This is a genomic window from Pleurocapsa sp. FMAR1 (assembly GCF_963665995.1).
Taxonomy (GTDB): Bacteria; Cyanobacteriota; Cyanobacteriia; order Cyanobacteriales; family Xenococcaceae; genus Waterburya.
On the sequence record NZ_OY762512.1, the window covers coordinates 2,996,982 to 3,112,324 of the forward strand.

Here is a 115,343-nt window from a genome sequence, read left to right on the forward strand (position 1 = left end):
AACTCTCGGTAGTTTACTTAGAGGCAATGCTTTAGCACCTTAGGGGATTACTGATTACTAATAATTTATTTACAACAGCATCAGATTATTTATTCTAGTGCTGTTGTTTATTTCTATCTTCTTAGTAAATTATTAAAATAGGATGTAAACTTGTTTTTTCTTCTTGGAGTTTTATTTTCGTTAATTAATTTGATTCTCTTCATTTTTTCTATTTCTTTACGAATTCTTTTAAGCGAATCAACATAGCTTGTTCTAAAAAGGACTAGAAAGACTAAAATACATATCACCATGCAAAATAATGTAGCAATTTCAGCTTTGAATTTTAAATCATGAAAACTAATCCAATATGATAAAAATAAGTATACAGTAACAGGAATAAAAGCAACCAAATTGAACCGATAACGCACAATTCTCTGCCTTTTTGTTTCTGAGTCAACCTGTAATTGATCTATATCATAATCAAAATGTATAAATTTTCTTAATCTATAAATGTCGAAACGGGTTTGTTTTGGATTTCGAGAATAATTTATTAATTCAATTAGTTCAAGACATGATTGTTTATCAGCTTTAATTCCAACTTCTTGTTGTAGGTGGAGTAAATCTATTTCATCTTTTGTTATATTCTTAATCTTTTCGCTAGTTAAAGGATTATTGTGTCTCTTTTCGAGTTTTAGACATTTTCTTTGTTTTGGAGACAACTTATCAAACAAATCATAACTACTACTGATAAAATCAGATATTATTTGTAAGCGAAACAAAAAAGTAAGGACACAAACAAAGGCAATGTAAAATCCTGGTCTTGCTGTAATAAATTTCGGTTGTCTTAATATCTCTAAAAGTTGTGTTTCTGACATCTAATTATTATTTTTTCAGCTAAAGGCTTTATATTAGTGATACGTTAGTACCTATCCATTAAAATATTAAACAATTTTAAAATTTTGTATTAAATTAATCTTAAGAAAACGAGTATTGAATAATCGCATTAATTTTGGTGCTACCTAGTTTTTAGCGAAGGGAACTATTTACCAGTATTGTTTGGGTAGAGATTTCGGTATATTAATATGAGCCGTGGATTATCGCTCAACTTATATTATTGAATAACCTGAATGACTGATTCTATCCAAGAACAACTGAAAGAATTAAATACCGTAGCCGTAAAGGCGATCGCCTCAAGCAACAGCTTAGAAGAGCTTGAACAGCTAAGAATCAAGTATCTAGGCAAAAAAGGTCAACTATCTCAAATTCTCAGGGGAATGGGCAAGTTATCCGCCGAAGAACGCCCTGCGGTTGGTTCGCAAGCTAACGTAGTTAAACAAGAAGTTCAAACTGGTATAGAACAACGTAAGCAAGCCTTGCAACAGGCAAAGATAGAAGCGCAAATCAAAGCCGAAACCATAGATGTGACTATGCCAGGAGTGAATCGTCCTTTGGGTCGAGTACATCCTCTTAATGGTGTAGTAGATCGTATCTTAGATATCTTTGTTGGTTTAGGCTATACCGTTGCCACTGGTCCTCAGATAGAAACCGACTACTACAATTTTGAGGCTCTTAATACTCCCCCAGATCATCCCGCTAGAGATATGCAGGATACCTTTTATTTACCAGGAGGAAATTTATTACGTACTCAGACTTCTTCGGTACAAATTCGCTATATGGAAAATCATGAACCCCCCATCAGAATTATTGCTCCTGGTCGAGTTTATCGTCGGGACACGGTAGATGCTACCCATTCAGCCGTATTTCATCAGGTAGAAATATTAGCAATTGATAAGGGTATAAAATTTACCGATCTCAAAGGCACTATTAAAGAATTCTTACAGCGGATGTTTGGCGATGAACTCCCCGTACAGTTTCGGACTAGCTACTTTCCCTTTACCGAACCTTCAGCCGAAGTGGATGTGCAGTGGAAAGGCAAATGGTTGGAAGTGATGGGGTGCGGGATGGTCGATCCCAACGTTCTTGAAGCCGTTGGCTACGATCCCGAAGTATATACAGGTTTTGCAGCAGGTTTCGGGGTAGAAAGATTTGCCATGGTATTACACCAAATTGATGATATTCGCCGTTTATACAATAGTGATCTACGCTTTTTAAATCAGTTTTAGTTATCAAAGCTATTAAACAACGTGACGCTAGCATTATAACCAGTAAAAGATAATGCTAGAACGATTGTTGTTATATTGACTACAAAAGTGTTTTATTATGCTTTGCTGTCTTTTCCTGGTCAGAAGAGCTTATGTCAAATTGTAATTGGTAATTATTGAATTAGAATGCTTAATTTTTACAGAAACCAGACATATAATAACCTATAGAATATTTAAACCAATTACAATACTTTTAACATTACAACGCTTTAAATGGAAAGTTCATCTAGCGCGCTTTTGACTTCAGAAGTCGAATTGCTGATCTTATTGCTGATCGCCTGTTTAGGAGCCGTTACTTTTGAAAAATTTAATATCCCCTATACAGTTGGCTTAGTCTTAATTGGTTTGGGGTTAGGACTTCTTACTCCTCTGCTTTTTGCTGTCGATCCTTTGAGTTCTGTTACTCTATCTCCGAATGTAATTCTGTATGTTTTTGTTCCACCACTAATTTTTGAATCGTCAATCAATCTTGATAATCAGCTTCTTTTCGAGACACTAACTCCTTCATTGATCTTGGCTGGACTGGGACTGTTGGTTTCGGCAGGCGTTGTCGGGGGCTTAATGGTTTGGCTGACACCTTTATCTCTTAGTGGCGCTTTCGTGTTTGGATCTTTGATTTCTGCCACGGATCCAGTTGCCGTAATTGCTCTATTCAAAGAACTAGGCGTTCCTAAACGCCTAACAATGGTGGTAGAAGGGGAAAGTATGCTCAATGATGCTACTGCGATCGTCCTCTTCGATGTAGTCATGGCAATAATTGCTAGTGGTACGGTTGGTGTAGCAACTCTTGGAGATGCTTCAGTTAACGTTTTTGTGGTGTTGTTTGGCGGTGTTCTGGTCGGCGTAGTTGTTGCTGTAATTATTTTTGGTTACTCCATTAACCTAGCCAAAAATAATGCGCTAATTCAAACTACCGTAAGTATTATTATTGCCTACGCAGCTTTCATGGTTTCCCAACGCTATCTGCAATGGTCTGGAGTGATTGCAGTAATGACAGCGGGATTGGTGGTTGGTTGGTATCTCAACCATAAAGTCAATTTAGAGGTGAGAACATACCTGCGGGAATTTTGGGACTATGGAGCTTTTATTGCCAATAGCCTAATCTTCTTACTAGTGGGGCTAACAACTAGCAGCTTTATTCTCCGACTTGGTACTGAAACTCCGAGATTTTGGATTGCTATTGTCTGGGCGATCGTCGCCACGCTCATAGCCCGTGCAGTGGCAGTTTTTGGTTTAATACCATTTTCCAACTGGTTACAAAAATCCGAGCCATTTGGCTGGCGTTATCAGATGGTAACTTTTTGGGGTGGACTCAGGGGAGCGGTTGCTTTAGCCTTAGCACTGAGCCTCGATCGCTCGTTTCCCAATCGAGATTTAATTATCGCCATGACGCTAGGGGTCGCACTATTTACTATTTTGATTGCCGGGACGACCACAGGAAAACTAATTAGCTGGCTCAAAATAGATGAACCGCCAGTTTTAGAGCGGTTGGGAAAAGCCCAAGCGACTATTCTAGCCAAACGCGAAGCTCTAAAATTACTGCACAAGCTAGGTTTGATGGGGCTGTTTGATAAAGAGGTTATTGTAGAAATAGAAGAAGATTATTATCGGGTTCTCAATACAGCAGAAGCTGCCGTAACTAAGATTTGGGATGAACTGAAGCTCGATCCAGGATTGGCGCGTCAGATTTTATGGTTACAAATACTGAGAATTGAACATCAGGCTCATGTTGATTTATACGATCGCGGGCTTTTGTTAGAAAGTGCTACGCGCAAGCTAGAACTTCTGGTTGAGGCTAAACGAGATAGCGTTTTAAATCGTCAAATCCCGCCTCCAGTGCCAGCTTTATGGTCGCTAGAAACTCCTTTAGAAAAGCTGATTTTTAAACAACTACGGCATTTTTTCCCTCACCACAAGTTTTTTGGGCAACGCCGCGGACAATTAGCAGCGATTCGTTACGAATACGATGCTGTAACCGCCTATGTGAGCCAAAAAATTGTCAAACAGGTAAAACAACTGGTTGCCGCCAATGCAGTTGAATCAGCAGTAGCTCAAGACTGTATTATATTTTATCAGCAAGCAAGTAAAGGAGCTTTAAGGCGAGTAGAGGCAATGGGAACTAGTCGGCACGAATTAGCGATCGCCCTTCAGAAGCAGGTAGCGACTCATGCTGCTCGTACTAGTGAAGGAGAAGTAATTGAGCAGCTTATAGCCGAAGGTGTAATTCCCGAAAATGCCCTAGATCGAATTCAAGATTTAATTGCCAAAGAAAATATTTAGGGAATAAGTTATATCAAGTCAAATAAAGTTGGCGACAAATAAGATTCAGGTAGGGGCGAAGGTTGGTTCGCCTTTACGAGGATTATTGTTCACAACACTAAAGTTCATATCCCTTCATCCAGAACACTGATATCAACAAAAACAACACAGTTAAAACAATCGTAACGCTCATTGCTATCCAAGCTTCATTAGGAAATTGACCTACTAAAATTGCTGTGGCATGACGCTGCAAAGCCCAGACAGTGTAAGGCTTAATCTGTTGTAACTGAGGATTAAAATTTAAAACCACCCCGCCAAAAAAAACGAAAAGTGCGATCGCGCTCACGGCTCTAATTTGATTAAAAATAACCCCAAGCATCAGGGTCAATGCCAAAGTAAACAGCATCACTAAATAAACCATCAAAACACCTATAAGGTAATTAAATAGAGAGATCTGCGCAGGTAATCCAACTACAAGTGCTGCAATATACATAAAGATGCCAGGCACTCCCAAAGCAATTACACCAATGAAAACTGCATAAGCTGCAAATTTCCCGAGGATAAATCCAGCAGTTGACAAGGGCTTAGAATAGATCCACAGCAGAGTTTGGGTTAGCTTTTCCTCGATAATTGCGCCTTGAGTCAAAATGATTGTGCCGATAGGTATAAAAGTACTGCCCAGCCAGAGAAACAAAGTTAAAAATGAAATTCCGCGATCGCCTGCATCACCTGGTGTCATCCAAATCGCGGGTAATGCTGTAAGTGACATCCAAATAATGAGTTGAGAAATCCATCGCCGAGGGTTAAACCAGTAAGCAAGTTCTTTCTGATAGATAGGACGAAAACCGCATAACCAACTCCTAGAAACACGCTGTAATTGCGATTCGTCAACAAGATTCTTACTGCTCATGTCAAGATTTTTGAATTAAATTTATAAACACATCTTCAAGCTCGTAGGATGAGCGTTCAAATTGGGTCACAACAACTAGAGGATCTGCCAAGACAATCCGTAGTAGTTCACTTTCAGCAGCGTTTGGATTGTTAACCTGAATTTGAAACTTAGTTGTCTGAGCATTTTTTATATCTGGCATACCCGTCTCAACCGCAATTTTGTCGATCCAGGGTATTTTCCTTAAACGATCTAGAACCGTTATACCGTCACCGCATACTGTAACGCGAAACAAATTGCGATCGCCTGACACCAGTTGATTAATATCTCCTTGAGCTAGCAATCTGCCCTGTTCGAGAATCACAACCATGTCGCTGACTCGTTGCACATCATCGAGAATATGAGTGGAGTAAAAAACTGTACTCTGTTGCCCAAAACTTTTAATAATTTGCAATACATCTCGTCGTCCTATTGGATCGAGTGCAGAGGCTGGTTCGTCAAGAATTAGCAAGTCGGGATTATTAATTGCTGCTGTGGCAATACCAAGACGCTGACGTTCACCACCCGAAAATTCCCGCACTGGACGATCTGCTTTTCCGCTTAAGCCAACTAGTTCGATAAGTTCTTGGATGCGAGCTTTAATTGCACTCTTCGATCCTTTAAAGAAAAACGAGGCGACAAACTGTAAAGTCTCGCGAGCAGTTAAATGTCCATAGAAGCGAAGTTCCTGTGGCAAAAAACCAACTCGCTCCCGAATCGCAATACTATCTCGTATAATGCTTTTGCCAAAAATTGTCCCTACTCCCTCGGAAGGCTTCACAAGTCCGAGCAAAAGTTTGATCGTAGTACTTTTTCCTGCCCCGTTTGAACCGAGAAAACCGCAGATAGAGCCTCGTGGCACAGCCAGATTCAATTTATTTACAACGTGCTTTTGACTATAAGTCTTAGTTAGATTTTTAGTAGAGATAATGAGATCGGACTCAATCGTCATAGCGCAACAGGCAGTGATTGTTTTCTACTGCATTGTAACCGCTCGATTTTATCTTATAATTCTTATGAAAAAGCGATCGCCTAAAAACTAAAGATTTTCTAAAAATTACTTTGCTTCTTTCGTTGGTGCTTGTTTCTTTTCCGTTTTAGCTGGCTGACTACCTTCCTGCTGTTTAATGATTTGCAAAATACCCGCATATTCTTTTTGCTCTGGATAATATTTAGCCAGTTTTTCTAAAGTAGGGATAGCTTTTTTAGGATCTGTTTGCATATATATTTGAGCTAATCCTTGAAGGGCGGTAACATTTTTAGGTTCTCGTTCTAATACCTTTTTATATCCTTCAATCTGCATTTGCATTTGTTTTTCTGCCAAGGCAGGATCTTCGGTATTTTGTGGATTTGAAGCGGTAGAATTATTCTGACTAAAAACACTTGCTAAAGTGAGCGCGAGTGTTGAACCAGCAAAACCTAAACCCAGGACTAAAGTAACCACACGCATAAAAGTCTTATTCTTGTCCCCTTTCCTTTTGCTCATATTTTTACCTTGAGATAGACATTAATTTGGATATTGATTAAATACTGATCTTCTGTCCCTTTTTAATTCTCTATCTTCGATCCTTAAAACTTATCTCCAGGTATGAAACGCCAGTACACCTCCTGCAAATCCTAACAAACAGAAGATAGCTAAAATCAACGTACAATGCCAACGATTGAATCCTGCTAATTGCAGATCTAGCCTAAATAACAAGGCTGCTGCTGCAAATACTAAAAATCTGGCAAAGTAATCTACTCGCTGCACAATTAGAGCAAACGCGAATGCTCCCAGCAGAATTGACATAAAAGCTCTAGTATCAGATTGTAACCAGCCATCGAGACTACTGGCAATCAAGGATATAGGGGAAACAAAAAGAACCACCAAAAATAAAATATTGGCGATCGCTGCACCATAGATAAGGACAAGGTGAATGTCTTCAGTGATCATGCTAAGTATAGCTCCTCGCTCAAGCATTTTGTCGATCCATGAGCTATACATCCATCCTTCAACACCGTAGGTTAAAAGTAATATTATTAGAGAAAGCTTAGGGATTTTTTTTGACCAAGCCATTAAAAATAATTAAAGGTAATTGACAGTCGATCATTAGTAGATAACACATTATAATGCAACCACAAAATTACCAATTACCAATTACCTATTTAGTATTAGTTAACACTAGATAAAAGTTAGGAAAACTAAGCCATGCTTTGAATAATATAGTCAAAGTAAGGGCTGGCTTCTTGAGCGTCTTCTTTACCTAAAAGATCGAGGGATGCCTTTTTTAGACAGCGAATAGCATCAATCATTCCAGGTACAGGGACTTCAAGGGAGTTGTACATTTCTCTAACTCCAATTAAACCAGACTTTTCAATCGGATCTTTGTCTCCTGCCATCACACCATAGGTAACTAAGCGTAGATACCAACCGAAATCTCTAAGACACTGGTTGTATTGTTTTTGTCCAAAGGCATTACCACCTTGAGAACGATATTCAGGATGTAACTTAAAAAGCTCTTTTCCTGCCTGATCGACAATTTTCTTTTCGCTATTGGCTAAAGCTTCAGCGATACGGACACGCTTTTCACCTGTAGTTAAAAAGTTTTTGATGCCTTCTAGCTCACCGCTACTGGGGTAGCGTAGTTCGTCATCTGCTTTTAGGATGACTTGACTAACTATGCTCATAATATCTGAATAGATTTAATTAACTTTAATATCTTTAGTATCTCAATAAAGAGAAATCATTGTCAGGAGGAAATGCTGGGATTTTCCTAGCTTATTTCAACTCCCGTGTTGGCAATAATATCTTGCCATTCCTTGGTAGACAAAGGTTGATTTACTATATTAATCTTAAAAGTTGCCTTTGCTGCCTCGGTCAAGTTATGTATTATTTTAACAGTAGAACAGTTGTTTTGATGTCTGGTTGACCGATCTTCTAAAGGTGGGACAACCTCCAATAAATTTTCTAATAAAGGACTGCTAAAGACCTGTTTGTATAGCTTTGGGTCTGTATTGAGAATCATTGAGCCGTGCTGCAAAACGGTCTTACCACGACGCAATTGCGCGCTACCAATTACCTTGTTCCCTGCGGGAGTAACCAAATCTGAACCTGTCGCTGTAGCAAAACAATTTTGTTGCTGAATGTATTCTTTAGTCGCCGTACCGTAATCTAAGTTTACACCAAGCGATCGCCAGCCAGCAATTAAAAACTCACAAATTTGTTTATATACTTCTAAGCGTTTACCTGGAGGAATAGAAGTTACTACCATATAGGTTAAGTCTCCCTGGTGGAGAACTGCCCTACCACCTGTGGGACGACGGACAATATCCAAAGATTTTCCTTGCCAAGTCAAATCATTCCATTCAGTAGGATAATCTTTTTGGTGATAACCCAAAGAAATAGCAGCAGGTTGCCAAGTGTAAAATCTAAGTGTAGGGGGATGCTTACTGGCGCGATGTTGTTCTAACAAATAGCGATCAATCGCCATTTGCATTTCTCCAGATGCGACCAAAGGAGGTATAAAACGCCAAGTATTCACATTAAATTGACAATTGATAGTGGACAATGGCTATAGCTTAATTAATAGGTTGGGTTAGCATCTAAATCTTCTAGCAAAATATGCTAACTAAAAAAGCATAACCCAACAATGTTCATACAGTTTCTCAGTAACGAAATTTATGAACCACCAAATTCTTCTTTGAGGATTTCATCATTGTCATCGGCAATATTAGCAACAAGGGTAACTAAACGCGAAATTTCTCCAGGATACATATCTGCAACTGTACGCTGGGCAGAAGCCATAACTTTATTATCATGAATACTAAAGCAAGTTTCAAAAGTACCTGTCCAGTTCATTTCTAAAAGACGGCGCATCAATCCAGGCTCATCTTTAGCAGGTAAATTTAGCAAACTAGACCAAACTGTTAGCAGATCTTCATCGCTTTCTCCTGTAAGCTGAACAAAAACCTCTACACTACCGTAATTAAATTTCCACAGACTTTTTTCGGTGGTGTGATTTACCATTGCTGTGTTGTCTTGATCGAGGCTTGAAATCACAGTTTCGATGACTTCTTTATGACTAGATTTTTCTTCCATCAAATCATCCACAGCCTTGGCAGTGTCTACTTCTAAATTGGAAATTTGCTCAACCATGATCGCTTTCCTAATATTTGAATTAATGCCGACATCGTGAATTTAGCATCAAGTGTTGATATATTGCTAATTTTGGATCTCTTTATGGCAATGAAATGTAGTAATACCTCCCATTGTACTCATATTTACATCAAGCGTATAATAGGATTCTGATTCTATAGATAGATGTTTACTTAGTACCTTAGCAATAATGCTAGATTAAGAAGTATAAATGCTTAGTTGCGCTAACTTTAAGAAACTGAAACTTTTTTCACAGCTAGAGGTTAGGCAATTACTGCAACTGAATAGATAACCGTGGCATAATACAAATTTAAATTGCAATAAGAGGTCTCATATGAGCGATATACAAGAACAAATACAAAGAGAAAGAGAATCTGCTAGGGCAGTTTGTAGCACCGAAGGAGATACTTCAGGAGAATGTGCTGCTGCCTGGGATACGGTAGAAGAGCTATCAGCAGAAGCATCCCACAGAAAGCAAAAAGTTCCCCAAAAAAGCTCTCTAGAGCAGTATTGTGATGATAACCCTGATGCTTTAGAATGCCGAGTTTATGAAGACTAGTAATATAGTTTACTTTGGGTAAACATTATAGTCCAAGGTTAAATAATTATTAATTAAATTGGGTGAGAATATGATCTATTCTCATCCTTATTTTTGGCTGTATATCTGAATTACAAAAAGCAAGATTGTTCCTCTGTAAGGTAACGTTGACTTTGAGCGATTGTTGATGCACTCTTAGAAATAATCTGGAGTTGTTTTAAGCTCAGGCGCAAATAAATAGTAGTAGACACAATTTCGGCAGAACAATAATGGATATTTGGTTTAGACCTTTAGTATGGATGGACTATCGCTTAGGAGTATTGCTGGCGGTAATTGTTCCTTTTGTACTGTTAATTTGGGCTTTGTTCCAGAAACAAGAAGCCATGCAAAGATTACTTATTATTTATTGGCGAGTTGCTAGCTTGTTAATAATTACAGTTTATCTATTAATTCCTGATTGGAAAATTGGCTTTATCAGTGGTTTTGCTGCCCGTGTTTTAATCCCTATTTCTTTGTGGTTTTGGGTAGATTTAAATGAAGAAATTCGCGACATACCCCAAAGTCTCCTCAAGCTAGTCTTCACTTCCTGGCGTTGGGCAATGACTGCCTACTGTATTTTAGGTGCGATCGCCAAAGCGTTTTTTCTCCCCTGTGGTATATCTGATACTAGAATGAAAACTGCTTTCTGCCAAGTTTGGCTGGAAGCACCCCAAGCCTATCGCGACTTTTTTCATACTAAGTCTGGGAATGAAGGCTTTCTTGGCTTTTTGGGTGCAGTTGGTTTAGTAATTTATATTATTTACCTGGCATATTTTGTGCTGATTCGTTTAGGTAAACAGGGAAGATCTGCGCTGGAACAATAATAATTAAAAAAGTCGTACTCAAAAGCCTAGAGCTTGAGAATTAGAGCTATATTATGTCTGAATCTATTGGTCTGCGCCTAGAAAAATATACCCTGAAGCAAAAACAAGAAGTGTTGCTGGTCAACTTAGAAACAGCTTCTAGTGAATCAGATCTAGTGATGATCTTTGCTGGTTTTTCTAGTTCTTTGATGAGAGAGACTGCTTTCGATGCTGATGTTCCAGTAATTGCTGCCGATTCTAAAATTATTTCTATAGATCGCCTTGTTGCGCCTTACAACCCAGATAACCCTCAATACATTGCAACTGGATTAACTTGGGAGGCAATGCAGAATATTTTACAGAAAATTAATCTTTAAAGACTCCAGCGTCTTTTTGAAAAGTAATATAATATACTTCTGACTGAAAAATTTTTACTGTATTGTTGAGTTTTATAGGCTAAATCTTTATGAATAGCTCACTAAGCATCTATACCCAAAGTAAATAATTTAACCCAAAATTAAAATTTATCTCTTACTTTATAGAATAAAGCCGATCGAAGGCAGAAATTATACCTAATAGTACTATTTTTGCTAACTTATAAATTTTTTTCATAGAACAAAGCTACTATTATTTGCTATTTAGGAGTACATTTGGTGTGAGTAATTTTGCAAAAACTATATTGGATACGAATCAGTTACCCCAAACACCTTTATTTGGTACAGATGGAATTCGTGGCAAGGCGGGAGATATTTTAACCGCGCCCTTTACTCTTCAGTTGGGTTATTGGGCCGGAAAAGTGCTTGAAGAAGCTGCCAAAAACAAAGGCTCGATAATTATTGGACAAGACTCTCGTAATTCTAGCGGTATGCTATCGAGTGCGATCGCAGCAGGATTAACTTCTGCGGGATTAGAAGTTTGGCATTTGGGCTTGTGTCCTACTCCCTGTGTTGCTACTTTGACCAGCAAAAGCGAAGCGATAGGAGGGATTATGATTTCTGCTAGCCATAACCCGCCTCAAGACAATGGGATTAAGTTTTTTGGCAAAGAAGGAACTAAATTGGCTGATAGTTTGACCCAAAAAATAGAGGCTCACCTCAGAAAAAATCATTTGCAAGACGAGGCAAACACAACCTGGGGGAAAACTTACTATCGCCCAGAATTGGTTGAGCAATATGCTCAGGTACTTAAAACATCGTTACCTAAAAATATAGATTTTCAAGGAATGCGAATTGTCTTAGATTTAGCTTGGGGGGCATCTGTGAAAGTTGCTCCCGCTATATTCCAGGAATTAGGGGCAGAGGTGATTAGTCTTCATTCCTTAGCCGATGGCGATCGCATTAACGTCAACTGTGGTTCAACTCACCTAGACACGGTTAAGCAAGCTGTTGAAGAGCATCAGGCTGATTTAGGATTTGCCTTTGATGGAGATGCCGATCGAGTTATGGCGATTGATAGTCAAGGCAGAGTAATCGATGGGGACTATATCCTCTATTTGTGGGGCGATCTACTCAAGCAACAACAGCAGCTACCAGATGATTTAATTGTGGCTACTGTAATGGCAAATCTTGGCTTTGAGCGCGCTTGGCAAGCTAAAGGGGGCAAAATGCAGCGGACGGCGGTAGGCGATCGCTATGTTCAAGCAGCTATGTGGCTTACAGGAGCAATGCTAGGGGGAGAACAGTCAGGACATATTCTTTGTCATCATCATGGTGTTTCTGGTGATGGGATTCAAACCGCATTACATTTAACTTCTTTGGTACGCCAAGCAGATACGTCTTTAGCCAATTTAGTAGATAACAGCTTCCAAACCTATCCCCAAATTCTGCGTAATGTAATAGTTGAAGATCGCGAACGTAGGAGTAAATGGCAAGAATGCGAACCTGTGCAACAGGCGATCGCTAAAGCAGAAGCAGCTATGGGAAAACAAGGACGCATCTTAGTTCGTGCTTCGGGAACAGAGCCTTTGATTCGCGTGATGGTAGAAGCTGTCGATCACAAGTTAACTAGTTATTGGACAGATGAACTAGTAAAAGTTGTAGAACAAAATTTAGCAGCGACTTAACTAATAAAATAAGACAGCTTGCCTATGGCGCGATCGCAAAACCTACAAATTATCTGAAATATAAAAAAAAATGATACAAATTAAGTGACGGGGTGACGAGAAGCGTATTCACAAGTAGCAAGTAACAAGTAAAGATATGCAGCTAGTTAAACTGTCCCAATAGCTAGTTAATTTTGCCTCTACTTCCGAAAACTTTTTACTGTCTTGGTGCGCGTTCCCTTGCGCCCTTCGGCGACGCGGGGTCGCACCGCTTTTTACTTGTTACTTCCCCAAGTCCCCAAGTCCCTCAACCGTAGCAAATATTTAAGTATTTTATCTTACATTTTAGCCATAACAGCCTTGAGTGATTACGTATTTTATATATTTTTTTCCTGAAGCAATATTTGATAATATTGCTTCAATTGCACTTAAGACTAGGTTCAGGAACATCAGTTGATTTAGTTTCTTCCAAGCTATCAATTACTTCTAGCATTTCTCTCTCAAAGCTTACCTGCGCTCGATTGGTTTTTGCACCGAAGAAAAAGCTATTGTCTTGTTCTAATGCCCATACTTGAGAATGGGAAAAGTAACTCATAACTACACCAATCATTAGTAAAGCAAAGCCTGTGTAAACAACAGGGACACCAGGATCGGCTTTAATCTGTAAACCAGTGCTGCCGATGATATTAATCAGCTTAATATTAATACCGTCAATATCTACACTTTGACCAATACGAATCGCGCTAGTTAAGTCTCCCTGTTGGTTATAAATTAAAGCTGTTCCCTGCATATCCTTGATTAGCATAGAAACGCCAGAACTCATGTCTGGTTTGGTAGGAATCCAGGTTCCCCAAATATTTCCTGCGCCCAGAGTATCTAATTTAGCTACTGGTAGCTGAAAAATAGGACTGTTGTTTAACTGAACTTGAGCAGCAGCAATACTCCAGTTAGTTTGATAAAGGGTAACGCCGTGATAACGCAGAGGTTTATTGACGTGGATAGTTTCCCGCTTCAATTCCTCACCGCGATCGCTCACCACTGACAAATCAGAGTAGAATTGATCTATGTCTCCGTTTTGGGTATAGTCAATCCAAAATCGATTCACCTTAACTGACCAATCATCGGGAATATGAGAAGCAGATAAAGGACCTAATTCGATAAAATTCTGAATCTTAAAAGTATTGCCACTGGCGACCATTTCCTGAGCAAAAAAGCCCGTAAAAATGCCCCATAACCCACCCAGTAAAACAATCAGCATACCCGCGTGGACGATAATAGGACCAATACGACCAATAATGCCTTTGCGGGCATAAAGAGCATTATCTTGTTGCCAGACTCGAAAGTTTTGCTGTTCTAATAAAGGCGTTAAAGAATTGACTGAACCTTGATTTAATTCGGCACTGAGAGCTAATTTCTCAAACTGCTTTGGCTTTTGATAATATTTCCATTTACGGGCAGCTTTTAAGGCGGGTAGCTGACGGGTAAAGGTACAGGCAGTCAAACTTGCACCAAAAAGAATTAATAAAGAGAGATACCACCAGGTACTATAAACATGATTTAAACCCCAGGCTAAAATAACTTTCCAGGTCAAAAAGCCATATAAAGCAGGAGACTCTGGATAGTTCTGTTGATAAAAAGAGAGAGTTTCAGCCTGTTCAATTACTGTACCTGAAATACTGACTACGGCGATCGCCAGTAACAAAACAATCGCCAATTTCAAGTTGGCAATAGTACCAACCAAACGACGAAATATTGAGCCTGGCTTGAGAAAAAAATTCATTATTTATATATTATGGATTAAAAATTAGAGGCGATTTGTCGATTAAGGAAGACTTTGATTATGAAATATATTGATATCTAAGATTGTAATCATTTTACTGGTGCGATCTCTGCTGTGCCAACTTAGCCGAGCCAAATTTGGTGATATAATAACTGATATCAAATTAAGCATCAAGCATTATATCAAATGCGTACAACTATAACTATTCCAGATGATTTAGCCCAACAGATAGACAAAATAATCAATCAATTAGATATTCCCAGTCGCAATCAATTCATAATTGAAGCACTGGAGGCAAAACTAAAAGAATTAGAAGACCGCAAAATCGACGATGAATTTGCCCTAATGGCTGAAGATCTAGAATATCGCCAAGAAGCATTAGATCTAGAGCAAGAATTTATCCGTGCAGATTTTGAGGTTACATCTTGAAGCGGGGCGATATTTATCTAGCTAATCTAAACCCTACCATCGACTCAGAGCAAGCTGGAACTAGACCAGTTTTGATCGTCAGTCGCGATGCAATTAACAAAAGCAGTCCTGTTGTAATTATTGTCCCGCTAACAAAGTACGCTAACTCAAAGAGGATTTATCCATCTCACCATCTTATTAAAGCTGCTAACAACGGATTAACTACCGATAGTATTGCTAAATGCGAGCAAATAAGAGCGATCGCCAAATCAAGGCTACAGACCAAAAAAGGATCGCTTCTCACGCAAGACATGGAGGCTATAGATAATCTCTAAAGCATATAGTTGGCGATCGCCAGTAACAAAACAATCGCCAATTTCAAGTTAGCAACAGTACCAACCAAACGACGAAATATTGAGCTTGGCTTGAGAAGGAAATTCATTATTTATATATTTATGGATTAAAAATTTGGAGGCAACCCATTTCCTGAAGATGACTTTTATTATCAAATATGATGTAGCGTTTAATCTAATTAACTAATGTCGCTTTTCTTAATTTTATAAGAATAATGCTTAAGACGAGTAACATTGCTAATCTTTAAAGCAGTTTTTTAGGAGGTTTTTCCACGGAATGATATGTAGAAAAAATCTTGATGTTACAATTATTTTGCATGGTATCCAGAAAAAGTCTGGGTATCACTGACAAATATGCCGAAAGTTTCTTAATATCATACTCCACAGGGTAGATATGCAGAGAGTTTCCGTATAATAAATAATCAAGCGATGGTTTCATTTATTGACACCAAAAAGGATAAAATTTAGACCATGATTTCATTATTTTTAAAGTGTTTACTTGGTGCAGCAGCCGTTTTGTTAATTGCTGTGCTTTCAAAGAGTAAAAGCTTCTTCATTTCTGGTTTAGTCCCATTGTTTCCAACGTTTGCTTTGATTGCTCATTATATTGTTGGTACAGAGCGAACAATGAAAGATTTGAGAACAACAGCACTATTTGGTCTTTATTCTCTTATCCCGTATGCAGCGTATTTGGTAGCGGTTTACTATTTCAGCTACAAATTCGACTTGGTTTGGACGTTATCAATGGCGACGGTCGTGTGGCTGTTTTTTGCATTCATTTTATTGGTTGGATGGACAAAGTTTCATCCAACATTGGGGAGTAATGTCTAAAGTTGAATAAATTGAAGCAGAAATTCTCCAACTCTCTCCTCAAGAGTTAAGTCAGCTTGCAAGTTGGGTATTAGATTTAGATGAGCAACGCTGGGATGATCGGATTAAGCAGGAACATAATTCTCATTTTTAAAGCTTATAGCTAATAGCTGGCAAACGAGACAGTAAAGAAAAAATGCCAAATCCTAGCAATAAAGCACCACTGACGGGATTAATCCAGCTTGACCAACGGCGCAACTCTAAAATCTTTTTAATTGAGGCTGTAAAAGTCCCAGCGATAACCAAAGGCGTGACGTAACCAACGGCGTAAACAATTAACAAAACCCCACCTAAAACTAAATCTTGAGTTGTTGCCACCCAAGTTAGCAAAGTTGCCAATACAGGAGTACTGCAAGGGGAAGCTATCAAGCCAAAGGTTAAACCTAACAAATAAGAACGTACTCCACGGGGTAAATCTTTACTAATCCAGTCTGTTGCTCCTAAAGACGGAAAGCGTAATGGTAATATTTCTAATAAGTTTAGTCCCATGGCGATCGCAACTAAGCTAACGACAATCGGTAAGCCAACCCCAATCTGTCCATAAACCTTACCAATAGAAGTGGCGATAATACCTAATATGGCTAAGGTGGTGGCTAAACCCAACGCAAACCAGCTAGACTGGGCTGCTGCCTGGAGTCTCCCTTCAGACTCATAACCGCCAATGTAGCCCACGGTAATGGGCAACATCGACAGCATACAGGGAGTCAGACTGGTAACAAGACCTGCTAAAAATATTACCCCTACACTAACTACGCTGAGGTGAGTCAACTGAGTTGAAACCAGGCGATCGGCAAATCTCTCTAATAAAAATAACTGCGTTTGTAAAAATTCCAGCATTTAAAAAATATTATCTATGACTTTAGCTATAGGCTTGTCCTTTCAGCAATTCTATCAAAATAGATAATTTTCTAGGTATTGAAACAAAAAAGACAATAACATTAGCGAAAGTGTTATGACAATGAAAGAACTAAATCGAGGAATCGCAAGTCAATATGTTCAATAAAGACACATTTTTCTTAGTTTTATTAGTGTTTATCCCTGTTTCGATTGCTGCACATTTTTTAGAATGGGGAGAATCCGTCGTATTTATCACGGCAGGTTTAGGCATTGTGCCTTTAGCTTCCTATATGGGTACTGCTACCGAAGAAATTGCTGTAGTCACAGGGCCGAGTATTGGTGGACTGCTCAATGCTACCTTTGGTAACGCCACAGAATTAATTTTGGCTTTTATTGCCCTCAAGGCTGGCTTAATTGGTGTAGTTAAAGCTACTATTACAGGCTCAATTGTCAGTAATTTACTGCTGGTAATGGGATTTTCCATGTTGCTGGGGGGTTTAAAATTTAAAGTGCAAAAATTTGAGCCTACCGTAGCCCGTCTTAATGCTTCGACGATGAACTTAGCTGTGATCGCGCTACTGCTACCTACAGCGGTTCAGTATACATCTACAGGTATTGAAGAACAAACCTTACAGAATCTGTCCGTAGCCGTTGCTGGGATTTTAATTTTAGTCTATGGGCTAACTTTACTTTTTTCGATGAAAACTCACGCCTATCTTTGCGATGTAGGAGATGCAGCTCTAGATGAAGGGGGAGAAGGTGAACCTGAAGTCAATTTACCTTTTTGGATCTTTATTTTGCTGGCTGTCACTTTAGCCGTGGCAGTAGAATCAGAACTGCTGGTAGATTCTTTGGAAGTGGCAACTGCTCAACTAGGTTTAAGTGCTTTGTTTACTGGGGTTATCCTGCTGCCAATTATTGGTAATGCAGCAGAACACGCTACGGCAGTGAGTGTGGCAATGAAAGACAAGATGGATCTTTCAGTATCCGTGGCAATGGGTTCAAGTATGCAGATTGCTTTATTTGTTGCCCCAGTATTAGTAATTACTGGCTGGATTATTGGTCAACCAATGGATCTTAACTTTAATCCTTTTGAACTTGTGGCAGTTAGCGTTGCCGTCTTGATTGCCAACTCTATAAGTTCTGATGGCGAATCTAATTGGCTAGAGGGTAGTTTGTTAGTAGCGACTTATGCCGTAGTTGCGATCGCCTTTTTCTTCCATCCCGTAGTCGAAGGCATGATCTAGATAATACTTTATTTTCACCAAATTAAAGGCAACTCATCACAACAAAGTCCCCCAAAATTGACGAGCGACCCTGCGTCGGCGTAAGACGCAAAGGAACGCGCGAGTTGGGGGACTTTAGGACAATTACCAGAATCAAAGTCTATTTTTGTAGTTTAGTTCGGCAAATGTAATTCTAACTTCAGTTCCATTATCACTGGTCATTTGTATTTTTCCTTCTAGTTGTTCTACCAAGGTAGAAACAAGTTCCAAGCCCAATGATTCGCTATGATAAAAGTCTTTATGCTCAGGAAACCCGATGCCGTCATCTTTAATTATCAAAGTAAATCGAGCGTCATTTTGTGTAAAGTCTAGGGTAATATTGCCTTCATTACGTCCTATAAAGGCGTGTTCGACTGCATTAGAAATTAATTCATTGACAATCAATCCGCAAGCATTAGCAGTTTCTATATTTAAATCAACCTGCTGAATATTAGCACTAACCTTAATAGTGTTAGTTAAATAAGAATCAATTAAATAATTAGTTAGTGTAGTCAAATATTGTTGAAAATTAATCTGACATAAACTAGTACTAGAGTGGAGTTGTTCGTGAATCAAAGCCATTGAGGTGATACGGTTTTGGCTATCACTCAGCATTTTAAGTGCTTGAGGATCATCAATATATTCCGCCTGAGACTCCAAAAGACTAGAAACAATAAAAAGATTATTCTTAACTCGGTGGTGAATTTCCTTCAGCAGCAACTCTTTTTCCTTGAGAGATTGTTTGAGTTTCCTTTCTGCTGTTTTACGATTTTCTATCTCAGCGATAAGGGATTGATTAACATTAGCAAGCTGTTCATTTGTATTTAGTAAAGAAATTTCTACTTCATATCTTTCGTTAATTTGATGTTGTAACAAATCATTTTGCTTTTCTAAGGTTTGACGTAAATTAAGTAGCTCTAGCTGATATTCGACCCTAGCTATTAATTCGGCTTTTTGAAAAGGTTTAGTAATATAGTCACTTGCGCCCAATTTAAAAGCTTTAACCTTTCTTTCGGTTTCTGCTAAAGCAGTCATAAAAATAATTGGAATATCACAAGTAGTAGGATCTTCTTTGAGCAGGCGACAAGTTTCAAACCCATCGAGGTTAGGCATCATCCCATCTAATAAAATTAGTTCTGGGGGATTCAATTTAACTTGATTAATAGCATCAATGCCATTTAATGCCGTAGAAATTTTTAAATTAGCTTTGGCAAAAATTCTACAGACTAGATCTAAATTACAAGTATTATCATCAACAACTAAAATATGCGCTGAATCTTGGGTTATGGACATGACTTCGATTATTTAAACTCTAATAACTAGTGAAGGGGGGCGTAAATAAACTAACCGTTAAATAAGCTGTCAAAGCCTATGAATCAATACTCCCTGCGGGGACTACCCCTTGGTTACTCATTACTCATTGCTTACGCGCAGCGATACTAGACTCTTTGTAAGGGAAGACTAGTGTTGTTCATTATTAATTTTTGAAATTCTTTAGCTGCTAAGGGACGACTATACAAAAAGCCTTGAATTTCATCACATTGACACTGCCGAAGATAGTTTAATTCGGCTTTTGTTTCTACACCTTCGGCTACTACTTTTAAACCCAATTGATGTGCCATCTCAATAGTATTTTTAGTGATTACAGCATTGACTTTATTGCTATCAATATTGCGAATAAAACAAGAATCAATCTTTAAAATATTAAAGGGAAACTGCTGTAAATAGCCTAAAGATGAATATCCAGTGCCAAAATCGTCTAATGCTATTTGGATTCCTAATTTCTTGAGCAAATTTAATCTTTGAATGTTCGTTTTGATATTTTCCACTAAAATCGTTTCCGTCAACTCTAGCTCTAAGTAGTGAGGATTTAAAGATGTTTTAAACAAAATTTGAGTTATTTGATGAAATAAATCTGATTGTCTAAATTGAAATCCTGATAGATTGACGGCAATTCTGAGATAATCAAATCCCGCATTGTGCCATTCATTCATTTGTTTACAAGCGCAGTGCATAATCCACTCACTGATTGGTCTAATCAAACCGTTTTCTTCAGCTAGAGGGATAAATTTGTCTGCTGTAATTCTCCCCATAGCAGGATGATTCCAGCGTATTAAGGCTTCTGCTCCTACGATTGAATCATTTTTTGGATTAATCTTAGGCTGATAGTATAACTCTAGTTCTTCCCGTTCTAAAGCACGATATAAATCAGCTTCCATGGTTAAACTTTCCGAGGCTCCAGAATTTTTAATGTTAAAAGCAAAAGTAAATAACTGACAGCGATTTCCCCCCTGGCTTGTAGCATAATCTCTAGCTTTTTGACTCTGCTCTAATAACTCTTCAATATCTGTACTATCGAGGGGAGAAAAAGCAATGCCAATATTAGTGGGCAGAAATATTTCTTGGTTATCAACATTAAAAGCTTGTCGTAGTTGATTAATAATTTCTTGCCCGTAGTTTTGTGCCGTTTGTTTTTGATCCAAAGCTACCATCATTACATAGTTATCTGCCTCTAGATACACTATCGCTCCGTTATTTTCAAAACTGTCGAGACAATTGCGCAGACGTTGCGCTATTTCTTTAACTAAAGTATCTTGTTGTTCTTTGGTTAAAAAACTGCTTACTTTTTGTAGTCTATCAAGGCTGATGTTAAATAGAGCTAATAATTTTGATGGTGGCTGTTGTGTGTCGCGATTTTCTGCTATTGGTAAAACATCATTGCTATCGCTTTGATTTATTAGCTCCACAGACGATCCTAGTGTAGATGATAAGTAATCAAATAAATCTCTTAAAAACAGCTTGTTAGGCAAATTAGTCAGACTATCTTTGTAAATATCATCGTAATGTGATGAATAATCATTTACAGTAGATTGCAAAGCTTTTTGAATTGTAGATTGCTCTTGATATTTACTCAGAGCCATTTTAACCGTAGCCTGCAATTCTCTATCTCTAAAAGGCTTAATTAAATAACCATAGCAGCCTGTCTTGGAAGCTCTTTCTAAAGTTTCATCACTGGCATAGGCTGTTAGAAATATCAAAGGAATATCAGCTATTTCTTTGATTGTTTCTGCTGTTTCGATACCATCAATTTCTCCTTTAATGGCAATGTCCATTAAGATTAAATTTGGGCGATCGCTTATAATATAATCAATAGCTGCTTGTCCAGAAGAAACAATTTTAGTGACTTGATAACCTAAAGCTTCTAGTTTTTTAGCTGTATTTTTAGCAATTATTAATTCGTCTTCTACTATTAAGATATTAGTTTCGTTCATGAAATTTTAGATATAAATATTTTGTTTATAATCAAGCGAAATATTAGATTTAGAAAATGATACTGTCTCCAACTAAATCCAAAATAGCAATTAAAAACAATATTGTAAATGTACAATTTTTTGGTAGTATAATTACTGATCGGGCGCAACAAGTAGTAAACCTTTAGCAGAAATAAATGACTAACCCTTTGATGGTCTTTCATTTCTTGGAAAGATAGTCAACAATGATTGATACAAGCAAGAAATCTAATGTAATTTATATTACTTAACATATCAATTAAAAGACGATTCTTATCTATACTTGTAACGTTTTGAATCTCTAATAGTGAAAGTATAAATCAAATAAACGTAAGTTTGATGAATACCTCAAGTGAGAAAGGGCGCATATTCCACTCTCGTCGTGGCTTTTGTTAACACTCATGATTATTCTCGTCGAACTCAAATAAATAAAAATCAGCGCTTGTGAACACGGGCTTTCTTGATAACAAACCGAAGTAGGTACAAAAAAACAGCGATATTAACCATAAACACCGCCAACTTTAGTAAGGTAATTCCTTTGGCTAGTTCGTAAATTTCCAGGGGAATACTCAAACCTATTAGTATTAAAACCAAAAATTCAGCCCAAACTTTTTGATACCAAAGTCCAATAATTTCTACTGCCGTAACTAAAGCATAAACTCCCGCTAAGATTGCACTATCTCGAATCGTGTTTGGCTGTTGAGCAAAGAATTTATTGATAACTGCTTCGACAAATTCTTCAATTAAAGATAATTTACTCTCAAGAATATAACTTTCTGAAAATGCAATTAGGCGAGAATGATTGTTCAAAGCCAACAGTAATACAACAACAGTAAGAATTAGCAGCAAGAAAAGGACAGCTTTATAGGCAACAATAATTTTTAAGCCGATAGGACGCTTGCGCTTCATAGGAAGTGGAAAAACAAAACAATCATTTGTAAGACCATAAAACACTAGTAGTAATCTATCGTGATGACATCAACCAATCGACTGATTCAAATCGAGTATCCAAGATAATTGCTATCTTAATGGCTGGCTAAATCTTCTAAAGAATCTGACTTGTCATGTACGGCTAGCTTATCAACCAGAGTAGCACTAGCTTCGTTCAGACCTACTACTTCAACTTCTGCACCATTACGGCGGAAATTAATTACTACTTTATCAAGTACTGCGATCGCCGATTGATCCCATAGATGAGCGTGAGTTAGATCTATTTTGACGAAATCGACATTTTCTTTGAAGTCAAACGCATTTAAAAATTCGTTGACTGAGACAAAAAATATTTGACCTGCAATATTATAGGTGCGTTTTTCGCCTTGAGAATCAATTAGGCTGTCTACAAATACCAGTTGAGCAATTTTGCGGGAAAACAGCAGCGCGTTTAATGCCACTCCGCTTAAGACTCCAATAGCCAAATTATGGGAAAAGACTGTCATGACTACAGTTGTGATCATAACTGCGGTTTCACTGCGGGGAATTTTGCGAATTTGCCGAAGAGAAGACCAGTTAAATGTTCCAATAGACACCATGATCATAATTGCCACTAATACCGCCATGGGAATCTTTTCTACCTGTGTCCCTAAAAACAGCATCAATAGCAAGAGAAAAACCCCTGCACTTAAGGTAGAAAGACGAGTTCTACCTCCTGACTTGATATTAATTACCGACTGTCCAATCATGGCACAGCCAGCCATTCCCCCAAAGAAACCACTGACAAAGTTAGCAATTCCCTGACCAAATGCCTCTTTGTTTTTATTGCTAGAGGTATCAGTCAGATCGTCTACCACATTTGCGGTCAGGAAAGACTCTAGTAAACCAACCAAAGATATAGCAACTGCATAAGGAAAAATAATCTGTAGCGTCTCAAATGTAAAAGGCACTTGAGGAATGCCAAAGCTAGGTAAAGTAGAAGGGAGTTCACCGCGATCGCCAACTGTAGGAACACCAGTATTAGTAAATACCGCAAAGACTGTGACCACAATGATCGCTACCAAAGGAGAAGGAATGACCGTAGTTAGTCGGGGTAACAGATAAATAATTGCCAAAGCAGCAGCAACCATAGCGTATATCATAATCCAGTTTGGCTCGGCAAAACTCAACTCTGGCAACTGTGCCATAAAAATCAAAATTGCCAGGGCGTTGACAAAGCCAATCATCACGGCGCGAGAAACAAACTTTAGCTGTTTGGCAAGTTTTATTGCTGCCCAAAATAGCTGGAGAATACCTGCCAAAATTGAAGCTGCAAGTAAATATTGCAGTCCATCCCCGCCACTTTTAGTTACGGAGGACACTAAGGGATACATTAATAAAGCGGTGGCAGCGGTGGCAGCGGAAATCATTCCAGGGCGACCGCCAAAAATAGCTGTAATAATGGCAATAATAAATGAGGCATAAAGTCCTACCTTGGGATCGACTCCTGCAATAATAGAAAAGGAAATAGCTTCAGGAATTAAAGCCAAAGCGACCAATACTCCTGCCAATAAGTCTTTTTGATAATTTCCCGTCCACTCTTTTAGTTTGAATAGCTGCAATTATTTTTCTCCTAGTCTGGCGCGCAATTTATAGTAGTTCAATCAGTAAAAGCATTAGACTATAAACCTGCTTTGGAGACGGTCTTAGTAAACACGATAATACTTAAAATAGAATTAGAGTTATACGGTAATAGTTTACATTTGTTTATTCGATACTGCACTTTTTTCTAGATTAGTATCGATTCAGCAACGTTTTTATGACTTACCTAGATTGATACTCAACTAATTGCCAATAGCGATCGTCTCCAGGAAATTTAGCTACTATTGCCGTATTGCCCGATTGAATATCGACATGACCAGCAAAATAGTTACCGTATCCATTGAGAGGAGTCCATTGTTTTGTCTGGGCATTAACAACCTGAACGTCGATCGCCTGGGGAACTACTAAATTAAAATAGGTTGACCAATTAGGTTTTAATTCCGCCGTTAAAGGTTCAACTAAACTAGCCTGATATTGATTGAAGTGATCGTATATCTTAGGTAAGCCAGCAGCGGAGTTAAGAGCGTTAATTTGATAGTTGATTATTTCGCTATATTTTTCAGGATCATCTTTTTTCTTAGCATATATGGTCAGTTCATAAGTACCTAGCATCGGCGGTGCAACGCTAATAATCAGGTTACTAGCTTGGCGATTGACTAAAACTGCGCTTTGGGGTGATTCTTGAGTTCCTTGTTTAAGGTTCGCTACCGCAATTATATCGGCGGGGGCTTTTAGGTTAATATCTATACGACCTGAAGCAGAAATTTGATAGTTGCGATGGGTGACTAAATTTAAACCTAAGCTATAAAAACGAGAAGCAATATCGGGTAGGTTATCAAATTCTGTTCTAGTGTATGTTTGAGCTAGCAGTTGCCACCCTTGATCTTGAGGAAAATGATTATTGATTAGTTCATCTGGTGCAGTGGCAAAATAATAGGGTTTGTAATCAGCCTCAAACTGATTATCTCTGACTGAACCTGCACCCCAAGTTGCATCTAATAAATACCAGCCAGCTTCCAGCTTGACAGCATTCCAAGCATGATTTACGTCTTGAAATTTTTCATCCTTGGGAGTTGCACCTTTGCCGTAGCCGACAACAATAACTGACTTTAAATTCATGGCTTCGGCTAAAGCTTGATAGAGATTACTGTATCCTGAACAAATTGTAGTGCGATCTCGCAAAACTTTTTCGGCATCAACATCAGGGTAGTTATCGTTATCTACCGCCTCCCTAAATGCAGCAATATCGTAAGTAACGTGCTGTGTTATCCAAGCATAGATAATTCTTGCTTTCTCCGTATCTGTGGTGGCATTTTTGGCTAAAAGAGTAGCTAATTCGGGAATTGATGAACCTGAGTAATTTAGCTCTCTAGCAAAGCGATCGATTTCTGAAAAGTTTTGTTGAGCAATTTTCTTAGTTGAACCTAGCTGAATTGCTTGATATTCGCTACTAGGAAAATTATCTGACTGGAGGCTGATTAACTGCCGCTTGTTGATAGATTTAAAAGCAGTTTGAACGTTACCTAAAGTGATAAAAAGAAATACTCCCAAGACTGCTGCCACTAGCCATTTACCTTTTTCTTTTTTCTTTTTTTTGGAGAAATATTGTTTAGCAGCCATGAATTTAGTTTCAACAAAGGGAGAAAAGCCTTCATTTCTCCAAAATAAGTTGAACTATAGTCATCTCTGTGTGATCTAAATTACTAGCTATATGTGTTTACAGATCTTTAAAAGACACAGCCAATTACAATATAGGTAAATTTTCAAATACTTTTTTCTAATTTTTTGTTAGTTTAATTTAGATTTTATTAAGCCTAGAAAATGATTATCGTTGAGCAAATAGTTTTATCTTTACTTCATTACAATCGATAACTGAAAAATATCTCACTTGATCTTTTTTGAACAGTTTTCGATTATCTTCCTCAAAACTTTTTTACTTGTTTTTGAACCTCCGTTTAATAAAAATTAGCCGAAGACAGTTAAAAGATAATTTAACGCCAAAATTGTTGACGATAGCTATAGGTTTGACAGTCAACAAAATTAAATCGAAATGCCAAAATATTCCCTTCGTATATGTGTAACAAATTTATTTACAAAAGTTGTTATCCCTAAGTCAACCAAGTACTCAGCCAAATAGCAATGGTGCTTAAACTTACTCCCACTACCACGGCTAAGGGCAAAATAATTCCTGTATCAGTTATCTTAACTATGGGAATAGAAATAGCCATCATGCCTGTTGCTAGACTCCAAATAATAGCTGTACTCCCAATTTTTACGCCTTGCCCTTCCATCATTTTTTTTCCTCAACTTTCTAGTCTTTTATTTATTAAGTCACAAATTGAGCAAATAATGTATGCTATGTGGCTAAAATTATATATTATTACTTTTCGTAGCGTTCATAGGCAGCTACAATTTTCTGAACCAAAGGATGGCGCACAACATCGGCTTGAGTTAGTTCGCAAAAAGCGACTTCCTTAACATTACGCAAAATTCGACGAGAGACAATTAAGCCAGAGTCCTGATTACAAGGTAAATCTGATTGGGTGATATCTCCTGTTACCACCATCTTTGAACCAAAGCCCAAACGAGTTAACACCATTTTTAGCTGTGCAGGGGTTGTGTTTTGCGCCTCGTCAACAATGACAAATGCGTTTGACAGGGTACGTCCCCGCATATACGCTAATGGAGCAACCTCTATTTTTCCTCTTTCCATTAAATCGGGAATCTTTTCTGCATCGATAAATTCATAGAGAGCGTCATATAAAGGACGTAAAAAAGGGTTGACTTTCTCCTGTAAATCTCCTGGCAAAAATCCTAGTTTTTCCCCTGCCTCTACAGCTGGACGAGTAAGGATAATTCTTTGACATTCATCGCTAAGTAAAGCCTTTACTGCCAATACCGCAGCCAAAAAAGTTTTACCTGTTCCTGCTGGTCCAATTCCAAAAGTTATATCATGTTTTTGGATCGCTTTAATATATTGTTTTTGTTTAAAAGTCTTGGCTCTAATTACCTCACCCTTTTTGGTTCGAGCGAGAACATTTTTTTGCAGTTCGCTGTATTCTTCAGTTCTACCAGTATCGAGCGCCTGAAATGCAGTCATGATATCAGGCTCATGTAGTGGCTTGCCCAACGACCATAAAGGCTCTAAAATTCTGATCGCTTTGGCACATCTGGCTACAGCTTTCTCTTGACCCTGAAGCAGTAAATCTTGTCCTCGCAAAATTAGAGTAATTCCTGTATAACTGGATAAAAAGTTAAGATTTTGCTCATTGCTTCCTGCAAGGGCGATCGCGCTTTCGCTGTTAGGTAATTGAATAGTTTGAGACGTTGCTGGCATTTACAGAGTATTAGACTTTAATTTTTATCTTACAAGTTCTGATCCCAGAAAAGCACCATCTCACTTTTGAGATAATGCCAAAACTAGAAAATTACGCCTAAAGGTTGGATATCGCTTTAATTTGCTAATTAGATTTAATGTCAAAATTTAGTGACAATATTTCTAGAGAGTCAATTAGACCAAGCAATTATAGTAATATAATTTAGTTCCAGGTCTAGCAAATCCAAGTTATACATACTCAGATTGCTGTTGATGACTAATCGTTATCTTTTAAACAGATAAACATGACAGCAGAAGTAATTAAATTTGATCGCCAAAGAGCCACTCAATACAATCTTCAAACTATCCGAATATTTTAGATCTTACTTACACAAAAATTATTATGGCTGAACCAATTCGCATTTTGATGTGCGCTCCCGATCACTACGACGTAGACTACGTAATTAATCCCTGGATGGAAGGCAATATCCATAAATCCTCACAAGAGCAAGCCACAGAACAGTGGTCTAAACTAAATTTTGTCCTCAATGATTTGGCGGAAGTGGATTTAGTTCAGGGACAGCCAGGAGTGCCTGACATGGTGTTTACCGCGAATGCAGGTTTAGTGCTAGGAGATAATGTAGTTCTTAGTCGCTTCTTTCATCCCGAACGTCAAGGAGAAGAACCCTATTTTAAGAAATGGTTTGAGGACAACGGCTTTAATGTTTTTGAGTTACCTAAAGACTTGCCTTTTGAAGGGGCAGGAGATGCCCTGTTAGACCGCGAGGGGCGTTGGTTATGGGCTGGCTATGGTTTTCGTTCAGAACTAGATTCTCATCCATATATCGCTAAATGGTTAGACATTGAGGTGTTGTCTCTGCGTCTAATTGACGATCGCTTTTATCATTTAGATACTTGTTTTTGCCCTCTCTCAGGAGGCTATTTACTTTACTACCCTGGGGCATTTGATTCCTATTCCAATCACATCATCGAAGATCGTGTGCCAGTCGAAAAGCGGATTGCGATCGCCGAAGCCGATGCGATTAATTTTGCCTGCAATACCGTCAACGTCGGACAGTCAGTCGTCATGAACAAGGCTAGCGATAGTCTTAAACAAAGTTTGAGCGATGCAGGTTTTACCGTCATTGAAACACCGCTAACAGAGTTCCTTAAGGCTGGTGGTGCAGCAAAATGTCTAACTTTAAGAATTAATGAGCCTGTATTACCAAATATTCATGGTAGTAGTCCTGTAGAAAGCCGTGTGTTGCACATGGAAGGACATCTTTTAGATGCAGGAATTATGAACCGTTCGCTCGATCTTGTAGTCGATAACGGCGGTAGTTTTAAAGTACTCAATTTCAATTTAGGTGTAGAAAGACAAAGCACCTCTAATGCAGATGTCCGCATCTCTGCCCCTGACCATAAGATTATGGAAAAAATCATGAGTCAGCTAATTGAAGTTGGGGCAGTTGTCCCCGATCATGATGGCAAGAATGCAGTCACCGAAGCCTGTGACATGACAGGAGTTGCTCCTGATGACTTTTATGTTTCTAACATCTATCCCACCGAAGTTAGAGTTGACGAGCAATGGATCAGGGTGCAAAAGCAACGCATGGACGGGGCAATTGTCATAAGCGATGCGACCCACAGCTTGCGAAGCAAGCAAAGTCCTGCGAAGCAGGACGATGGCACGAATAGTGCCGTTCGCCGACAGGCGCAAGGGAATGCGCATCAAGACAGCGATGATTCTGGAAATGTAACTGCTGAGTGTAAGATACTGCGAGATTTAGACAAAGGCGATCGCGTGGTTGTGGGCGTAGATGGTATTCGTACCATCCGTAAAAAGTCTAATCGAGAACTAAAAGCCAAAGAAGAATTTAGCTTTATGGGTGCAGGGGTATCTAGTGAACGAAGAGTAGAACTTGTAGTCGAACAAATTGCCTGGGAACTACGTCAAATTCGCGATCGCGGTGGCAAAGTGGTAGTAACCGCAGGTCCTGTAGTTATTCATACAGGGGGAGCAAAACATCTTTCTAGCCTAGTACGAGATGGTTACGTTCAAGGCTTGCTAGGGGGAAATGCGATCGCCGTTCATGACATCGAACAGTCGCTGATGGGAACTTCTTTGGGGGTAGATATGCAAAAAGGTACTCCCGTCCACGGCGGACATCGCCACCATCTCAAGGTAATTAACTCAGTACGCCGTTACGGTAGCATCGCCAAAGCAGTAGAAGAAGGTGTGATTACCAAAGGCATTATGTATGAATGCGTTAAACATAATATACCCTTTGCCCTAGCTGGTTCAATTCGCGATGATGGTCCTTTACCTGATACCCAAATGGATTTAATTAAGGCACAAGAAGAATATGCCAAGCTTTTAGAAGGTACAGATATGATTCTCATGCTGTCTACTATGCTGCACTCTATCGGCGTGGGCAATATGACTCCTGCGGGAGTGAAAATGGTCTGTGTAGATATTAATCCTGCTGTAGTCACCAAATTAAGCGATCGCGGTTCAGTAGAGTCAGTTGGTGTAGTAACAGATGTCGGCTTGTTCCTCAGTCTATTGGTAAATCAACTAGACAAGTTAACTAGTCCCTATCAAACTGTTTAACTGATGTTACGCACTTGTTAATTTGTTGAGATGGAGCAAGCAGGGAACGGGGGAAGTTAAATGTGTAATTAATGAGGACGCGATTTCTGAGGAAACCTCAGAAATTAAGTAAGAAGCGATCGCTTGTAAAAAAGGCGATCGCTTTCTTTAAAATTGACCCTTAAATTAAACGCCGACTTGAGATTTTACTTTTTTCTCTTGCAACGCAGCATAAAGACGGTTTAACGCTTTAACATAAGCCTTGGCAGAAGCAACAATAATATCAGTATTTGCAGCACGACCAGAGTATATTCTGTCATTATGACGCAGGCGAATTGTCACCTCACCGATCGCGTCTATTCCTGCTGTGACTGACTGTACAGAAAATTCAATTAGCTCATTAGGAATATTGGTTACTCGATTAATCGCTTTATAAATTGCATCAACTGGTCCTGTACCAATGGCTGCGTCAGTTAGTTCTTCGCCATTAGGAGTGCGCAGAGTAACCGTAGCTGTAGGTTGAGCGCGATCGCCACACGATATTTGCACCAACTCTAAACGGAACAATTCGGGAGGCTGTCTAATTTCATCGCTGACAATTGCCTCAATATCCCAGTCCGTAATTTCTTTTTTCTTGTCGGCAACTTCTTTAAAGCGGATAAAGGCTTTATTTAGGTCAGTTTCAGATAGTTCAAAGCCTAATTCTGTTAAGCGGGTGCGAAAAGCATTACGACCAGAATGTTTACCTAAAATAATCTGCTGGTTATCAGTCAAGCCAATCGACTCAGCGTCCATGATTTCGTAGGTTAACTTATTTTTCAGCACTCCATCTTGGTGAATACCCGACTCATGGGCAAAAGCATTCGCGCCCACAATGGCTTTATTTGGCTGAACAATTACGCCTGTACGATTAGATACCAAGCGAGAAGTTTTATAAATCTGCTGAGTATCAATATTTGTTAGTGGTTCAGTTGATTCCTCTGGTCTACCTAAAAAAGGATTAAAGTATTGACGGCGGACGTGAAGTGCCATTACCAATTCTTCTAAAGCAGCGTTGCCAGCCCGCTCACCAATGCCATTGATAGTACATTCTAACTGTCTTGCACCATTTTTAACCGCTTCTAAAAAGTTAGCTACAGCTAAACCTAAATCATTATGACCATGAACTGAAACTACTGCCTGATCGATATTTGGGACGTTGTTACAGATGCCTTTAATCAATGCGCCAAACTCAGTGGGGGTAGTATATCCCACGGTATCAGGAATATTAACAGTAGTTGCCCCTGCTGCGATCGCAGCTTCTAATACCTGATACAAATATTCTGAATCAGTTCGCACCGCGTCCATAGGTGAAAACTCCACGTCATCCTTAAAGGACTTGGCGTAAGCTACCATTTCTTGAGCTATATCCAAGACTTCAGCGCGAGATTTCTTTAACTGGTACTCCAAATGAATATCAGAAGTAGAAATAAAAGTATGAATCCTGGCATTAGCAGCGGGTTCTAAAGCTTCGGCGGCAGCCTTGATATCAGCTTTAATTGCTCTGGCTAAACTACAGATAATAGGGCCATTTTCTGTTCCCACCTGTGCCGCAATTTTTTGTACCGCTTCAAAGTCTCCAGGGCTGGCAAAAGCGAATCCTGCTTCAATTATATCAACCCCAAGTCGTGAGAGAGAATGGGCAATTTCCAGCTTTTCTTCAACGTTTAGGGTGGCGCCAGGAGATTGTTCTCCGTCTCTTAAAGTGGTGTCGAAAATAATAATGCGGTCTTTTGAATTTTCCATAACCCAAACTCTATTTTTTAGCTCTTTGCTGATTTCTAGGTGTTGATTTCAGAATCAAATATATTTAATGTTTGTTTTCCTGGCGTTGCTGATTTCATAGTGAAAAATTGAGAATCATACCCCGATTCAGCAACGCTGTTTTTTTAGATCCCGATTGAGCAACATCACTTAAAAAGTATAAGCTATTTTCATATCCAAATTCAGCGACGCTGCCCCATTTATAGCTTGTTACCTACCACTGATAGCAGGTACTGGTCGAGGTTGAGGAGTTGTCTTTTCTAATAGCAAGTTTCTAATTAACCTAGCTGCCATTTTTTGAGTTAATTTTCCTGCTACTTTTTGCCCTATTTCCTGAGTTTCTGGTTTAGAAATGATTTTGGCAACGATAGAAACTAAATGAGTAGGGTCAAAACCTGGAGTCTGTTGCAGGATACCCACAATATTTTTCAGGTGAGTCGTGGTATAAGAATCTTCTCGAAAATCTACAGGAGTTTCTTGAATCGTTAAACCTACCTGTTGGCGGAAAGCAGTAGAAATATTGAATATAGTTCTGCGTCCCAAACCGTCGATAACATTAACTAATTCTTCGGCAATGCGATCGCGAATAAATATACCGCGATCGCTGTAAAGATATTCTAGAGCCTGATCTACTACGCTGTCAAAATCATAGTCTCTAGAATCTGTAGCGTTTTTGAGTAAGTTTTCTAAACGATGCCAGCGGAAACCTTCTTCTTTAAACAGCAGGTCTTTTAAAGATGCCCGTAATTCAGGTGCGGGATCGGTCAATAAGCGTTTAGCAATATAAGGGTAGGCTTTACTAAGAACTTTAAACTCTGGATCGATGCCGATCGCAATCCCTTCTAAAGTTACCATTGAACGAATGATCAAAGCATAGTAAGCAGGGACGGTAAAGGGAAATTCATACATCATTGCTGACATTTGATCGGTGATGCTTTTAAAGTTTAATTCTGCCACCGTTGCCCCCAAAGCATTTCCAAATACGTTAGCTAATGCAGGAACGATAGGCTGTAAATTTACATCAGGTGTCAAAAAGTCAAGCTTGACGTAATCTCTGGCTAAAGCCTCAAAATCGCGGTTAACTAGGTGAACTACCGCTTCGATTAAACCGTACCTTTGATAAGACTTGATACGGCTCATCATGCCAAAATCTAAATAAGCCAGTCTACCGCTACCATCTGCCATGGCCAACAGGTTACCAGGGTGAGGGTCGGCATGGAAAAAACCATGCTCTAGAAGCTGTCTTAGGGAACACTCTACTCCTATTTCAACTAGGTGGGTTGCATCAATTCCTTCAGCCTGAACAGCATCTACATCAGTCAACTTAATGCCGTCAATCCATTCCATGGTTAAAACGCGCTTACCCGTATAGTCCCAATAGATTTTAGGTACATAAATTTCCTCTATGTAGCCATAGAGCTTTTTAAACTTGTCAGCGTTACGCCCTTCTTGATTGTAGTTAGTCTCCTCAAAAATACGTTCTGCCAATTCATCGATAATTGAGCGTAGATTAGAACGTACCTGCTTCACGTTGTCCTGCACCCACCCTGCTAGGATACGCATGATATAAACATCGAGGGTGATACGACGGTTGAGGTCGGGGCGCTGGACTTTTATCGCTACCTCTTCTCCTGTTTTCAGTCTGCCTTTATATACCTGCCCTAAAGAAGCTGCGGCAATAGGTTCAGCAGAAATCTCTGCATAGATTTCTGCTGGTGGTTTACCCAATTCTTCTTCAATAAAGCGAAACGCTACTTCATTAGAAAAAGAGGGAATTTTATCTTGCAGGGTTGTCAATTCTTCCAAATAAGCAGGAGGAACAACGTCAGGTCTAGTAGACAACGCCTGACCAATTTTGATATAGGCAGGACCTAACTTAGTTAGGATTTTGATTAATTGACGCGCTCTTTTTTTTTGCTTGGGAATAGAGTTACCCCTAAAATTGTCCCACCATACCCCAAGAGCAAAACGACTAAAGGGAAACACAATACTAATTAGTCGAGCAAGCACCGTAAAAGGACGATTGCGGTATCTGGCATTATTGGTGGCTGGGTTGTAACGCCAGTCTGCATTTGGTTCATCATAAGCCAGCTCGGTATCTTCGTATTGGTCGCTTGCGAAGCTAGAGGTCGGCACCGCCTGAGAATTAACGGTAATAGTATCTTGTGTGGGTAACAATGTCGGCTGAGGCATAATTTGTAAGACTGACGTTAACAACTCTTTCTTTGTAAATAATTGTAACAAGAGATTGAAGTAAACAACTCTCTCTTAAGATTAAAGTCTCAAAAGCTGTCAAGGAAAATAGGGTATTACCGAATCTTCTAATCTTTAGTTATGGAGTTGACGCGCTTAAAATCACAGTAGCCAATTTAATTGATTTAAGCATCTCAGCAGCAGAAGCAAATCGTCGTTGAGGCAGCTTTTGCAAGGCCTTAGATATAGTAGAACGCAATAGAAAAGGTATTGTCTGAGGAATACTTACTGTTTGACTTAAATGGGAATTTCTTAAATCTTGATAGATGCCTGAAAAGGGTCTTTCTCCGACGAGGAGTTCATACAGCATTACCCCAACAGCATAGAGATCTGAAGCATGGGAATAACGACCATAAAATTGTTCTGGAGCCATGTAAGCAGGTGAACCTGTATCGCCATTACCCGAAGGCTGGGAATTTGTCTCTGAAGCCAGACGAGCGATACCAAAATCAGCAATTCGAGCAGTCCAACCGTTTTCTTGAGGTTCTAATAAAATATTCTCTGGTTTGAGATCCCGATGAACAATATTGCGATCGCTAGCATACTCTAAACCTGATAAAATACCTGTAATTAGCTTGAGACTTTGAAGTAGCTCTATTTTCTCCTCAGACTCGATTAGCTCTCTCAAAGTCCCTCCTTGGCAGTAATCCATTACCAAATATCTTCTAGTGGGGCTATACTCTAATCCTCGACAGCTAACAATATTAGGATGCTGTAAAGTTACCAAAAATCCCAATTCACGCAAAAACATTTTGGTAGGAAATTGTTTTCGGTCAAGTTCTTTAAGAGCTACTAGTTCTTTAGTTTGAAGATGTGCTGCACAGAAAACCTGACCGTATTGACCTTGACCAAGGGAGTGAAGAATCTGATATTGGGATTGGTATTCAGCATCTAAAGACATAAGACTTCTTGCACAAATCATTGTTAACTACCTTGCCGATAAGCATGGTAAGCGTTATCTTGTAGTTCCTCAAAGCTAAAAGCTGATAGCTGATAGCTTTGAGCTAAAAACCAATAATTATCAAGGTTGCAAATTTACATCAGACGTATGTTAAGAAAACAAGCCACTAGCTAATACTTGGTCAGAATCTTGCCCATTAGAAGTAGAGTCTAATTGATGAATCTCTTGAGTCATATTTTTAGTCTTTTGATAGTTGTCTAAATCTCCTTGCTCAAAATACAGTTTTGCTGCCTGGCGTAAGTCTTCTACTGCTGCTTTTTTACTACCCATGTCTGTATATAAGATGCCTCGATTTAGGTAGGCTTGTGCATATTCTGCATCAATTTTGATAGCTTGGGTATATTCTTCAATGGCTTTTTGCTTTTCGCCCATCTGTTCGTAGCCATAAGCATTTTGGCAGTACAATTGAGCAGAGTTAAGAGATCTAGCTTGACTTGAAATATTAATCTGATTCAAGTTTTTGACTTTGGCTGCAAGCTCGTCATATTGGGACTGTAACTTTTGCATGTTGTCCCTTGAGCTTGCATCTATTTGCGTCAGTTGTTGAGACATATTTTGATAATCAGCATCATATAGAGTTTTTTGATTACTAGCTGAGTGCTGTACTTCCATCATTTGCTCAATAAGATTATGATTATGTTGAGTAAGTTGCGCGATCGCCGTATTATTCTCTATAGTCACTAAATTCAATAGCCGTTTACGATTAATCAAATTAAGCGCAACACAAGCAGATAAAGGAACTGAAGCTAAAAATATGTTTTGTTTTAAACATATCGCAGCAACTGTACCTCCAATAGAACCGACTACAGATACTGCTTCAGCAATATTTAACCAGTGATTATCTTGAATATTTGTTTTAGTTGGTAATTGTTTTTCCATGAGCTTTAAAAATAAGTTTAAGTAAAATAAATACTTTAATTTAGTTTTTGGTTTTTGATAACCAAGGTTACGACAATAATTGATTGTTGTTATGACAAAAAAATATTCTAGAGACCAAACTTTTTAGCTTATAATGCTTTGATTAAGCTGTAATACTGGCAAAATTAAAGCTAATTCTTCAGTGGTCAGAAATTCTTGCAAAACTTCTGGCATCACATTGTAGGTTGCTTGAGATATATTTTGAGTCTTATTTGCATTCACAATTGTCCGATGCCAAAGCAAAAGACTGTCCCGCAGCCAATCTAAATCATTAACTAGCATTGCTGCTACAGAACAACGCAATATAATCATTACATCTCTACGCCAAATAGAACTTAAGTTTTTAGAACCTCTAGTAAATAAGTTAGGATTCTGCATATCCATCTTCTTTTTAGTTCGGTCTAAAATTTTTTCTTCCCCGTCGCGGATTTTTTCATAGGAACTGACGCGTAAGTCAACGGACTGAAGATAATTTTTGATAAATTCCAGTTCTTGGTCTGTAGCATAGCGACCATCAGCTTCTACACTTAATTTGGTTAATTGATTTAACATGGCTTGAATTTTTTGCTTATAACTTTTAATTGATTTAAGGATTTGAACTTTATGTACTAGTAAGATATTGGTCTACTTTGACCTGAGTATCTTGAAGTTGAGAAATCATTGTACGAGTAATTAATTTGCCTTCTTCGACCAAAATCTTACCGTTAAGCGGATGCAAAATATTCCGTTCTGCTCGACGACCAATTAAGCTTTCAACATCCTCAATTTCACTGACATACATCCCAGAAGGAAGTTCAACCACAATTCCCTCGCCTATGACTCGCGCTTGGCAAGCAAGACGTGAATTCATCCCACAGGTAGTGATGGTTCCTAGGGTGCGCTGTTCCTGACGATTAAGAGGAGAAAGACTTTCCATTCCCTCTTTGATATAAATATGACAGGTAGCACATCTACCCTTACCACCGCACTGCGGCAGGATATTTATCTCATTATTCAAGAGTCCAGATAATAGATTATCGTTTGTCTTAATAGATGTTTCTTGATTGATTGGGTCAAGCTTAACCGTTTTAGCCAAGGTAAATGCTCCTTATATTTTTAACTGCATATATAAATTGAAGAAGCCGAACATTAAACGCTAGCAGCATTTTCTTTACTAGTTAAACGCTGCATAATCGTGTCATGGTCTAGGTTTTCTTCTAACCAACTTTCTACTGGTTTAAGTCTTTCTAATAAACCCACAACAAAGTGATTAGACTCTGCTCCCAGAGATTCGCAAGAAGTTTGTATGCAGTGAAGATTTCGCCCAGTTAGTTGACTAAAAAAAGCACTATAAATACCTGCTTCTAAAAAACATTGAGGTTGATTTTCTAAAGTTGCTGTTTCTGCAAAAGCGGAATGCTGTACTTTAACAATTAAAAATCCCTGTTGGTAATAGTCCATATTTAAATCCATGATGCCCCAACCGTGGGTCTTCCAACATTGCTTCAAAGATTGCAACAACTCCACCATCTCCATTTGAGCAATGGGTTTGCCATAGTAATTACTTAATTCTTCTTCTAAGCGTCGGTAAAAATTTTTGCCCCACCAACGACCGCAGTTAAACAGTACTATTCCCGCAGCAGAGCCTACTTCTTCTTTTAAGCTGACATGAATTGCCTGAAGCAAAACCTCTGGCAAAGCTATTAGACGAGAGCCTTGACGATTTTTAATCAAACCAAATTCAAAATCTCCCTGGACATAAGCATTTGGCGCAAAATAATTTCCTAATAAGGATTTGTCTTTGACTAACTCAGCAATTTCAATCATTTTTATCCTCCTACAGTATTCAGAATTTTTTCACCTAAAAGTGTCGTCTGTGCTTGTGACAAAAAAGGCTTGATTAAAGCAAACTGTTCTAGGGAGAGTAACTTTTTCAACTGAGAGAACAATAAGTCATAAATGGTATTTTCTAAAGACTGCATTTGATGAGCCTGCACCATCTCAGTAAGCCATTCAAGAACACTGCGCTGAAAATACTCTGGGTTGTTGAGTAACATTGCCATAGCGCAATAACGCATTATGGACAGCCAGTGTTTCAAAGCTTTTTCCAAAAGCTGGGGGTCTTCTGCTGCATGAACTTTTGAAAGTTCTGCGGCTATGGGTTGAAAAATATCTATTTCATGGTTGCGTAAGTATTCATAGACTTCTAATCGTTTAGCTAATGATGCTGCGCAGATTTGGAATGCTTGTATTTCTAATTGCTTTAAATAGTGATCTTCTGCTAGGTACAAAAGATTTTCAATATCAGATTGCATAGTTATTGATTTAAAATAAGTTAGTGAAATTATCTAATCTCAGTTCATCACTAGGTGGCGAATCTGATTCTGGAATGGGTTCTAATTTTAATTTAGGTAAAGGTGCAATTTCAGAATTCGGCTTCCCAAGGGAAAAGTTGAAAAAAGCTGGCTACGGTTAAAGTCAAAGAAAAAACAGGGCGACTAATTTCTGACATTAGTTCACCTTTCCAGTTGCTGTGACTAAAGAAGTCTTCTATTTTCTGGCATAGCCAGGGTACTTCCTGAAAAATATCGTTAGTATCTACCGTATCTACTAAAGCTTTACCTGACCAATTACTCAGATTACAAAACTCTTGGACAGAAAAATGCTGCCATGAACTGCTCATTTAAGATATTCCCCGTTTTGCAACTGCGTTTGAATATCTTTAGCGGTAGCACCTTCATTTTGCCAAAAGGTAGCTGCATTGATAGTTTCTTTCTTGCCTAAAAGAAACTTACAGTAGGTTTCACCCATGGCATAGCACTGAATTTCGATGCAGTCTAATTCTTTTTTGATTAAACTACTAAAGAAACCCGCAAACAAACCTGCATAGATATGACAAACTGGTTTACCCACATCTCCTAAAGTACGAGCTACAGCAGAATCGAAGATATTAATAAACAAAAATCCATTTTTTTGGTCGCTAAGATCTATATCCCAGTTACCCCAGCCTTGGGCAGTAAATGGCCACCACCAAGCCTCTAATACATAAGGAAGAATATGTTGATTAATTCCTTTTTCGTAACCAAATTCTTCTTTAAACCATTGACTAAAAAACTTGGCATCTCTTTTGCCCCACTCCGCACCAATATTGTACATTACAACTGAGGAAGCACTACCTATTTCTTGTTCTAAGCCTTCGATAAGACCAATAATAAAATCTTCGGTTACTAAAATATCGCGGGATTGATTCCAGTCAATAATTTTGCCCGTATCACCTTGAAAACAGAAAAAATTATCTAACTTGTAGTGCTGGCGTTTTTTGGGAAATTTGCTTTTAAGAAAATGTTCATTAATCAGCTTTTTATCAGGCTTTGTTGTTGTTGAAACCATTTTTATATACTCTACTAATTTAATTAGGCAGTCTATAGTTTTTTTAAATTAAATTATTTAGTCTTAAATCTAAAACAAAAAACTAGATTTTGCCTCTGTATTTATAAGTATATGAAGTGTTCTAATTACGCAGATTTTAAACTGCACCTGCATTTCTACGGAAATAAATATCTAGGATAATTTTGCTAGGGTAAAAAAATATTTGATTGTGGCAGAACATTATTTAGTAAAATAATTCATCTATTCTTAAAACCAAAATAGTTATTCTGGACATCTTTAGTAGTATTTGTTTCTATCAATTTAGTTGCACAAAGATTGGCTTTACTAAAATTTACACCAGTTAAGTTTTCTCTATTTTATTTTCTAAGGGAGAGCAAATTGAGTTTTTTTAAACAGCATCTTTAGATACTATTCTGAGCAAAAATTGATATTTTATCGATAAAAATTAAAGCCTAGTATGGGTATTAATACTATAATAATTGATTAATAAAACTTAAATTCGTTTTGAAAAATCCTTGATTATTTGAGAGCAAGATTTAACAAAAGAATCCATCCAAGTTTGAAACCAGTGTAGTTGCTGAGAGCTTATTGAATCAGCTAAATCTCCTTGAAAAGATACTTGACTAGATTTATCGATCGCAAACTGATTGAGCCAATCAAAATCTGGGCGAGAAGAATTAAAATACTTGGCAGTCATTGTACCTCCCAAATATTTATTACTACATTGACAAAGATGAGCGAACTGAGCAATTAATTTCTCAACATTGCACTCGCCAATCATTCCTCGGCTCACGGGGTCAAAATCAGCAGGGAAACTGGTATCGTTATTATAAGAAGCTCCTGCAAGATTGGCAGTGCTTAGATCTACGGCGATTAAATTAGCTCCCGATAAATTAGCATTGCTAAAATTAGCTTCTATGGCAACTGCTGAAGTAAAACGAGCATTGATTAAACAAGCTCCACTCAAATCTGCTCGATTAAGAATTGATTCACTTAAGTCTGCTTCGGTAAGATTGGCATTTACCAGATTTATACGGCTAAGATGAGCTTTACTTAAATCGGCGTCGATTAAAGATGATTTACTCAAATCTGCATCACTCAAATCCGCATTTTTTAGGTTGGCGCGATTAAGATTAGCTTCTTTAAAATCAACTTGACTCAAAAATTGTTCCTTAAAATCTGCTTGTTCAAGTTGTGCTTGATGAAATTGCCTTATCCCCGAAGAATATTGCTCTATAAGCTCAATAGCTGTGTTTTTATCCACCAAAATCTGAATATTATTTAAAGTTACAATAAATATGGTATAGCATAGTTTTTTCTGGGAATTATTTAAGATAAAGCTTATTTTCCAACTGATTGAGATAACGATCTCAACTATCAATCACCCAACTCATTAATGTCCCTATGTCCAAAGGCTTGGTAATTATTTATACATATATTTAATACTCAATATTCTTCAGGTTAGTGCGAGCAATATCTAGAAGAGGCAAAATTGTCTATCCTGGATATTGCTATGTCCGCTAAAGGTCAGACATCCCTGAAAAACTATGCCAAAGTGAAAGACTGGCTATTTAAACCAAATGTTTATCTTTGCTATACAAATTAAATAATTTCGAGTTACCGTGACCGATAATATAGATACAGTTCTCTTTTGGGAGTCAGAAGGCGACGATCAACCTAATAAGTGTCGTATACGCATTTATTGGGTCACCTGGGAAAAAGCCATAGTTGTTGCCACAGATATTACTAATCGTCCTGGTAAGAAAATCGCTAATGTCACTCAAGAAATAATTAATTTTGTCAGCAATCTTTACGATTTATTTCCTAATAAGATGATGTTAGTTGAGCATTATTTACCAGGAACTTTGCCCGAAGATACTTATCTTCAAGTATTTGTCATCAATAACGAAGCTATGAGATATGAGATTGACAAGAGTAAATTAACGCAGTTGCTAGGAAAAGCTATATAAACAGCAGTTAACTAACCATTAACGCTAGCAGGAGAGAGAATGAGCAGAAATAGATTGAGAGCAGGAAGTGCGATCGCTCTGCCTATAAATGGAGCTTATACCATCTTGGAATCAACAGGTATAAAATCAATCTTCACCTGTCAATACTAATTCTCTAAGCATAACTAAGGCGATCGCCAAAAACCTTGCCTCAGAAGGTGCCTTAGTGATAATTAACGGGCGTTCTCCAGAATCTGTAGATAGCGCGAATCTCTAAACTTGCCTAGTAGGGCAAAAGTTATGTGCTTAGCCGCCGTTGGTTTTGCGTTGAAGAGATAGAAAAAGAATTTTTTGCTAGAGATCGTCCCACCTCTATTATTCAGAGTTTTATTGAGACCGAGGAAGTAGCAAACCTAGTTACTTACGTTGCCAATCCTCTCGTTTCTGCTACTAATGGCGCAGCGTTGCGGGTAGAAGGAAGTGTATTAAAATCAGCTTTTTAAATAATATCAAACCCTTTTGATCACTCGGCACGGATTACCTGCTGCGACCACATTACTCGGCATATCTTTAGTTACAACACTACCCGCACCGACAGTTACATTCGAGCCAATTGTTACTCCAGGACACACAATTACCCCTCCGCCAAGCCAAACATTATCGCCAATTACAACTGGTGCTGCTAATTCCTTCCCTGATAATCTCAATTCAGGATTTGTAGGATGATATGCCGTATAAATTTGAACCTTTGGTGCGAGTAAAACATCATTGCCTAAATGTACCGTATTGCAGTCGAGAATTGTGCAGTCGTAATTAATGTATAAATTATCTCCAGCAAAAATATGACAACCATAATCGCCATAAAAAGGAAGCTCTATAGTGAAATTTGAACCAATATTGCCAAATAAACTAAAAACAATATCTTTACGGCGATCTACTTCATCAGGCGATGAAAAGTTGAAGTCATAGAGCAATTGACGAGCGTGGAAGCGCATTGCAGTTAGTTCTTCATCTGCTGCCAAATACAACTCGTTATTCAGCATTTTTTCTCGCTCGGTTTTTTTCATAAAATGTTACTCATATTACTGTTTAAGAAAATAAAGGAAAGCTAAATGAATATTTCTGTTCGCCCAGCAGTAGTAGAGTTTTTGCCTCGACCACAAAAAAATTAATTGAAATGACTATAACTAATAACTGCTAGTAATAGAAACAATGTTTAATGCTAGCTGGCAGGGTAATGTGGAGGTAAAAAGCCTTACAAAAGGTCAGGTCAAAAGAAAGTTTGGTAAGCTAATAATCGGTAAAACAACTGAGTATACTGCAAGATGGTTGTATAGATTATTGAAAAAATACTGCATAACAGATGAACAGTGAAAGTTCTGATTCTACCCTCAATAATAATTTAGAAAAAATAACGGAACTAAAAACTAAAACAGAAATAGATGGACAATCTTTATCTTTGGTAACACCAGAATCAGCAGAACCATCGGTAACGCCAAGACCTCAAATTCCCAAGAAGAATGGTCGCAAGATTAGCTTTTCCCAATCCCAGTTAATTATCATTGCTCTTTTGCTCATGGGATTAGGCTTGTGGTTCGGGCTTCCCTGGTTAGGTATAACTAGTTCTATTGCTGCTTTGCTGCTTTCTTTGGGCGTAGTTTTTAATTCTGTTAGAAGTTGGATCAAAAAGTTTTTAACAATTCAAGAAAGAAGAAGCATTTTGGCTTTTACTGGCTTTGTTTTGGCGATCGCAGGGTTATGCAATTATTTAGGTATTTATAGAAATATTGGCAGATGGCTGACTCAGTTCAAATATGATGAATTTGGCTCTTGGGCTGACTGGATCGGCGCCTTGGGGCAAATTTTAATTGCTATTCTGGCGGTATATGTAGCTTGGGCGCAATATGTAATTTCTAAAGATCTAACTATTCAACAAAACCGTATTACTCAACAACAAACCATCGACACTTATTTTCAGGGAATCTCCGATCTAACTTTAAATGAAGAAGGTTTACTAGAAGATTGGCCTCAAGAAAGAGCGATCGCCGAAGGTAGAACTGCTTCCATCCTCTCCAGCATTGACGAAGATGGCAAATCAAAAGTAATCCGCTTTTTGTCTCAATCACGTTTACTCACTCCTCTTCAAAGAGATAATCGTTTGGGCAGAGCAATACTAGATGGGAGTGGAGGATATGCTGAAGATCGTCCCTATGGAACTAGAGTAGTTGACCTTGGTGTCATGCTAGCAGGCGCATATTTAGTGGGACAAGATCTGCGCTGGACAGATTTGAGCGATGCTAATATGGTTCGAGCCAATCTAAGTCATTGTGACTTAGTAAAAGCTAATCTTGCGCGTACTGTGCTTTACGAGGCTAATTTAGCTGGGGCAGATATGAAAAGTACTCGCTTGTTTTATGGTTCAGTAGAAACTTCGACTCCTCGTAGCATTACTGCTCAACCAGACTATAAAACAGGCAAACACACGGGAATAGTCGTTGAAAAAGCCAACCTTTCAGGAATTAAGCGACTAAGTGAAGAACAACGTTACTATCTATGTGCTTGGTGTGGCGAAAAGTCAAGAGCTACTGTACCTGGGGGTTGTGAAGGTATTCCCAATAAATTGGGTAGATAAATTATATGTTATTTGTCTTTTATTAAAGATATGGAAAATCGAGGTCAACAAGGTGATTTTCTGTAGAGCGTTTAATGTTTAATTAAATGGAACTACTTAGCATCTAGATAATCAGTAATTACACAAGCGTAAAGTTTTGCACAAGCTGTCTTCCTTTGCCCGACAATATTTTGTTACAATTACCTTCGGTAAAATTAAGTTGTGAAAAATTTGTTCATTGAGCCAACAACCATTAGACACCGTAACTATTAGCGATCCTAGTCTCGATACATTAACCCAAGAGTTAGCTGCTATTCAGCAGATTGATTCCAAACGAATTGCTTTATTAGGTTCTCGTCATGTACCTCTGATGCACCAACAGCTAATCGAAATGATGAGCTACGCTTTGGTATTAGCAGGTAATCGCCTAGTAACGTCAGGAGCAATTGGGACAAACTCAGCAGCCATTAAAGGTGCAATGCGCGCCGATGCCAACTTACTTACGGTAATTCTTCCCCAGAGTCTATCCCGTCAGCCTAGAGAATCAAAAAAACAATTGGAAAAAGTTATTCACCTAATTGAAAACTCTAGTAACGATCATTTATCTTTAGGTGAGGCGAGTGGTATGTGTAATAGCGAAATTATTGCCCGCAGCGATCAATTAATTTGTTTTGCTTTCCACGATAGCGGTACTCTTTTAAAGACCTGTAAAGAAGCAGAAGAACAACGTAAAATAGTTACCCTATTTTATTTTGATTAGATAGCTTAAATAAACTTATGAATTTATCTGTTAGCGTAATTCTGCTTTATTCGATAGTTGGGGCGGTTATTTTGGTGTACGCACCATTTTTAGTTGTGGCTTGGGGACGTTTACAGACAGGATACGATCAGTCTGCACCTCGCGCCATGTTCGATAAACTACCTGCCTTTGCCCAAAGAGCAACCTGGGCGCATCAGAATAGCTTTGAAGCCCTAACTATTTATGGCTTGGCTGCTTTGATGGCTTACGCTACGAGGGTAGATTCAGATTGGGCAAAAATTGCAGCGATCGCCTTTTTGGTAGCCCGTTTACTTTATTCTGTATTTTACATTCTTAATATTCCCATCGGGCGATCGCTAATGTTCGCGCTCGGCTCTTTATGTGGCTGGACTTTGTTTGCACTCAGCATCATCCAGGCAATGAATTAAAGGTTATCGTTTGACTTGGGTAATTTTAGCTGTTTTTGCCTGCTTTTTCTGCAAACGTTTTTTGTGACGCGAACTAATGAAATCGCTGATGCTATGGCTCATAGCACCCAACTCTAAGCCCAGAAGTAGAGCCATAGTTTCCTTTAAATATTTGTGAGTGAGTAAATATGACTTGTCCAGCACAAATTTATGCCAATTCCAAGGGAAACCCCAAAACAACTGAGCAATTCCCACCAGCAAAATAGCTAGCCAAGCAATAACCATAAATAGATATAAAACTCGAATACAAGTACCAATTATCGGGCCGTGAGTAAATAAAGAGCGATGGCGGAAAAACATACGGTAAGGTATCCAGATCCCTTTCAAAAAGCCCCAGCGTTTGTATTGTATAGAACGAATATCTAAATCGGGACCAAACATTAAACCACTAAACAAATATCCTCCAGAAAGAATTAGAGTCAATCCGCTGTTACGGGTTAAACCGTAACTAATTCCAACTATCCAAGGAAGAGTCCAAAGAGTAATTCGATCGTGGGTGTTACCAGAAGGCATAGGTTAATTCATCGATCAATGTAGCTAGGATAAGGTACTTTGGATAAGAATGAGAAATAATTAATCCTTAAAATAGCAAAATAAAACATATTTTTGGCGAGTCAGCCCGCGTCCTCCATTCGTCCAAGCCTGTTAACGTTGAGCTAGCTTTGGTGTTTTGCCTAGTAAACCTGTCATGAGTTTTAAAGCAAAAATTTTCAATGGTTTTAAATAGCTGATTGACCATAATCCTAAACGACGAAATACCACCATAGGCAGCCAATTATTAGAAAACATTCTGTCTAATAAATCTGTAAAGCCCAAAATAGCTAAATTTTCTATTTTTCGCCAGCCTTCATAGCGTCGCAAAACTTTGAGATCGCCAATATCTTGCCCTTGGTGATGAGCAGTCTGCAATACCTGTGCCAAACTAGCCGCGTCGCGAATACCTAAATTTAAGCCCTGTCCGCCAACGGGATGACAACAGTGAGCAGCATCTCCCACTAAAGCAAGACGAGAACTAATATAGCGATCGCACTGCATTAACTGTACAGGAAAAACAAGGCGATCGCCTACTAGCTCCAAATCTCCTAAAACTCCTCCTGTATAGGTTTGTAGTTTCGCTAAAAAATCTGTCTCGTTTAATTCTGCTAAAGCCTTTGCTTCTGCGTGGGGATGTGTCCAGACAATTTGACAGCGGTTTCCTGGTAGAGGCAACACTCCCATTGGGCCACTGGGCCAAAAACGTTCAAAGGCAGTATTATTTTCTAAGGCAGTATGCTTAATTGTAAACGCCACGCAGGATTGCCAGTACTTCCAGCCACGGGCTTTAATTCCTGCTAAACTGCGAATGTGCGATCGCGCTCCATCTGCTCCAACTACTAGTTTAGTTTTGATTAAACGTTTTGACTGGTTTACTTTGAGTTCTATGAGCGAAAAAGTTTTCTCCGTTACGACATTTGTTACTTCTCCAGGACAAAGCCAAGTAAGGTTAGGGCAATCTACAAGATGCTTTTGGAGAGCGGTTAAAACTATGTTGTGTTGAGCTACATAGCCCAAATACTCTCCTGAAAAATCCTTGGTGCCAAACTTTACCTGTTGAGGATAATCCCCATCAGATAAGCTGATATTGCTGTATTTGCCAATGTAAGGCACTATTTTGTCCCAAATACCAATGCCCTGATAAATACGACTAGATAGAGGAGAAAAAGCATAGGCTTGGGTTTTTGCTGCTGCCACCTCTAATGGTCGAGCTTCGATAATAATTATCCTCAAGCCAGAATCTTTTAAAGCTGCTGCTAAAGTTGCACCGACAATGCCACCACCGACAATTGCTAAATCACAGTCTAAATCTGCTAAATCTGCCGAACTAATTTCTGGTTGCTTTTTAACTAACATTCTTAAAGGATTGCACGAGAAAATAATATATAAGTATACATACTTCTCTTCATTGTGACGCGCTCGGCATTTAAGAACAAGTTTTGAAGGGATGAGTTAAGGGTAAGGAATAAAAGATAAAGGATGAGGAGAAATAAATAACATAAGATTAGCAACACTTAAGAGCTATTGTCCAAACTCAACTCTAGCTTGTTCTACAATCTCGACAGTAACTTCTTCTAATTTTGCTTCTCGTGCCATCGCTTCAATTTTTTGGCGTGCTTGGGGACGAGCAAAAAAGGGAATCATTTTTAGTTTTGTCTGTGCTTGAAGTGTCCAAGCTAAGTCATCGGTCAAATTAAAATTACTCATCGTTAACCCCTAAATTTCGCTATAGGTTTACTTTTATTGTAAATTCTGATTTTTACTTAGGCTTAACTAACTTAGCTAAAGTTAACTTCTATTTTTAGCTAGGTTAGTAGTTTTTAATACAAAACATAAGTCTAATACTGAGATTAGATGAATAACAGTCCGCTCTTGTTCTATTTCCCATTTAGTCAAGACTTCTCAAGACAGCAAGTAAAGTATGCAGGAGTCATTTAAGCGCATTCTTACGGGAACGATTATTTTTGTTCTCACCCTGGTAGTAGCAGTAATTGGTTATGTTTCATTTGGTTGGACGTTATTAGACTCAATTTACATGGTAGTGATTACCATTTTTGGTGTGGGTTATGGGGAAGTGCATCCTTTAAGAACCCCACCAGAAAAGATTTTTACCATGATGGTAATTTTGGCGGGAACAACATCGGCAGTTTATATCGTAGGAGGTTTTGTACAGATGGTTGCAGGAGGAGAAATTAATAAGGCTTTAGATAGTCGTCGCCAGGATAGACATATAAAACATTCAGAAAATCACGCTATTATCTGCGGTTTTGGGCGCATGGGGCAAATAATAGCTCAACAGCTACTTAAAGATCACCAGAAGTTCGTTATTATAGACCAAGAAAGCGATCGCGTTGCCAAAGCTGAACAGATGGGCTACTTAGCTACCCAGGGCAATGCTACTGATGAAAATTTACTGATATTTGCTGGCATTGAAAAAGCCAGAGTCGTGGCTACAGTCCTACCAAATGATGCTGCTAACGTATTTATTACCCTAACGGCTCGTGGTTTGAACAAAGGTTTAATTATCCTGGCGCGAGGAGAGTTACCAAGCACAGAAAAGAAACTAAAGCTAGCAGGAGCAGATCGGGTGGTTTTACCTGCTATTATTGGCGGGATGCGGATGGCAAATTTAATTACTCGTCCAACTGTTACGGATTTTCTCAAAAGTAAAGGCGATCGCCATTATCTTGATGAATTGCTGAGTCAAATCAATGTGCAAATTGATGAATTAGTAATTAATAAAAGTTCGCCTTTAGCAAACAAAAGCGTTGGTCAAATAGAAGTACAAGGCAAAGGCACTTTTATTATTGTTGCTATCCGTCGCGAGGATCAAACCGTAATTAAAAATCCCGATCGCAGCGTTATGCTAAGAACAGGAGATACAGTTATTGTTATGGGACATGAGGGTGATATTCCTAAATTTGCCAAATTTAATGAGCTAAAAAGCAAAATGCGCTATCGAGGTTCGAGCATCGGCTAATTCAATGAACAATTATCAATGATTAATTAGCAGGGAAAAATTATTGCTTTTGGTAGATTAGTTAGAAATAAAAGTTATTTACAATCAGAAAAGTAAATATAAAATATTTCCAGGAAATACTAATTATGAGTACTGATGATAAATCCAAAAAAATGGCTGATGAGTATGGCATGAAAGCCAAGGAAGCTATGGATAAAGTTACTGACGAGCAGCCTCCCGAAGTCAAAGAAAGAGTAGATAAAGTGCAAAATGCTGTAGAAAAAACAATTGATTCGGCAAAAGACGCTGTTAGCTAACAGATATATTTATCTCAAGCTAGGGAGAAATATCAATTCTCTCTAGCCGCTAATTATCAATTGACAAAATCAAAATAAATAGACAAAGGTAAGATTACAAAACCAGTCGCGATTAAAATAGCTGAGATAAGGGCGATCGCATATACAAAAGGACTTATCTTAGAGTTAAGCACACCAATTGATTGCCAAGCACTCCAAATACCGTGACGCAAATGGAAAGCTAGCATAACCATCACTCCCGCATAGCCGAAAGCATAGGCTGGATTGTGAAATTTCTCAATGACTAAACGAGATAAGTTACGCATCTCAACTCCATCAATAATGGTTGTGTAATATATCCCAAACTTAAAAGTTGCTAGATGCAGTACTAAAAATCCTAGCAATACAACCCCAGTAATCAGCATACTGCGAGAACTTAGAGACTGTTTGCTAGGCTCACCTACGCTTTTGATTTGGCTATATCCAATTGGTCTTGCTTGCAAAGTATTTAATCTAATTTTGATCCCAACTACTACGTGGAATATCGCCAACCCTAATAAGCTAAACTCAATAACATAAAGTAAAATGCCTAAACTTTCGAGAAAATGCGCTAGCTGATTATACGCCTCGCTACTAGCTAATAAAGTCAAATTCCCCGTCATGTGAACTAGCACAAACAAAGACAAACCTAAGCCTGTAACGCCTGTAATAATTTTTTTACCGATGGGAGAAGTATAAAAGTTAATTAGCTTCGGGCGATCGCTACTTATAGTCATAACAATTTTAATAATCTATACGGTTCATTGTAAACCTTGTTTTCGTTTGTCCTAATCAATGATTCGATTGCTATACTGATTTATTTTCTAATTTTTGGCAAAACTTTTCTAGTTATGGTTGATATTTCCCAATTAATTGCTCGAATGCAGCAGCCTGATTTTTATCCTCACGATGTGGAGCAAAACATTGAACTAGTTCAAACTCATGCTTCCTATATCTTTTTGACAGGTGAATATACCTATAAGCTAAAAAAAAATGTTGACTATGGTTTTCTAGATTATTCGACTCTAGCTAAAAGGAAATTTTTTTTAAATGAAGAGCTAAGACTCAACCAGAAAATAGCTCGCGAACTATATTTAGAAGTTATGCCGATCGGTAGTAGCGATCGCAGATTCGTTCTTGGCAACTCTGACCATATTGTAGAATACGCCTTGAAAATGCGTCAGTTTCCTCAAGAAAACTTGTTCAGTAATTTGTTAAAAGCTGGTAAGCTCAATTGCGATCGCTTTATTAAGTTAGGAAAAATCGTCGCTAAATTTCATTCCTCTGCTGAGAGTAATCATTACATCAATAGTTTTGGCACTGTAGCTAAGATTAGTAGTGCTTTTGCAGAAAACTATCGCCAATCTCAGAAATATATCGGCACAGTCCAAACACAGAAACAGTTTGAAGCAACAAAAGCTTATAGCGATGCTTTTCTTGATGCGCGTACATGCGGCAAAGCGCCTTTGTCTTGCTAGCGGGTGTGGAACAAGCTCCCTAAACGGGAGCGTTTCCACCCGCTCTGACGGCGACGCGGTGAGACAGTCCGTTGCGGAGGTTCCCTCCGTTGTAGGAACTGTCGAACCCTTTAGGGGGTCGCATCGCTTTCTTGCCGAACGACAAGATTTATTCCAGGCTATGGTCGATCGAGGCAAAATAAAAGAATGCCACGGTGACTTGCATCTCAAAAATATTTGTCTATGGAAAGACAAGATTCAACTATTCGATCGCCTTGAATTTAACGAATCTTTCCGTTTCGTTGACACGATGTACGATATTGCGTTTACCATCATGGACTTAGAAGCGCGTAAAAAACCAGAGTTCGCCAACGCTTTTGTGAATAGCTATCTCGAATATACAGGGGACTGGGAAGGGTTACTTATATTGCCACTCTATTTAAGTAGACAGGCTTATGTTAGAGCTAAGGTAAATTCTTTTTTGCTAGACGATCCTCAAGTCGCTGAAACAGATAAACAAGAGGCTAGAAAAGCTGCTAGTGATTATTATCGACAGGCTTACCAATATACTCATAGTAGATTAGGCAGTATAATTTTGGTGTCTGGCTTATCAGGGTCGGGTAAAAGTACAGTGGCTCAATACATTGCTAGAAAGAAAGGTGCAATTCAACAAGCGCGTGGAACAAGTCAAAACAAGTTCGGCGTTTCCGCGCTTCAGATTCGCTCCGATGCTGTTCGCAAACATTTAGCAGGGATATCTCCAGAAGAGTCTGGCACAGATAATATTTACTCTCAAGAGATGACTCAAAAAACTTACGCTCGCCTTAAGGAATTGGCAATTATTCTGGCACAGCAAGGATACATGGTAATTCTCGATGCCAAATACGATAGCCTTAGTCTGCGTCAGTCTGTGATTACCCAAGCCCAGAATAATAATATATCTTGGAAAATAATCCACTGTAGCGCACCTGTATCTGTGTTGCGCGATCGCTTAAACCAACGTCAAAATGATATCTCCGATGCCACCGCCGACTTGATTACCAATCAGCAAGCAAAAGCAGAAGATTTCTCCCCAGCAGAACAAGCCCACGTAATAGAAATAGATACATCTCAAGCCAATTGGCAAGAAAAACTGAACAATGTCATCTAAACATTGTTCAACCAAAATCATCACTTTTGACTTCTGTACGGGCGAACGGTTGTTCGCCCCCCTAACTAAATTTTGACTTCATTCTATCCTGACCAACTAACCCAATGGTGAGAAGTATTTTCTTGCTTTCTTTCACTTCCACCCCAATTTATATGTTCTATAATTGCGTTCTTGGTTTCCGCTACAGAAATATCTGTACCAGCTAGTTTTGCTTCAGTCAAATCTGCACCGCTTAAATCTGCGCCACCAAGATCCACATCAGTCAAATTAGCACTGCATAAATTAGCACGGTGTAGATTAGCGCAGCGTAAGTCAGCACCACTCAAATCCGCGCCTCTGAGATCGGCATTTTCTAAATCTGCACCAATTAGATTTACTTCTGATAAATTTGCCCCTATTAAGCTAGCGTTAGTCAAATTAGCGTTAGTCAAATTAGCCTGTTCTAAACAAGCACCGCTTAAATCAGTATCACTGAGGTCCGAATCACTAAGATCTGCTTGAGTTAAGTTAATTCGTGTTAGGTCGGCAGCTTCAAGATGAACAGAATGTAAATTTGCACCCTTAAAATCTAATATGCCATAACGATATTGTCGAAGTAATTGTGTAGCTTTCATAATCGTTTTGTTCCTTTTTGCTTATTTAACAGTCAACTCAAGAAACACCACCAACAAGAGTTAACTATTAGCTGTACATAAAAATTAGAACCTTCAAATCAACTATTAAAACTTATAAAAAGCGTTAGTTGTAATTGAGATTTATAATTTATAGTCTTCATAACAAAATATATTACAAATAAAACTTGAGGAAGTTGTGAAGGAAAATATTATCAAATTAATTTATGTCTTTTGCTTATTTATGCCGCGACATTTAATATTGTATGGCGATCGCCTAAAATTAATTCTCGCTGTTATTTATACTTTTAATTCAATAAAAATTACACAGTTTTAAAATTGATATTAAACTAGAAAAAAGCCAGCAGGGTTTTTCCATTTCTACTGGCTAGGACATAAACGATAAATTTTTACTCCTTTCTGCAATAACTAAAATTTTAGAAATACTTCTCTTAGTCCTCGCCAGGATCTCCGCTAAAAGGCTGCACCCCTGATTTTGGATAATCGTCGTCTGTAGGTTTAAAGAGTCTTGAAACTCCATCCCAAAGATATTGAGTTGTATCTTTTATCCATATAAAAATCTTCATATCTTTTACCTCTTTAATTAATTATTCAGCTAAGAAATCTCGATTTAATTGTTGTTTTGTCAGAGGATATTCCAATTTATTTTATGGCTTAAGAGTAGTAATAAAGTTTGAAGAAATTGTGAGGATGACTAGATATTTGATGACGATATTTACTACTATTTATTAACTATTACCAGACCTTTAAATAGAGTATAAAGGTCTGGTAATTTTGATTTAATAATTCCACTGATTGAGAGAGATAAATTGATTGGCTAAGGCGATTCCTGCTCTTTCAATATTGGCGATCGCTTTAACTAGCTCTTGGCGACTAATATCTTTGGAGCGATTATTATTTTGATAGACAGCTAAAATACCTGGATGCTCTAAGTTTTATTGATGAAGAGCTTCAAAGTCATCGCAATTTTGGGTAAGCAGTACACGGTTTCCTATTCTGGCATAGTTTAAAACTAGAAAATCTTCTTTTCCCGACAAACCAGCTTCGTTTGCTGTTTCCACATCATGACCAACTTTCCTCAATAGGCTAACTAAAGGTTTAGCTTGAGAATCCTCATCGATAAGTAATCGAAGGCTCAATAGTAACTCCCTCAAGCACAATACGACGTTCTTTAGCTGCTTCTTGTTCTAGTAGTTCTTGATGGCTCTGACAGTATTCAATAACTTCTTCGATTGCAGCTAGTGGCAAATCCCAGTTTTCTAATGCCTCAGAAGGAGTATCGTCATTAACAATCATGTCCGAATAGATAACAGATGCTTTAATTCTTTTTCCTTTGATATAAAGTTGTTGTCGCCAAGGATGAGGGCGGGGTTCTAAATATTGCCATTGAGTTTTTGATGTATTGGTAGTCATGTTTATGCTATTAAGTTTCTCAGCGATCGCAACTCGGACAAATTCTTGCCAATTATCTTTGGTTTCCAATTCTTTCTTCATCAAAGCTGGTACTTCGATTGTAAAGTAATTACCATTGCTATTCAGCAGCGCCAATTCTCTATGTTTAAGTCATGTTCATACATCATAGAGAAACGAAAATATCAAAGTAACGATCCATCCAATCCAAATCTTTATCTGCTTAAATTTGTACCTTTAACTAGCCGCATTCAAGACGATATTAGCTACCCAATCAGCTAAACCATTGAGGATCAACTTAACCCCAACTGCTAAAATAAATAAACCCAACAAACGGCTTAGAGCTTTTATTCCTGTCTCTTTGAGAGCTAATAGCAGCAAATTGCTAAAGCGCAAGCACAAATAGAGTAAAGCACCAACAATAATAATCGCCAAGCCAACAGCTAGCAGGTTAATTCCCGTTTGCCAATCAAAGCTGTGACCCGCCTCGGCTGCTAACCCCAAAGTTATGGCGATTGAGCCTGGACCTGCTGATAGGGGAATGGTCATGGGGATAAATGAAATATCCTCATAGTTTTCTTCATAAGTTGTTGAATTTTTAGCTGCTGTTGGCTTAAGTTTAGGTTCGGAGTTGAGGGTTTGCCATCCAGCTTTAAATACAATGATCCCGCCAGCAATTTTTACTATTTCTAAGGAAATACCAAAAAAGCGTAAAATATTGCCACCAACTAACAAAAAAAAGATTAATAAGCAAACTGCATAGATAGCCGTTTGACGAGCATACTTTTTTCTTAATTTGAAGGGTGTACCAACCGTCAATGACAAAAAAATTGGTACTAATCCAATCGGATCTACTACGGGAATTAATGCTGCCAAGCTCTGGACTAAAAAGCCACAAAATTGTTCCATGTTTATACCGCAGTAGGCTGTTTTTGTGATTTGTAGAAGTTAATTAATCCCCCAGCTAGAATAATTGCCCTCTTACGCGAGCTTAGGGTATATGTCAAAGTATAAATGCGATCGCTATTCTCGTTTTTAACTCGAATGTCTTTGCCTTCTTTTAGTGCTGCGTGTAGTCCGACAAATTCTAATCGGTCATCCGCAGCAAAGCGATCGTAGTCTTGAGGATTGGCAAACTCTAAAGGAAGAATACCAAAATTAATCAGATTTTGCCAGCCCATTCGGGCATAGGCGGGCATAGGATTTAGCTATAACGGCAATTTGCCCTAGATAACGTGCGATCGCTGAAGGGAAACCTTCACCGCCAGAGTGGAATAGCGCTTGGGTTCTTTAACTCAGGGCATCAGTTGCGGAAGTGCGCCTTACTTCTCGCAAAGACGGCACTCATTCACCGCTCACCAATCATATTTAACTTGCGGTTTATCGTCTGTTTGCAAAACGAAACCTCTTAATTAATTTTGTAAAACTTGTTACTAGCTTATTGAAAATAATAACTAGTAACGCTCCAATTCGGCATTATTGAGAATAATTATAGGTAAATGCTAACAAAACTTAACAAAAAGCGATTATTTAAACAACCGCCCATTTATCTTTAATCTTTTGTATCAATTAGTTTAAGCCAGATAAAAATCTACAAAAGAGAATATATACAAACCGTTTCAGAATAATAAGACTTTCGCTAAAAATTATTTTGTACAGGCGATTTATTAAAAACAAAAGAAAATAGTTGTCAATAATCTCAATTTACCTGTATGGTGATTATTGGACTTATTGATAATTAAAATCAATAGTCAAACAAGGAGGTTTCAATTGTGACCGCCATCATGGAAAACTCTCAAGGAGTTAATAATTATGCAGATATTCCTTAGCAAAGAGTCAATGCTCGTTTAAAAGATTTATCAGGTAAATTGCTGGGGGCAAACATAGCCCAAGCTGCCTTATACGTTCTACAAACTATTCAATCAATCAACAGGAATAAATCATGGCTAAAATTGGTCTATTTTACGGTTCAACTACAGGCAAAACCGAAGCAATTCAAGAGGCGTATTGTCTGTTGCTTTTCCCTTTTCTTTCTATATATTACTAGAATCACCTACTTATGCTGCATCTAGTCTTATGTTTTAGTGTTTGGACATTAATTTTTACTTTCTTATGCTGGCGATCGCTCACCATCATTAAACAGGCTGTCAGTTATCTCAAACGCCTCCATCAAATACCCTGCGATAAATGTGTCTACTTTACCCGAGACTACAGACTCAAATGTACGGTCAATCCAAGCATTGCCATGTCTGAGTCCGCAATTGGCTGCCGAGACTTCCTCTATGATAATCAGCGCAGTATATGTAATGGTTGTAAAAACCAGTGTATTGACATCAGAAAAATACCCAAGTATTCCCTATTTAAGCGTAAATCAACCCACTTAAAATGAAGATATCTCCTGCAACGGCACCAGTTTGGATTAATGCTAATCCTAGTTTCAAACGTTTTGATGGTCGAATTGTCCGTTATTTATCTCAACAAGTTCCTATAGCTTACTGGGAATACCATCAGACGCTTGACGAAGCGAGTAGTTTAGATATTGCTCTAACTCTACTTCACGACTATCTTAAGTCTAAATCTGAACTAATCAATCTAGTCGGTCATGGAACAGGAGGCTTATTAGGATTACTTTACGCTCGTAGATATCCTCACCGAGTAAAATCTTTGACTTTGCTGGGAGTAGGCTGCTCTCCTGCAATTGACTGGCAATCACATTATTATCAGATGCGGAAACTGTTACCGTGCAGTCAAGAAATGCTTTTGGCACGTATGGTTCAAATGATGTTTGGTCATCAAGATCGAACAAATGTATTAAATTTAATTGAAATTCTCCAACAAGATCTATACACTGCGCCTACTGCTCACTCCCTATATCAAATGGATAGAATCAAATCTGGAGGAGTATCAATGCCCATGATGATCTGCGGTAGTGAGAATGATGGAATTGTCGATTTCTCTGCACTGCAAAGATGGTCAGATTACTTAAAAGATGGTGATGTACTGCGGATAAGTCCTTGGGGACATCACTTCTTCCATTACTTCTTTCCCGAATATACGGGCAGAAAAATAATTAAATTCTGGCAGAATGTAGAATGGCAATCGCGTATCTCTTCTGAACTGATTGGTTCAGAAGAGACTGGTTATCGGTTTGTTAATTAGAACCATTGGCACTATTACCAACAAAAGCCAGGGTCAAACTATCGTGAACTAAGAAGTGTTGTAAATGATAAGCTCTTTCTTCAGTTTTAAGTAAAATCTGCTCGTACAGGTAGCGAGTAGCGCGATCGCCTAAACTTTCTGCTTGTGATGCTTGCTGACGTAGGAGTTTGATAATTTCTTGTTCTGCTGAGAGATCGTGTTCTACCATCTGACGTTCGCCAAAAACACCGTCTTCTTCTTGCTCAAAGCAACATAGTTCAGCTAATTTAGCAAAGCTAGCCGCAGGAATTCCACCTAAACCATTTTGTCTTTCGCCAATGTCATGAACGTGTCCCTGTACTTCTTCATAGCTTTCGTTAAAAAACTCATGTAGTGAATAATATTCCGAACCTTCTACCACAAAATGATGCTTTTGATATTGCAAATATAAGCCTTGGAAACTAGACAACACAGCATTAAAACCTTCACATACTGGCGTAGTGACGCTTTTATCTAGTAATACTGGATTGTCTTCTACGTGACCAAACGGACGTAATAAACCTGTGGTAGTAGACATACTCTTGCTCTCTCATTAAGGTAAGTTTTATTGATAATCTCAATTTAGCATGAAAAGCTTATTGCAAATTTAAACTTGCTAAATTATCGTGATCAATTTCAGATAAAAAAATTGCCATAAGACTTATATCTTATAGAATGCAAACTATTCTTCTTCAAAGTGTAGTGATATATGGCTTTGAAGAATAATACGGGTTTTTAATAAACAGTAAACAAAAGTGATTGTGAACTTCATTACGAGTGAGATAAATCACAACTATTGCAAGTTATTAGCATTAATATGTATATTGGATTTGAGAAAGATAAGCTTCTAGCGCATTTGTATAAATACTTAGAGTTTACAACTGCTTTGTTAAAGCTGGCATCTGCTAAAAACCAAATATAAAAAATTTTTCTTTAAGCAAAAACATGAAATCGAGTCCCATCAATCAACCAATTATTCATCTTGTCGGCATCAAGAATACGGAACGATGGAGCATATATCATCGTTTACAGCAGCTAGAAATTCCCTGTAGGTGTTCAACCAATCAACCTTTGGAAGTAGAACTCGATAATCCAGGTGCGATCGCGCAACTTTACTGCGTAGTAAAACAGTCAACGGCATCTCGTAGTGAACTAATTGATTGGCTCGATGACTGTTGGAGGCTAAAGAGCAGACGAAATTTTAATTGAGATTTTGGTTAACTACTGTGCTTAAAACTTAAAGCTGACCGCGAAGCGATTTTAAGGATGCTGAAAATACTGATAAGTTTGGCGAGACACTTCTTGAATTAACTCTAGTGCCTGAGAAGAATTATCAGGTCGTTTGACGAATATAGAGGCAATATAACGTTTGCCGTTGGGCATATCAATCATACCTACATCAGCTAATACCGATTTAATGTCTCCTGTTTTGTGAGCAATAAGTGCTTCTGGTTCTAGACCTTGAGGTAGTAAACTATCGTTTACTATGTTGCCCATAATGTGTAACAAGCGATCGCGCGCTCTTAATGAAAGCAAATCACCACTATCTATTTTGGCTAATAAATTACCCAAGTCTTCTGCTGAAGTAGTGTTAGTCCCTGCTAAATCTGGCAGTGGGTTACGTAATCTGGTTTGGGTCAATTTCATTTTGGCAAATCGCTGGTTTAATGCTTCCATTCCTCCCAAACGTTTGATAAGCATATTTGTGGCGGTATTATCACTAATAGTCATCATCTTAGTAACAGTTTCTAAAGCCGAAAACTTACTACCAGGCTTTTCATAGCGCATATTCCCAGAGCCATCGCCAATTACATCTTTGGTCATGGTTAACTGTTCATCTAAGCCAATTTTTCCTTGGTCAACATCTTGCAAAAAAGCAACTACAATGGGCAGCTTAATCGTACTGGCTGAAGAAATGCTCTTGTCCCCCTCAATACTGACAAATCCTTTGGTATCAAGATCGACTAAAAAAAATTCAGGTTCTAACTCAGGATATTGTTGTACCAAATTCTCTAGCTTGAGCTTAAGAGGATTTATTTCTTTGCCTAAAGAAGCGATCGCAAATAAATTTTCTAACTTAGCTTTGTTTTGAGAATTTGCTGATACTTTGCTGGCGGTAGGAGAGTTGTTGACAGCAACAGAATCCTTGAAAGAATTGGCTAAGGAAATAGTTGTTCCCAAGATTGTACTCAGTCCGACGGCGATCGCTACTGCATAAACAGCTAGCCACAAAGGCGATCGCGATTTTTGCTGCTGAAAGCGTTTATTTTTGCCAGGGCTATTAGACGAAAGTTTATTTTTTGAAGCTTCTAAGTTATTTCTGAGTCGGGGATTTTTGGCAGCAACTCCTTTAGCTTTCGGCTTTATTTGCTTTGGAAGTTTGACTGATTTTTCTGGTTGTTTCAGGTTAGATTTGCTGGCTTTTACTCTGGCAAGAGGAGACTTTTTGCCTTTGCGATTCACTCTTAACTCCTTGGGAGACAACTACAAAATAACTTTAGCCAGATTATGCGGGGTTCATATCAGTTCTCGTGTATTAACTAAATACTTGGAATTCATCAGCCAAAAATAGTTAACATCATGGCTCACCATTTTTTCAATTTTGCTTAATCCTAACTCTTATAGCTAGATATTCCGCACTTTGAATGATAAACGAGATAATAATCTGCGGTCATGAATAGTATGTAATGTTTCTCTCGCAAATTACACTGATAGAATTACTGATTTTTAGATGTATAGAGTATGTCAATATTGGTGTGATTAATGAGCCTCAGAAATTAATTGCCATGAATACAAATTATTCAGATTGATTTTTAATTGCCCAACGAACCTGACGCAAAATACCCCTAAGCATTGCTACCTCTTCTGGTTGCAAATTGGCTTTATTATACAAACGACGAAATTTTTCCATTTTCACAGGAACGGTGTGGGGATGCAGGTAGCCAATTTTTAACAGTACTGATTCAAGATGTTGATAATAACCTTCTAGTACATCTATTGGTGCATGGTTGGGAGTTAATTCGGGTATAGCTTGAGGTTGGTCGGCAAACGTTGCTTCTTCAGGGCTATGACTGAGCTTTAACCAAGTCTGATACAGTTCATAACTACAAATGGCTACTGCTTGAGCTAAGTTTAGGGAAGGATAATCAGGATTAGACGGAATAGAAATAAACCTTTGGGCATATTTTAGTTCATCGTTACTTAAGCCTCTTTCTTCTGCACCAAAGAGTAAGGCAGACTGTACGTTAGGTGTCAGTAGCCAAGGAAGTACTGTAGGGGCAGGTTCTAGCTTAATTGGTACACTACGGGAACGGACGGTAGTGGCGATCGCTCTTTGGCAACCAGTCAAGGCAACGGGCAAACTATCTACAACGATCGCATTTTCTAAGATATCTACCGCGTGTACCGCCATTCTTCTTGCGTCTTCAGAATGGCGATCGCATTGAGGATTAACCAACACCAGTTTAGTCAGACCCATGTTTTTCATAATTCTGGCAACTGAACCCAGGTTTAACTCTCCCGCAGGTTCAACCAGCACAATTCTAATATTCGACAACAAGTTTTCCACTATTCTAAATTAGCTTAAATTAGCAATTTTTTAAAACCCTATCCCACCAATATAATTTGTATCTTTATGAAATTACTCGCTGTAAGCGATCGCCCCTGAAGAAGCAAAACTACGGATTTCAATAAGGGAGTGGAAGCAAGAGATTAACCGCATCTACAAATAGAAATTCTCTAAAAGCTCTGAACGCAAAGCAAATTAGTATCATAATTATCTCTGTTGGCGATCGCATTTTCAGAGCGATCTGAATCTAAGTCGAAGCGTTTTGATGTTATAAAAAGGACTGTTAATAATTGACTTATCGTTTAGTAGTTAGATCTCAACAAATACAAGAGCATAAAATAACTTTAGATGCTCAACAGCAACACTATTTATTGCGAGTATTGCGGTTAGGGAATGGCGATCGCTTTATTGCCCTCGATGGTGCTGGTAATTCTTGGTTGGCAGAAATTACGGCTCAATCAGCAGAGATTATAGAACCAGTTGCTATCAAAACAGAACTGTCTGTATCTCTAACTCTCATTACTGCTTTACCCAAAGGAAGCGGTTATGAACAGGTGGTGCGCTGCTGTACAGAATTAGGCGTAAGCAATTTTATGCCTGTAATTAGCGATCGCACTATTCTCAAACCTAGTCTCAATAAAGTTCAACGCTGGCGCAAAATTGCCATCGAAGCAGCAGAACAGTCTGAAAGACAAATTGTTCCGAATGTTTTTGAGCCTGAAAAGTTTACTTTAGCAATTAATCGCCTTTCAGCTAACCAAGACAAATATATTTGCGTGGCGCGAGGAGATACACCGACTCTCTGGAACTCTTTGCAAGCTAGAACTCAGCCAGAAATAGTTATTGCCACAGGCTGCGAAGGTGGTTGGACAGAAGCAGAGGTAGAAAAAGCGATCGCTGTTGGTTTTCAACCTGTATCTTTAGGCGATCGCATTCTCCGCGCCGTTACTGCACCTATAGTTGTCTGTTCTTTAGCTATCGCTGTTTTAGAGTAGAAAAAGTTATTTCTTCATCCCTCGTCTTTCATCCCTTTTTTTGTAACACTTAATACGAAACAATTACTAATTAAAAGAGGACGAAATCGTAATTTTGAGCTTTAATCTAAATCGATACAGCATTTTTTCTAGAGATACTATGAAATTATCAAAAAAGTTAAAGTTAGCAGCAGTTTTCTTGAGTGCGATCGCGCTAACAAGTCCTTTACCTGCTGCTTTGGCACAGTTTACTTCAACACCTATACCAGCAGAGCAAGTAGTAGCGGTGGCAGTTCCCGCAGGGCAAGTTGGCTATAGTTTAACAATAGTGCAGCAAATTCCTGGTAAAAAACAGTGTTTTGCTGAAAAAGGTTCTCAACCAACAATTATCGATCCACTCTGGACGACTTTTGACTTTACAAATAGCTGTCTTCGTTCTACAGATAGTAATGGCTATTCAGTAAGTCTAGATGGGCAGGATAATGGACTAGACTATCGGCTAGACGTTGTTCCTAAAGGGAACGAACTTCAACTAGTTGCTAACAGTTACCAAGATCGTTCTAAACTAGTGGTAGGTCAGACCTTTGGTAAACCTCCCAAGGGAGAATATGCCAAAATTCAGTTAAATCCAGGTTGGGAATTAACCAAAAAAGTATATCAAGGAAAAGTTTTAGGATCTTTTTTGCTTAGTGGCGATTCGCAGGCGATCGCAGCAGCAGGTGGTACGATTCCCCAACCCAGTGCTAACTTTAGCGATATTGCCAACGATATCTACAAAAAAGAGATTGAACAAGCTGTCGCCCTGGGATTTATAGCTGGTTACAAAGACAAAACTTTCCGTCCTACAGAATCTTTAACCAGAGAACAATTAGTGTCAATGGCTTATGGTGCATTAGGAACAGTTAAAAGCGTACAGCTTGCTTCCCTTCCTTCTGTTCCTACTCAGCCTTATGCTGATGTTGATTCTTCTCGCTGGAGTGCTGCTAAAATTCAATGGGCTAAAGAAAACGATGTTGTTAAAGGTTATCCTGATGGTTCATTTAAACCAGAACAACCTGTAACTAGAGCCGAGTTAGTTGTAGTGTTACAAAATCTAGCTAAGTTTGCTAATACCAAGGAAGGTAAACCAGCAGAATTAAAACCTACTCAGCAACCCAAGGCTTTTTCTGACACCGCCAATCATTGGGCTAGTCAAAATATTCAAACTATGTCAGCCTATTGCGGAGTAGCTTCAGCTTATCAAGAAATGGGTAATGCTTTCCAACCTGATACCCCAGCAGCCAGAGATTACGCAGCAGCAGCAACCCTCAGAACTCAAGAGTGCTTAACAGGTGGAAAACCTAAAGGAGAGATGAATATGAAAGAGGGTATGCAGGACAATATGAAAGAAGGAGAAATGAATATGCAAGAAGGTGCGCAGGACAATATGAAAGAAGGGGAAATGAATATGCAAGAAGGTGCGCAGGACAATATGAAAGAAGGGGAAATGAATATGCAAGAAGGTGCGCAGGACAATATGAAAAAAGAAAAGATGAACATGAATAAATAATTAGCGTCAATCGCAGCTAATTGTTACAACCAAAAAAGAGGGTCTGCAAATAGACTCTCTTTTCTACTGTTGGCGTTGCTTTGCTTCTATAACGGTTCGGACATCTTTTAAAAACATTGTCCGACCCCTCGTGTGTCACAATTTTACGCAAATTTCTGAGGAAAGTAATTCGTTGTTGATGCTTACGTTCACTAGATTTTAGAGTTTTTTTACTTATTCTTTTTTGCTGTTCAAGTACTTGTTGAGTTTCCTTCTCAGTTTGCCCAGCATACAACTTTTTGAAAATATGTATTTATGTGTGCTGCATTCATGTTGATTTTTATCGATCGCTTTAATTAAAAAACCACATCAATAATTTGACATTCAAGACAATCGCCATAAAATAGAATCTTTTAAACGGAATTAGGCGATCGCCACAGAGCCTTCAAAGTAGTCCTTTAACTGCCGATCGTGATCGTGGCTAAGATTGCCAAGAGGTAATTCATCTCTGGTGAATGCTTTAACCTGCAATACTTCTAGTTTATCCTCTGGGATAAGCTCCCCCACCGCTTCTACTTCTAATAAAATAGAAATTGAGTGTAAGCGAGGATCTCGCTGAGGATCTGAGTAAACACCTCGTAAACTTTTGATTTTGGTTAATTTTAAACCTGTTTCTTCCCTTAATTCTCGCCTAGCAGCATGAGGAATATCTTCTCCCCAGTCAATCATGCCTCCAGGCAACCCCCACTGCCCAGTATCACTACGCTGAATCAAGACAATACGACCATCAGGTAACACGGGGATAATGGTTGTACCTGTAACGGGATGGCGGAAGATAATACCAAGTACAGTCGAAAAAAATCGCCAAAAACGACCCATAAAAAAAATGTCAAATAGGATTAATTAGTCAGATTTAGGTGGTTAAGTGGTTAAATGCCGAAATTCAAGTTTTAAGCCTTAATTTCTAGTAAAGATTTAGCTCTAGCGATCGCCTGATGAACCTGCTCAAAACCAGTACCACCATAGCTATTACGGGCAGAAACTACCTGTTTAGGAGCGATCGCATCGTAGATATCGGCTTCAAAAGCGGGATGCAGTTGTTGCCATTCTTCTAATGTTAGATCTTTTAGCAGTTTTCCAGCAGCTAGGCTGGTTTTTACCACTTTCCCTACCAAATTATAAGCTTCGCGAAAGGGAACGTCCTTAGATGCTAAATAATCGGCAACATCAGTAGCGTTAGAAAAATCTTCAGCGACGGCCTCTGCTAGTCTGGCTGTTTTAAATTCGATTCCCTCTTCTAACAAAATAGTCATCGCCTCTAAACAACCCTTGATGGTTTTAACCCCGTCAAAAATTCCTTCTTTGTCTTCTTGTAAATCTTTGTTATAAGCCAAAGGTAAACCTTTCATAATTACCAGCATTGCCTGGAGATGTCCAAAAACCCTGCCTGTTTTGCCCCGTACAAGCTCAGGTATATCAGGATTTTTCTTCTGAGGCATGATGCTCGATCCCGTAGCGCAAGTATCTTTGAGAGTGATAAAGCTAAATTCTTGAGATGCCCAAAGAATCATCTCTTCACTTAAACGACTTAAATGCACCATGATTAAACTAGCCCCGCAGAGAAACTCGATCGCAAAATCGCGATCGCTTACTCCATCAAGGCTATTTTCGTAGACCCGATCGAATCCTAGTAATTGGGCGGTATATGCTCGGTCAATGGGAAAAGTTGTTCCTGCTAATGCACCACAGCCAAGAGGAGATATACTAGTTCGTTTATAAATATCTTCCATTCTCTCCCAGTCTCGTTGGGTCATCTGAAAATATGCCAGGAGATGATGCGCCAAACTAATCGGCTGCGCTCTTTGTAAATGGGTATAGCCTGGAATTAAGGTTTCTACGTGCTGCTCGCTGTGAGCTAATAAAGCTGCCTGAAACTGCCTTAAATACTGCTGTATCTCTCTAATTTCGGCTCGCAAATATAGCCTAATATCTGTGCCTACCTGATCGTTGCGCGATCGCGCCGTATGTAGCTTTTTACCCACGTCGCCAACAATTTCTGTTAGTCGCCTTTCTACAGCAAAATGAACATCTTCTGCTTCTACCCCTGGATTGAAATTTCCCTGCTGGTATTCAGTGCGAATCTGTTCTAAGCCAGAAACTAACTGCTGTGCTTCGCTATCAGTAATTATCTTTGTTTTAGCAAGCATTTTAGCATGAGCAACTGAGCCAGTTAAATCGTACTCAATCAATTCAATATCAAAGCCGATGCTGGCATTAAAAATAGCGATCGCAGGATTTAATGCCGATTCAAAGCGATCGCTCCAGGTCTTTTGCTTGCTCACAGTAGAAAAACAGAATTAGACGACTAGATTATTTTAACTACCGTCGGTCACTAATCCGCATTTTCTCAACAACAGCTGACAATCTGCCATAAGCAATTATTTAAATCTCAAAATATTTAGTCGCTTTCCCAATTGTCATAGGAAACCAAATCACCAATAGAATCACGCAATAAATAGTCATATCTTTCTAATTCACATTCTAATTCTCCCCATTCGCGGGCAGGAATGTATTTGCAAAGAGTGTAGATAGATTGCTGACGATTTACTACCCCTGTTTCGATTAACTGACGCGCTTCATCTTTCAAGGTTTCAATAGAATATCTAATAGAAGAAGAGGGGGATGCAGTAGTAATATACATGATTCTTATCCGAAATAATTATGAGTTAATTTAAAATCTTACTCTTCAACTATAAACTAAAATAGTTGAAAATTAAAAGAAAAATAATTTATTCGCTGTATCGAAAATAACAAAATTCTCTTAATATCAAGAATCCCTAGGATTTTTTATTTATTCGAGGAGATCAAAATCCAAAGTTCTTTTGAAAGTCAGATGGCAAAGCTTTAGAATCAAGACTATATAAAGTCTTTAAAGCGATCGCCTGAGCTTGTTCCATCTGCCCATAACTAAATACTAAAGGCAAATCTGAATTGATTAAATTAAACCAATCAAATACGTAAGGACTGCCATAAATAATTATCCCCTTTACTAAATCGCTTTCAATTAGTTGTTGATAAATTTGTTTAGCCTTGGCGGTCAAGCCAGCATTACCTCGAAAAGGATTTCCTCGAATAAATACTTGTAAAAGAGTAGGTCGCCGATCTGAGAGGATGCAGTTTAAAGTATTGTGATCTACTACCTGTCTTTGATAGTTAAGCTGCTGAGGAATAGCAATAGCAGGAGTATGAATATCTAAGAATGGGGTATTTAATACATCATCAACCACAATGAGATTGCGGTGAATTTGCTGATCTTCAACTATTAGAGGAATATTTCTGGCTTGTAAAGACTCTTGCAAGATTGAATCAACTATTGCTCTAGCTGCATTACTAGATAACTTTAAGGCTTCAGCCTTAGATTGAATTACCTTTTGCTTGGCTGACCAAATACGCGCCCAAGACTGATTAATTCTTTGTTCATTGATGCGTCCTGATTTAACTGCATCGTAGATCGAGGCGATCGCTACTTCAGGATCATCAGGCATTAATAAAATATCATTTCCTGCTTCTACTGCCATGACAGCAACCTCTTCGGGAGACGCATACTTAGTTATTCCTCCCATAATTAGAGCATCCGTAACTACTAAACCAGTAAAACCCAACTGTTTTCTTAATTTATTGGTAATGATTTCAGGCGAAAGCGTAACAGGTTTTTGCTTATCCCAGGCTGGAATTAGAAGATGCGCCGTCATCATGCTATCTACTCCTGCTGCGATCGCGCTTTGAAAGGGGGGTAGTTCAACAGCTTCTAACCTCTTTTCGGAATGATCCAGAGAAGGTAAGTCTAAATGAGAATCGGTAGAAGTGTCTCCGTGTCCTGGGAAGTGCTTGGCAGTAGTTAAAATAGCAGTCGATTTTGCACCTTTTATAAAAGCATTAGTTAAGACGCTGACCACTTCAGGGCGATCGCCAAAAGCCCGAATATTAATTACAGGATTATCAGGATTATTATTTACATCTACTACAGGTGCAAGTAGCCAATTTATGCCTACGGCTAAAGCCTCTTGCGCCGTAATTTTTCCCATCTGGTTAGCATACTGCTGTGCTTGCAAAGGATCTTGCTCATAGATCGCGCTCAAAGCCATTGGTGGCGGAAACCAAGTACCCCCAGGAAAACGCTGTCCGATACCTTCTTCTATGTCTGCTGCGATTAATAAGGGAATATTTGCCCAATCCTGTAGCTGTTGCGATCGCTTTTGCAGTTCAACGCTGCTACCTCCCAAAAGAATAACTCCACCTAAGTTAAACTCTTCTAGCCACTGTTGTAACTGAGCATTAGAAGCTTCCCAAGCGGGATAGCGAATCTGATGGTCAAATAAATAACCAGAAGCGCGAACAACGATCATTTGAGCAATTTGCTCTTTGAGAGATAAATCTTTTTTCACTGAACATTTATCAATGAGCATTTACTCTACTGTCTCTGGGTTTTCTTGTCGCTCTTGACTAATTTTATTCAGTAGATCTACCATATTGTCTCCTCTTTCCAGGGAGCGATCTTCAAGAAACTTTACCGTAGGCGTGCGTCTTAACTGCATTCGACTACCCAATTCTCTACGGACATAATTAACCGCCGATTCTAAACCAGCCATTGTTTCTTCTTTAGCTTCTTCTGTGCCATAGATGCTGACAAAAATTTTAGCGTGTTGCAAATCTCCTGATATATCAACGTCAGTAACGCTTACCATGCCTGCACCAACGCGATCGTCTTTGATTTCGCTGAGTAGCATTTGACTGACTTCCCGCTTAATTAAAGCAGCTACGCGAGCTACGCGACGACTATTAGCCATAATTCTTTCTTATCCTGATAACTGGGAGCGATAGAACAAAGTATTACGTTTGCACCGTTTTAAATTGTAGCTATAAATTGTTATACCTATTTTTATAGATCCATAATTTAATCACAAGATAATTTAAAGTTTTAATTAATGACCTTAACCGAAACCATACTCGCTCAACAATCAGACAATGTACTAGCCAGATTGCGACAAGCAGATAAATTTTGGTCAGCCTTGCGTAATGGAGAAATAGATGCAACCGAAGTTGTTACTAATAGTTCAGAGAAAATTGGCAAATTAGATACAGACATTGTTATCTGTGGTGGAACATTAGGCATCTTGCTGGGTGCAGCACTACAGCAACTAGGATGGCAGGTTAGCTTGATTGAAAAAGGAGTTTTAAAAGGCAGAGAGCAAGAATGGAATATTTCTCGTCATGAGTTAAAAACCTTGATTGACTTAAAGCTTTTGACTGAAGAAGAGTTAGAAAAAGCGATCGCCACAGAATATAATCCCGCTAGAGTTAGCTTTCAAGCAGGACAAGAAGTTTGGGTAGAAAATGTCTTAAATGTTGGCGTTTATCCTGTTTATCTATTGGAAAAACTCAAGCAGAAATTTCTTCAAGCTGGAGGCAAACTACTTGAGAATACGGCTTTTGAATCAGCGACAGTTCATCCTGATGGAATAGTAATTGAAGCAGGAAAAACGATTAAAGCTCGCCTCTTAATCGATGCGATGGGTCATTTTTCACCGATTATCAAACAGGCAAGAAAGGGAACAAAACCCGAAGCAGTTTGTGTTGTGGTTGGTAGCTGCGCTCAAGGTTTTCCTGAAAACAATACGGGAGATTTGATTTATTCTTTTACACCAATTATTAATCACTGTCAGTACTTTTGGGAGGCTTTTCCTGCCAAAGATGGTCGCACTACCTATATGTTTAGCTATCTTGATGCTAACCCCCAAAGACCTAGCTTAGAATACTTCATGGACGAATATCTCAGGCTTTTGCCAGAGTATCAAAATATTGAGCTACAACAGCTAGAATTTCAGCGATTTTTGTTTGGCTTTTTTCCTGCTTATAAAAATAGTCCGATCGAATTAGAATGCGATCGCATTTTACCTGTAGGGGATAGTGCAGGGGGTCAATCTCCCGTTAGCTTTGGTGGCTTTGGGGCAATGATTCGCCATCTAAAACGTCTGACTGAAGGCGTTGACGAAGCTTTAACCGTAGATAGACTGAACAATAATGATTTAGCTTTGTTGCAACCATATCAACCCAATATTTCTGTCACCTGGTTATTCCAGCAAACTATGAGCGTCGAGGTAGACAAAGAAGTAAATCCTCAGCAAATAAATAACCTAATGAATGGTGTTTTTGCAGTAATGGATCGTTTGGGAGATGATGTCCTAAAACCGTTTCTACAAGACGTAATTCAGTTTGTTCCCTTAGCTAAAACTTTGCCATTAGTTAACCCAAAACTAGTATTTCCTTTATTACCTCAGATTGGCGTTAGTTCTTTTATCAACTGGATTGTTCACTATTTTAATTTGGCAATATACAGCGGTTTATTTAATGCTGCAAAATTTGCTCAACCAATAACCAAAAACTTATCTCCAACCCAGCAATATTACTATCATCGTTGGTTAGATGCCTGGAAATATGGTTCAGGTGGCGATTATGAACAAGATTAATTGGAAATAGCAAATAAAAATACTATTACGAATAGTAAAGGCGAATCGCGATTCGCCCCTACACAAACTTGATATTAGAACCAAAACTTAATGCTATACATGAAAATATTGAAGATGGAAATACATCTATATGGTGTAAGTCTTGCTACTATTTTCAAAAAAAGCTTATGTTTTGTGTATCTAGATACTAACCTTAGCGAATTGTCAACATTTTTTTGTCACAATGAAATTAAGTCGGGTAGGTCAGGAGTATTACTACTCCCTTCTCCCCTAAGAACCGAGCGTGCAAGTTTCCAAGCACTCGGCTCAAGCAATATCACTCTTTGTCGTAATGAGTTTTATGGTGACAATATAAATTGGTGCGACCTGAAAGTTGCATTTTAGAGTAAGTCCCTAAGAAAGACTTTAGCCTAATGGTCAAGGCTGTACCCGCCCGAAGGGGCATCATTAGTAATAGAGTGGTCGAGAATTTGGCAGTAGTTGCCCGATAATTAGGGAGATCGCGTGCAGTCATCTCTTAAAATAAAAATTCTTGACAAGATTAGCTAATTATTTCGCCATAGTCATGGCTGCGATCAAGAAAAAACGTACCAGAAACTTTAATGGCATAGTCACCTTGGGGCTGCAACCATAAGGTGTCTATGCCCGTATTACCTTCTAAAGGTCCTTTTTGTTCTAGCCAGTGCAAAACTAGCACTTCTCCTCCTAAAGGATGCTTGCCGTGAGCAAGATATTGCAATGTTCCTGATTGATTGTTATCGGGAGTTACATATCTTCCACCGTCCTCATTTAATAAAATTGTTACTGCCTGCCAATCTTCTTGAGCAACTCGAAAACGGGCAGTAATTTCTTTAGTTCGTAACCATTCTGGTACTGGCATGGGGTAAATTCTCCTTTTAAAACTTCGATTTAATAAGTGTAGTAGACAAAAATTTTTACCAAAGTATCTTTCCCGATCGCTCTGGGGAAAGATACTAAATTCGAGAGCGAATAAATTATTCAACACAAGTCAGCTCAGTTTGTAACTCTTCAGTTGCCTCATTTTGGACAATGTAAGGAGTCAACTCTGAGTGAATATCTAAATAATTAACCAAATAAGCTTCAATTCTTGAGACCATCACCTCATAATCTTCCATTGTTTGCTGATTGACTGCTTTTTGTTCGCCTACGGCAATCTCTGCTTCTCGCATGATTTGCCAAAGCTGCTTTTGTAATGATTGATAGATTGGATTGAGAATTCCCCAAACGTTGGTATCCGCAAGACAGTAATCGGACATAATATGCTGATTAAAGTGTCGGCGAGCATCAATTTCTTGGAAACGTTGAATTAGTTCGATCGCTCTGGGGTGATTAAACGACATATAGACAAGCTGATTGTCTCGTTCTAGAGCTTCATAAAGTTTGCCCACAAAAGCTTCATAATCAGCAAAAGCTTTTTGGGAGAAATTGTTACAGTTGATCGCTCTAAGGGTGCTTTGAGCAGCAAAATAAGCAGTTGCCACACCACCAGTTAAGCCTGGTGAAATTAGAGGATCGACAAAAAATGCTGCTTCGCCAATGCTTAACCAACCATCTCCTACCGCTTGTTCGGCATAGCCACGAATGTTAGCCCGCGCTCTTAAAGCTTGTTGAGTGTCATAAAGATCAGAGACGAGTTCAGCACCCTCAAGTAATTCAGCGAGCGCAGGATATTGTTGGGCATAATGGTCGAATGCTACTTTACGTCCTTCGGCAAATTTGTCATCGCGATCGGTTCGCAACACCATGCCAATACTGATGAGATCCTCTTCAGGACAGCCATGACGAGCAGCTAATTCTGCTTTAGTAGGTAATTCTTCTCCACCCAAAAAGCGATTGAACATCGACTCTCTGTCGGCTTCGGGTACGTTTTCCCAAGAAACTAGAGGAATGTACCACATCCAACCTTCACGGAAACAGAAATGTTGGGTATACTGATCGCGGCTAAACTGAGCCACCTTTTGCCAGTCGGTGCGATCGCCGAGACGATTGACGTTTTTAAAATAGCCCCAAACAGCATTGCTTTGAAAATTTACGTCTTCTTTGTTATATAGATCGAGATGTTTGGCAATTATGCTGGCAGGACCACTAGCATCTACTACCAATTGAGATTTAATTTCGTATTTTTGTTGCTGAAAACGATAGGCAATAGTGTTACCGAGATCGCTCAATTGAGAATTAGCTAGATCCACTCGCGCGCCTTGAATCACTTCTACTCCTAGGCGACGAGCATTGGTAATTAATAAGCCATCTAGTAAACGTCGTTCAACCTGAAAGGTTTCATCAAATGTTTCCAAAATATATTCTGGTGCTTCGGTGACATTTTCAATTGATTCGTCAACGTGAAAAAAACCTAAGCCATTTTTAGGAAAAAATAGTAGTTCAAGAGCTTCTTGGGAGATTCCCACAGAACGGAGTGCTTTACAAAATCCCGAAAGCGTACTTTCTCCGATTTTAAATTTTGGTTGTGACTCTCTTTCTAGAACTACTACTTGCAGTTGGGGGCGTGCTTGCTTCAGCCAAGAGGCATACAAAATACCTTGAGGTCCCGCACCGATTACTACAACCTGATATTCGTTTTTAGAACAGTTTTTGGCACGATTGTTTTGAATTTCAGTATTAATACTCATGGCACACTTAAGTAAAGTATTCTAACAATCAAACAGTAACCTTAATTTTCTGATTTTATAATGTAGTAATTACTTAAATTTGAACGTCTAAATATTAGTAAATAAGACAAAAATTAGTAATAGTACTGATGCAAAAATAGTTCTAAGAAAAAATAGTTAAATATTTTTACTTGAGTATTTAATTTTATCTAGTCCTTAGCCAATTTAAAAGGGAGCGGGGGTTTAAAGGTTTAGAAAATAGATAACCCTGTCCGTAAAGACACTGAAGATTTTTTAATTTAGCAAGTTGAGCTTCAGTTTCAATTCCTTCGGCAATCACTTTTAAGCCCAAACTCTTAGCCATCATCACAATAGCTTCAACAATTTCACCATTATTTCCTTCAGAATCTATTGCTTGAACAAAAGAGCGATCGATTTTAAGTACGTCAATCGGTAGACTATGAAGATAACTCAAAGAAGAATAACCCGTACCAAAATCATCTAAATGTAGCCCAAAACCTAAAATCTTAATCTGCCTCAAAGTTTCCGTGGTTATTTGGACATCCTGCATCAAAAGACTTTCAGTAATTTCTAATTGCAGACTTCGAGGTTCTAAGCCAGTCATTTGTAGAATCTGAATCAACGAATCAATTAAATAAGGTTGAGAAAGCTGCTTTTGAGAAATATTAACTGCTATGGTCAAATTAGGATTATTAAACTGAAGTTGCCATTCCTTTAACTGATAGCAAACTTCCTGCAAAACCCACCAGCCAAGGGGAACTATCATTCCTGTCTCTTCGGCTAGGGTTATAAATTCTCCTGGTGAAACATAGCCTCTTTGAGAATGTTTCCAGCGGGTTAAAGCTTCAAAACCAACTACTTGACCGTCCAGCAAAGAAACAATCGGCTGGTAGTGCAGTCGAAATTCTCCTCTGTCGAGAGAATGATGGAAATCAGTTTCCAGGCTTAGTCGATTTGCTACTTGAGTATGCAAACTCTCATCGAACAACTCATAATTAGTAGTGCCTAAAGCCTTGGCTTTATACATGGCAATATCGGCATTGCGTAATAAGTCTTCTGCCGAGTTGAGATTAGGTTCGCTTAAAGCAATGCCAATGCTGACGCTGGTAAAAACTTCGTGTATGCCCAAATGAAACGGAGATTTTAGACTTTGTTGAATACGTTCTGCAAGTTTGGTTGCTTCACTCAGGGTTTGAACGTCTTCGAGCAAAATTGCAAATTCATCGCCTCCTAATCTGGCTAAAATATCGCTGGCACGCAAACAAGTTTTTAATCTCTGGGCGATTCCCACTAAAAGTAGATCGCCACTTTTGTGACCTAAACTATCGTTAACATATTTAAAACGATTTAGATCTAAGAAAAAGACCGCAAATTTGCGGTTGGGATCGCGTCGATATTTTTCTAAAGCTCGATTCAGATAATTGCTTAACAAGTTCCGATTGGGCAAGTCGGTTAGACCATCGTACAAAGCATCATAAGCTAGTTGTCGTTCGGCTTTTTGACGCTCTAGTTCGGCTGTTGCTCTGGCTGCAAAAATTTTGAGGATTGATAGCTCAGTCGATCCGTCTTCCATCGGACGCTCGTCAATGACGACCAAATGTCCCAGAATTATTCCTGATGAATTGACCAAAGGAACACCAACATAGCTTTCCGCATTTAGTTTGGCTAAATCCTGGTCTAAAGGAAAAATAGTCCGTAACTTCCTAGGATAATGACAAGATATACCAGCAATAACCTGCTCGCAAGGTGTATTTGCTATAGCATATTCAAAGTTTTCACCAAAGTCTTCTTTGCACCAAAAAGCTAAGGTACAGACTCGCTGTGGACTAGTTTTTTCTAAACATTCTGTGACAAACGCATAGCTAACCGAGAGCGCGCAAGTCAAATGATAGACTAAAGAGTGGAAAAAGTCTTTCCCCGTTACAGTAGCCGTACCTTCAACTACCGAACGTAAAGATATTTCTGTTTGCATCTGCTTGGTCATATTTTCCTGAATAATCAGGACTCCAAACCAGTTATCTTGCTTAACTTGTTTAATATGAATAACTAAAGAATTTTCTAGCTTAAAATTCTCGCTATTGTGGTTAAGTCTAGACTCGGTTTTCTCTAAGCGAGCGATCGCCTTAATCTCTGTGGCAATTTTTCGAGCTAATTCTGCTTCGCTACCGACTAAAGTCTTACATACATTTAGGTAATTATCTCCAATACTCGTGTTCTTTGAAAAACCACTATTAATTGAATTATTTTTCCAAGCTTTATTCAGTGCAATAATTTTGCCTTCTCGGTCGATTAAAGCAACTTGACTATCAAAAGCATCAAAGATTGGCTGAAATAACTGGAAATATTCCATAATTAACTACTCGTAACAGATAAGTTCAACTGTGGTATTGATCGAAGTAAATACATATACATATTACCTTGATAGATCAAATCAGACGTTCATATTAGCTTATTCTCGGCTTTCGATTACTGTATTCACAGTGAGACAGTCCAAACTCTCAATAGCAAAGTGTAATCGCTCGCTATACATTCTATTTAGGACTACCCCGTTTTTGACGATCGCATTACAGTTACAAGTGGGACAAAATAAAGTTGACTTTGATATCATCAAACCTTCAAGAGATAATTAAACTTCTATTTTCCTTTATCCTTTCCTATTTGGGACTACCCTTTTGTTAACTGGATTGTTCACTATTTTAATTTGGCAATATACAGCGGTTTATTTAACGCTGCAAAATTTGCTCAACCAATAGCCAAAAACTTATCTCCAACCCAGCAATATTACTATCATCGTTGGTTAGATGCCTGGAAATATGGTTCAGGTGGCGATTATGAACAAGATTAATTGGAAATAGCAAATGAAACATACTGTAGAGCGTTTTTCTCTCTAAAGAAGATTATATATATTTGAAAACATTGAAGATAGAAATACATTTATATAGTGTAAGTTTTGCTACTGTTTTCAAAAAAAACTTGTATTTTGTGTATCTAGATACTAACTGTAGTGAATTGTCAATATTTTTTTGCCACAATGAAATTAATATTCATAACCTTAGTCTACAGAAAGGGAAGAATAAAATTCAATTTATAGACTTTTAATAGCTAACTAAAATTATGGGATTAATTCAAGGTGTAACCATTCAACCAATTGAATCTATTCAAGGAGGAATGGCGGAATTTTATACGCCTCAATCTAGTAATGAAACTATAATTGTTAAAGTACCAGCTAATGTTATTGATGACCTTTTTGTTCACAAAAAACAAACTGACCAGCTACTAGTAGTTAGAGGAAGTTTTGTATTAGTAGTTTTATATAATAAGCAATATCAATATATTCCCTTGAGCGAAGATGTGCCACAGGTAGCGATAATTCCCAGAGGAATTTTACACGGTGCAATTAACTTTGAAAATCGAGATTGCTTACTAGTCAATGCTGTGTTGCGAAATAGTGAACCAAGCGCGAGAGATTATCAGCCATTACCCAAACCTTTTCCCTATGATTTAGAAAAGGCTAAAGCTAGCTTGAGTAATTTATCTAATCAAGTTATGACTGAGAGTGACGTTGCCTGAATAAGAAATACGCGAGATTTAAATCAGGCAAAAACGCCGTTTAATTATGCAAATTTAGATCTGTAACTGCACCAAGACTACTAGTCGAAACTAGTTTGGCATATTTACCCAAAACTCCTCTGGTGTATTTAGGTTGACGTGGCTGCCATTGGCTATGACGTTTGGCTAATTCTGCATCATCAACATTTAGCTGCAATAACTTTTGACGAGCATCAATAGTAATGCTATCTCCTTCTTTGACCAGGGCAATTGTTCCGCCGACGGCAGCTTCAGGGGCAACATGACCGACAACCATGCCGTAAGTACCACCAGAGAAACGACCATCGGTGATTAGTCCTACAGAATCTCCTAATCCCGCACCGATGATTGCCGAAGTGGGAGCAAGCATTTCTCGCATTCCTGGACCACCTTGAGGACCTTCATAACGAACAACGATGATATCTCCAGCCTTGATTTCACCGTCTAGAATTGCGGACAAACATTCTTCTTCCGATTCAAAAACTATAGCAGAACCAGTAATAACAGGATTTTTTACCCCGCTGATTTTAGCAACTGAACCTTCTTTAGCAAGATTGCCCTTGAGTATTGCCAGATGTCCTTCTGCATAGACAGGATTATCCCATTGACGAATTACATCTTGATCTGCGGGAGGGTTTTCGGGGATATCAGCCAAGAGTTCAGCAATAGTTTTACCAGTAACCGTTAAAGCATCTCCATGGAGCAAATCATGAGCCAAAAGCATTTTCATGACTTGAGGAATGCCACCCGCATTATGCAGATTTACGGTAACGTATTTCCCTGATGGCTTAAGATTACAAATTACGGGGACTCGCTGACGAATGGTTTCAAAATCGTCTATGGTAAGCTCGACTCCAATCGTATTAGCGATCGCCAGTAAATGCAAGACGGAATTAGTTGAGCCTCCTACTGCCATAATTACCGTAATTGCATTCTCAAAAGCTTTACGAGTCAAAATCTGGCTGGGTAAAATTTGATTTTTGACCGCTTCCACCAAAGCAAAAGCAGATTTTTCAGTACTTTCGGCTTTCTCCTCGTCCTCTGCTGCCATAGTCGAAGAATAGGGCAAACTCATTCCCATCGCCTCAAACGCCGAAGACATAGTATTGGCGGTAAACATTCCGCCACAAGACCCAGCACCAGGACAGGCTTTGTGTTCAATAGCATCTAATTCAGCTTTGTCTATTTTTCCCGCACTAAATTTTCCTACTGCTTCAAAAGAACTAACTACGGTCAAATCTTCGCCGTTGTGTTTACCTGGCTTAATAGTGCCACCGTAAACAAAGATAGCAGGAATATTCAGGCGAGCGATCGCCAGCATTGCCCCAGGCATATTTTTATCACAACCGCCAATCGCCAGCACAGCATCCATACTTTGCCCATTACAGACAGTTTCAATCGAGTCAGCAATTACATCACGGGAGACTAAGGAATACTTCATCCCTTCTGTACCCATAGAAATACCGTCACTGATCGTAATTGTGCCAAACATCTGAGGCATTGCCCCAGCTTCTTTGAGTGCGGTTTCGGCTCGTAGTGCTAAGGTATTGATCCCCATATTGCAGGGAGTGATGGTGCTATACCCGTTAGCTAAACCGACTATAGGCTTGTTGAAATCATTGTCCCCAAAGCCTACCGCTCTTAACATAGCGCGGTTAGGTGATCTTTGGTTACCTTGGGTTACTTTTTGGCTTCGGCGATTGTCAGACATCTATTGCATCTCCTTTCATTGAGCATTAAGTATTGGTCATTGAGCATTAAGTATTGGTCATTAATGGTCAAGTAAAAAGTAAAATTGAGCGTTGGTAAATCTAGGTATAAAATTTTCAGAATAAACATACGATACCGAAATATTTGCTTTGGTTACGAGCAGATTTACCAATTCAGCTTATAGATAAAAACTATAGACAGCGAAATTAACTTGTACGGCCCTAACCCACGCTTAATCTTTGACGTAAGATAAATTCAGCGATCGCTAAATCCACAGGAGTAGTTACTTTTAAATTAGTTTCTTCTCCTTCAACAATTTTGACAGGAAGTTTACATTTTTCAAACAGCGCAGCATCATCGGTAACTGACCAACCTGATTCTTGACCCTGAGAGTGGCAACGCTTGAGGAGCTTTACCTCAAACCCTTGAGGAGTTTGGGCTGCCCAGAGGTTACTGCGATCTGGAGTATTTATGATAATTCCTTGTTCATTAACTACTTTGATTGTGTCTTTGATGGGTATAGCGGCAATGAAACCCTGACAATTATTAAAGGCAGCAGTACAGCGGTCAAATAATTCAGGAGTTGCCAAACATCTCGCCCCATCATGAATTAAAACCTTCTCAGCACTCTTGGGTAGAGCCTGTAAGCCATTGTAAACAGATTCTTGACGAGTATCTCCTCCAACAATTAATTCTACTGATTTGACTAGATTTAACTGGCTGAGAATATATTTAAAATCGGCAAAATCTGTAGGTTGTCCAATAATACCAATCCATTCAAGGCTTAAAGAATTTTCGGCTGCGAGTAGAGTCCATGCCAGCAGGGGTTTTCCGAGTAATTTCATGAGAAGCTTATTGCGATCGCTACCCATTCGCCGACCCATCCCCGCAGCAGGAATCAATAAGTGCATTTAATGATGTTTTCCTAAAGATACGACTGTTTAGCTCTATCATCTACTAAAATTGACCACAGATAAAATTAAGGACTATATCTTCTTCATAAGAATGCGTATACTAGCCCTCGTGCCTGGCTCCATCGGCAATCAACTTCTCTTTTTCCCCACCATAGAGACTCTAGCAAAACAGTATCCTCAAGCTAGGATAGATGTTTTGGTAGAACCCAGTTCTAAAAAAGCTTACCGAGTCTGCAAAAATGTTGATGAGGTTTTGGTGTTCGATTTTCAAGACCGTAATAGCTTCGCTGATTATCTTAATCTTTTAGGGATTATGCGCGATCGCGAATATGATGCAGTTATTAGCCTTAAAACTACTTGGCGGATTAAATTACTGCTGTGGCTTAATGGTATACCTACTAGAGTAGGTTTTCAGGATGATTCTCCGATATATTTATCTAATTCTGTTGTTCGTAAACCAGAGCAATACAAAGCAGAGATGTATCATGATTTGGTTGCTGGCTTAGGAATTGATGCTCCCTGTCCTTCTGTCACTATTAATGTATCAAAAGAAGATATTGACTGGGCAGAATCAGAGCAGCAGCGTTTAGATCTAAAAGATAGTGGCTACATATTGCTCAGTGACGAGCAATATCTGACACCAGATATTAGTGCCTATCCACTTAAAAGTTGGCAAAAAATTATTGAGGAGATTAAACAAAAAAATACTGGTTTAGCTATTGTGCTGTTGCAAACAGATACTAACCAAGACTGGGTGAGTGCCATAATGTCAGCCAATAATAATATTAAGGCGATCGCGCCACCCGACGTGGGTAAAATGGCAGCTATAATTGCCGGTGCTAACTTGATTCTGTGTGACAATAGCACTTCTATGCAGCTAGCAGTAGCTACGGGAACATATACGATTGCTTTGTTAAACGCCCAGGATAACAAAGAACTTCCACCCCATAACGAAAACTGTGTTGCTGTTCAATCGTCAACGGCTAATTTGTCTGATATCACTCACGAAACGGTAATCGAAAAAATGTGGCAGGGGTGAATTGAAGGATAAAGGATGAGGGATGAGGACGGAGAAAAAAGCTAATATCATTACCAGATATCTTGCTCAGGCTTTCTAAATTATCATCTATATCGGCATCTTTATAGGTCAATAAGTAGGGATAAAGGTGAAAGGTTAAAAGAAGAAACGAATAAAACTTTTCCCTCTTCCCTATTTTCCTTGTCCCAAACCAAGAGCGATATCTTAATTGTTTTTGTCGAACTCCTTCGATTAGCGATCCTATGCTTGATCATCGCCACCTTTTCGATCTGGACTTTTCCTTTGTTTTCAGAATACATTTGGTGACACCAATTCGACACCAATTTATTTTTAATTACTTTTTGAAATATTCAGAATTACGGTATTTTTCTACAAAAGCAGTTGACCAAAGTACAAAACATCGTTAATATAATTATTGCGCCTAAAAGGTTGTTATCTGCGGATGTCGTATAGTGGTAATACCTTAGCCTTCCAAGCTAAAGCTAGGGGTTCGATTCCCCTCATCCGCTTAATTTATATATAATCAGAGTTTCAGCATATTGGGACGAAACGCAAAACAAGCTTGTATTTGTATTATGCCCTAATCCGCTCCCAATACAATAGAACTAAACCCTACTTGATCGAAGCTTTATAAAAATGTGTCTATCCAACTACATTTTATTTAAAGGCTTTGGTTTTCTATTTCCTGACGATTTAGCTTTGTAAAAGTGAAATGCTTCGATTTACTATTACAGAGATTATTATTATTTTGTTTAATAATAGCTATTAGTATATTTTTAATTAAAAATGTTAGAGTTAATATTGGCTCAAAGTTTAACAATAGTATTAAATCAAAATTTTATTGCTGAGATCGATCGGCCAACAGTAGTAGTAAATGCCTCTACTCTCCAGAAAATTGCCCCAAATAACGATAATTTAAATTACTCAGGTAGAGTAAACTGGGAAAATCCTCAAGCACCAGGCTTTAGTTATCCAGGAACAGCATTGGAGTTTAAATTTACTGGCACTAGTTTGAAAATCGAGCTATCAGAAGATAATTGGGGCAGCGAAAACTATGTTGATGTTTATCTTGACGGTAGTTCTCAGCCTACGACTATTAAGCTAAGACAAGAAAATGGTCAACCAGTTGTTTACAATATAGCTACTGGATTGGAAAACAAGGCTCACAATGCAGTGGTAGTTAAACGAGTTGATTATCTAGCGGGAGAATTTAAGCTTCATAGCATAGCAATTGACGGTGAGCTACTTCCTGCCGACCCTGACTCTAATAAAAAAATAGAGGTTTACGGCGATTCTATTTCTGCTGGTCATGCGGTAGAGTATAAAACCAGAGGAGTTCAAGATCCTCAAACAGATTTAATTCCTATTTCCAATGCTTATTATAGTTATGCTTCTATACTAGCAAGAGATTATGACGCAGAACTTTCTTTGATAGCTCAATCAGGGGCATCTTTAGTCAACGGTTTTGGGTTTTGGAATAATTTTTGGCATAACGGCACAGGAACAGAAGCTTTTTATAACAGAATAAAACCTCTTAGCGATGCTCCTCTATGGGATTTTAAACAGTACACCCCTGACTTAGTAGTAATTGCTCTGGGTCAAAACGATGCTGCAACTGTTGGCAATAATTTATCCAGCGAAGCTTGGAAAGGACACTATAAACAATTTATTGCTAATCTGCGAGCTAAATATCCAGATTCTTATTTTGTGGGTATGTTTCCCAATATGTACCATGATACTCAATGGGACGGATATTTAACTGAAGCGATCGCCGAATACCGTCAGGAAAACCACGATAATTGTGTCTTTTCGCTGATCCAGAAGCAAGTAACTCCTGGTCATCCCCGCATTAGCGAACAACAGCTTATGGCAGATACGTTAAAAGAGTTTATTGATGGGACTCTGACCAAAAACGGTTTTAATTGGGATGTGGCTAATTAAATAAATACTGGGCGATGGCTAAATGTAGTCATGTCCTTATAGCAACAGTCAGTTCTTAGGTAGTCCTAAAGATGTAAGGAGCTAAAATAATAAATGCAGCTAATCTAGTTTTTATGTCAGCAGATTCACCACCATATTGCCCATCCTGTGAATCCAATTTAATTGTCAAAAATGGAAAAATTCACAACGGCAAGCAGCCTCGACACTTCCTTCAAGTCGGTAAAACCGATGGCGCGTTTTTTGTACGGCGCGTTTTGCGAGACAGTTGCGTTGCGGGGGTTCCCCCCGTTGAGCAAACTGTCGAGGTTGGGGCGAGGAAATGAGGTCTGACCCACAGCTTCGGACAGAAGCAAAGTCATGCGAAAGCATGACGATGGCACATACGTGCCGTTCGCCCTACGGCGACGCGGGGTCTTGACTCTTTTCGCGCTTGGCAACGGCGGCGGACAGAGAGTCCGCGAGAGCATATTCCACTCGCCCGTTGCGAGACAGTTCCGTTGCGGTGGTGAGACACTTGCGTTGCGGACGGCAGTTTTTGAGGCGAGGAAACGCCCCCGTTTAGGGGCGCTGTTTTGAAGCAATAGCTCATGGGGCTTCGCCCCAAGACCGCTTTGCTTCGCTGTTCCACTCGCCTGTTGGGACAGAATACTCTGACAAGGTCAGCTTTTGTGTATGAAGCTTCATACACAAAACGTGACCGCCCAACCTCGACAGTTCCTTTAAGCGGGGTTCCCCCGCCAACGGACTCAGATGCGGACGAAGCGTCCTTTCTCGCAAAACACGCCTCGTCTATGACCCGTTGCGGGGGGTACCCCTTGGTTGTCGAGGGCGAGCAAAGCGTTGTGGTGAAGCAGTTGCGTTGGTGAAGCATTGCGGTCTTGGGGGTTTCCCCCATGAGCAAATGCTGAAAGGGTTCCCCGACTTGAGCAAAGGCACGAACCCGAAGGGGGGTTCCCCCCATGCAGGAAGCAAAGCTTCGCACGTTGGAACGTGCCGACTTTCCGAAGGAAAGGCGAGGCTTTCCAAAGCCTGTCGCTAGACGCGACTTGGGCGGTACCCCGCCCTGCGCTATTGCCGAGGGTGCGCGGGTTTCCAAGGGGCTGTGGGCGTGATTGCATCGCGCTTACGCAAGTCTTGCCCTTTATAAGCCCCGTCGCGTCTTCTGGAACTGTCGAGGGCGGGGGTCACATGCGGCTCACGCCTTTGTCCCATGAGCAACTTTCGTAAGAACTGTCGAGGTTGGGTAAGAAGCTTCCCACAGAAAAGCCGCCGTACGGAGTGTCTGGCAAAAACGCACGCTAGAGGATATTTTCCCCGATCTATTCTTCTCTGAACTTACCGATAAAGATTGAGAAGCGGTTGCTAATCAGATTTACCTACTATAACTCTAAGAAATATTTCAAAAGGAGCGCCAATACCAAAATCAGAATAGAGAAAATAAAATAATCTTTTGCAATAAAAATATAAGCTAAAAAAGCGAAGCAGCGCGTTGCGGTGAAGCAGTTCGTTGGCGGGGTTCCCCCGCTTAAAGAAACTGCTTCACCCGAAGGGGGGTATCCCCCGTTGTAGCGACTGCTTCAAGAAGCGATCGCCATGAATGTTAAAGGAATTATTCAAGGTAAGACAATTTAACTATCACAAGCAGTTAGCGTCCCCGATGGCACATAAGCTATGGTCGAAATTCGCGATCGCTCTTAGTTAAGTAAAACAGAGCAATTGCAGCAACTACAGCCACAAAAACAAACCACACTTAACCCTGAAGAAGCTCTATCGAGTCAGGAATTTGATGAACGAAAATGTTCGTAACTATTTGGTAAATGATTATGAGTGGTTTATCAATAATCTAGGTCTGCCAGATCCTAATGATCGTCATGTTCTGGCAGCAGCCATAAAAGCTAAAGCCAAAGTAATCGTTACTAATAATCTAAAAGACTTTCCCCAGTCAGAATTGAATAAATATAATGTCGAAGTACAACATACAGGATACCTTTATCATATGCGAAGCGATATCCTTGAGGATAAATCTAATCGATCTCTATTCCGTGCAGGTAATTGAAGCAGTAAAAAAATGTCATCAGAATAATTAGCCAAGCATTAGTTAGACATGAAAAATAAATAGTGTTACATAAATACTACCAATAATATTTATGTAACACTATTTACATGAAATTTACAAAAGTATAGAGAAAAAATGAATGCATTATTTGCTAATTTACTCTAAAAAAACAAATACTGTTAAAACTAATCATATTTAATCTTTTGTTCTTGCTGGTTTTTATCATACGAATCGCTCATTTTATAAACATCATATGCTATCTCACTCACATCCATAATCAGTCCTAATGAATCTGCTTTGGCAGCAAAAGTTTTTGCTGCTTTGGGTGCATATTTAACAGTTACTTTAGCAATTTTTGGACTTTCTTTAAAAACAATTTTGGCTGCTTTTGAACTTCCAGACCAAACATCGTTTATTGTACTGGCTGAAGCTACTTGAGTTATTCCCATCATAACAATGCCCAAAGCAACTATAAAAGTACAAACTCTCTTAAAAATATTGTTCATTTTGTTTTTTTAAATATCTACCTTCTAAAACTAACAATATAGTTTTAGACCAGTACTGACAAAAATCAGGATGACCATGTAATTTAAATCACTGACTAAACAACAAGCAAAGCCTTGAATTGAGAAATAGCCCTAAATAACTCTCAATTGATGTACTTACAAGATCGCTCTTGGCGCATTAGCTATTCCAGCAATGAAAATAATCCCATCGCCGATTTTTATATCCTTGCATTAGAATACGCGGTGCAGTGCGATCGCAAGTTATACTAATTTAAATTGTTATAACTACTTCTCGACTCTCTCTAAACCAAATGAGCGCACCATATAATTTTGGCAAACAATGTCTACCGATTATTTTCGTCATAGTGAGATTGAATGCGATCACTTGAAACAACATCTGACGAAAAACAACCAGAGATTACTTGCTAGTCGGTTACAGAATATTTGGCAAAATGGCAGAAGTATTGTTAATGGTAAAAAGCTAGCTAAAAATGCTGAGTTTATCGATCTTTCTCGGCAATACTTAACGGTGAACACACCTTTAAAGGATTTGATGTTTCGCCACACCCGCGATACATTGAGACAATACAGAAAATGAAAGCCCACGAGCGAAGCGTCCATGATAGCGTGGGATGAATCATCCGCGGGTTTTTTGTTGAGCTATATATCTTTCAACTGTAGCAGATGAAACGTTTCCAGCCGTCGAACAGAAATAGCTTCTAGTCCACATGGAAGGCATTTTTAATAGCTCGGTAAATTCTTCTCTATGGATTAAAGTAAAAGAAAATCGCTCGATTTCGACGGTGATGAAATCTACTGGAGTATACGACTTGGGGACAAATATCAAACTAAAGACCCTCAAAAAGCAAGATTGCTTAGGGTGCAAAAAGGTAAATGTCACCACTGTCAACGGTCTTTTGAACCTGGAGACAATCTGGAAAAACACCACTTGATTCCTAATAATTAAGGCGCAAATAATTCAGATCAAAACTTAGTTTTACTTCACTTACATTGCCATGACAAGGTTCACCGAAATCATAGCAAGAAGAACAAGACCAAAGCTAGCAGCCACAAGTAAAGGTGGAATTTATGTATCGAGGAGCGGTATGACTTGAAAGGGTCACGTACCGTTTTGAAGCCGAGTCACAGAGGCGACTCTCTGGCTTAGGTTAACAGACCAAGACGCTCATGTCATGATGTTAGAGAAGCACTACATAATGTAATTAAGACAACTCCAAAGTATGTATTAGATGTAGATATTAGCCAATGCTTCGATAAAATAGACCATGAAAAGCTACTCAAAAAACTAAATACATACTCTACCTTACGTAGACAAATACGAGCTTGGCTAAAAGCTGGTGTATGGGATGACAAACAGCTTTTCCCCACATCTGAAGGAACGCCCCAGAGAAAATTAAAGCTACAAGAGGCGCATTATGTGAATGGTGTGGCGGTTTAAATAACAAAGTATCTTCTAATCGCATCCACGCAATGTATTTGTAAAGAATTTTGAGGGGTACTAAAAGAATACTATATGCTGGTACTATTTTTGTAGTATACAAACATTTCATACTGGTTTTGTACTCTGTTATTCAAATACTTTCCTTTAGTTACTACTAGAAAAGTACTAAAAAGAAATAATTGCTGAACTCATAGAAGCCTTACACTGTATGTTTTATAGTTGTTTTAAAAACGGGACTGACGGGACTCGAACACTACGTGTTAAAAGCCTTTTAAATCAATACTTTAAGCTGGTAAGATTACAAAACAACAGTTTTTTACTAGAAAAATACTAGAAAGAAATGTACAGCAAAACCAGCAAGCGTAGCAACACGGTAAAGATTTCTACCGACAAAGATTATCTTCGGCTTCAATTCCTTTCAGCACTTAGTCGTTAGCTTTACGGACAGCGCCAGTTTTTAAAGAGTTTGGGCAGACAAGACACTCCAGAAAATCGTAAGTTGGCGGAAAGTTTAGCAGCAAGAATACAGGCTGATATAGATCACCCTGATGTTGAAACCCTCTTTGATTTAAGTCTGAAAAATATCTGGGTATCAAAGTAGAAAATGTTATTCTGCACCCAACCATCACAACCATTAAACTTGAAGAGCTATGGATTGAATTTGCTGACTACAAATACAAGACAGGGAAAATTTCTGAAACTACCTACAAAACCAAATACACTCGAACTTTTTCCAATTGGTTAAAACCTTACTTCGGGGAATATATATCTCAGGAGTTAGCAGAAAGAATAGTTTTTGAGCTTCAGAAGCAAGGGATAAATAAAACCAATCTTAGAAAGATGATTTCGGCTTTGAAAGAAGCTTGCGATCGCTCGATCAATCAAGGGAACTTAAATCGGAATTATTTTGTAGGGCTAAAAAATAATATCAAGCCACCTAAGAAGTCTAAACAACTTATTGAGGAAGAAGACTATCGGGCATTCACCCTCGAAGAAAGAGATATAATCATTGATACCTTTAAGACCTCTCACAAAGACAGCGAACGTCAGATTGCTAATTTAGTAGAGTTTTTGTTTTTAACAGGGTGTCGTCTAGGTGAGGCTTTTGCCTTTAAGTGGAAGAATGTTAAGTCAGAAAAAGGGTGGATTGTATTTGATGAATCTTACTCTAGTGAAACTAAAATCACCAAGTCTACTAAAACAGATGTAATTCGTATTTTCAAAATCAAGGGATACTCCCGCATAACTAATTTACTCCACCAAGTAAAAACTCATGATTTTGATCCTGATGACTATGTGTTTACTACTCTCAAAGGGAAAGAATACAACCGACTTAACCTTAGTGCTTTATGGTTAGGAATAGATAAAAGTAAAGAAGAAAATAAATATTACTATCTTGGTGTAGTTACTAGATTGGTACAAGGCGGAGAAATTAGTCAGTATCTTAAACCAAGCTCGACCAGACATACTTTTATCACTATCCAAGCTCATGCAGGTGTTGACCTTAAATTATTAGCTGATTCTGTTGGTAATTCTGTAGATGTAATTTACGAGCATTACCTAGACACAAATAAAAACTCTACTTTTTTTGATATCTGATGAGAGTTTTGTTATTTTAGACTGTCTACTGTGTCTACTTGTAGAAATAAATCTTTATAGTTTATATATACTAGTTACTTAAGCCTGTAGACTATCACTCAAATCAGATATACTGATTGTCTACTGCCTCAACAAGATAACAAGATACTTTACAAATTTTGAGTCTTGAATAGAGTGGAGCGCGATCGCGTTCCTTATTAACTTTAGTTGTTTGTTTCAGTGAACTAGGTACCTTGTATATGACACAAGATAGCTAGTCTCTATATTTATTTTAAATTTAAATACTCAGGCGATCGCATCTAACGACAGTTTATATGCAAGAAGGAGAAAGAACTTTCTAGAGTGTGGAAAAGACTAGAAATTTCGATATCACGAAATTTTCCGCAATTAAATGGGCATTTTAATAATAAGCTCTTAGCCTAAGACTTAATTTATGCTGCCCTCAATTTTTGAAACCTGTATCCCCAGAGAAGAAATACTAGCAGGAGAACTTTCTGTAGATCTTTTCGCTGCAAAACTCCGCTCGGTGGTGGAAGGAAAAGCCCCTCAGATATATCAAGATAGTGAAATTTTCTTTGCCAATACTTTTGCTACAGATGGGATTAAAACTCTGATTAGAGAGGTTTTTAGTAGGTTAACAGGCAAGTCATCAGGTTCACCTGTGATTAGACTAGAAACTAGCTTTGGTGGTGGGAAGACTCACGATGAGATTGCCTTATGGCATATCTGTAAAGAAGGAAATAAAATTCAAGACTTAGAAAGATTTGCCGAACTCGATTTAATTCCAGAACAACCAATACAAGTTGCTGCAATCGATGGTAAAGACTTAGATCCTATAAACGGTATTTACCATAGTGATTCAGGTATAACTACCAAAACTCTTTGGGGGGAGATTGCTTATCAAATTGGTGGAATACAAGGATATCAGTTATTGGTAGGAAGTGATGAGACAGGAATTTCACCTGGAACTTCTGTTTTAGATCGTTTGATTAACGATCGCCCGACAGTCATTATTTTAGATGAAATTGCTCGTCATCTGAGAGCAGCCAAAGCCAAACAAGTGGGAAAAAGCGACCTTGCAGAACAAATAGTAGCTTTTCTATTTTCTTTGATGGATTCAGCATCCTCTTGTCAGAATTTGGTTGTAGTTTATTCTCTTGCTTCAATATCCGATTCTTTTGCCGATGAAACTGAAGAACTAAAACAGAAGCTACAACAAGAATTACATCAAGTTCATCAGGATATTAGTCGTATATCAGCACGACAGGAAAGGGTTTTAAGTCCTTCAACCGATGTAGAAGTTTACAACATTGTCAAGCAACGGTTATTTAAGAGCGTTAGTACAGAAGCAGCCCAGAAGGCAGCATCAGAGTATTTCACTGCTTGTCGTGCTTGTCGTAGCAATTTACCCGATGCTTCTAAAGACGCTGGTTATAGTAAAGCGATCGCCCAAAGTTATCCTTTTCATCCCGAACTGTTTAATCTGCTAACCAAGAAAATTGCCTCAATTCCAGAGTTTCAAAAGACTAGAGGTGCATTAAGGTTACTAGCGCAAGTGGTTAGGCATCTATGGCGGAATCAAGAAAATTGGACACCAATGATTCACGCTCATAATATACCTGTGGGTTTGGATGAAGAAATAACCAATGATCTAACTTCAAGATTACAACGTCCACAAATGCGCCCGCCTATTGGCGCAGATATCTATAATCCTAGTGGTAGAGAAGCTTATGCTCAGATACAAGATGAGGAATGGATTGCAGCCGATAAACCGCCTTTTTCTAGTTGGGTAGCCAGGACTATATTTTTGCACTCTCTGACTCAGGGTGTTTCTTCTGGTATCAAAAGAGCAGAATTAAACCTGTCATTATTAACGCCAGGGTTAGAAGTTAGTTTTATCGATCGCGCCTTGGAAAGATTAACAGCAGTAGCCTGGTATCTCGATGACGATCCGATTACTTCTACGTCTCGCTTTAAAGAAGAACCATCGATTAATAAAATTGTCACTGAAGAAAAAGAACAGGTAGGACGTAGCGAAGCTAAAGACGACTTGCGATCGCGTCGCGATAGTATTTTTGCCAAGAAAATATTTACTCCCATTTTCTCTCCTGAAGGTTCTGGGGATGTAGATGATGTCTCCGATACTGTTGCGCTTTGTCTAATTGATTTTGACGAGGCTACCATTATTAACTCTGTTGATAGTCCACCTAATATTGTCGAGCAGATTTTTAATAATACGGGAGAATCAGGTAAATTCCGCCTGTATAAAAATCGTTTATTATTTTTAGTCGCCAACAAACAAGAAATAGAACGAGCCATTGACAATGCTAGAGAATACAAAGCAATTCAAAATGTTCTCCAAAATCAGACCCGTTTAGAAGATTTATCAGGTTCTCAACAAGAACAACTGCGTAAAAGAGAGGGAGGTAAAGATTTAGATGTGCGGATATCCCTGACTAATGCCTATCGTCATCTATTTTATCCCACAAAAGATGATGTTAAAGCTCCTACTGGGTTAATGCACTATGTCTTACCTGCTCAAGATTCTAGTGTTGTTAAAGGTAATAGCAATCAGCAGTCGATCATTCTCAAAGCTCTTAAAGACTGTGAAAAAATTCGTCCCGAAGGTTCTAAGCCTTTTGCCCCTGTTTATATTTTGCAGAAGGTTTGGAGTAAGGGGTTAGACCACTGGACAACCAAAGCTTTAAAAGATGCTTTTGCTAAAGATTTAAACCTCAATATTTTATTAGATGCAGAAATTTCTCTACTGCGAGACACCATTCGTCAAGGTTTACAGGATGGTCATTGGGACATGAAAGTAGGAGAAAAGGTTTACATTAAAAGCAATGTAGGGGCGAATGGTCATTCGCCCTCACCTGAATCAATTGAATTTAGCGATCGCCTGATTCTTTATCGTCGCGGAATTCTGCAACCACCCGAACCCAGAGTAATTGAATTAAATGCTCAGGTAATGCCCAGTTCAGAAGAGGCTAAACCTATCCGAATACGCTGGAAGGCAAAAGGAGCATTGAAAACTAGTCTCTATCAAGATGGAACTATAGTCCCTGGCGAGTTTCGTCCTTCTGATGAATACGAGACGACAATTACTAATACAACAATCTTTAAAGTGCTTGCTGACTATGGCAACGGAGAAACGGCAGAACAACAAACTCAAGCTGTAATTTCCCGAAATGGAAAAGTAAAAGAACCAAACGGTAAATATAACCCTGATGATGATGGCAATGGCAGCACTGCTAATTTATTCGATTATCGATCGCCTGTTATCGAACTCGATGGCACTGTCAATAAAGTTTTTACTGGCTTAATCGATCTGTGTGGCGATCGCAAAGTCAAAGAGATTGAGTCAATTGAAATATCAGTAGATAAGTTGCTTGATTACCGCAAATTAGGAACAGCTATTCCTTTATTAAATCGTTTTACCCTAAAAATAGACCAAATAGCAACTATTCAAGCAGGTGACGATCAGTTTGTACGTTTGGAATATCAAGGGCAAATGAAAGGCTTTCAGAGCTTCTTTAATACTATTAACGGACTACTTAATAGTCCCGAAGCTCAGGCTGATGTAAATCTAAAGTTAATCATTGATTTTGAGCCTGGTATCGCTCCTGGGGGCAAAGAATTAAACGATATTCATCAAGCACTTCAGCGCAATCCCGTAGAACGTCTCAATCTTTCTGTAAGAGTGAAATATTAATCATGCAAGAATTTCAATTACGGGTTGTTACTACAGACAATAATAGTTTTTTGCTGGAACTATATCAATGCGCTTATAAAAAAGCAGGTGAAAAAAAACGTCCTGCTGCGGAAAAGATTGGTTGTTTGAAAGGTAGTACTTTAAATGTTGTTAAGCAGAGTATTTATCAAATCCTCAAAGCCAATGACTACGATCCCAAATCCCTCTCTGCAAAGCGTCAATCTCCTTATATCTTGACAGAAGAACTAGGAGTGCAAACAGCAATCTTATTTCAAACAGTTAGCCCTCTTTCACAGCCAGATCGCATTATTAAAATTGCTCAGGGTATTTCGGCAATGAGTAATGAAGAGGCTCATTATTGGTTTGCCATGATTGCTAATGGAAGACGTAAGAATGCTTTAAAAGCCCTACGAATTTTGTTTGGGGATTAAATCAAAACTCGATTTCCTGCCATTTTTTTGCTTCAGTGAAGCGACTTAGATGCTTGACGTTGGTAGTTGCAATAACTATATATCTGCCTGGATATTCTTGCTCTAGCAGCTTGCAACTGAGCGCAAATGATTATGTCCGCATCAAGGCTTTTATCGTCTGCGGTGGGTACTCCTTGTATACGAGCTTCTGCCCAAAGACTAGCAGCTTCTATTATTACCTCGTTGCTTATTGGGAAAAAGGCTACTAATTTTTTGATTTCATCCAAATCTTCAATGCTATTAATATTAGGTTTCCTCAGAGAATCTAATATCAAACTTCTTCTCACCTCGTAATCACAAATGTAGCTACTGACCACAAAAATGCCTTTCGATAGTAGGGAAAATAGCCAATCATTAACAGCAATAGTTTCTTCTGTACGATTAGGATTACAAAGCTTGCCTAATACCCCAGAATCAATAAATACAATCATCTAATATGTTTATTTCTCGTATAGTTTGCGTCCTGGAGATCTTTCAGCGTCGATATTTTTTTTGAATCTTTCAAAAGCTGCTTCTTTTTCAGGTGATGGTGGTTCTTTTTTAATCCTCTCAATTCGCTTCTTAAGCAACTCGATCGCAGGTTGGTTTTTACGTAATTGTTCTTCTCTATCCCATGTACCGTTGCTATTTTGCTTTGACTTCACTTTGAGATGCTCTTTTACCGATCTTGCTTCTTGGGAATCCAAGGCGATCGCTTTATCGTAGCCTTCTAAAATTAAATAGTATTGCTCATTTTCTGTTTTCTCGTCGGGTACTAAAGCCACAAAGCGATTTAGATCGATAATTTTGCCACTTGGTAGTTCTATAGTTTTATTCATGGTGAAGTACGAAGTATGAGGTATGAAGGAAGAAGTTTAATCTGACAACTTGTTAATAGTTGTAACTAATAATCTTTGAATTTCGTCTGAATCTTTCAAAACGGATTCTATATAATTGCTTTTTGTTAATTCTACTCTTAGGGAAATAATTAATTGAGTGTCTAATTCTCTTGCAGAACCTAAAGCTATACGTAAAAATCTTATATATTCTTTTTTATTTTGTCTTCCATATCCTTCGGCAATGTTACTAGCAATAGAAACAGAACTTCTTCTAATTTGACTAGTCATTCCATATGTTTCGCTTTTTGGGAAATACGCAGTTAACTTGTAACAACGTACCGATAAATCAACTGCTTTTTTCCAAATAAACTGCTCTTTGTAGCTCATACTTCATACTTCATACCTCATACTTCAGTTAATAGATTCCGATCGCGATTTGAATTGCCCTTTGAATACGGGTGAATAATTCGGGGGTTATTTCGCCATAAGGACCACGTTCGAGATAGCGTTTCTCAATATTGGTCAGAACATCGCACATCGCTACAGAATCTAGATTTAATCCTCCTTCACCTTTTCTCATCAAGACACGGCTGGGGTTAGCTGCATCAGAAGTATCGCTAGAGAAAGGGACAACCAAGACAGTAGAACTATATTGATTGCGGATATCTATCGACACAACTACCACAGGACGTTTTTTGGTATCTCCAGACTGTTTTAAGGCTTTAGATAAATAAACCTGTCTTTGACGGGGAAAGTCTTCACTACTCATATTTTATTGGGATTCTGACCAAGGAAATTCCTCCCAAGCTGCGATCGCTTGTTCTTGAGTTTCCTCTACCCATTCTTTTTCAAACTCAATATCAGCCTGAGAACGGTTTTGGTAGAAGTTTCTTAACTGTTCCTCAATTTGTTGTTTGCGCCACAGACGTAAACCTTCTTCCACCGCAGCCGAACGGTTTTTGGTCATTTGGTCTACTTCTTCAAGTAACTGTGAGTCTACGGTGATTGAGATCCGTTGTTTCTGGGAATTATTAAGTCATAGGAGCTTATGTAACCTCTGTATAAATAATAATACTTTTTATATTACTTATGACTAAATCCCAACGTCCCCAGGTGTTCATTGAGAAAATCATGCCTGTAAAACTTCTCAATCAGCAGGTGTATTACGAACACGGGGGAAATCCTTTTAAGGGGTTACATCGTTGGTATTCTCGCAAGCCGTTATCTTTTTCTCGTGCTTCGGTTTTAGCTTCTCTTTTACCAGCAGATATTTCGATGGAAGAGTTTGAATATTTATTAGGTTTGCATCCAGAAAAAGACGGGATTAGTAGGGGCGTTTCGCGAAACGCCCTTACCAAAGAAGGAAAGATAAAGTTATATAAAACTCCTCCTACAAGTAGAATTATTGAGAAATTAGAGGAGTATTGCGACAAGGTTTGGGGTAAAAGAAAGCCTGTAGTTTTAGATGCCTTTGCAGGTGGCGGAAGCATACCTTTTGAAGCAGCTAGATATGGTTTAAATGTCCTCGCTTCAGACTTAAATCCTGTGGCTGTGGTGACGATGAAAGCAGCAATGGAATATCCCCTCAAGTTTGGGGCGGATTTACAGCAGGATATAGATAAATGGGTCAAGTTTGTTGGCGATGAAGCGGAGAAAAGATTAGCTGAGTTTTTTCCCTCGAAGTATGAAGAAAGAAGTACGAAGGAAGAAGGAAAGATAACTACAAACTTCATACCTCATACTTCAAACGTCAAACTTCAAAAGGTACAGAATTATCTTTGGGCGCATACGGTTGTCTGTCCTCATTGTGAGTCGGTTGTTCCTCTTAGTCCTAATTGGTGGTTAAGTAAGACGAGTAACTATGCTGGGAAAGGAAAAGAAAGAAAAGTTACGAGTGATTGGTATGCAGTAAAACCTATTCCTAATCCTGAAAATAAGCGAGTTGATTTTGAATTAATTCAAGGAAGTAAAGGAAAAGGTACAACTATTGAAATTTCTATGAAGTATGAAGAAAGAAGTACGAAGGAAGAAGCGATTACAACTTCATACCTCAAACCTCATACTTCAAACTTCACAGAATACGATCCTGATACCACAACCACTATTAGCAGAGGTGTTGGTAAATGTCCGAATTGCACCAGCGTAATTGAAGATGATGTACATTAAATCAGGCAAAATCATGTCGGATTAGGTCATCAATTATACGCAGTTGCTTACAAAGAAGGTAAAGGAGGTTTACAGTTTAGAATTCCTACGGATTTAGATTTAGAAGGTGTTGCTAAGAGCTGAACGAATATATTGAAAAATTAGAATCCTTTGGAATAAGTAGTATTGTTCCTGATGTAGAAGTTCCTTCACGGTCATATGACTGCTGAAAGATTATGATTAGCATTGGTTTAGATCGATGGGATAAATTATTCAATCCGCGCCAGCTTTTAACTCTTGTTACCTATGTAGAAATTATCAACGAGGCGAAATCTAAGCTACAGATAGAATACGAACCACAGAAAGGTAAAAGCGATCGCAACTTATTTAGCTTTGGTTTTAGATAGATGTGTTGATACTAATTGTAGATTATCTCATTGGCATACAGCTAGAGCTTCCATTGAAAGAGCATCTGCACAACACGCTTAAATTTAATGTGGAATTATCCTGAAGTTCAACGGTAAGGGGAATTATGGAATTCATGTGCAAATGCTTTTACTTCAGACTATACAAAACTTTGTTCTTATTTCGCTACAAACTTCGACTCATCAACCATCCCAGGATTTGTAAGGGCGTTTCGCGAAATCTATACCACAATAGATGCTTATCAGCCGATAGCCTATTTCACATCCCGACAACTCTGTAGACACAATTGTAACCGATCCTCCATACTATTCAACCATCCAATACGCCGAACTTTCAGACTTTTTCTATGTCTGGCAAAAACGCACTTTAGGCGATATATTTCCCGATTTATTTTGGTCGGAACTTACGGATAAAGATCGAGAAGCGGTTGCTAATCCTTCTCGCTTCCGTAATATGGGTGCATCTCCCGAAGAACTGGCTAAACAAGACTATGAAGCCAAGATGCAACTGGCGTTTAGCGAATATTATCGCGTCTTACGGGATGACGGGGTAATGACGGTACAGTTTAACCATAAAGAATCTGGGGCGTGGGATGTGCTGACTAAATCCCTGATTGATGCTGGCTTTGAGATTACCGCATCTTGGGCTGTTAGTACCGAAAACCCCCAGAATTTACACCAAGCAAAGAAAAACTCCGTTTCTAGTACCGTACTGTTAGTCTGTCGCAAACGCGATCCTGATGCCGAACAAGCCTGGTGGGATGACTTGCGCCCCGAAGTGGCTAACCTCGTCGAACAACGCGCCCCCGAATTTGAAGAGAATGATATTACAGGAATTGACCTATATCTCAGTGCTTTTGGTTCGGCTTTGAATGTCTTCTCTCGTTCCTATCCCATTTTAGACAGTAGCGGTGAAGAAGTACGCCCCGAAGTTGCTTTTGCCGAAGCTAGAAAAGCGATCGCAAACTATCGTTTCCGCAAGCTGGTACAAACCGACACCGCAGGTTTCGATCCTCTGACTCAATGGTATCTCCTCGCCTGGGATGCTTTCAAAGCCCGTGAGTTCCCATTCGATGAAGCCAGACAGTTAGCCCTAGCAGTTGGTGGTTTCGACGTAAACGATTTAGCCAAAGTCTATAAGCTGCTTGCTTCTAAAAGTGGTAGCTGTACTATCCTCACTCCCAAACAAAGACATAAAAAACGCGCATTTACCGTTGACGCGCAGAATTTTAACCCTGCATATCTAATCGATGGCTTACACGCAATCATGGCTATTTACGAAGAAGAACAAAACCCGCAGTTAGTTAGAAACTTCCTCAAGAATACGGGATTGATTAATAATGAAATGCTAATGAAAACTATCGAAATAGCGTTTAAAGTCATACCCAAAAGTGCTAGCGAACACAAAACCTTAACTTCCCTCTGGTTATCAATGGATGAAATTAAAGCCAAGGTGATTTATGAACAGACAAGATTATCTTTATGAAGTTTAAAGTTTGAAGGAAGAAAAAAGCAGTTACTTCATACCTCATACTTCATACTTCTTCCAAAACATCAAGAACTCTATAATAAGAAGATAAACTAAAAAAGCATCGTGAAAAAACAACTATGACAAAATGGCGTGTTGTATTAAAGCAAGATTCAGAAACAGGTGATTGGGCTGTTTGGTGTCCAGAACTACCTGGATGTACCTCATGCGGTGATACAAAAGAAGAAGCTTTAGAAAATATCGAAGAAGCGATCGAGCTTTATTTAGATAAAAAATTATCGGTTATTTTAAATTGAAGCATAGCGATTTATCGCATAATTAGAGTATGAGTTAAGGGCAAACAACATGAAAGTTAAAGGAATTATTCAAGGTAAGTCAATTCAGCTATCTGAAGCAGTTTCTGTCCCCGATGGAACAGAAGTTATGGTGGAAATTCCCGATCGCTCTTTGAACCAAAAAATAGACCAATGGCAAAAACTACAGGAAGTTATTGGTGCTTGGAAAGATGACCCAGAAATAGAGCAAATCTTTACAGAAATAGATCGAGAACCACGATCGTGGACGAGATATAGATTTTAATGCTTTTGAATAATTTTTCATGTATTTAATCGACACAAAAATAGCTTTTCTTAAGGGCAATAGCAATACTGCGGTAGTTAATCAGTTCCAATCAAAACATCAAGATTGCTATCTCTCTACCTTGGTTTTGGCAGAATTATACAAAGGAGTCTATTGTTCGAGTAAATTTGAGAAAAATATAACTGCTTTAAATCAATTTACTAGTTCGCTGCCTAAAGTAGATTATGACCAAAAAGCAGCTTTAGAATTTGGCAAAATACAAGCACAACTCAGACGCAAAGGTAAACCAACGGGAGAAATAGACGCTTTAATTGCAGCAGTCGCCCGTTCTCGACAAGATATCTTAGTAACTAATAATACTCGCCATTTTATTAATATCACTGGTTTACAGCTAGAAGATTGGTTAAATTCTTAATAAATTAAAATTTTTTCGGAATTATTTATTTCTTACCTGTTTGTAATTTAAGGCGATCGATATATTCTGCTGCGATAATACAAACTTTTCCGCTTTTATCTGCGATAAGCCTACGGCATGACTTCGTTACGCAATTGATTCACCTCGTTCTTGATGTTTAGCGATCGCTTTGTCTACCGCTTCTTGAAATATTGCGTCTATCTGTTGAGAATTAGCAAAATCAATATTATTCATAATTAATATACTTGTCAAGGGATAAGATCAATAGATTTACAGTTTATAAACAAACCAGAACACCTAAATAACTGCCAATAATAGAAGCTAAGTTTTATTCACTTCGGTTAGCTTTGATGGTTAGTTTTATAGTTTTTATCATTGGCATTTTTATACTAGCTTTAGGTGTGTCTTTGACCCTAATAGCATCCCTAATTCAGTTTGTACTTAATCTTATAATTGCTAATATTCTGCCAATTAGTTTTATACTATTTGGTCTGTTTGCGTTATTTGCAATTTTAGCGATATTTCTTCCTGAGCCAGAACAATCGAAAGAAGAGAATAGTTCTCAATATTCAACTGCACGAGCTTATACAAGAGAAAATATTGTATCCGATAAAGAGGAAACTGAGAAAACTACAATTAATGTCAAATCTACTGTAGTCAAGGAAGAAGCGAAATCAGATAAGAGCTATAAGAAAAAAACTTACCAAGCATCAACGAAGGATAGTACAAAAGAAAAACCATCTTCTAGTACCGAAAACAAGTATTGTAGTAAAAATAGTTTTCAAACGCAGACTAGTGTTTTATTTGAACGCAACTTAGAAACAGAAAGTCATTGCGAAATAGAAAGAGAGCAAATATATTATTCAAGTTTTTCGGACATCGAACCAGAATTAAAACGGTTAACATTATCTCCATCCCAAACCGCAATCAAATCGGGAAAAACAATACAATTTAAGCTTACTGGCTTAGATAAATTTGATAATCAGATAAAAATAAGCGATCGCATATCCTGGTCAGCTACAGAAGGAAGAATTGATTCTACAGGTTTATTTTCAATCGACTCTCAAAATGATGTTGTAGTTAAAGTCACAGCTAAAGTTGGTGCTATTAAAGTAACTTCGACAGTCAATGTAGAAAGCATTTGCAAGTTAATAGAAATACGTCAATTAAAGACTTTAAAAGTTGAGCCTGATTGTATTTGCCTAAAACCAGAAGAAGAACAAGTATTTAAAGCTTTAGGGTTCGATCAATATAACCACCCGATTGACTGTGGCGAAATTATTTGGTCAGCTACAGGAGGAACAATCGATCAAGATGGAAAACTGGTTGTTCGTAATTATACCAAAGGTATTTATCAAGTAACCGCTACATCAAAACATACCGCAAAACACGGTACAGCAGCTAAAACAACACTATTAACTCTTGGTGTATCAACTAGGATTTTATCGTGGGCGATCGCCAATGAAGAGTTTTTCGATGATATATTAACTCCTCTGCTAAATTGACTAATAATGACGATTCTTTGTCAGAAACCGATGCGCTGGTACAAGGATGGATAATCGAAATAGGACGACGTAGGATAGCTAAGTTACTAAAGAAAGCTAGTAATTTGTCTTTCAAAGAAGCTTTCAGTAATCTCAGTGATTCCATTGACTATCTAGTTTTACCTGAATTAAGAAAAATACAGTTTCGATTACCACCAAGCACTATTAAACAAGGCGATCGCATACAACTTAAAGTTATTGGATTAGACCAAGCAGGAGATAAATTAGACATTCAAGATCAAATTATCTGGACTGCTAGTTCAGGCAAAATAGATTTACAAGGCATATTTATTGCTAATGACGATACAGATAATGTAGAAATAACTGCAAAAGTTAAAGATGTTGAAGCTAAGATCGAGATTGATATTAAGCCAAGTCTTAAAAAAGATTATGTTGAGATAACAGAAAATCGCTTGGCGATATATTCACCTCGGTTTCTAATTCAAGCAGGACAAACTAAAAAGTTTCAGATTATTACAGAATTTGACTTACAAGGTAATCCCATAGAATATCAGGGAGAGCCAATTATTTGGGAGACAACAGCAGGAATAATCAATTCAGAAGGACTATTAATTACTCCTGTCACTAATGAAGATCTATATATTGAAGTCTCAGCGAAAGTAAGTATGTCAGAACTTATTTATTCGTTTCACACTACAGGGTTACATGAATATATATCTAGTTATACTTCAGAGAAATTGTTGAGTATAGCTGAAGATATGACTAATTTAGTAGATGAGTTAACTTGCTTATTGAGCGAAATGCCTCAGTTGGAGCAGGAAATAAACGAACTAGAAACTAGTATGGAATTACATAACTGAAATTTTATAAAAAAGTCTGAAGAAAAGCAGTTTATTAGATTAGATTTGAAATCTCATACCAAGTTTTATCATAGACACATTGTTCCAGAGATCTAACTCACAGACTATAAGTTAAATAAAGCATTGAATTGAGAAACACCCCTCTAACACTCTCAATTCATGCACTTACAAGATCGCTCCTGGCGCATTAGCTACTCCAGCAATGAAAATAATCCCATCGCCGACTTCTATATCCCTGCTTTAGAATGCGCTGTGCAGTACGATCGCAAGTCGGGATTCTTTGGTAGTGCCATTTTAAGTAAAGTAGCCAGGGGAATTGGGGCGATGCTGCATAATCAGGGTAAGATGCGCTTGATTATGGGCTGTCAGTTTAGTCCGCAGGATATTGCAGCGATAGAAAAGGGTTACGAACTGAGGGAGGCTTTAGCTTTTCGTCTAGATGCTGAGTTTAAAGAACCAGAAAACTTTGTGCAGCTAAAACACTTTGAGATCCTTAGCTGGCTGATTAAATACGAGTATTTAGATATAAAAATTGCCGTTCCTACAAAGGATCGAGGCATTCCCCTAGACAGCGATCGCCTGCTCGATCCGCAGCATATCTTTCATGAAAAGGTGGGAGTTTTTACCGATAGTAAAGGCGATCGCCTGGCTTTTAGTGGCTCAAACAACGAGTCTTTAGGAGGTTGGGAAAGTAACGTTGAATCATTCCATGTTTACTGTGGCTGGGAAGGCGATCGCGATCTAGAAAGAGTTAATGAAGAAGCCTATAGATTTGAACAACTATGGAACGATATGTCACCTAATGTCAAAATCTTTGATATTCCAGAAGCGGTGAAGCAAAAGCTATTACGCTATACGCCAAATAGCCAGCCAGTTTGGAAGCGAGAAGATGAAATTCAGAATGAACACCGTAATGCGGGCATTTTGCCTGCTAGAGATTTGCCCACAGGGGATTTACCTAAAATAAATTCAGAAACGAAAAATATAGAAGAAGCGAGCAAGATGCTCGCACTGCTAGCAAATCTCCATCAACATCCAGGTTGTTTAGATTTCTGCCTTAAATCCATTCCCATTCAACCTTGGGCGCATCAGCTTAAAATCCTCCGACGAGTTGCCGATAAATTTCCCTGTAGCTTTCTAATTGCCGATGAGGTAGGTTTGGGTAAAACAATTGAAACAGGCTTAATTCTGCGTTATTTAATCGTGAGTCAAAAGGTTGAACGGGTTTTAGTGCTTGCTCCTGCTAGCGTTCAGCCTCAATGGCAAGAAGAATTGAGAGAAAAGTTCAACCTGCATTTTTGGAGTTACAGCAAAGGCAAATTTAAAGACTGCTATGGCGAAACTACTTCCCCAGCCCTTAATCCCTGGAACACTCAGGATTTAGTTTTAGCCTCATCTCATTTAGTGCGACGCACTGAAAGAATTGAAGAACTACTAGCAGCCGAACCTTGGGATTTGGTTATCCTCGACGAAGCTCATCATGCCCGTCGTAAAAGCCCTCAGCAAAGAAAAGATACACCCAACCGATTGCTTCAGTTGATGCAGCAATTGAAAAGCAAAACCGAGTCTCTAATACTTCTTTCTGCTACCCCAATGCAAATCGATCCCATAGAGATCTTCGATCTACTTGATTTACTCGGCTTAGAAGGGCATTGGAGTTGTGGCGAAAATTTCTGTGAATATTTCTCGTCTCTCTCAACTCAACCAGATTCAGATACTTTGAATTTTTGGCAAACAATGTCTACTGATTATTTTCGTCGCGGTGGGATTGAATGCGATCGCTTAGGAAAACATTTAGTTAATAGCGATCGCATGATGGCTTATCGGCTAAGAGACACTTGGAAACAAGGAAAAAGTATTGTTAATGGTAGAAAGCTAGCTAAAGATGCTGAGTTTATCGATCTTTCTCGTCAATATCTAACGGTTAACACGCCTTTAAAGGATTTGATGTTTCGCCACACCCGCGATACATTGAGACAATATTACAAACTGGGTATTTTAGATCGCGATATCCCCCGCAGAACAGTCAGTGATAATGCGATCGCTCTTGAACCTAATAGAGAAGTTCCGCTCTATCAAGCTGTTAGCGATTATGTCCGTCACTTTTATAGATTGGCGCAGAAAGAAAACCGTAATGCTTTAGGCTTCTTGATGACGTTATATCGTAAACGTCTCACCAGTTCCTTTTATGCTATTCGCGAATCTCTCCAGCGACGCTTAGAAGGTATCAAGGAATTACCATTAGACGATCTTAGGGATTTAGATGATGCAGATGATTCAGTAATTACAGGTTTAGAAGCCTATTTAAAAGAACCAGTAGATCCCAAAGAGATTGAATATTTAGAAGATTTGTTACGACAGTTTGAGAATACGGGTGAAGACAGCAAATTATCCCATTTCATCACGATTCTGCGTCAAGAACTAAGTCAAAGAGAAAGTGCGATCGTTTTTACTCAGTACACTGACACGATGGATTATTTGCGTGAGAATCTTCAACAGCTATTTGGTTCTCAAGTCGCTTGCTATTCAGGGAGAGGGGGTGAACTATATCGAGATGGAACATGGCAAGGATTACCCAAAGAAGAGATTAAAAAACAGTTTCGAGAAGGAGAAATTAAAATATTACTCTGTACTGAATCTGCCAGTGAAGGATTAAACTTACAAACTTGTGGAGTACTAATCAATTACGATTTGCCCTGGAATCCCATGAGAGTCGAACAACGCATCGGCAGAATCGATCGCATCGGTCAAATTCATCCTACAGTTAACATCCACAACTTCTATTATGACGGTACTGTAGAAGCAAAAGTATATCGAAGATTGCGCGATCGCATTGATGCTTTTCAAAGTGTAGTCGGCAATTTACAGCCGATACTGGCTCAAGTGCCTACCTTTATTGAGCAAGCTGTTATGAGTGCCGATCCTGAAGAAGAAGATGTTTTGCTAGCAGAATTTGAACAGGTGTTAAATACTCCTCCTTTACGTCCTGGCTTAGAGGAAATGAGCGCAATGGATGTCCAAGCTGACTTAAAAGAAATTCAAAAACCACTTGTTGTTAGTCCTATTACTTCAGAACAAATAGAAGCACTATTGACTAACTCCCAAATGTTAATAGCCAATGACATCTTTTTTGAACCACAAGGCGATCGTATCTGGGAATTAACCTACAAAAATGAGGTCTATATTGTAACTTTTTATGTCAATGTCTTTGATAAGAAGCCATCTCTACGATTAATGAACTTTGGAGATCCTTTGTTTAGGCAACTCTTAACAAGACATCAATGATCCAAAAAACAAAACCTTGGAAATTTAGCACTGGGGCAAAGTCATTAGCTGGCAAAAAGATAAGTAGTAAGAATGCCCTGAAGCACGGATATCGAAGTGCAGATGCGATCGCAGATCAAATGGCTGCGGTTTTGGTGGCAGCCCTGTTGATTACTTTCATAGCCTCGATCGAGGTAAGTGGGAAAAAGTAAGGGGGAAAGATTTTGTAGAGACAGTGCGACACTTAGCTTCATTAGCAGGTGTTCCTTTTCCCGAACGCAAACTATCTTCAGAACAAATCGAACAAGCAAGGAAATGGGAAAGACGCAGAAGCATATTACAAGCAGGTACTGAATATTTTCAGCAGATGCTGTGGAGCGATCGCGCAGTTGAAGCTAAACAATATTTGGTTGAAAAAAGAGGAATATCTGAAGCAGGAATCAAAGATTTAGGACTTGGGTTTTTACCTAATTATCTAGAACTAAGAAAATCTTTGCAAAAACTGGGATTCAAAAATGATGAAATTAACATTGTTTGATTAAAGTCGTTAGAAAGCTATATTACCTATCCTTGAGAAAGGAATTAGATGCTTTTTTCTGGAGTGAAATTAATCAGCATACTAAGGCTTTTGACTTAGGGAAAATATACCAATCTATCAAGCAGTTTCCGTTGCTGAGACAATATCTGAAGACTTAAAAGAAACTGAACTTCTTAAACAAGAAATAAGCAAGCTAATTGAGACTGAAGTAACTGACACGGAAATCGAACTATCAATTCAAGATCAAGCTAGCCGATGCGATCGCTCTTCCAGTGATTTACGCAGATCATTTAGAGCGTTAGAAATTGATGCACCAGTAAAACCCAAACCTCCCAGAGAATACATCGTCACTGATTCTACATCAGAAGCGATCGCCCACATTCAAAACAATCAGCCTAATAATGGTTTTCTGGGATGGTTCGATGAGTTAACAGCATTATTTGGACAGCAGAATGCCTACCGTGGGGGTAAAGGCTCAGACACAGAAAAAATTCTTAGCGGTCGTGATGGTACGGGCTTTAAAATCAATCGTGTTGGAGGTAGAAGAATTAACTGTATTCGCTCTGGGTATTCAATTATAGGCGGGATTCAGCCAGATATACTTAAAAAACACATGGGCGACTTTAGCAATCCATCAGGGTTATGGGCAAGATTTGTTTAGGTTAATCTGCCTATAGTTCAAAAGCCTTATCCAGAAGATTCAGTCAAACTAGAAGTCAACGATATACTCTGTTCGCTTTATAAGAAACTGGGTAGGATAGAGACTTATTCATTTAAACTTTCTTTTGAGGCGCAAATAGTTTTTAGACAATGGTACGAGCGATCGGAAGATCTGAAAATAGCTGAACCAAGACAAGCTATAAGAGCAGTCTATGCTAAATCTCAAAGGTGATCGGGTCAACTCGCCTTATTGCTGCATTGCATTACATACTCTCTGAATCAGCGAGAACCAATTCAAGAAGTTTAATTAGATACTATGCAAGCTGCCGTTCAATTGACTGTATTTTACATCGATCAAGTTCAATTAGTTCACGCCAATAGCATTACATCTGAAGAAAATTGATCATCAACTCATTTCAAAATTATCAACTTGTCTAACTGTAAAGGCTGGATCAAAGCTAGAGATGTGCAAAATAGTATTCGGTGTTTTAAGAAAGTATCTTCCAATCGCATTTGCAGCATATTCCGAGAATTGGAAGCTAATAGCTATGGAGTAACTAAACTTGAGGGCAAAAAACTTATTTGGAACGCTGATAATTCTTTAGATTCGGTAGACGCTGAATAGACCTTTAACTGGAATAAAGTTAAACCTGCAAACAACTGTTCACAAGTATTTCGACATATTATTAATCGACTGTAGACAAGTAGACGGAAACTTATCTTTCATGAAAGTTAACCTGTCTGCTTTGTCTTGTGACAAGATTTAATATTTCAACTCTTCTGAAATTTTTACTGCCCTTCGCGTCTACACGATGTGTTTGTAGAAAATTTTTGAATGCTACTAGAAAAATACTAGAGATTCATACTATTTTTGTACCATACAAACGGTTTTGTACTAGTATTATACTGTGTGATTTTGATGCTTTCTTTTAGTTACTACTAGAAGGAAATAATTGCTGAACTCATCAAAGCCTTACACTGTATGCTTTATAGTTGTTTTTAAAAACGGGACTGACGGGACTCGAACCCGCGACCTCCTGCGTGACAGGCAGGCATTCTAACCAGCTGAACTACAGTCCCACAAATCGTTTCGACAACTCAGAAGAGCCTTTTTTAAATTGTCACAAAATACATAGTAACATATTAAACAGGAATATCAAGCATAAAAAAATGAGTTTGGGAAAGGAAATTTGTCATTTTATGATGCTCACCGTTATTAAAATCTAGGATATATTTAAAGTCACGGTAATTTATTTTCAATAGTGAACACATCTTTGTAACATGGCTTTACATTAAGTTGCTAGTAAGAATATCTTGTAGTACAGCAATAAGCTGTCATTCATTGGTTGTTAATTATATATTTCTTTAAAATTACGGATATATAACTCAAAGTCAACTTTCGGCAAAAAAAGTAATAATTTAAATATATTTTGCGAGAAATAGTAACTGTTAGTACTTAATTTTGGTAGTTAACTTGCTATTAAATCTAATTAGTTATTGACATTATAATTTTGCTACAAGAAGAAAGACTGAGCGGATAATATCTAAAAATTATTAAATATATGTAATATTATCTTTAATATTCATGTAAAATATTGTGTCTCACTCAAAAGATAAAATACTATTAGGTACAGTTTTACAGCAAGCTGGTCTTGTCTCTGACGATCAAGTTAAAACAGCTCTTATTCAACAAAAGCAAACTGGCAATAACTTAAGAATCGGCGAAATTTTGGCTTTTCAAGGGCGTATTGACCCGAAAACGGCAGATTTCTTTGCAGAACGTTGGTTTACTGTAACCAAAGAACAAGCACAGCAGCCCATAGGTCAATATTTAAAGCAAGCTGCGCTATTAAACGAACAGCAGATCCAGGAAATCTTAAAAGAGCAGCAGCAAACTAAATTAAAGTTTGGCGAGATGGCGATCGCCAAAGGCTGGCTAAAACCAGCAACGGTCAGCTTTTTTGTAAAAAACCTTACTTTTCAGTCTAAGTCTACCTTGGAAGTTAAGCAGTCAGTATTTAGTGACTCTTTAGATTCTTCTCAAAAAGTTCACCAAGAATTTCTTAAAATCAAGTTAAGATTACTCAATTTAGAAAATCAAGATGTTTATTCCGAAAAAGCTTTAGACACTGTACTATTATGGACTGGAGGACAGTCTCCTCTAACTCAAAAGTTATTTGAATTTATATCTCAAGAAAATATTATTAAGGGCAAAGAAAAAGAGCAGATTGATTATTTGATCGAAAATAAACTATTAAATAATCTGCAAGATAAAAATCTCATTAATCATTTTGAAACTATAAAAGAACGCTTACTTCATAATCAACAGTGTGAGCCAAAAACCTTGCTGCGACTCTATCGACAAGTATTAGAAGAAAAAGTACTTACTGATGAAAGTAAGGAACAGCAAGAGCTATTAAGAACTGGTTTAGTAATAAAGCAGCAAGACAAACTAGCTGCGGCTAACCCAATTTACCAATCTTTGTTTGATCTAGTTTGGATAGAAAAAAATTTAAACAGTTTGGACAATCAAAACACACTTGAACTTGCCATTGTTCCTGAAGTTTCAATAGTGGCATCACCTGAACCTGCTCAAAAGCAAAGTAGATTAGCCAAAACTAGAAATATTTTGCTTTTATTGGCTTTTATTGCTTTATTATCTGTGTTTTTAAACAATATGTTTAAGCGTATGATGATTAAATCAACGTTCGCTCAGGGCAACGCTTTGCTACAGCAAAAATCTTTTGAACAAGCGTTAGAAAAATACAATGAACTGCTAAAGACTGACAGTAATTATTTTCAAGCTTGGACTAATCGAGGTTATGCTTTGGCAGGGATACAGCAATATGAAGAAATGCAGAAATCTTGCTCTACTGCAACTATAATCAAGCCGACGGCGGTGTATGCCTGGAATTGCGTAGGAGAAGCACTACGCAACCTGAAAAAACCACAAGAAGCAATATCAGCTTTTGATGAAGCGATCGCTTTAGCGCCTAACGATCCTATCTTATTAATCAACAAAAGCGAATCTCTCAAAGCTATGGGAAAAGAAGCGGAATCGCTGGCGGTGACCAAAGAAGCAATCCAAGTTTTAGAACAGAAAGAATCAGTTGAAGGCAAAGAAACTGTAAGTAGCGAATTTGCTGTAGCGTTAACTTTTTTAGGTAACGGCTATCGGCAAACAAAGCAGTACCAGGAAGCCATCAAAAGCTACGATCGCGCTCTACAATATTCCTCAGATTATTTTCCTGCTCGTATAGGCAAAGGAATTTCCCTCAATCAATCACAACAATTTCAACAAGCTCAAAATGAATTTAGAGCTATTTTGAATAATAGCCAATTAACAGATAGCAATAAAGCTCAAGCTTGGTTTTATCTGGGTGACACCTTGTGCGCTTCTGAGCAAAAGGCTGCTGGAGTTGCTGCTTTTGACCAAGCTATAAAACTTCAACCTAGCTATGAGGCAGCTAAAACAGCTCAACGGCAGTGTAATTAATCATATATAGCCGTCTAAAATCCTGGCAAAGACTTGACCAGACAGAGGACAATTACGCCTAATGTGAATTAGGTTTGCTACTATTCATTAGTAAAAAGCTTGATTATAAAAGATGTTCAAGAACTTACTTTAGGAGATGATTGTTATTCTTAAATCCAGAGCAATTAATTAGTCAGTAAAACAGATATTGTAGCTATACTCTTATACGGAAGGGGTCTGGGGGAAAGTTACCCTAGGAATACATCGCGGTTTTAAGAGATAAATTTTAGATAAAAAACTTTTTAATTCATATCAAACGTCAATTATCAAGATGAAAGCATTAATTATCGGCTGTGGTTATGTTGGTAGTAAAGTAGCTCGTCTATGGCATGAAGCTGGCAACGAAGTTACTGTAACCACTACAACCCCAAGTAAACGATCTACATTAGAGGCGATCGCTGACAAGGTTGTAATATTAACAGGAGACGATCTGGCTACCTTAAAACAAGTTTTAGCCGATCGAGAAGTGGTTTTACTAAGCGTTGGGGCAAAACAACGCAGCCAAGAAGGTTACACCAAAGCTTATTTAAAGACAGCTAAGAATGTTGTTACTGCTCTTAAGACAAATGATAGTGTTAAACAACTTATTTATACCAGTAGCTATGGCATTTTGAGCAATCAAAACGGCGATACCGTCGATGAAGCTATATCGGTTAATCCTGCTACGGAAATAGGTCAAATACTGCACCAGACTGAGAAAGTTTTATTTTCAGCTTCAGAAAAGAAGCTAAACATCTGTATTTTTCGCTTATCTGGCATTTACGGCACAGGCAGAGAATTAATTAAAATATTTAAAGGTAGGGCAGGAACAACTCGACCAGGAGAGGGAAAAGACTATACTAATTGGATTCATGTCGATGATATTGCACGGGCGATCGCTTTTGCCCAACAACAACAGCTACAGGGTATTTATAATCTTACTAGTGATGAAGTATTAACTACTAAAGAGTTTTTCCAGAAATTATTCCAGGCTCATAACTTAACCGATATTACCTGGGATAGTTCACAGACTTCAAGTCGTACCCTGAATCTGAAGCTTTCTAATCAAAAACTGAAAGATGCGGGTTTTAAATTTACACATCCACAGATTGAGTTTGAGTAAATCCTATTCCCTATTCCCTAAATTATTATATGTCTGCAACACTTCCTGATATCTTGGCACTGGACTTTGATGGTGTGATTTGTGATGGTTTGATTGAATATTTTGACAGCACTAAAAAAGCCTATCAACAGATATGGCAATCAGAAGAAATTAGCGATCGCTTTGCACCAAGTTTTTATCGATTACGTCCAGTGATTGAAACAGGCTGGGAAATGCCCATCTTATTAAGAGCCTTAGTTTTAGGTATTCCTGAATCCGAAATCTTACAGGATTGGCACAAGACTGCCTCAGAAATTGTCAAATCAGAAGGATTAGATAAATCGGCGGTAGTGCAAAAGCTAGATGAAGTTAGAGATAAACAGATTAAAAATAACTTAGATAGCTGGTTAGCATTACATCGTTTTTATCCTGGTGTAATTAAATATCTGCAACAAATAATCAATTCCAGCGTCAAGCTATATATCGTCACGACTAAAGAAGGACGCTTTGTTAAACAACTATTACAGCAGCAGGGAATCGATCTACCCCAGGCGCAAATTATTGGCAAAGAGACTAAACGCCCTAAATATGAAACCCTGAGAATTTTGCGCGATCGACATCAAGTAACAGGAGAGAATATTAGTATCTCTTTTGTTGAAGATCGCCTCAAAGCTTTACAGCAAGTAGCTCAACAAAATGACCTAAGTTTTGTTAATTTGTTTTTGGCAGACTGGGGTTATAACCTAGAAAGCGATCGCCATCTGGCACAACAAGATGCCAGAATTGAGCTATTGTCTTTAGAACAATTCCCGCAAAAATTTATTGAATAAGGTTATAAAAGGTTAACAAATTTAAGGTAACAATGGACAACCCAACAATTCAAACCAACCTAGCAATTTTTAGTTCATACCCTCAAAAAAATCAATCGTACTTTTCAAAGCTGTAATAAAAGCATCTATCTCTTCACGGGTGTTATAAAAATACAAACTAGCTCTCGCACTGCCAGAGGCATTTAAGATACGGTGTAGTGGTTGAGTACAGTGATGACCTGAGCGAATAGCAATACCTTCGTGATCTAACAAGGTTGCTAAGTCGCTGGCGTGTATTCCTGGCACGTTAAAAGCTGCTAAAGCTGCTCTACCTTTACCCTCTGGAGTAGGCTTGTTGCCGTAGATTCTGAGGTTAGGAATTGTTTCTAATTGCTTAAACAAATAAGCAGTTAACTCTTCTTCATAAGCGTGAATTTTATCCATGCCTATATTAGTAAGATAATCTACTGCTGCACCAAGGGCGATCGCTTCACCGATAGCAGGTGTCCCCGCCTCAAATTTATGGGGTAAATCGCCATAGGTAGAATGATCGAGGAATACCTCATCAATCATTTCTCCACCACCCATAAAGGGAGGCATATCTAGCAAGATATCCTTTTTGCCGTAAAGGAAGCCAATCCCTGTAGTAGCACACATTTTGTGTCCTGATGCTACTAACCAATCACAGTCCATTGCCTGAACATCAACAGGCAGATGGGGAACACTTTGACAGGCATCTATTAATACTTTTGCATCGTGTTTATGAGCTTCACTGGTAATTTCTGCTACTGGGTTGATTACTCCCAAAGTATTAGAAACATGAACAAGAGAAACCAGCTTAGTTTTAGCGGATAACAAAGACTTGTATTGTTCAAAATCAAACTCTTCAGTAGAAGTAAGTTCGACATATTTAAGCACCGCACCAGTTTTTTGAGCGATAAGCTGCCAGGGAACAATATTGCTGTGATGTTCCATTACTGAGAGAATAATCTCGTCTCCAGGCTTGAGGTTAGCTAGTCCCCAGCTATATGCCACCAAGTTAATTGCTTCACTGGCGTTACGAGTAAAAACAATCTCTTCACGAAAGGTAGCATTGATAAACTGAGCAACTTTATCTCTTGCCCCTTCATAGGCATCCGTAGCCCTCCCACTTAATGTATGCGCCCCACGGTGAACATTGGCGTTATCCTGTTGATAATAATGTTGCAGAACATCTAATACTGCTTGAGGTTTTTGAGAAGAGGCAGCACTATCAAAGTAAATTAAGGGATTGTCGTTAACCTTTTGATGTAAAATTGGAAAGTCGCCTCTGACGCGATCGCCCAAAGTTTTTGATTGAATTAAAGTCATGTTTCTAAAGTTTTGCTGGTTAAATTGTCAGATATTAATTTTTTGCTCAATAGTCTGGGTAATTCTGCTTCTCAAAGATTCTAGAGGAATGCGATCGACGATCTCCGCTGCAAAAGCATCGATTAATAATTGATTTGCATCAGCTTCGTTTAAACCACGACTACGTAGATAGAAAATTTCCTCAGCTTCTAACTGGCTCACTGTTGCACCGTGGGCGCACTTTACATTGTCTGCGGTGATTTGTAACTCTGGCTTTGTGTCTACCCTAGCCTTGGAAGAAAGTAAGAGGTTGCGGTTTAGCTGTGTGGCATCGGTTAGCTGTGCTTCTTTGGGGACAAATACCTTACCATTGAAAACTGTATGAGCGCGATCGCCTACAATACATTTATGCAGTTGATCTGTATTACCGTGGGGTTTGGTTAGAGCAATAATACTATGAGTATCAGATACTTGTTCTTGTGTAGCCACCGTCAAACCGTTAAGATTGCTTTCAGTTTGTTCTCCCTGCTGCAATACCTCTGGGTTATGACGAAATAGTTTTGCGCCCAAATTAATCTCGTTAATTGTATAGTGACTGTCACGCGCTTGAGATACGGCGGTTTTGCCAATATGAAAGCTAGCTGCTGATTCTTGTTGCAGACGGGTATGATTTACCCTAGCGTTATCTTTAACAAAAACTTCGGTAACGGCGTTAGTAAAGTATTCTCCCGTACCAATATATTCTTCGATTAAAGAAATATTTGAGCCATTTTCCGTCACAACTAGGGTACGAGGTTGAGCAAAGATAGACTCTGATTCGCCATCGGCGACAAACACTAGATGTATAGAGGTTTCTACCACCACATCTTTACTCGTCCAAATCACCGCTACATCTGAACCGCCAGCAGTATTTAGTGCTGTAAAGGCATCCTCCGCACCATGTTGTTGAGCAAAATATTTACTAGCGTCACAGTCTTTGGGCAGATCGTCTAAGCTACCCACATAAATACCTGTGGGTAATCCAGATATGTTTGATAATTCAGCATTGTATCTACCGTTAACAAATACTAAACGACTATTTTCTGTTTCTGGTGTGGGCGAACAGCCCTTCGGGTTCGACATCGGAAAGCATTCCCTTGCGCCTAACGGCGACGCGGGGTCTTTCCTCAGTTTGCTTATGTCGGTGAAACCGCCCACCGCAACTGTCTCACTGTTTGCCCCTACATTCGATGCTGCTACAAATTTTGCTTTACTCAAAGATGACAAATCAATAAAACGCCAGTCTTCATCTTTGTTTGTCGGTACAGATAAACGAGACAACCAGTTTTTTGACTGTTGACGAACATTTTGTAACCACTTAGGTTCATTTTCTTGTACCTGACACTGCTGCAACAAACCTGTAAAGAAAATATCTTCTATTACTTTTGCTTCATGTAGCTTAGAAACAGTAGCAAAGGGAATCTGTACCGCCATTATCCAACCCCCGCAGGTGACTTATCATCGAGAAAATCGTAACCGCGACTTTCTAATTCCAAAGCCAATTCCTTACCGCCACTGGTGATAATTTTGCCATCCCCCATGACGTGAATAAAATTTGGTTCAATATATTCTAGTAGACGTTGATAATGAGTAATTAATAAATAACCCTTTTCAGGAGTTTTTAACTGATTTACCCCATCAGAAACTATTCTCAAAGCATCAATATCTAAACCTGAATCAATCTCGTCCAAAATAGTCAAAGTGGGATCTAATAATGCCATCTGGAGAATTTCGTTGCGCTTTTTCTCTCCACCAGAAAAGCCTTCATTTAGGCTTCTGGCTAAAAAGCTAGGATTCATTTTCACTACTTCTAGCTTTTCTTCGATTAGATCTTCAAAATCGAAGGTATCTATTTCTTCTAATCCCTGATATTTACGTTTAGCGTTGTATGCCACTCGCATAAAGTCGAGATTGCTGACTCCAGGAATTGCTAAAGGGTATTGAAAAGCCAAAAAAATGCCGCTATTAGCTCTTTCGTCAGGCTCTTTTTCGACAATATTTTCACCCTGGTAAATAATTTCTCCACCAGTTATTTCATAGTCAGGATGCCCTGCGATTATCTTAGATAGGGTGCTTTTTCCTGAACCGTTGCGCCCCATAATAGCGTGGATTTCTCCCGCCTTGATTTCTAGATTGACACCCTTAAGAATTGGCGTGCCATCAACGTTAGCTGTTAAATTGCGTATCGATAAGATTGTTTCGCTCATTGTTTGTTTAAATAAACAATTTCTGACTATGGGTTTAAAGACTCTCAGACGTAAGTAAATTAAGCTATGCGCTAAAGAGAACTATGTAAAAATCGAGGATTAAAACAACATTTTTATTGTTTAAGTCTATTGTAGACTACATCGATTAGCGATATGTTGTCAAAACTGAAAAAATTTCTCGGTCGGTTTATTGACAGCGATCGCTCTAGGCTCAGTTCAGTATTTAAGTCCAACTAAGTCTTCAGTCTATTTGGACATAATGTATTGCTCACTATTTGTAGCCATTGGATTCTTATAAATACTTGAGACAAACAATTTTGATTTTATAAGTCCAAATAAAATTACTGTATAAGCCGTAAAAGATTAACAGACTTTGTATTAAGGCGATCGCGTTAAGCGCTACATTCTTTAATAGTTTTTTGCAGCTTTTGTAACTTTGACTTATCTAAACTTGCTTTCGGCGTATAAGCGGTAAGTCGTAGATTAGCTGCTGGATAAACTTGGAAAGTAACGGAATCTAACACCAGTTTGCCGACAATAGGATGATTTAATTCTTGTACTTCATGAGGACGAGCAACATCATGACTCTTCCACCACTGGCGAAACTGAGGACTGACTTTTTGAAGTGTCAGGGCTAATTCGCTCCAGCTTCTATCGCTAGCATTTTGAGCGTAATCAGCTCGAAAGTGAACCAGTAAGCAATGGGCAAATTCTGACCAGTTTACAAAAAGTTCCTTCATAGCTGAGTTAGTAAACGCTAACCACATTAAATTGCATTCTGATGAAGACAACACGTCAAAGTCTCCAAAAACTGCAATAGCCGCTTGATTCCACGCCAGCAAATTCCAGCGCCAATCTACCAGATAAGCGGGGTTTGGTTCTAAACTTTCTAACACCTGTCGGATTGATTCTGTAACTTGCTCTTGCGCCAAAGATGAAGGTGGTGGCGACTGTCCTGCTAAAGAAAATAAATGCTCTTGTTCGTGGCGATCTAATTGAAGTGCTTGAGCAATTCTTAAAAGGGCTTGGGGAGATACTTTAACCGATCTTGTTTGTTCCAACCATGTGTACCAAGTAACGCTTATTTGGGCAAGCTCGGCTACTTCCTCTCGTCGCAAACCAGGAACTCGACGGCGTAATCCAGGTGGTAAACCAACTTGAGCGGGTGAAAGTTTAGCTCTGCGGGTGCGAAGAAAATCAGCAAGCTCCTTTAATCGCTCTTTTTCGTTCATTTAAGATATTAGTTTTTATACCAGTATAAGTAAACTCTGGTACTAAGATTAGGCTTTTGTCAGACTAATCAATAGTAAAAAGAAATTAGATCTACGAGAAACGAGCCATGAAAATTTTTCTAACTGGTGCGACTGGATATATTGGTGGGTCAGTTGCAGTAAAACTAATTGATGCAGGTCATCAAGTTTTGGGACTTACACGCTCAAAAGAAAAAGCAAAACACCTTGAGAAAATGGGCATTGAAACTATTCTTGGCAGCCTCACAGACAGCCAACTCCTAATTGAGGCTACACAAAAATCTGATGCCGTAATCAATGCTGCTGATTCTGACAACCCTTGGATAGTAACAACAATTTTGCCAGTGCTGAATGGTACTGATAAACTATTTATTCAAACTAGCGGTTCTAGTCTTGTCGGAGACAAAGCTGCTGGTAATAAGAGCGAATTAGTTTTTACTGAAGATACGCCATTTCATCCCGCAATCGAAAAAGTAGGACGTATTGCCATTAATGAAAGAGTTCTAAATGCTGCTCAACAAGGCGTACATTCTATAGTCTTATGTCACAGTCTAATTTATGGTCGAGGTCAGGGAATTAATGCAGAAAGTATTCAAGTTCCTGGGCTAATTGAACTGGCTAAAAAAACTGGTAAAGCCAGTCATATTGGCAAAGGCGAAAATATTTGGTCGCACGTTCATATTGATGATGTGGCGCAGTTATATTTGCTGGCAATAGAAAATGCTCCCGCTGGTTCGTTTTTCTATGTAGAAAACGGTGAGGCATCTATGAAGACAGTCGCCGAAGCAATTAGTCGAATGTTGGGTTTAGAGAAAAAAACAGAACAGATATCTCTCGATGATGCGATCGCTGAATGGGGTGCAGAAATGGCTCACTTTGCCTTTGGTTCTAATAGTCGGATTACGGCAACTAAAGCCCGAAAAATGCTCTCTTGGAATCCTACTGGGGCAAGTTTATTAGCTGAAATTGAATCTGGCTATTATCATCAGAATGCTCAACTATCTATCTAAGCCTTAATTCTGAAGTTTAGAATGTATTGATGGCGATCGCTTTAGCTATTAAAAAATAAAAGCGATCGCCACTAAAGCTAATTTACATTAGGCACAATCAACAAGCTGTAGTTTTATTGGGTGACAACGGGTAGAAGCCCAACCCAAAATAATAAACTATATTTGTTTCACTTGTTTCGTTATGATTTGAGGTAATTACTCACTTTTATCGTACATATCGGCAATATTTATTTGACTTTTGTTTTGATTGTTACATCATGTTTGAAAAATAAAAGCTATTAATGAATG

General features: G+C 38.6%; 113 protein-coding genes, 2 tRNA genes and 6 pseudogenes (1 of these 121 only partly in view). 57 read left to right on the plus strand and 64 right to left on the minus strand.

Annotated features, from left to right (window positions below; all coding sequences use genetic code 11):
• On the plus strand, positions 1 to 43 hold the 3' portion of the coding sequence (chlP, locus tag SLP02_RS14490) for a geranylgeranyl reductase (RefSeq protein ID WP_319421381.1). It extends 1,181 nt beyond the left edge of the window; 43 of the gene's 1,224 nt are visible here — the last part of the coding sequence; its start codon lies off the left edge, out of view; the stop codon is at positions 41 to 43.
• A gap of 70 nt (positions 44 to 113) precedes the next feature.
• On the opposite strand, the gene SLP02_RS14495 is transcribed toward chlP, so the two are convergent.
• Positions 114 to 854 carry a hypothetical protein gene (locus SLP02_RS14495; protein WP_319421382.1) on the minus strand — a complete coding sequence of 247 codons (741 nt, stop codon included), beginning with the start codon at positions 852 to 854 and terminating at the stop codon, positions 114 to 116.
• A gap of 252 nt (positions 855 to 1,106) precedes the next feature.
• Here SLP02_RS14495 and pheS point away from each other — a divergent pair, with 252 nt between their 5' ends.
• Together pheS and SLP02_RS14505 are read left to right on the plus strand one after the other, a co-directional pair.
• Positions 1,107 to 2,102, plus strand: a complete 996-nt coding sequence (gene pheS, locus SLP02_RS14500) for a phenylalanine--tRNA ligase subunit alpha (RefSeq protein ID WP_319421383.1) — start codon at positions 1,107 to 1,109, stop codon at positions 2,100 to 2,102.
• 252 nt (positions 2,103 to 2,354) lie between these two features.
• Positions 2,355 to 4,421 (plus strand): cation:proton antiporter, encoded by a 2,067-nt coding sequence (locus SLP02_RS14505; protein ID WP_319421384.1) that lies wholly within the window; start codon positions 2,355 to 2,357, stop codon positions 4,419 to 4,421.
• A 97-nt stretch (positions 4,422 to 4,518) separates the two neighbouring features.
• Here SLP02_RS14505 and SLP02_RS14510 read toward each other — a convergent pair whose 3' ends face one another.
• From SLP02_RS14510 to SLP02_RS14540, 7 genes are all read right to left on the minus strand, one after another.
• Positions 4,519 to 5,310 carry an ABC transporter permease gene (locus tag SLP02_RS14510; protein WP_319421385.1) on the minus strand — a complete coding sequence of 264 codons (792 nt, stop codon included), beginning with the start codon at positions 5,308 to 5,310 and terminating at the stop codon, positions 4,519 to 4,521.
• A 1-nt stretch (position 5,311) separates the two neighbouring features.
• The gene (locus SLP02_RS14515) at positions 5,312 to 6,280 is read right to left on the minus strand and encodes an ABC transporter ATP-binding protein (protein WP_319421386.1); all 969 of its coding nucleotides are present in this window, start codon (positions 6,278 to 6,280) and stop codon (positions 5,312 to 5,314) included.
• A 105-nt stretch (positions 6,281 to 6,385) separates the two neighbouring features.
• Entirely contained in the window at positions 6,386 to 6,814 is a 429-nt protein-coding gene (locus SLP02_RS14520) for a tetratricopeptide repeat protein (protein ID WP_319421387.1), read from the minus strand.
• A gap of 90 nt (positions 6,815 to 6,904) precedes the next feature.
• Entirely contained in the window at positions 6,905 to 7,384 is a 480-nt protein-coding gene (locus SLP02_RS14525) for a hypothetical protein (RefSeq protein WP_319421388.1), read from the minus strand.
• Between the two features lie 125 nt (positions 7,385 to 7,509).
• On the minus strand, positions 7,510 to 7,995 hold the full coding sequence (locus SLP02_RS14530) for an allophycocyanin subunit alpha-B (RefSeq protein WP_319421389.1): 486 nt from the start codon (positions 7,993 to 7,995) through the stop codon (positions 7,510 to 7,512).
• A gap of 86 nt (positions 7,996 to 8,081) precedes the next feature.
• The gene (locus SLP02_RS14535; RefSeq protein WP_413467382.1) at positions 8,082 to 8,804 is read right to left on the minus strand and encodes a lipoyl protein ligase domain-containing protein; all 723 of its coding nucleotides are present in this window, start codon (positions 8,802 to 8,804) and stop codon (positions 8,082 to 8,084) included.
• A gap of 182 nt (positions 8,805 to 8,986) precedes the next feature.
• Positions 8,987 to 9,463 (minus strand): YbjN domain-containing protein, encoded by a 477-nt coding sequence (locus tag SLP02_RS14540; protein ID WP_319421391.1) that lies wholly within the window; start codon positions 9,461 to 9,463, stop codon positions 8,987 to 8,989.
• Positions 9,464 to 9,797: 334 nt separating this feature from the next.
• Between SLP02_RS14540 and SLP02_RS14545 the strand changes: the two genes are divergently transcribed.
• The 4 genes from SLP02_RS14545 (at position 9,798) to glmM (ending at position 12,905) form a co-directional block, all read left to right on the plus strand.
• The gene (locus tag SLP02_RS14545; RefSeq protein WP_319421392.1) at positions 9,798 to 10,022 is read left to right on the plus strand and encodes a Calvin cycle protein CP12; all 225 of its coding nucleotides are present in this window, start codon (positions 9,798 to 9,800) and stop codon (positions 10,020 to 10,022) included.
• Between the two features lie 248 nt (positions 10,023 to 10,270).
• The gene (locus SLP02_RS14550; protein ID WP_319421393.1) at positions 10,271 to 10,864 is read left to right on the plus strand and encodes a DUF3177 family protein; all 594 of its coding nucleotides are present in this window, start codon (positions 10,271 to 10,273) and stop codon (positions 10,862 to 10,864) included.
• A gap of 53 nt (positions 10,865 to 10,917) precedes the next feature.
• A complete protein-coding gene (locus SLP02_RS14555) occupies positions 10,918 to 11,220 on the plus strand; it encodes a DUF7734 family protein (protein ID WP_319421394.1) in 303 nt (100 codons plus the stop codon).
• A 278-nt stretch (positions 11,221 to 11,498) separates the two neighbouring features.
• Complete coding sequence (gene glmM / locus SLP02_RS14560; protein ID WP_319421395.1) at positions 11,499 to 12,905, plus strand: phosphoglucosamine mutase; 1,407 nt, start codon at positions 11,499 to 11,501, stop codon at positions 12,903 to 12,905.
• 397 nt (positions 12,906 to 13,302) lie between these two features.
• Here glmM and SLP02_RS14565 read toward each other — a convergent pair whose 3' ends face one another.
• Positions 13,303 to 14,664, minus strand: a complete 1,362-nt coding sequence (locus SLP02_RS14565; protein WP_319421396.1) for a cytochrome c biogenesis protein — start codon at positions 14,662 to 14,664, stop codon at positions 13,303 to 13,305.
• 186 nt (positions 14,665 to 14,850) lie between these two features.
• Between SLP02_RS14565 and SLP02_RS14570 the strand changes: the two genes are divergently transcribed.
• The 3 genes from SLP02_RS14570 to SLP02_RS14580 all read left to right on the plus strand — a co-directional run bounded on the left by SLP02_RS14570 (position 14,851) and on the right by SLP02_RS14580 (position 16,256).
• Positions 14,851 to 15,093 (plus strand): CopG family ribbon-helix-helix protein, encoded by a 243-nt coding sequence (locus SLP02_RS14570; protein ID WP_319421397.1) that lies wholly within the window; start codon positions 14,851 to 14,853, stop codon positions 15,091 to 15,093.
• Positions 15,090 to 15,407, plus strand: a complete 318-nt coding sequence (locus SLP02_RS14575; protein ID WP_319421398.1) for a type II toxin-antitoxin system PemK/MazF family toxin — start codon at positions 15,090 to 15,092, stop codon at positions 15,405 to 15,407. The genes SLP02_RS14570 and SLP02_RS14575 overlap by 4 nt, the downstream gene beginning before the upstream one ends.
• A 489-nt stretch (positions 15,408 to 15,896) precedes the next feature.
• Entirely contained in the window at positions 15,897 to 16,256 is a 360-nt protein-coding gene (locus tag SLP02_RS14580; RefSeq protein ID WP_319421399.1) for a GlpM family protein, read from the plus strand.
• 129 nt (positions 16,257 to 16,385) lie between these two features.
• On the opposite strand, the gene SLP02_RS14585 is transcribed toward SLP02_RS14580, so the two are convergent.
• The gene (locus SLP02_RS14585) at positions 16,386 to 17,132 is read right to left on the minus strand and encodes a cytochrome c biogenesis protein CcdA (RefSeq protein WP_319421400.1); all 747 of its coding nucleotides are present in this window, start codon (positions 17,130 to 17,132) and stop codon (positions 16,386 to 16,388) included.
• Positions 17,133 to 17,287: 155 nt separating this feature from the next.
• Here SLP02_RS14585 and cax point away from each other — a divergent pair, with 155 nt between their 5' ends.
• Positions 17,288 to 18,379, plus strand: coding sequence for a calcium/proton exchanger (gene cax, locus SLP02_RS14590; protein ID WP_319421401.1), 1,092 nt, complete (start codon positions 17,288 to 17,290; stop codon positions 18,377 to 18,379).
• A gap of 132 nt (positions 18,380 to 18,511) precedes the next feature.
• On the opposite strand, the gene SLP02_RS14595 is transcribed toward cax, so the two are convergent.
• The 7 genes from SLP02_RS14595 to SLP02_RS14625 all read right to left on the minus strand — a co-directional run bounded on the left by SLP02_RS14595 (position 18,512) and on the right by SLP02_RS14625 (position 27,535).
• A complete protein-coding gene (locus SLP02_RS14595) occupies positions 18,512 to 19,690 on the minus strand; it encodes a histidine kinase dimerization/phosphoacceptor domain -containing protein (RefSeq protein ID WP_319421402.1) in 1,179 nt (392 codons plus the stop codon).
• Positions 19,691 to 19,836: 146 nt separating this feature from the next.
• On the minus strand, positions 19,837 to 21,669 hold the full coding sequence (locus SLP02_RS14600; protein ID WP_319421403.1) for a two-component system response regulator: 1,833 nt from the start codon (positions 21,667 to 21,669) through the stop codon (positions 19,837 to 19,839).
• Between the two features lie 453 nt (positions 21,670 to 22,122).
• Positions 22,123 to 22,596, minus strand: a complete 474-nt coding sequence (locus SLP02_RS14605; protein ID WP_319421404.1) for a DUF2127 domain-containing protein — start codon at positions 22,594 to 22,596, stop codon at positions 22,123 to 22,125.
• A 116-nt stretch (positions 22,597 to 22,712) separates the two neighbouring features.
• Positions 22,713 to 24,218, minus strand: coding sequence for a SulP family inorganic anion transporter (locus SLP02_RS14610; protein ID WP_319421405.1), 1,506 nt, complete (start codon positions 24,216 to 24,218; stop codon positions 22,713 to 22,715).
• A 202-nt stretch (positions 24,219 to 24,420) separates the two neighbouring features.
• Positions 24,421 to 25,818: a transglutaminase domain-containing protein gene (locus SLP02_RS14615; protein ID WP_319421406.1), complete on the minus strand. Its 1,398-nt coding sequence runs from the start codon at positions 25,816 to 25,818 to the stop codon at positions 24,421 to 24,423.
• 488 nt (positions 25,819 to 26,306) lie between these two features.
• Positions 26,307 to 26,492, minus strand: coding sequence for a hypothetical protein (locus SLP02_RS14620; RefSeq protein WP_319421407.1), 186 nt, complete (start codon positions 26,490 to 26,492; stop codon positions 26,307 to 26,309).
• Between the two features lie 86 nt (positions 26,493 to 26,578).
• A complete protein-coding gene (locus tag SLP02_RS14625; RefSeq protein WP_319421408.1) occupies positions 26,579 to 27,535 on the minus strand; it encodes a PhoH family protein in 957 nt (318 codons plus the stop codon).
• 382 nt (positions 27,536 to 27,917) lie between these two features.
• On the opposite strand from SLP02_RS14625, the pseudogene SLP02_RS14630 reads away from it, so the two are divergent.
• Together SLP02_RS14630 and SLP02_RS14635 are read left to right on the plus strand one after the other, a co-directional pair.
• Positions 27,918 to 29,168, plus strand: a pseudogene (locus SLP02_RS14630) (arginine deiminase-related protein); the annotation flags it as partial.
• A gap of 105 nt (positions 29,169 to 29,273) precedes the next feature.
• Positions 29,274 to 30,128 (plus strand): annotated as a pseudogene (locus tag SLP02_RS14635) (TIGR00300 family protein); the annotation flags it as partial.
• Positions 30,129 to 30,293: 165 nt separating this feature from the next.
• Here SLP02_RS14635 and SLP02_RS14640 read toward each other — a convergent pair.
• The 11 genes from SLP02_RS14640 to SLP02_RS14690 form a co-directional block, all read right to left on the minus strand.
• Positions 30,294 to 31,892: a 2-isopropylmalate synthase gene (locus SLP02_RS14640; RefSeq protein ID WP_319421409.1), complete on the minus strand. Its 1,599-nt coding sequence runs from the start codon at positions 31,890 to 31,892 to the stop codon at positions 30,294 to 30,296.
• Between the two features lie 228 nt (positions 31,893 to 32,120).
• Entirely contained in the window at positions 32,121 to 34,103 is a 1,983-nt protein-coding gene (locus tag SLP02_RS14645; RefSeq protein ID WP_319421410.1) for an ABC1 kinase family protein, read from the minus strand.
• A gap of 139 nt (positions 34,104 to 34,242) precedes the next feature.
• Positions 34,243 to 35,064 carry a serine/threonine-protein kinase gene (locus tag SLP02_RS14650; RefSeq protein WP_319421411.1) on the minus strand — a complete coding sequence of 274 codons (822 nt, stop codon included), beginning with the start codon at positions 35,062 to 35,064 and terminating at the stop codon, positions 34,243 to 34,245.
• Positions 35,065 to 35,214: 150 nt separating this feature from the next.
• Positions 35,215 to 36,003, minus strand: a complete 789-nt coding sequence (locus SLP02_RS14655; protein ID WP_319421412.1) for a tetratricopeptide repeat protein — start codon at positions 36,001 to 36,003, stop codon at positions 35,215 to 35,217.
• A gap of 123 nt (positions 36,004 to 36,126) precedes the next feature.
• Positions 36,127 to 36,594, minus strand: a complete 468-nt coding sequence (locus SLP02_RS14660; RefSeq protein ID WP_319421413.1) for a globin family protein — start codon at positions 36,592 to 36,594, stop codon at positions 36,127 to 36,129.
• Positions 36,595 to 36,643: 49 nt separating this feature from the next.
• The gene (locus SLP02_RS14665) at positions 36,644 to 37,117 is read right to left on the minus strand and encodes a 2Fe-2S iron-sulfur cluster-binding protein (RefSeq protein WP_319421414.1); all 474 of its coding nucleotides are present in this window, start codon (positions 37,115 to 37,117) and stop codon (positions 36,644 to 36,646) included.
• Positions 37,118 to 37,170: 53 nt separating this feature from the next.
• Complete coding sequence (locus SLP02_RS14670; RefSeq protein ID WP_319421415.1) at positions 37,171 to 37,848, minus strand: V4R domain-containing protein; 678 nt, start codon at positions 37,846 to 37,848, stop codon at positions 37,171 to 37,173.
• Positions 37,849 to 37,850: 2 nt separating this feature from the next.
• A complete protein-coding gene (locus SLP02_RS14675) occupies positions 37,851 to 38,336 on the minus strand; it encodes a globin family protein (protein ID WP_319421416.1) in 486 nt (161 codons plus the stop codon).
• Positions 38,337 to 38,446: 110 nt separating this feature from the next.
• Positions 38,447 to 38,704: a hypothetical protein gene (locus SLP02_RS14680; RefSeq protein WP_319421417.1), complete on the minus strand. Its 258-nt coding sequence runs from the start codon at positions 38,702 to 38,704 to the stop codon at positions 38,447 to 38,449.
• Positions 38,701 to 39,411: a V4R domain-containing protein gene (locus SLP02_RS14685; protein ID WP_319421418.1), complete on the minus strand. Its 711-nt coding sequence runs from the start codon at positions 39,409 to 39,411 to the stop codon at positions 38,701 to 38,703. Before SLP02_RS14685 ends, SLP02_RS14680 begins: the two co-directional genes overlap by 4 nt.
• Before the next feature lie 493 nt (positions 39,412 to 39,904).
• Complete coding sequence (locus SLP02_RS14690; protein WP_319421419.1) at positions 39,905 to 40,675, minus strand: pentapeptide repeat-containing protein; 771 nt, start codon at positions 40,673 to 40,675, stop codon at positions 39,905 to 39,907.
• 358 nt (positions 40,676 to 41,033) lie between these two features.
• Here SLP02_RS14690 and SLP02_RS14695 point away from each other — a divergent pair, with 358 nt between their 5' ends.
• On the plus strand, positions 41,034 to 41,381 hold the full coding sequence (locus SLP02_RS14695; RefSeq protein WP_319421420.1) for a hypothetical protein: 348 nt from the start codon (positions 41,034 to 41,036) through the stop codon (positions 41,379 to 41,381).
• A gap of 281 nt (positions 41,382 to 41,662) precedes the next feature.
• Positions 41,663 to 41,863 (plus strand): hypothetical protein, encoded by a 201-nt coding sequence (locus tag SLP02_RS14700; protein WP_319421421.1) that lies wholly within the window; start codon positions 41,663 to 41,665, stop codon positions 41,861 to 41,863.
• A 6-nt stretch (positions 41,864 to 41,869) separates the two neighbouring features.
• Here the strand turns inward: SLP02_RS14700 and SLP02_RS14705 are convergent, their stop codons facing one another.
• Entirely contained in the window at positions 41,870 to 42,427 is a 558-nt protein-coding gene (locus SLP02_RS14705; RefSeq protein WP_319421422.1) for a sugar O-acetyltransferase, read from the minus strand.
• Positions 42,428 to 42,723: 296 nt separating this feature from the next.
• Here SLP02_RS14705 and SLP02_RS14710 point away from each other — a divergent pair, with 296 nt between their 5' ends.
• The 3 genes from SLP02_RS14710 to SLP02_RS14720 all read left to right on the plus strand — a co-directional run bounded on the left by SLP02_RS14710 (position 42,724) and on the right by SLP02_RS14720 (position 45,159).
• Positions 42,724 to 43,992, plus strand: a complete 1,269-nt coding sequence (locus SLP02_RS14710; RefSeq protein WP_319421423.1) for a pentapeptide repeat-containing protein — start codon at positions 42,724 to 42,726, stop codon at positions 43,990 to 43,992.
• Positions 43,993 to 44,209: 217 nt separating this feature from the next.
• Positions 44,210 to 44,731, plus strand: a complete 522-nt coding sequence (locus tag SLP02_RS14715; protein ID WP_319421424.1) for a DNA-processing protein DprA — start codon at positions 44,210 to 44,212, stop codon at positions 44,729 to 44,731.
• Positions 44,732 to 44,748: 17 nt separating this feature from the next.
• Complete coding sequence (locus SLP02_RS14720; RefSeq protein WP_319421425.1) at positions 44,749 to 45,159, plus strand: MAPEG family protein; 411 nt, start codon at positions 44,749 to 44,751, stop codon at positions 45,157 to 45,159.
• A 3-nt stretch (positions 45,160 to 45,162) separates the two neighbouring features.
• Here the strand turns inward: SLP02_RS14720 and SLP02_RS14725 are convergent, their stop codons facing one another.
• The 3 genes from SLP02_RS14725 to SLP02_RS14735 all read right to left on the minus strand — a co-directional run bounded on the left by SLP02_RS14725 (position 45,163) and on the right by SLP02_RS14735 (position 47,439).
• Positions 45,163 to 45,711 (minus strand): metal-binding protein, encoded by a 549-nt coding sequence (locus SLP02_RS14725; RefSeq protein WP_319421426.1) that lies wholly within the window; start codon positions 45,709 to 45,711, stop codon positions 45,163 to 45,165.
• Between the two features lie 132 nt (positions 45,712 to 45,843).
• Positions 45,844 to 47,088, minus strand: coding sequence for an FAD-dependent hydroxylase (locus SLP02_RS14730; protein ID WP_319421427.1), 1,245 nt, complete (start codon positions 47,086 to 47,088; stop codon positions 45,844 to 45,846).
• 165 nt (positions 47,089 to 47,253) lie between these two features.
• Positions 47,254 to 47,439 (minus strand): PCP reductase family protein, encoded by a 186-nt coding sequence (locus SLP02_RS14735; protein ID WP_319421428.1) that lies wholly within the window; start codon positions 47,437 to 47,439, stop codon positions 47,254 to 47,256.
• A 214-nt stretch (positions 47,440 to 47,653) separates the two neighbouring features.
• On the opposite strand from SLP02_RS14735, the gene SLP02_RS14740 reads away from it, so the two are divergent.
• Together SLP02_RS14740 and SLP02_RS14745 are read left to right on the plus strand one after the other, a co-directional pair.
• The gene (locus SLP02_RS14740) at positions 47,654 to 48,712 is read left to right on the plus strand and encodes a potassium channel family protein (protein WP_319421429.1); all 1,059 of its coding nucleotides are present in this window, start codon (positions 47,654 to 47,656) and stop codon (positions 48,710 to 48,712) included.
• Between the two features lie 125 nt (positions 48,713 to 48,837).
• Entirely contained in the window at positions 48,838 to 49,008 is a 171-nt protein-coding gene (locus tag SLP02_RS14745) for a CsbD family protein (protein ID WP_319421430.1), read from the plus strand.
• 56 nt (positions 49,009 to 49,064) lie between these two features.
• On the opposite strand, the gene SLP02_RS14750 is transcribed toward SLP02_RS14745, so the two are convergent.
• The gene (locus tag SLP02_RS14750) at positions 49,065 to 49,763 is read right to left on the minus strand and encodes a succinate dehydrogenase cytochrome b subunit (RefSeq protein ID WP_319421431.1); all 699 of its coding nucleotides are present in this window, start codon (positions 49,761 to 49,763) and stop codon (positions 49,065 to 49,067) included.
• A 114-nt stretch (positions 49,764 to 49,877) separates the two neighbouring features.
• Here SLP02_RS14750 and SLP02_RS14755 point away from each other — a divergent pair, with 114 nt between their 5' ends.
• Together SLP02_RS14755 and SLP02_RS14760 are read left to right on the plus strand one after the other, a co-directional pair.
• Entirely contained in the window at positions 49,878 to 50,504 is a 627-nt protein-coding gene (locus tag SLP02_RS14755; RefSeq protein ID WP_319421432.1) for a hypothetical protein, read from the plus strand.
• A gap of 58 nt (positions 50,505 to 50,562) precedes the next feature.
• Positions 50,563 to 51,633: a bifunctional aminoglycoside phosphotransferase/ATP-binding protein gene (locus SLP02_RS14760; protein ID WP_319421433.1), complete on the plus strand. Its 1,071-nt coding sequence runs from the start codon at positions 50,563 to 50,565 to the stop codon at positions 51,631 to 51,633.
• Between the two features lie 83 nt (positions 51,634 to 51,716).
• Here the strand turns inward: SLP02_RS14760 and SLP02_RS14765 are convergent, their stop codons facing one another.
• The 6 genes and pseudogenes from SLP02_RS14765 to SLP02_RS14790 all read right to left on the minus strand — a co-directional run bounded on the left by SLP02_RS14765 (position 51,717) and on the right by SLP02_RS14790 (position 54,874).
• Positions 51,717 to 52,247: a pentapeptide repeat-containing protein gene (locus tag SLP02_RS14765; RefSeq protein WP_319421434.1), complete on the minus strand. Its 531-nt coding sequence runs from the start codon at positions 52,245 to 52,247 to the stop codon at positions 51,717 to 51,719.
• 449 nt (positions 52,248 to 52,696) lie between these two features.
• On the minus strand, positions 52,697 to 52,831 hold the full coding sequence (locus tag SLP02_RS14770; protein ID WP_319421435.1) for an isochorismate synthase: 135 nt from the start codon (positions 52,829 to 52,831) through the stop codon (positions 52,697 to 52,699).
• Between the two features lie 213 nt (positions 52,832 to 53,044).
• Positions 53,045 to 53,404, minus strand: a pseudogene (locus SLP02_RS26705) (DUF5615 family PIN-like protein).
• Positions 53,379 to 53,678 (minus strand): hypothetical protein, encoded by a 300-nt coding sequence (locus SLP02_RS14780; RefSeq protein WP_413467383.1) that lies wholly within the window; start codon positions 53,676 to 53,678, stop codon positions 53,379 to 53,381. The pseudogene SLP02_RS26705 and the gene SLP02_RS14780 overlap by 26 nt, the downstream one beginning before the upstream one ends.
• A 234-nt stretch (positions 53,679 to 53,912) precedes the next feature.
• Complete coding sequence (locus SLP02_RS14785; protein ID WP_319421439.1) at positions 53,913 to 54,584, minus strand: MarC family protein; 672 nt, start codon at positions 54,582 to 54,584, stop codon at positions 53,913 to 53,915.
• A 2-nt stretch (positions 54,585 to 54,586) separates the two neighbouring features.
• Positions 54,587 to 54,874, minus strand: coding sequence for a hypothetical protein (locus SLP02_RS14790; protein WP_319421440.1), 288 nt, complete (start codon positions 54,872 to 54,874; stop codon positions 54,587 to 54,589).
• 860 nt (positions 54,875 to 55,734) lie between these two features.
• Between SLP02_RS14790 and SLP02_RS14795 the strand changes: the two genes are divergently transcribed.
• Positions 55,735 to 56,064, plus strand: coding sequence for a hypothetical protein (locus SLP02_RS14795; protein ID WP_319421442.1), 330 nt, complete (start codon positions 55,735 to 55,737; stop codon positions 56,062 to 56,064).
• Complete coding sequence (locus SLP02_RS14800) at positions 56,061 to 56,834, plus strand: alpha/beta fold hydrolase (protein WP_319421443.1); 774 nt, start codon at positions 56,061 to 56,063, stop codon at positions 56,832 to 56,834. Before SLP02_RS14795 ends, SLP02_RS14800 begins: the two co-directional genes overlap by 4 nt.
• Here the strand turns inward: SLP02_RS14800 and SLP02_RS14805 are convergent.
• A complete protein-coding gene (locus SLP02_RS14805) occupies positions 56,827 to 57,390 on the minus strand; it encodes a DNA starvation/stress protection protein DpsA (RefSeq protein ID WP_319421445.1) in 564 nt (187 codons plus the stop codon). The genes SLP02_RS14800 and SLP02_RS14805 overlap by 8 nt on opposite strands.
• 407 nt (positions 57,391 to 57,797) lie before the next feature.
• On the opposite strand from SLP02_RS14805, the gene SLP02_RS14810 reads away from it, so the two are divergent.
• Positions 57,798 to 58,061, plus strand: coding sequence for an Asr1405/Asl0597 family protein (locus SLP02_RS14810; RefSeq protein ID WP_319421447.1), 264 nt, complete (start codon positions 57,798 to 57,800; stop codon positions 58,059 to 58,061).
• A gap of 51 nt (positions 58,062 to 58,112) precedes the next feature.
• On the opposite strand, the gene SLP02_RS14815 is transcribed toward SLP02_RS14810, so the two are convergent.
• Both SLP02_RS14815 and SLP02_RS14820 read right to left on the minus strand, forming a co-directional pair.
• Positions 58,113 to 59,315 (minus strand): serine hydrolase, encoded by a 1,203-nt coding sequence (locus SLP02_RS14815; protein WP_319421448.1) that lies wholly within the window; start codon positions 59,313 to 59,315, stop codon positions 58,113 to 58,115.
• A gap of 334 nt (positions 59,316 to 59,649) precedes the next feature.
• The gene (locus SLP02_RS14820; RefSeq protein ID WP_319421449.1) at positions 59,650 to 60,408 is read right to left on the minus strand and encodes an RNA methyltransferase; all 759 of its coding nucleotides are present in this window, start codon (positions 60,406 to 60,408) and stop codon (positions 59,650 to 59,652) included.
• Positions 60,409 to 60,710: 302 nt separating this feature from the next.
• Between SLP02_RS14820 and SLP02_RS14825 the strand changes: the two genes are divergently transcribed.
• Entirely contained in the window at positions 60,711 to 61,415 is a 705-nt protein-coding gene (locus SLP02_RS14825; RefSeq protein WP_319421450.1) for a 16S rRNA (uracil(1498)-N(3))-methyltransferase, read from the plus strand.
• A 139-nt stretch (positions 61,416 to 61,554) separates the two neighbouring features.
• Complete coding sequence (locus SLP02_RS14830) at positions 61,555 to 62,943, plus strand: DUF3747 domain-containing protein (RefSeq protein ID WP_319421451.1); 1,389 nt, start codon at positions 61,555 to 61,557, stop codon at positions 62,941 to 62,943.
• A 402-nt stretch (positions 62,944 to 63,345) separates the two neighbouring features.
• Here SLP02_RS14830 and SLP02_RS14835 read toward each other — a convergent pair whose 3' ends face one another.
• The 5 genes from SLP02_RS14835 to rbfA all read right to left on the minus strand — a co-directional run bounded on the left by SLP02_RS14835 (position 63,346) and on the right by rbfA (position 67,769).
• Positions 63,346 to 63,801 carry an NUDIX hydrolase gene (locus SLP02_RS14835; protein WP_319421452.1) on the minus strand — a complete coding sequence of 152 codons (456 nt, stop codon included), beginning with the start codon at positions 63,799 to 63,801 and terminating at the stop codon, positions 63,346 to 63,348.
• Positions 63,802 to 63,872: 71 nt separating this feature from the next.
• Positions 63,873 to 65,264: an argininosuccinate lyase gene (argH, locus tag SLP02_RS14840; protein WP_319421453.1), complete on the minus strand. Its 1,392-nt coding sequence runs from the start codon at positions 65,262 to 65,264 to the stop codon at positions 63,873 to 63,875.
• 116 nt (positions 65,265 to 65,380) lie between these two features.
• Entirely contained in the window at positions 65,381 to 65,623 is a 243-nt protein-coding gene (locus SLP02_RS14845) for a DUF4327 family protein (RefSeq protein ID WP_319421454.1), read from the minus strand.
• 163 nt (positions 65,624 to 65,786) lie between these two features.
• On the minus strand, positions 65,787 to 67,367 hold the full coding sequence (locus SLP02_RS14850) for a glycoside hydrolase family 3 N-terminal domain-containing protein (protein WP_319421456.1): 1,581 nt from the start codon (positions 67,365 to 67,367) through the stop codon (positions 65,787 to 65,789).
• 21 nt (positions 67,368 to 67,388) lie between these two features.
• Positions 67,389 to 67,769, minus strand: coding sequence for a 30S ribosome-binding factor RbfA (gene rbfA / locus SLP02_RS14855; protein WP_319421457.1), 381 nt, complete (start codon positions 67,767 to 67,769; stop codon positions 67,389 to 67,391).
• A gap of 138 nt (positions 67,770 to 67,907) precedes the next feature.
• Here rbfA and SLP02_RS14860 point away from each other — a divergent pair, with 138 nt between their 5' ends.
• The gene (locus SLP02_RS14860) at positions 67,908 to 69,449 is read left to right on the plus strand and encodes an FAD-dependent oxidoreductase (RefSeq protein WP_319421459.1); all 1,542 of its coding nucleotides are present in this window, start codon (positions 67,908 to 67,910) and stop codon (positions 69,447 to 69,449) included.
• A gap of 541 nt (positions 69,450 to 69,990) precedes the next feature.
• Here the strand turns inward: SLP02_RS14860 and SLP02_RS14865 are convergent.
• The 3 genes from SLP02_RS14865 to SLP02_RS14875 form a co-directional block, all read right to left on the minus strand.
• A complete protein-coding gene (locus SLP02_RS14865) occupies positions 69,991 to 70,329 on the minus strand; it encodes a hypothetical protein (RefSeq protein ID WP_319421461.1) in 339 nt (112 codons plus the stop codon).
• A 115-nt stretch (positions 70,330 to 70,444) separates the two neighbouring features.
• On the minus strand, positions 70,445 to 72,097 hold the full coding sequence (locus SLP02_RS14870; RefSeq protein WP_319421462.1) for an NAD(P)/FAD-dependent oxidoreductase: 1,653 nt from the start codon (positions 72,095 to 72,097) through the stop codon (positions 70,445 to 70,447).
• A 184-nt stretch (positions 72,098 to 72,281) separates the two neighbouring features.
• The gene (locus SLP02_RS14875; protein ID WP_319421463.1) at positions 72,282 to 74,447 is read right to left on the minus strand and encodes a putative bifunctional diguanylate cyclase/phosphodiesterase; all 2,166 of its coding nucleotides are present in this window, start codon (positions 74,445 to 74,447) and stop codon (positions 72,282 to 72,284) included.
• 351 nt (positions 74,448 to 74,798) lie between these two features.
• Here SLP02_RS14875 and SLP02_RS14880 point away from each other — a divergent pair, with 351 nt between their 5' ends.
• Entirely contained in the window at positions 74,799 to 74,942 is a 144-nt protein-coding gene (locus tag SLP02_RS14880; protein ID WP_319421465.1) for a hypothetical protein, read from the plus strand.
• Between the two features lie 269 nt (positions 74,943 to 75,211).
• Positions 75,212 to 75,667 (plus strand): dTDP-4-dehydrorhamnose 3,5-epimerase, encoded by a 456-nt coding sequence (locus tag SLP02_RS14885; protein ID WP_319421467.1) that lies wholly within the window; start codon positions 75,212 to 75,214, stop codon positions 75,665 to 75,667.
• A 40-nt stretch (positions 75,668 to 75,707) separates the two neighbouring features.
• On the opposite strand, the gene ilvD is transcribed toward SLP02_RS14885, so the two are convergent.
• Together ilvD and ispD are read right to left on the minus strand one after the other, a co-directional pair.
• On the minus strand, positions 75,708 to 77,396 hold the full coding sequence (gene ilvD, locus SLP02_RS14890) for a dihydroxy-acid dehydratase (RefSeq protein ID WP_319421469.1): 1,689 nt from the start codon (positions 77,394 to 77,396) through the stop codon (positions 75,708 to 75,710).
• Positions 77,397 to 77,616: 220 nt separating this feature from the next.
• A complete protein-coding gene (gene ispD, locus SLP02_RS14895; RefSeq protein ID WP_319421470.1) occupies positions 77,617 to 78,306 on the minus strand; it encodes a 2-C-methyl-D-erythritol 4-phosphate cytidylyltransferase in 690 nt (229 codons plus the stop codon).
• A gap of 94 nt (positions 78,307 to 78,400) precedes the next feature.
• Here ispD and SLP02_RS14900 point away from each other — a divergent pair, with 94 nt between their 5' ends.
• The 5 genes from SLP02_RS14900 (at position 78,401) to SLP02_RS14920 (ending at position 83,345) form a co-directional block, all read left to right on the plus strand.
• Entirely contained in the window at positions 78,401 to 79,348 is a 948-nt protein-coding gene (locus SLP02_RS14900) for a glycosyltransferase family 9 protein (RefSeq protein WP_319421471.1), read from the plus strand.
• Between the two features lie 438 nt (positions 79,349 to 79,786).
• Positions 79,787 to 79,857: transfer RNA gene (locus SLP02_RS14905), tRNA-Gly, on the plus strand.
• Positions 79,858 to 80,134: 277 nt separating this feature from the next.
• Entirely contained in the window at positions 80,135 to 81,289 is a 1,155-nt protein-coding gene (locus tag SLP02_RS14910; protein ID WP_319421473.1) for a GDSL-type esterase/lipase family protein, read from the plus strand.
• 113 nt (positions 81,290 to 81,402) lie between these two features.
• The gene (locus SLP02_RS14915; protein ID WP_319421475.1) at positions 81,403 to 81,612 is read left to right on the plus strand and encodes an IS1/IS1595 family N-terminal zinc-binding domain-containing protein; all 210 of its coding nucleotides are present in this window, start codon (positions 81,403 to 81,405) and stop codon (positions 81,610 to 81,612) included.
• A 1,463-nt stretch (positions 81,613 to 83,075) separates the two neighbouring features.
• On the plus strand, positions 83,076 to 83,345 hold the full coding sequence (locus SLP02_RS14920) for a PIN domain-containing protein (RefSeq protein ID WP_319421477.1): 270 nt from the start codon (positions 83,076 to 83,078) through the stop codon (positions 83,343 to 83,345).
• Between the two features lie 185 nt (positions 83,346 to 83,530).
• Here SLP02_RS14920 and SLP02_RS14925 read toward each other — a convergent pair whose 3' ends face one another.
• Positions 83,531 to 83,851, minus strand: a complete 321-nt coding sequence (locus SLP02_RS14925) for a hypothetical protein (protein ID WP_319421478.1) — start codon at positions 83,849 to 83,851, stop codon at positions 83,531 to 83,533.
• A 340-nt stretch (positions 83,852 to 84,191) separates the two neighbouring features.
• Here SLP02_RS14925 and SLP02_RS14930 point away from each other — a divergent pair, with 340 nt between their 5' ends.
• Positions 84,192 to 84,449 carry a hypothetical protein gene (locus tag SLP02_RS14930; protein WP_319421479.1) on the plus strand — a complete coding sequence of 86 codons (258 nt, stop codon included), beginning with the start codon at positions 84,192 to 84,194 and terminating at the stop codon, positions 84,447 to 84,449.
• A gap of 39 nt (positions 84,450 to 84,488) precedes the next feature.
• Here the strand turns inward: SLP02_RS14930 and SLP02_RS14935 are convergent.
• Positions 84,489 to 84,617: pseudogene (locus SLP02_RS14935) on the minus strand (transposase); the annotation flags it as partial.
• Between SLP02_RS14935 and SLP02_RS14940 the strand changes: the two are divergent.
• From SLP02_RS14940 to SLP02_RS14965, 6 genes and pseudogenes are all read left to right on the plus strand, one after another.
• Positions 84,580 to 84,804, plus strand: coding sequence for a hypothetical protein (locus tag SLP02_RS14940; protein WP_319423740.1), 225 nt, complete (start codon positions 84,580 to 84,582; stop codon positions 84,802 to 84,804). The pseudogene SLP02_RS14935 and the gene SLP02_RS14940 sit on opposite strands and share 38 nt — an antisense overlap.
• 221 nt (positions 84,805 to 85,025) lie before the next feature.
• A pseudogene (locus SLP02_RS14945) lies at positions 85,026 to 85,259 on the plus strand (reverse transcriptase domain-containing protein); the annotation flags it as partial.
• A gap of 520 nt (positions 85,260 to 85,779) precedes the next feature.
• The gene (locus SLP02_RS14950) at positions 85,780 to 85,914 is read left to right on the plus strand and encodes a hypothetical protein (protein ID WP_413467205.1); all 135 of its coding nucleotides are present in this window, start codon (positions 85,780 to 85,782) and stop codon (positions 85,912 to 85,914) included.
• Positions 85,915 to 86,153: 239 nt separating this feature from the next.
• Positions 86,154 to 86,912, plus strand: a complete 759-nt coding sequence (locus SLP02_RS14955; RefSeq protein WP_319421480.1) for a tyrosine-type recombinase/integrase — start codon at positions 86,154 to 86,156, stop codon at positions 86,910 to 86,912.
• Between the two features lie 433 nt (positions 86,913 to 87,345).
• Positions 87,346 to 90,627 (plus strand): ATP-binding protein, encoded by a 3,282-nt coding sequence (locus tag SLP02_RS14960; RefSeq protein ID WP_319421481.1) that lies wholly within the window; start codon positions 87,346 to 87,348, stop codon positions 90,625 to 90,627.
• 2 nt (positions 90,628 to 90,629) lie between these two features.
• A complete protein-coding gene (locus SLP02_RS14965; RefSeq protein WP_319421483.1) occupies positions 90,630 to 91,058 on the plus strand; it encodes a DUF7680 family protein in 429 nt (142 codons plus the stop codon).
• 32 nt (positions 91,059 to 91,090) lie between these two features.
• Here SLP02_RS14965 and SLP02_RS14970 read toward each other — a convergent pair whose 3' ends face one another.
• From SLP02_RS14970 to SLP02_RS14990, 5 genes are read right to left on the minus strand one after another with little or no spacing between them, the layout of a single operon-like run.
• Entirely contained in the window at positions 91,091 to 91,528 is a 438-nt protein-coding gene (locus SLP02_RS14970; RefSeq protein ID WP_319421484.1) for a type II toxin-antitoxin system VapC family toxin, read from the minus strand.
• A gap of 9 nt (positions 91,529 to 91,537) precedes the next feature.
• Positions 91,538 to 91,915: a hypothetical protein gene (locus SLP02_RS14975; protein WP_319421486.1), complete on the minus strand. Its 378-nt coding sequence runs from the start codon at positions 91,913 to 91,915 to the stop codon at positions 91,538 to 91,540.
• Positions 91,916 to 91,951: 36 nt separating this feature from the next.
• Positions 91,952 to 92,302 (minus strand): four helix bundle protein, encoded by a 351-nt coding sequence (locus SLP02_RS14980; protein ID WP_319421488.1) that lies wholly within the window; start codon positions 92,300 to 92,302, stop codon positions 91,952 to 91,954.
• Between the two features lie 28 nt (positions 92,303 to 92,330).
• Positions 92,331 to 92,684 carry a type II toxin-antitoxin system PemK/MazF family toxin gene (locus tag SLP02_RS14985; protein WP_319421490.1) on the minus strand — a complete coding sequence of 118 codons (354 nt, stop codon included), beginning with the start codon at positions 92,682 to 92,684 and terminating at the stop codon, positions 92,331 to 92,333.
• Positions 92,685 to 92,687: 3 nt separating this feature from the next.
• Complete coding sequence (locus SLP02_RS14990) at positions 92,688 to 92,882, minus strand: hypothetical protein (RefSeq protein ID WP_413467206.1); 195 nt, start codon at positions 92,880 to 92,882, stop codon at positions 92,688 to 92,690.
• Between the two features lie 164 nt (positions 92,883 to 93,046).
• On the opposite strand from SLP02_RS14990, the pseudogene SLP02_RS26710 reads away from it, so the two are divergent.
• The 11 genes and pseudogenes from SLP02_RS26710 to SLP02_RS15055 all read left to right on the plus strand — a co-directional run bounded on the left by SLP02_RS26710 (position 93,047) and on the right by SLP02_RS15055 (position 104,420).
• Positions 93,047 to 95,971, plus strand: a pseudogene (locus tag SLP02_RS26710) (DUF1156 domain-containing protein).
• A gap of 122 nt (positions 95,972 to 96,093) precedes the next feature.
• On the plus strand, positions 96,094 to 96,270 hold the full coding sequence (locus SLP02_RS15010; protein ID WP_319421495.1) for a type II toxin-antitoxin system HicB family antitoxin: 177 nt from the start codon (positions 96,094 to 96,096) through the stop codon (positions 96,268 to 96,270).
• Positions 96,271 to 96,319: 49 nt separating this feature from the next.
• The gene (locus tag SLP02_RS15015; protein ID WP_319421496.1) at positions 96,320 to 96,553 is read left to right on the plus strand and encodes a hypothetical protein; all 234 of its coding nucleotides are present in this window, start codon (positions 96,320 to 96,322) and stop codon (positions 96,551 to 96,553) included.
• Positions 96,554 to 96,572: 19 nt separating this feature from the next.
• Positions 96,573 to 96,968: a type II toxin-antitoxin system VapC family toxin gene (locus SLP02_RS15020; protein WP_319421497.1), complete on the plus strand. Its 396-nt coding sequence runs from the start codon at positions 96,573 to 96,575 to the stop codon at positions 96,966 to 96,968.
• A 350-nt stretch (positions 96,969 to 97,318) separates the two neighbouring features.
• Positions 97,319 to 98,473 (plus strand): hypothetical protein, encoded by a 1,155-nt coding sequence (locus SLP02_RS15025; protein WP_319421498.1) that lies wholly within the window; start codon positions 97,319 to 97,321, stop codon positions 98,471 to 98,473.
• Entirely contained in the window at positions 98,470 to 99,333 is an 864-nt protein-coding gene (locus SLP02_RS15030) for a hypothetical protein (RefSeq protein ID WP_319421499.1), read from the plus strand. The genes SLP02_RS15025 and SLP02_RS15030 overlap by 4 nt, the downstream gene beginning before the upstream one ends.
• 159 nt (positions 99,334 to 99,492) lie before the next feature.
• Positions 99,493 to 102,618: a DEAD/DEAH box helicase gene (locus SLP02_RS15035; protein WP_319421500.1), complete on the plus strand. Its 3,126-nt coding sequence runs from the start codon at positions 99,493 to 99,495 to the stop codon at positions 102,616 to 102,618.
• On the plus strand, positions 102,615 to 102,809 hold the full coding sequence (locus SLP02_RS15040) for a hypothetical protein (protein ID WP_319421501.1): 195 nt from the start codon (positions 102,615 to 102,617) through the stop codon (positions 102,807 to 102,809). The genes SLP02_RS15035 and SLP02_RS15040 overlap by 4 nt, the downstream gene beginning before the upstream one ends.
• 23 nt (positions 102,810 to 102,832) lie before the next feature.
• Positions 102,833 to 103,135 (plus strand): hypothetical protein, encoded by a 303-nt coding sequence (locus tag SLP02_RS15045; RefSeq protein ID WP_319421502.1) that lies wholly within the window; start codon positions 102,833 to 102,835, stop codon positions 103,133 to 103,135.
• A gap of 235 nt (positions 103,136 to 103,370) precedes the next feature.
• Positions 103,371 to 103,796, plus strand: a complete 426-nt coding sequence (locus SLP02_RS26715; protein WP_413467384.1) for a DUF3987 domain-containing protein — start codon at positions 103,371 to 103,373, stop codon at positions 103,794 to 103,796.
• 429 nt (positions 103,797 to 104,225) lie between these two features.
• Entirely contained in the window at positions 104,226 to 104,420 is a 195-nt protein-coding gene (locus SLP02_RS15055; protein ID WP_319421504.1) for a hypothetical protein, read from the plus strand.
• A gap of 381 nt (positions 104,421 to 104,801) precedes the next feature.
• Here the strand turns inward: SLP02_RS15055 and SLP02_RS15060 are convergent.
• Positions 104,802 to 104,875: transfer RNA gene (locus tag SLP02_RS15060), tRNA-Asp, on the minus strand.
• 517 nt (positions 104,876 to 105,392) lie between these two features.
• On the opposite strand from SLP02_RS15060, the gene SLP02_RS15065 reads away from it, so the two are divergent.
• The 3 genes from SLP02_RS15065 to SLP02_RS15075 all read left to right on the plus strand — a co-directional run bounded on the left by SLP02_RS15065 (position 105,393) and on the right by SLP02_RS15075 (position 109,241).
• The gene (locus SLP02_RS15065) at positions 105,393 to 107,291 is read left to right on the plus strand and encodes a tetratricopeptide repeat protein (RefSeq protein WP_319421505.1); all 1,899 of its coding nucleotides are present in this window, start codon (positions 105,393 to 105,395) and stop codon (positions 107,289 to 107,291) included.
• A 310-nt stretch (positions 107,292 to 107,601) separates the two neighbouring features.
• Complete coding sequence (locus SLP02_RS15070) at positions 107,602 to 108,432, plus strand: NAD-dependent epimerase/dehydratase family protein (protein ID WP_319421506.1); 831 nt, start codon at positions 107,602 to 107,604, stop codon at positions 108,430 to 108,432.
• A 29-nt stretch (positions 108,433 to 108,461) separates the two neighbouring features.
• Entirely contained in the window at positions 108,462 to 109,241 is a 780-nt protein-coding gene (locus SLP02_RS15075; RefSeq protein WP_319421507.1) for an HAD family hydrolase, read from the plus strand.
• A gap of 69 nt (positions 109,242 to 109,310) precedes the next feature.
• On the opposite strand, the gene SLP02_RS15080 is transcribed toward SLP02_RS15075, so the two are convergent.
• The 4 genes from SLP02_RS15080 to SLP02_RS15095 form a co-directional block, all read right to left on the minus strand.
• Entirely contained in the window at positions 109,311 to 110,570 is a 1,260-nt protein-coding gene (locus tag SLP02_RS15080) for a SufS family cysteine desulfurase (protein WP_319421508.1), read from the minus strand.
• Positions 110,571 to 110,597: 27 nt separating this feature from the next.
• Positions 110,598 to 112,022 (minus strand): Fe-S cluster assembly protein SufD, encoded by a 1,425-nt coding sequence (gene sufD / locus SLP02_RS15085; RefSeq protein ID WP_319421509.1) that lies wholly within the window; start codon positions 112,020 to 112,022, stop codon positions 110,598 to 110,600.
• Complete coding sequence (gene sufC, locus SLP02_RS15090; protein ID WP_319421510.1) at positions 112,022 to 112,795, minus strand: Fe-S cluster assembly ATPase SufC; 774 nt, start codon at positions 112,793 to 112,795, stop codon at positions 112,022 to 112,024. Before sufC ends, sufD begins: the two co-directional genes overlap by 1 nt.
• Positions 112,796 to 113,187: 392 nt before the next feature.
• The gene (locus SLP02_RS15095; RefSeq protein ID WP_319421511.1) at positions 113,188 to 114,027 is read right to left on the minus strand and encodes a helix-turn-helix transcriptional regulator; all 840 of its coding nucleotides are present in this window, start codon (positions 114,025 to 114,027) and stop codon (positions 113,188 to 113,190) included.
• Positions 114,028 to 114,134: 107 nt separating this feature from the next.
• Here SLP02_RS15095 and SLP02_RS15100 point away from each other — a divergent pair, with 107 nt between their 5' ends.
• Positions 114,135 to 115,055: an NAD-dependent epimerase/dehydratase family protein gene (locus SLP02_RS15100; RefSeq protein WP_319421512.1), complete on the plus strand. Its 921-nt coding sequence runs from the start codon at positions 114,135 to 114,137 to the stop codon at positions 115,053 to 115,055.
• Positions 115,056 to 115,343: the final 288 nt, after the last annotated feature.

Excerpts from the sequence above, each read along its gene's own strand:
- SLP02_RS14495 (WP_319421382.1), bottom strand. The coding sequence starts at position 854 with ATGTCAGAAACACAACTTTTAGAGATATTAAGACAACCGAAATTTATT.
- pheS (WP_319421383.1), top strand. The coding sequence starts at position 1,107 with ATGACTGATTCTATCCAAGAACAACTGAAAGAATTAAATACCGTAGCC.
- SLP02_RS14505 (WP_319421384.1), top strand. The coding sequence starts at position 2,355 with ATGGAAAGTTCATCTAGCGCGCTTTTGACTTCAGAAGTCGAATTGCTG.
- SLP02_RS14510 (WP_319421385.1), bottom strand. The coding sequence starts at position 5,310 with ATGAGCAGTAAGAATCTTGTTGACGAATCGCAATTACAGCGTGTTTCT.
- SLP02_RS14515 (WP_319421386.1), bottom strand. The coding sequence starts at position 6,280 with ATGACGATTGAGTCCGATCTCATTATCTCTACTAAAAATCTAACTAAG.
- SLP02_RS14520 (WP_319421387.1), bottom strand. The coding sequence starts at position 6,814 with ATGAGCAAAAGGAAAGGGGACAAGAATAAGACTTTTATGCGTGTGGTT.
- SLP02_RS14525 (WP_319421388.1), bottom strand. The coding sequence starts at position 7,384 with ATGGCTTGGTCAAAAAAAATCCCTAAGCTTTCTCTAATAATATTACTT.
- SLP02_RS14530 (WP_319421389.1), bottom strand. The coding sequence starts at position 7,995 with ATGAGCATAGTTAGTCAAGTCATCCTAAAAGCAGATGACGAACTACGC.
- SLP02_RS14535 (WP_413467382.1), bottom strand. The coding sequence starts at position 8,804 with ATGCAAATGGCGATTGATCGCTATTTGTTAGAACAACATCGCGCCAGT.
- SLP02_RS14540 (WP_319421391.1), bottom strand. The coding sequence starts at position 9,463 with ATGGTTGAGCAAATTTCCAATTTAGAAGTAGACACTGCCAAGGCTGTG.
- SLP02_RS14545 (WP_319421392.1), top strand. The coding sequence starts at position 9,798 with ATGAGCGATATACAAGAACAAATACAAAGAGAAAGAGAATCTGCTAGG.
- SLP02_RS14550 (WP_319421393.1), top strand. The coding sequence starts at position 10,271 with ATGGATATTTGGTTTAGACCTTTAGTATGGATGGACTATCGCTTAGGA.
- SLP02_RS14555 (WP_319421394.1), top strand. The coding sequence starts at position 10,918 with ATGTCTGAATCTATTGGTCTGCGCCTAGAAAAATATACCCTGAAGCAA.
- SLP02_RS14565 (WP_319421396.1), bottom strand. The coding sequence starts at position 14,664 with ATGAATTTTTTTCTCAAGCCAGGCTCAATATTTCGTCGTTTGGTTGGT.
- SLP02_RS14570 (WP_319421397.1), top strand. The coding sequence starts at position 14,851 with ATGCGTACAACTATAACTATTCCAGATGATTTAGCCCAACAGATAGAC.
- SLP02_RS14580 (WP_319421399.1), top strand. The coding sequence starts at position 15,897 with ATGATTTCATTATTTTTAAAGTGTTTACTTGGTGCAGCAGCCGTTTTG.
- SLP02_RS14585 (WP_319421400.1), bottom strand. The coding sequence starts at position 17,132 with ATGCTGGAATTTTTACAAACGCAGTTATTTTTATTAGAGAGATTTGCC.
- cax (WP_319421401.1), top strand. The coding sequence starts at position 17,288 with ATGTTCAATAAAGACACATTTTTCTTAGTTTTATTAGTGTTTATCCCT.
- SLP02_RS14595 (WP_319421402.1), bottom strand. The coding sequence starts at position 19,690 with ATGTCCATAACCCAAGATTCAGCGCATATTTTAGTTGTTGATGATAAT.
- SLP02_RS14600 (WP_319421403.1), bottom strand. The coding sequence starts at position 21,669 with ATGAACGAAACTAATATCTTAATAGTAGAAGACGAATTAATAATTGCT.
- SLP02_RS14605 (WP_319421404.1), bottom strand. The coding sequence starts at position 22,596 with ATGAAGCGCAAGCGTCCTATCGGCTTAAAAATTATTGTTGCCTATAAA.
- SLP02_RS14615 (WP_319421406.1), bottom strand. The coding sequence starts at position 25,818 with ATGGCTGCTAAACAATATTTCTCCAAAAAAAAGAAAAAAGAAAAAGGT.
- SLP02_RS14620 (WP_319421407.1), bottom strand. The coding sequence starts at position 26,492 with ATGATGGAAGGGCAAGGCGTAAAAATTGGGAGTACAGCTATTATTTGG.
- SLP02_RS14625 (WP_319421408.1), bottom strand. The coding sequence starts at position 27,535 with ATGCCAGCAACGTCTCAAACTATTCAATTACCTAACAGCGAAAGCGCG.
- SLP02_RS14640 (WP_319421409.1), bottom strand. The coding sequence starts at position 31,892 with ATGGAAAATTCAAAAGACCGCATTATTATTTTCGACACCACTTTAAGA.
- SLP02_RS14645 (WP_319421410.1), bottom strand. The coding sequence starts at position 34,103 with ATGCCTCAGCCGACATTGTTACCCACACAAGATACTATTACCGTTAAT.
- SLP02_RS14650 (WP_319421411.1), bottom strand. The coding sequence starts at position 35,064 with ATGTCTTTAGATGCTGAATACCAATCCCAATATCAGATTCTTCACTCC.
- SLP02_RS14655 (WP_319421412.1), bottom strand. The coding sequence starts at position 36,003 with ATGGAAAAACAATTACCAACTAAAACAAATATTCAAGATAATCACTGG.
- SLP02_RS14660 (WP_319421413.1), bottom strand. The coding sequence starts at position 36,594 with ATGTTAAATCAATTAACCAAATTAAGTGTAGAAGCTGATGGTCGCTAT.
- SLP02_RS14670 (WP_319421415.1), bottom strand. The coding sequence starts at position 37,848 with ATGATTGAAATTGCTGAGTTAGTCAAAGACAAATCCTTATTAGGAAAT.
- SLP02_RS14675 (WP_319421416.1), bottom strand. The coding sequence starts at position 38,336 with ATGCAATCTGATATTGAAAATCTTTTGTACCTAGCAGAAGATCACTAT.
- SLP02_RS14680 (WP_319421417.1), bottom strand. The coding sequence starts at position 38,704 with ATGAGCAGTTCATGGCAGCATTTTTCTGTCCAAGAGTTTTGTAATCTG.
- SLP02_RS14685 (WP_319421418.1), bottom strand. The coding sequence starts at position 39,411 with ATGGTTTCAACAACAACAAAGCCTGATAAAAAGCTGATTAATGAACAT.
- SLP02_RS14705 (WP_319421422.1), bottom strand. The coding sequence starts at position 42,427 with ATGAAAAAAACCGAGCGAGAAAAAATGCTGAATAACGAGTTGTATTTG.
- SLP02_RS14710 (WP_319421423.1), top strand. The coding sequence starts at position 42,724 with ATGAACAGTGAAAGTTCTGATTCTACCCTCAATAATAATTTAGAAAAA.
- SLP02_RS14720 (WP_319421425.1), top strand. The coding sequence starts at position 44,749 with ATGAATTTATCTGTTAGCGTAATTCTGCTTTATTCGATAGTTGGGGCG.
- SLP02_RS14725 (WP_319421426.1), bottom strand. The coding sequence starts at position 45,711 with ATGCCTTCTGGTAACACCCACGATCGAATTACTCTTTGGACTCTTCCT.
- SLP02_RS14730 (WP_319421427.1), bottom strand. The coding sequence starts at position 47,088 with ATGTTAGTTAAAAAGCAACCAGAAATTAGTTCGGCAGATTTAGCAGAT.
- SLP02_RS14735 (WP_319421428.1), bottom strand. The coding sequence starts at position 47,439 with ATGAGTAATTTTAATTTGACCGATGACTTAGCTTGGACACTTCAAGCA.
- SLP02_RS14740 (WP_319421429.1), top strand. The coding sequence starts at position 47,654 with ATGCAGGAGTCATTTAAGCGCATTCTTACGGGAACGATTATTTTTGTT.
- SLP02_RS14745 (WP_319421430.1), top strand. The coding sequence starts at position 48,838 with ATGAGTACTGATGATAAATCCAAAAAAATGGCTGATGAGTATGGCATG.
- SLP02_RS14750 (WP_319421431.1), bottom strand. The coding sequence starts at position 49,763 with ATGACTATAAGTAGCGATCGCCCGAAGCTAATTAACTTTTATACTTCT.
- SLP02_RS14755 (WP_319421432.1), top strand. The coding sequence starts at position 49,878 with ATGGTTGATATTTCCCAATTAATTGCTCGAATGCAGCAGCCTGATTTT.
- SLP02_RS14765 (WP_319421434.1), bottom strand. The coding sequence starts at position 52,247 with ATGAAAGCTACACAATTACTTCGACAATATCGTTATGGCATATTAGAT.
- SLP02_RS14770 (WP_319421435.1), bottom strand. The coding sequence starts at position 52,831 with ATGAAGATTTTTATATGGATAAAAGATACAACTCAATATCTTTGGGAT.
- SLP02_RS14780 (WP_413467383.1), bottom strand. The coding sequence starts at position 53,678 with ATGACTACCAATACATCAAAAACTCAATGGCAATATTTAGAACCCCGC.
- SLP02_RS14785 (WP_319421439.1), bottom strand. The coding sequence starts at position 54,584 with ATGGAACAATTTTGTGGCTTTTTAGTCCAGAGCTTGGCAGCATTAATT.
- SLP02_RS14790 (WP_319421440.1), bottom strand. The coding sequence starts at position 54,874 with ATGCCCGCCTATGCCCGAATGGGCTGGCAAAATCTGATTAATTTTGGT.
- SLP02_RS14795 (WP_319421442.1), top strand. The coding sequence starts at position 55,735 with ATGCTGCATCTAGTCTTATGTTTTAGTGTTTGGACATTAATTTTTACT.
- SLP02_RS14800 (WP_319421443.1), top strand. The coding sequence starts at position 56,061 with ATGAAGATATCTCCTGCAACGGCACCAGTTTGGATTAATGCTAATCCT.
- SLP02_RS14805 (WP_319421445.1), bottom strand. The coding sequence starts at position 57,390 with ATGTCTACTACCACAGGTTTATTACGTCCGTTTGGTCACGTAGAAGAC.
- SLP02_RS14810 (WP_319421447.1), top strand. The coding sequence starts at position 57,798 with ATGAAATCGAGTCCCATCAATCAACCAATTATTCATCTTGTCGGCATC.
- SLP02_RS14830 (WP_319421451.1), top strand. The coding sequence starts at position 61,555 with ATGAAATTATCAAAAAAGTTAAAGTTAGCAGCAGTTTTCTTGAGTGCG.
- SLP02_RS14835 (WP_319421452.1), bottom strand. The coding sequence starts at position 63,801 with ATGGGTCGTTTTTGGCGATTTTTTTCGACTGTACTTGGTATTATCTTC.
- SLP02_RS14845 (WP_319421454.1), bottom strand. The coding sequence starts at position 65,623 with ATGTATATTACTACTGCATCCCCCTCTTCTTCTATTAGATATTCTATT.
- rbfA (WP_319421457.1), bottom strand. The coding sequence starts at position 67,769 with ATGGCTAATAGTCGTCGCGTAGCTCGCGTAGCTGCTTTAATTAAGCGG.
- SLP02_RS14860 (WP_319421459.1), top strand. The coding sequence starts at position 67,908 with ATGACCTTAACCGAAACCATACTCGCTCAACAATCAGACAATGTACTA.
- SLP02_RS14865 (WP_319421461.1), bottom strand. The coding sequence starts at position 70,329 with ATGCCAGTACCAGAATGGTTACGAACTAAAGAAATTACTGCCCGTTTT.
- SLP02_RS14870 (WP_319421462.1), bottom strand. The coding sequence starts at position 72,097 with ATGAGTATTAATACTGAAATTCAAAACAATCGTGCCAAAAACTGTTCT.
- SLP02_RS14875 (WP_319421463.1), bottom strand. The coding sequence starts at position 74,447 with ATGGAATATTTCCAGTTATTTCAGCCAATCTTTGATGCTTTTGATAGT.
- SLP02_RS14885 (WP_319421467.1), top strand. The coding sequence starts at position 75,212 with ATGGGATTAATTCAAGGTGTAACCATTCAACCAATTGAATCTATTCAA.
- ilvD (WP_319421469.1), bottom strand. The coding sequence starts at position 77,396 with ATGTCTGACAATCGCCGAAGCCAAAAAGTAACCCAAGGTAACCAAAGA.
- ispD (WP_319421470.1), bottom strand. The coding sequence starts at position 78,306 with ATGCACTTATTGATTCCTGCTGCGGGGATGGGTCGGCGAATGGGTAGC.
- SLP02_RS14900 (WP_319421471.1), top strand. The coding sequence starts at position 78,401 with ATGCGTATACTAGCCCTCGTGCCTGGCTCCATCGGCAATCAACTTCTC.
- SLP02_RS14910 (WP_319421473.1), top strand. The coding sequence starts at position 80,135 with ATGTTAGAGTTAATATTGGCTCAAAGTTTAACAATAGTATTAAATCAA.
- SLP02_RS14915 (WP_319421475.1), top strand. The coding sequence starts at position 81,403 with ATGTCAGCAGATTCACCACCATATTGCCCATCCTGTGAATCCAATTTA.
- SLP02_RS14920 (WP_319421477.1), top strand. The coding sequence starts at position 83,076 with ATGAACGAAAATGTTCGTAACTATTTGGTAAATGATTATGAGTGGTTT.
- SLP02_RS14925 (WP_319421478.1), bottom strand. The coding sequence starts at position 83,851 with ATGAACAATATTTTTAAGAGAGTTTGTACTTTTATAGTTGCTTTGGGC.
- SLP02_RS14930 (WP_319421479.1), top strand. The coding sequence starts at position 84,192 with ATGTCTACCGATTATTTTCGTCATAGTGAGATTGAATGCGATCACTTG.
- SLP02_RS14940 (WP_319423740.1), top strand. The coding sequence starts at position 84,580 with ATGGAAGGCATTTTTAATAGCTCGGTAAATTCTTCTCTATGGATTAAA.
- SLP02_RS14955 (WP_319421480.1), top strand. The coding sequence starts at position 86,154 with ATGATTTCGGCTTTGAAAGAAGCTTGCGATCGCTCGATCAATCAAGGG.
- SLP02_RS14960 (WP_319421481.1), top strand. The coding sequence starts at position 87,346 with ATGCTGCCCTCAATTTTTGAAACCTGTATCCCCAGAGAAGAAATACTA.
- SLP02_RS14965 (WP_319421483.1), top strand. The coding sequence starts at position 90,630 with ATGCAAGAATTTCAATTACGGGTTGTTACTACAGACAATAATAGTTTT.
- SLP02_RS14970 (WP_319421484.1), bottom strand. The coding sequence starts at position 91,528 with ATGATTGTATTTATTGATTCTGGGGTATTAGGCAAGCTTTGTAATCCT.
- SLP02_RS14975 (WP_319421486.1), bottom strand. The coding sequence starts at position 91,915 with ATGAATAAAACTATAGAACTACCAAGTGGCAAAATTATCGATCTAAAT.
- SLP02_RS14980 (WP_319421488.1), bottom strand. The coding sequence starts at position 92,302 with ATGAGCTACAAAGAGCAGTTTATTTGGAAAAAAGCAGTTGATTTATCG.
- SLP02_RS14985 (WP_319421490.1), bottom strand. The coding sequence starts at position 92,684 with ATGAGTAGTGAAGACTTTCCCCGTCAAAGACAGGTTTATTTATCTAAA.
- SLP02_RS14990 (WP_413467206.1), bottom strand. The coding sequence starts at position 92,882 with ATGACCAAAAACCGTTCGGCTGCGGTGGAAGAAGGTTTACGTCTGTGG.
- SLP02_RS15010 (WP_319421495.1), top strand. The coding sequence starts at position 96,094 with ATGACAAAATGGCGTGTTGTATTAAAGCAAGATTCAGAAACAGGTGAT.
- SLP02_RS15015 (WP_319421496.1), top strand. The coding sequence starts at position 96,320 with ATGAAAGTTAAAGGAATTATTCAAGGTAAGTCAATTCAGCTATCTGAA.
- SLP02_RS15020 (WP_319421497.1), top strand. The coding sequence starts at position 96,573 with ATGTATTTAATCGACACAAAAATAGCTTTTCTTAAGGGCAATAGCAAT.
- SLP02_RS15025 (WP_319421498.1), top strand. The coding sequence starts at position 97,319 with ATGGTTAGTTTTATAGTTTTTATCATTGGCATTTTTATACTAGCTTTA.
- SLP02_RS15035 (WP_319421500.1), top strand. The coding sequence starts at position 99,493 with ATGCACTTACAAGATCGCTCCTGGCGCATTAGCTACTCCAGCAATGAA.
- SLP02_RS15040 (WP_319421501.1), top strand. The coding sequence starts at position 102,615 with ATGATCCAAAAAACAAAACCTTGGAAATTTAGCACTGGGGCAAAGTCA.
- SLP02_RS15070 (WP_319421506.1), top strand. The coding sequence starts at position 107,602 with ATGAAAGCATTAATTATCGGCTGTGGTTATGTTGGTAGTAAAGTAGCT.
- SLP02_RS15075 (WP_319421507.1), top strand. The coding sequence starts at position 108,462 with ATGTCTGCAACACTTCCTGATATCTTGGCACTGGACTTTGATGGTGTG.
- SLP02_RS15080 (WP_319421508.1), bottom strand. The coding sequence starts at position 110,570 with ATGACTTTAATTCAATCAAAAACTTTGGGCGATCGCGTCAGAGGCGAC.
- sufD (WP_319421509.1), bottom strand. The coding sequence starts at position 112,022 with ATGGCGGTACAGATTCCCTTTGCTACTGTTTCTAAGCTACATGAAGCA.
- sufC (WP_319421510.1), bottom strand. The coding sequence starts at position 112,795 with ATGAGCGAAACAATCTTATCGATACGCAATTTAACAGCTAACGTTGAT.
- SLP02_RS15095 (WP_319421511.1), bottom strand. The coding sequence starts at position 114,027 with ATGAACGAAAAAGAGCGATTAAAGGAGCTTGCTGATTTTCTTCGCACC.
- SLP02_RS15100 (WP_319421512.1), top strand. The coding sequence starts at position 114,135 with ATGAAAATTTTTCTAACTGGTGCGACTGGATATATTGGTGGGTCAGTT.